At 64.3% G+C, this 112,474-nt stretch carries 109 protein-coding genes and 2 tRNA genes (1 of these 111 cut by a window edge); 72 read left to right on the forward strand and 39 right to left on the reverse strand.

Annotation, left to right across the window (positions count from 1 at the left end):
* The 5 genes from EP376_RS15190 to EP376_RS15210 all read right to left on the reverse strand — a co-directional run.
* On the reverse strand, positions 1-476 hold a 476-nt coding region (locus tag EP376_RS15190), incomplete at its 3' end, for a c-type heme family protein (protein WP_127656473.1).
* On the reverse strand, positions 477-1,187 hold the full coding sequence (locus EP376_RS15195) for a hypothetical protein (RefSeq protein WP_127656474.1): 711 nt from the start codon (positions 1,185-1,187) through the stop codon (positions 477-479). It lies immediately after the preceding gene.
* A gap of 456 nt (positions 1,188-1,643) precedes the next feature.
* A complete protein-coding gene (locus EP376_RS15200) occupies positions 1,644-2,096 on the reverse strand; it encodes a hypothetical protein (RefSeq protein ID WP_127656475.1) in 453 nt (150 codons plus the stop codon).
* Positions 2,097-2,148: 52 nt separating this feature from the next.
* Positions 2,149-2,709 carry an NADPH-dependent FMN reductase gene (locus EP376_RS15205; RefSeq protein WP_127656476.1) on the reverse strand — a complete coding sequence of 187 codons (561 nt, stop codon included), beginning with the start codon at positions 2,707-2,709 and terminating at the stop codon, positions 2,149-2,151.
* Positions 2,710-2,749: 40 nt separating this feature from the next.
* Entirely contained in the window at positions 2,750-3,058 is a 309-nt protein-coding gene (locus EP376_RS15210) for a hypothetical protein (protein ID WP_238928594.1), read from the reverse strand.
* A gap of 177 nt (positions 3,059-3,235) precedes the next feature.
* Here EP376_RS15210 and EP376_RS15215 point away from each other — a divergent pair, with 177 nt between their 5' ends.
* The gene (locus EP376_RS15215; RefSeq protein ID WP_338068406.1) at positions 3,236-4,105 is read left to right on the forward strand and encodes a LysR family transcriptional regulator; all 870 of its coding nucleotides are present in this window, start codon (positions 3,236-3,238) and stop codon (positions 4,103-4,105) included.
* 18 nt (positions 4,106-4,123) lie between these two features.
* Here EP376_RS15215 and EP376_RS15220 read toward each other — a convergent pair whose 3' ends face one another.
* Positions 4,124-4,648, reverse strand: a complete 525-nt coding sequence (locus tag EP376_RS15220; RefSeq protein WP_127656479.1) for a hypothetical protein — start codon at positions 4,646-4,648, stop codon at positions 4,124-4,126.
* Between the two features lie 70 nt (positions 4,649-4,718).
* Positions 4,719-5,141, reverse strand: coding sequence for a cupin domain-containing protein (locus EP376_RS15225; RefSeq protein WP_127656480.1), 423 nt, complete (start codon positions 5,139-5,141; stop codon positions 4,719-4,721).
* 238 nt (positions 5,142-5,379) lie between these two features.
* Here EP376_RS15225 and EP376_RS15230 point away from each other — a divergent pair, with 238 nt between their 5' ends.
* Positions 5,380-5,985, forward strand: coding sequence for a TetR/AcrR family transcriptional regulator (locus tag EP376_RS15230; protein ID WP_127656481.1), 606 nt, complete (start codon positions 5,380-5,382; stop codon positions 5,983-5,985).
* A gap of 514 nt (positions 5,986-6,499) precedes the next feature.
* On the opposite strand, the gene EP376_RS15235 is transcribed toward EP376_RS15230, so the two are convergent.
* From EP376_RS15235 to iolD, 5 genes are read right to left on the reverse strand one after another with little or no spacing between them, the layout of a single operon-like run.
* Positions 6,500-7,633 carry a Gfo/Idh/MocA family protein gene (locus EP376_RS15235; RefSeq protein ID WP_127656646.1) on the reverse strand — a complete coding sequence of 378 codons (1,134 nt, stop codon included), beginning with the start codon at positions 7,631-7,633 and terminating at the stop codon, positions 6,500-6,502.
* Between the two features lie 27 nt (positions 7,634-7,660).
* Positions 7,661-8,719, reverse strand: coding sequence for a sugar phosphate isomerase/epimerase family protein (locus EP376_RS15240; protein ID WP_127656482.1), 1,059 nt, complete (start codon positions 8,717-8,719; stop codon positions 7,661-7,663).
* 2 nt (positions 8,720-8,721) lie between these two features.
* On the reverse strand, positions 8,722-9,534 hold the full coding sequence (locus tag EP376_RS15245) for an SDR family oxidoreductase (protein ID WP_127656483.1): 813 nt from the start codon (positions 9,532-9,534) through the stop codon (positions 8,722-8,724).
* Positions 9,531-10,424, reverse strand: a complete 894-nt coding sequence (gene iolE, locus EP376_RS15250) for a myo-inosose-2 dehydratase (RefSeq protein ID WP_127656484.1) — start codon at positions 10,422-10,424, stop codon at positions 9,531-9,533. The genes EP376_RS15245 and iolE overlap by 4 nt, the downstream gene beginning before the upstream one ends.
* A 3-nt stretch (positions 10,425-10,427) precedes the next feature.
* The gene (gene iolD, locus EP376_RS15255; RefSeq protein WP_127656485.1) at positions 10,428-12,302 is read right to left on the reverse strand and encodes a 3D-(3,5/4)-trihydroxycyclohexane-1,2-dione acylhydrolase (decyclizing); all 1,875 of its coding nucleotides are present in this window, start codon (positions 12,300-12,302) and stop codon (positions 10,428-10,430) included.
* Between the two features lie 99 nt (positions 12,303-12,401).
* Here iolD and iolG point away from each other — a divergent pair, with 99 nt between their 5' ends.
* From iolG to EP376_RS15310, 11 genes are all read left to right on the forward strand, one after another.
* Complete coding sequence (gene iolG, locus EP376_RS15260; RefSeq protein ID WP_127656486.1) at positions 12,402-13,409, forward strand: inositol 2-dehydrogenase; 1,008 nt, start codon at positions 12,402-12,404, stop codon at positions 13,407-13,409.
* Between the two features lie 4 nt (positions 13,410-13,413).
* Complete coding sequence (locus EP376_RS15265) at positions 13,414-14,844, forward strand: NAD-dependent succinate-semialdehyde dehydrogenase (RefSeq protein ID WP_127656487.1); 1,431 nt, start codon at positions 13,414-13,416, stop codon at positions 14,842-14,844.
* A 12-nt stretch (positions 14,845-14,856) separates the two neighbouring features.
* Positions 14,857-15,666, forward strand: a complete 810-nt coding sequence (locus EP376_RS15270; protein WP_127656488.1) for an HpcH/HpaI aldolase family protein — start codon at positions 14,857-14,859, stop codon at positions 15,664-15,666.
* Positions 15,666-16,640 carry a hydroxyacid dehydrogenase gene (locus EP376_RS15275; RefSeq protein ID WP_127656489.1) on the forward strand — a complete coding sequence of 325 codons (975 nt, stop codon included), beginning with the start codon at positions 15,666-15,668 and terminating at the stop codon, positions 16,638-16,640. Before EP376_RS15270 ends, EP376_RS15275 begins: the two co-directional genes overlap by 1 nt.
* The gene (locus tag EP376_RS15280; protein WP_127656490.1) at positions 16,624-17,727 is read left to right on the forward strand and encodes a Gfo/Idh/MocA family protein; all 1,104 of its coding nucleotides are present in this window, start codon (positions 16,624-16,626) and stop codon (positions 17,725-17,727) included. The genes EP376_RS15275 and EP376_RS15280 overlap by 17 nt, the downstream gene beginning before the upstream one ends.
* Positions 17,728-17,824: 97 nt before the next feature.
* Entirely contained in the window at positions 17,825-18,703 is an 879-nt protein-coding gene (locus EP376_RS15285) for a MurR/RpiR family transcriptional regulator (RefSeq protein ID WP_127656491.1), read from the forward strand.
* Between the two features lie 160 nt (positions 18,704-18,863).
* Positions 18,864-19,886 carry a D-xylose ABC transporter substrate-binding protein gene (gene xylF, locus EP376_RS15290; RefSeq protein WP_127656492.1) on the forward strand — a complete coding sequence of 341 codons (1,023 nt, stop codon included), beginning with the start codon at positions 18,864-18,866 and terminating at the stop codon, positions 19,884-19,886.
* Between the two features lie 100 nt (positions 19,887-19,986).
* Positions 19,987-21,288, forward strand: a complete 1,302-nt coding sequence (locus tag EP376_RS15295) for a sugar ABC transporter permease (RefSeq protein WP_127656493.1) — start codon at positions 19,987-19,989, stop codon at positions 21,286-21,288.
* The gene (locus EP376_RS15300; RefSeq protein ID WP_127656494.1) at positions 21,285-22,046 is read left to right on the forward strand and encodes an ATP-binding cassette domain-containing protein; all 762 of its coding nucleotides are present in this window, start codon (positions 21,285-21,287) and stop codon (positions 22,044-22,046) included. Before EP376_RS15295 ends, EP376_RS15300 begins: the two co-directional genes overlap by 4 nt.
* A gap of 6 nt (positions 22,047-22,052) precedes the next feature.
* Positions 22,053-23,609, forward strand: a complete 1,557-nt coding sequence (locus EP376_RS15305) for a CRTAC1 family protein (RefSeq protein ID WP_127656495.1) — start codon at positions 22,053-22,055, stop codon at positions 23,607-23,609.
* Positions 23,606-24,940, forward strand: coding sequence for a cytochrome-c peroxidase (locus EP376_RS15310; RefSeq protein WP_127656496.1), 1,335 nt, complete (start codon positions 23,606-23,608; stop codon positions 24,938-24,940). Before EP376_RS15305 ends, EP376_RS15310 begins: the two co-directional genes overlap by 4 nt.
* A gap of 428 nt (positions 24,941-25,368) precedes the next feature.
* On the opposite strand, the gene EP376_RS23335 is transcribed toward EP376_RS15310, so the two are convergent.
* On the reverse strand, positions 25,369-25,632 hold the full coding sequence (locus EP376_RS23335; RefSeq protein ID WP_127656497.1) for a hypothetical protein: 264 nt from the start codon (positions 25,630-25,632) through the stop codon (positions 25,369-25,371).
* A gap of 178 nt (positions 25,633-25,810) precedes the next feature.
* Between EP376_RS23335 and dusA the strand changes: the two genes are divergently transcribed.
* From dusA to EP376_RS15330, 3 genes are all read left to right on the forward strand, one after another.
* Positions 25,811-26,800: a tRNA dihydrouridine(20/20a) synthase DusA gene (gene dusA / locus EP376_RS15320; protein WP_127656498.1), complete on the forward strand. Its 990-nt coding sequence runs from the start codon at positions 25,811-25,813 to the stop codon at positions 26,798-26,800.
* Positions 26,801-26,928: 128 nt separating this feature from the next.
* A complete protein-coding gene (locus EP376_RS15325) occupies positions 26,929-27,753 on the forward strand; it encodes a sulfite exporter TauE/SafE family protein (protein WP_127656499.1) in 825 nt (274 codons plus the stop codon).
* On the forward strand, positions 27,750-28,523 hold the full coding sequence (locus tag EP376_RS15330; RefSeq protein ID WP_127656500.1) for a hypothetical protein: 774 nt from the start codon (positions 27,750-27,752) through the stop codon (positions 28,521-28,523). Before EP376_RS15325 ends, EP376_RS15330 begins: the two co-directional genes overlap by 4 nt.
* A 30-nt stretch (positions 28,524-28,553) precedes the next feature.
* Here the strand turns inward: EP376_RS15330 and EP376_RS15335 are convergent, their stop codons facing one another.
* The 3 genes from EP376_RS15335 to ccmI are packed head-to-tail and all read right to left on the reverse strand — an operon-like array spanning position 28,554 to position 30,525.
* Positions 28,554-28,814 carry a DUF1289 domain-containing protein gene (locus EP376_RS15335; RefSeq protein WP_127656501.1) on the reverse strand — a complete coding sequence of 87 codons (261 nt, stop codon included), beginning with the start codon at positions 28,812-28,814 and terminating at the stop codon, positions 28,554-28,556.
* Positions 28,811-29,287, reverse strand: a complete 477-nt coding sequence (gene ruvX / locus EP376_RS15340; protein ID WP_127656502.1) for a Holliday junction resolvase RuvX — start codon at positions 29,285-29,287, stop codon at positions 28,811-28,813. The genes EP376_RS15335 and ruvX overlap by 4 nt, the downstream gene beginning before the upstream one ends.
* On the reverse strand, positions 29,284-30,525 hold the full coding sequence (gene ccmI / locus EP376_RS15345; protein ID WP_127656503.1) for a c-type cytochrome biogenesis protein CcmI: 1,242 nt from the start codon (positions 30,523-30,525) through the stop codon (positions 29,284-29,286). Before ccmI ends, ruvX begins: the two co-directional genes overlap by 4 nt.
* A gap of 253 nt (positions 30,526-30,778) precedes the next feature.
* Here ccmI and EP376_RS15350 point away from each other — a divergent pair, with 253 nt between their 5' ends.
* The 6 genes from EP376_RS15350 (at position 30,779) to EP376_RS15375 (ending at position 37,266) form a co-directional block, all read left to right on the forward strand.
* Positions 30,779-32,026 (forward strand): sarcosine oxidase subunit beta family protein, encoded by a 1,248-nt coding sequence (locus tag EP376_RS15350; RefSeq protein WP_276317305.1) that lies wholly within the window; start codon positions 30,779-30,781, stop codon positions 32,024-32,026.
* 99 nt (positions 32,027-32,125) lie between these two features.
* Positions 32,126-32,314, forward strand: a complete 189-nt coding sequence (locus EP376_RS15355; RefSeq protein WP_127656504.1) for a hypothetical protein — start codon at positions 32,126-32,128, stop codon at positions 32,312-32,314.
* A 221-nt stretch (positions 32,315-32,535) separates the two neighbouring features.
* A complete protein-coding gene (locus EP376_RS15360; protein WP_127656505.1) occupies positions 32,536-33,159 on the forward strand; it encodes a VPLPA-CTERM sorting domain-containing protein in 624 nt (207 codons plus the stop codon).
* A 243-nt stretch (positions 33,160-33,402) separates the two neighbouring features.
* Positions 33,403-33,732 (forward strand): sarcosine oxidase subunit delta, encoded by a 330-nt coding sequence (locus tag EP376_RS15365; protein ID WP_127656506.1) that lies wholly within the window; start codon positions 33,403-33,405, stop codon positions 33,730-33,732.
* The gene (locus EP376_RS15370; protein WP_127656507.1) at positions 33,729-36,731 is read left to right on the forward strand and encodes a sarcosine oxidase subunit alpha family protein; all 3,003 of its coding nucleotides are present in this window, start codon (positions 33,729-33,731) and stop codon (positions 36,729-36,731) included. Before EP376_RS15365 ends, EP376_RS15370 begins: the two co-directional genes overlap by 4 nt.
* Positions 36,724-37,266 carry a sarcosine oxidase subunit gamma gene (locus EP376_RS15375; protein ID WP_164744948.1) on the forward strand — a complete coding sequence of 181 codons (543 nt, stop codon included), beginning with the start codon at positions 36,724-36,726 and terminating at the stop codon, positions 37,264-37,266. The genes EP376_RS15370 and EP376_RS15375 overlap by 8 nt, the downstream gene beginning before the upstream one ends.
* Here the strand turns inward: EP376_RS15375 and EP376_RS15380 are convergent.
* Positions 37,263-39,383, reverse strand: a complete 2,121-nt coding sequence (locus EP376_RS15380; protein ID WP_127656509.1) for a tetratricopeptide repeat protein — start codon at positions 39,381-39,383, stop codon at positions 37,263-37,265. The genes EP376_RS15375 and EP376_RS15380 overlap by 4 nt on opposite strands.
* Before the next feature lie 179 nt (positions 39,384-39,562).
* Here EP376_RS15380 and EP376_RS15385 point away from each other — a divergent pair, with 179 nt between their 5' ends.
* The gene (locus EP376_RS15385; RefSeq protein WP_127656510.1) at positions 39,563-40,918 is read left to right on the forward strand and encodes a GSCFA domain-containing protein; all 1,356 of its coding nucleotides are present in this window, start codon (positions 39,563-39,565) and stop codon (positions 40,916-40,918) included.
* A 111-nt stretch (positions 40,919-41,029) separates the two neighbouring features.
* Positions 41,030-41,629: a superoxide dismutase gene (locus tag EP376_RS15390; RefSeq protein ID WP_127656511.1), complete on the forward strand. Its 600-nt coding sequence runs from the start codon at positions 41,030-41,032 to the stop codon at positions 41,627-41,629.
* 177 nt (positions 41,630-41,806) lie between these two features.
* On the opposite strand, the gene EP376_RS15395 is transcribed toward EP376_RS15390, so the two are convergent.
* Positions 41,807-42,124: a hypothetical protein gene (locus EP376_RS15395; RefSeq protein ID WP_127656512.1), complete on the reverse strand. Its 318-nt coding sequence runs from the start codon at positions 42,122-42,124 to the stop codon at positions 41,807-41,809.
* 158 nt (positions 42,125-42,282) lie between these two features.
* Here EP376_RS15395 and rarD point away from each other — a divergent pair, with 158 nt between their 5' ends.
* Positions 42,283-43,257, forward strand: a complete 975-nt coding sequence (rarD, locus tag EP376_RS15400; RefSeq protein WP_127656513.1) for an EamA family transporter RarD — start codon at positions 42,283-42,285, stop codon at positions 43,255-43,257.
* On the opposite strand, the gene EP376_RS15405 is transcribed toward rarD, so the two are convergent.
* Positions 43,164-43,721: an LOG family protein gene (locus EP376_RS15405; protein WP_127656514.1), complete on the reverse strand. Its 558-nt coding sequence runs from the start codon at positions 43,719-43,721 to the stop codon at positions 43,164-43,166. The genes rarD and EP376_RS15405 overlap by 94 nt on opposite strands.
* A gap of 140 nt (positions 43,722-43,861) precedes the next feature.
* On the opposite strand from EP376_RS15405, the gene EP376_RS15410 reads away from it, so the two are divergent.
* The 3 genes from EP376_RS15410 (at position 43,862) to EP376_RS15420 (ending at position 49,165) form a co-directional block, all read left to right on the forward strand.
* Positions 43,862-45,985, forward strand: coding sequence for a LysM peptidoglycan-binding domain-containing protein (locus EP376_RS15410; protein WP_127656515.1), 2,124 nt, complete (start codon positions 43,862-43,864; stop codon positions 45,983-45,985).
* 87 nt (positions 45,986-46,072) lie between these two features.
* A complete protein-coding gene (locus EP376_RS15415) occupies positions 46,073-47,896 on the forward strand; it encodes an ABCB family ABC transporter ATP-binding protein/permease (RefSeq protein ID WP_127656516.1) in 1,824 nt (607 codons plus the stop codon).
* A gap of 81 nt (positions 47,897-47,977) precedes the next feature.
* Positions 47,978-49,165: a multidrug effflux MFS transporter gene (locus tag EP376_RS15420; RefSeq protein WP_127656517.1), complete on the forward strand. Its 1,188-nt coding sequence runs from the start codon at positions 47,978-47,980 to the stop codon at positions 49,163-49,165.
* A gap of 30 nt (positions 49,166-49,195) precedes the next feature.
* Here the strand turns inward: EP376_RS15420 and EP376_RS15425 are convergent, their stop codons facing one another.
* Both EP376_RS15425 and EP376_RS15430 read right to left on the reverse strand, forming a co-directional pair.
* Positions 49,196-52,864: an efflux RND transporter permease subunit gene (locus tag EP376_RS15425; RefSeq protein ID WP_127656518.1), complete on the reverse strand. Its 3,669-nt coding sequence runs from the start codon at positions 52,862-52,864 to the stop codon at positions 49,196-49,198.
* Entirely contained in the window at positions 52,861-54,207 is a 1,347-nt protein-coding gene (locus tag EP376_RS15430; RefSeq protein ID WP_127656519.1) for an efflux RND transporter periplasmic adaptor subunit, read from the reverse strand. Before EP376_RS15430 ends, EP376_RS15425 begins: the two co-directional genes overlap by 4 nt.
* Before the next feature lie 296 nt (positions 54,208-54,503).
* Here EP376_RS15430 and EP376_RS15435 point away from each other — a divergent pair, with 296 nt between their 5' ends.
* The 3 genes from EP376_RS15435 (at position 54,504) to der (ending at position 58,026) form a co-directional block, all read left to right on the forward strand.
* Positions 54,504-55,172, forward strand: coding sequence for a tetratricopeptide repeat protein (locus EP376_RS15435; protein WP_127656520.1), 669 nt, complete (start codon positions 54,504-54,506; stop codon positions 55,170-55,172).
* A gap of 67 nt (positions 55,173-55,239) precedes the next feature.
* Positions 55,240-56,532: a PQQ-like beta-propeller repeat protein gene (locus tag EP376_RS15440; protein ID WP_127656648.1), complete on the forward strand. Its 1,293-nt coding sequence runs from the start codon at positions 55,240-55,242 to the stop codon at positions 56,530-56,532.
* Positions 56,533-56,580: 48 nt separating this feature from the next.
* Complete coding sequence (der, locus tag EP376_RS15445) at positions 56,581-58,026, forward strand: ribosome biogenesis GTPase Der (RefSeq protein ID WP_127656521.1); 1,446 nt, start codon at positions 56,581-56,583, stop codon at positions 58,024-58,026.
* A 2-nt stretch (positions 58,027-58,028) separates the two neighbouring features.
* Here der and EP376_RS15450 read toward each other — a convergent pair whose 3' ends face one another.
* Positions 58,029-58,745 carry a hypothetical protein gene (locus EP376_RS15450; protein ID WP_127656522.1) on the reverse strand — a complete coding sequence of 239 codons (717 nt, stop codon included), beginning with the start codon at positions 58,743-58,745 and terminating at the stop codon, positions 58,029-58,031.
* Between the two features lie 102 nt (positions 58,746-58,847).
* On the opposite strand from EP376_RS15450, the gene EP376_RS15455 reads away from it, so the two are divergent.
* A complete protein-coding gene (locus EP376_RS15455; RefSeq protein WP_164744949.1) occupies positions 58,848-60,038 on the forward strand; it encodes a T6SS phospholipase effector Tle1-like catalytic domain-containing protein in 1,191 nt (396 codons plus the stop codon).
* Positions 60,039-60,053: 15 nt separating this feature from the next.
* Here the strand turns inward: EP376_RS15455 and serS are convergent, their stop codons facing one another.
* On the reverse strand, positions 60,054-61,346 hold the full coding sequence (gene serS, locus EP376_RS15460; protein ID WP_127656524.1) for a serine--tRNA ligase: 1,293 nt from the start codon (positions 61,344-61,346) through the stop codon (positions 60,054-60,056).
* 76 nt (positions 61,347-61,422) lie between these two features.
* The gene (locus EP376_RS23525; RefSeq protein WP_164744950.1) at positions 61,423-63,141 is read right to left on the reverse strand and encodes a pentapeptide repeat-containing protein; all 1,719 of its coding nucleotides are present in this window, start codon (positions 63,139-63,141) and stop codon (positions 61,423-61,425) included.
* Positions 63,142-63,426: 285 nt separating this feature from the next.
* Between EP376_RS23525 and yajC the strand changes: the two genes are divergently transcribed.
* From yajC to EP376_RS15510, 9 genes are read left to right on the forward strand one after another with little or no spacing between them, the layout of a single operon-like run.
* Positions 63,427-63,708 carry a preprotein translocase subunit YajC gene (gene yajC, locus EP376_RS15470; protein WP_203330854.1) on the forward strand — a complete coding sequence of 94 codons (282 nt, stop codon included), beginning with the start codon at positions 63,427-63,429 and terminating at the stop codon, positions 63,706-63,708.
* A 7-nt stretch (positions 63,709-63,715) separates the two neighbouring features.
* Positions 63,716-65,377, forward strand: a complete 1,662-nt coding sequence (gene secD, locus EP376_RS15475; protein WP_127656527.1) for a protein translocase subunit SecD — start codon at positions 63,716-63,718, stop codon at positions 65,375-65,377.
* A 4-nt stretch (positions 65,378-65,381) separates the two neighbouring features.
* The gene (secF, locus tag EP376_RS15480) at positions 65,382-66,350 is read left to right on the forward strand and encodes a protein translocase subunit SecF (protein ID WP_127656528.1); all 969 of its coding nucleotides are present in this window, start codon (positions 65,382-65,384) and stop codon (positions 66,348-66,350) included.
* A 28-nt stretch (positions 66,351-66,378) separates the two neighbouring features.
* Positions 66,379-66,732 (forward strand): Mth938-like domain-containing protein, encoded by a 354-nt coding sequence (locus EP376_RS15485; protein ID WP_127656529.1) that lies wholly within the window; start codon positions 66,379-66,381, stop codon positions 66,730-66,732.
* Between the two features lie 3 nt (positions 66,733-66,735).
* Entirely contained in the window at positions 66,736-67,353 is a 618-nt protein-coding gene (ccmA, locus tag EP376_RS15490; RefSeq protein ID WP_127656530.1) for a heme ABC exporter ATP-binding protein CcmA, read from the forward strand.
* Complete coding sequence (gene ccmB, locus EP376_RS15495) at positions 67,350-68,006, forward strand: heme exporter protein CcmB (RefSeq protein ID WP_127656531.1); 657 nt, start codon at positions 67,350-67,352, stop codon at positions 68,004-68,006. Before ccmA ends, ccmB begins: the two co-directional genes overlap by 4 nt.
* A 51-nt stretch (positions 68,007-68,057) precedes the next feature.
* Entirely contained in the window at positions 68,058-68,798 is a 741-nt protein-coding gene (locus EP376_RS15500) for a heme ABC transporter permease (RefSeq protein WP_127656532.1), read from the forward strand.
* Positions 68,795-68,947, forward strand: coding sequence for a heme exporter protein CcmD (gene ccmD, locus EP376_RS15505; RefSeq protein ID WP_203330855.1), 153 nt, complete (start codon positions 68,795-68,797; stop codon positions 68,945-68,947). Before EP376_RS15500 ends, ccmD begins: the two co-directional genes overlap by 4 nt.
* The gene (locus EP376_RS15510) at positions 68,940-69,485 is read left to right on the forward strand and encodes a DsbE family thiol:disulfide interchange protein (RefSeq protein ID WP_127656533.1); all 546 of its coding nucleotides are present in this window, start codon (positions 68,940-68,942) and stop codon (positions 69,483-69,485) included. Before ccmD ends, EP376_RS15510 begins: the two co-directional genes overlap by 8 nt.
* Positions 69,486-69,609: 124 nt before the next feature.
* Here the strand turns inward: EP376_RS15510 and acnA are convergent, their stop codons facing one another.
* The gene (gene acnA, locus EP376_RS15515) at positions 69,610-72,381 is read right to left on the reverse strand and encodes an aconitate hydratase AcnA (protein WP_127656534.1); all 2,772 of its coding nucleotides are present in this window, start codon (positions 72,379-72,381) and stop codon (positions 69,610-69,612) included.
* A gap of 217 nt (positions 72,382-72,598) precedes the next feature.
* On the opposite strand from acnA, the gene EP376_RS15520 reads away from it, so the two are divergent.
* Positions 72,599-73,288, forward strand: coding sequence for a DUF1223 domain-containing protein (locus EP376_RS15520; protein WP_127656535.1), 690 nt, complete (start codon positions 72,599-72,601; stop codon positions 73,286-73,288).
* 256 nt (positions 73,289-73,544) lie between these two features.
* Here the strand turns inward: EP376_RS15520 and EP376_RS15525 are convergent, their stop codons facing one another.
* From EP376_RS15525 to EP376_RS15535, 3 genes are all read right to left on the reverse strand, one after another.
* Positions 73,545-74,432, reverse strand: a complete 888-nt coding sequence (locus tag EP376_RS15525) for a lysophospholipid acyltransferase family protein (RefSeq protein WP_127656536.1) — start codon at positions 74,430-74,432, stop codon at positions 73,545-73,547.
* 192 nt (positions 74,433-74,624) lie between these two features.
* The gene (locus tag EP376_RS15530) at positions 74,625-75,725 is read right to left on the reverse strand and encodes a FliG C-terminal domain-containing protein (protein ID WP_238928593.1); all 1,101 of its coding nucleotides are present in this window, start codon (positions 75,723-75,725) and stop codon (positions 74,625-74,627) included.
* A 77-nt stretch (positions 75,726-75,802) separates the two neighbouring features.
* Positions 75,803-76,300: an autoinducer binding domain-containing protein gene (locus tag EP376_RS15535; protein WP_127656537.1), complete on the reverse strand. Its 498-nt coding sequence runs from the start codon at positions 76,298-76,300 to the stop codon at positions 75,803-75,805.
* Positions 76,301-76,478: 178 nt separating this feature from the next.
* On the opposite strand from EP376_RS15535, the gene EP376_RS15540 reads away from it, so the two are divergent.
* Both EP376_RS15540 and EP376_RS15545 read left to right on the forward strand, forming a co-directional pair.
* The gene (locus tag EP376_RS15540; protein WP_127656651.1) at positions 76,479-77,081 is read left to right on the forward strand and encodes a helix-turn-helix transcriptional regulator; all 603 of its coding nucleotides are present in this window, start codon (positions 76,479-76,481) and stop codon (positions 77,079-77,081) included.
* Between the two features lie 151 nt (positions 77,082-77,232).
* Positions 77,233-77,886, forward strand: coding sequence for an acyl-homoserine-lactone synthase (locus EP376_RS15545; protein ID WP_127656538.1), 654 nt, complete (start codon positions 77,233-77,235; stop codon positions 77,884-77,886).
* Between the two features lie 142 nt (positions 77,887-78,028).
* Here the strand turns inward: EP376_RS15545 and purB are convergent, their stop codons facing one another.
* On the reverse strand, positions 78,029-79,336 hold the full coding sequence (gene purB, locus EP376_RS15550; RefSeq protein WP_127656539.1) for an adenylosuccinate lyase: 1,308 nt from the start codon (positions 79,334-79,336) through the stop codon (positions 78,029-78,031).
* 84 nt (positions 79,337-79,420) lie between these two features.
* Between purB and EP376_RS15555 the strand changes: the two genes are divergently transcribed.
* A complete protein-coding gene (locus EP376_RS15555) occupies positions 79,421-79,852 on the forward strand; it encodes a DUF6314 family protein (protein ID WP_127656540.1) in 432 nt (143 codons plus the stop codon).
* Between the two features lie 33 nt (positions 79,853-79,885).
* Positions 79,886-80,485, forward strand: a complete 600-nt coding sequence (locus EP376_RS15560; RefSeq protein ID WP_127656541.1) for a biotin transporter BioY — start codon at positions 79,886-79,888, stop codon at positions 80,483-80,485.
* Positions 80,486-80,649: 164 nt separating this feature from the next.
* Here the strand turns inward: EP376_RS15560 and EP376_RS15565 are convergent, their stop codons facing one another.
* Positions 80,650-81,864, reverse strand: a complete 1,215-nt coding sequence (locus tag EP376_RS15565) for a bifunctional alpha/beta hydrolase/OsmC family protein (RefSeq protein WP_127656542.1) — start codon at positions 81,862-81,864, stop codon at positions 80,650-80,652.
* 92 nt (positions 81,865-81,956) lie between these two features.
* Between EP376_RS15565 and EP376_RS15570 the strand changes: the two genes are divergently transcribed.
* Together EP376_RS15570 and EP376_RS15575 are read left to right on the forward strand one after the other, a co-directional pair.
* A complete protein-coding gene (locus tag EP376_RS15570) occupies positions 81,957-82,841 on the forward strand; it encodes an endonuclease/exonuclease/phosphatase family protein (RefSeq protein WP_127656543.1) in 885 nt (294 codons plus the stop codon).
* 156 nt (positions 82,842-82,997) lie between these two features.
* Positions 82,998-83,720 carry a heme-dependent oxidative N-demethylase family protein gene (locus EP376_RS15575; protein WP_127656544.1) on the forward strand — a complete coding sequence of 241 codons (723 nt, stop codon included), beginning with the start codon at positions 82,998-83,000 and terminating at the stop codon, positions 83,718-83,720.
* Here the strand turns inward: EP376_RS15575 and EP376_RS15580 are convergent.
* The 3 genes from EP376_RS15580 to EP376_RS15590 all read right to left on the reverse strand — a co-directional run bounded on the left by EP376_RS15580 (position 83,717) and on the right by EP376_RS15590 (position 86,606).
* Positions 83,717-84,442 (reverse strand): hypothetical protein, encoded by a 726-nt coding sequence (locus EP376_RS15580; protein WP_127656545.1) that lies wholly within the window; start codon positions 84,440-84,442, stop codon positions 83,717-83,719. The genes EP376_RS15575 and EP376_RS15580 overlap by 4 nt on opposite strands.
* A gap of 371 nt (positions 84,443-84,813) precedes the next feature.
* Positions 84,814-86,220 carry a type I glutamate--ammonia ligase gene (glnA, locus tag EP376_RS15585; protein WP_127656546.1) on the reverse strand — a complete coding sequence of 469 codons (1,407 nt, stop codon included), beginning with the start codon at positions 86,218-86,220 and terminating at the stop codon, positions 84,814-84,816.
* Positions 86,221-86,267: 47 nt separating this feature from the next.
* Positions 86,268-86,606, reverse strand: a complete 339-nt coding sequence (locus tag EP376_RS15590) for a P-II family nitrogen regulator (protein WP_127656547.1) — start codon at positions 86,604-86,606, stop codon at positions 86,268-86,270.
* A gap of 168 nt (positions 86,607-86,774) precedes the next feature.
* Here EP376_RS15590 and EP376_RS15595 point away from each other — a divergent pair, with 168 nt between their 5' ends.
* Entirely contained in the window at positions 86,775-88,334 is a 1,560-nt protein-coding gene (locus EP376_RS15595; RefSeq protein ID WP_127656548.1) for an NAD(P)H-hydrate dehydratase, read from the forward strand.
* A gap of 23 nt (positions 88,335-88,357) precedes the next feature.
* On the opposite strand, the gene EP376_RS15600 is transcribed toward EP376_RS15595, so the two are convergent.
* Entirely contained in the window at positions 88,358-88,819 is a 462-nt protein-coding gene (locus EP376_RS15600; protein ID WP_127656549.1) for a Hint domain-containing protein, read from the reverse strand.
* 134 nt (positions 88,820-88,953) lie between these two features.
* On the opposite strand from EP376_RS15600, the gene EP376_RS15605 reads away from it, so the two are divergent.
* Both EP376_RS15605 and EP376_RS15610 read left to right on the forward strand, forming a co-directional pair.
* A tRNA-Leu gene (locus EP376_RS15605) sits at positions 88,954-89,038 on the forward strand.
* A gap of 287 nt (positions 89,039-89,325) precedes the next feature.
* Positions 89,326-89,634, forward strand: coding sequence for a Dabb family protein (locus EP376_RS15610; RefSeq protein WP_127656550.1), 309 nt, complete (start codon positions 89,326-89,328; stop codon positions 89,632-89,634).
* Positions 89,635-89,744: 110 nt separating this feature from the next.
* Here the strand turns inward: EP376_RS15610 and EP376_RS15615 are convergent.
* Positions 89,745-89,819: transfer RNA gene (locus EP376_RS15615), tRNA-Thr, on the reverse strand.
* A gap of 142 nt (positions 89,820-89,961) precedes the next feature.
* On the opposite strand from EP376_RS15615, the gene EP376_RS15620 reads away from it, so the two are divergent.
* From EP376_RS15620 to EP376_RS15675, 12 genes are all read left to right on the forward strand, one after another.
* Positions 89,962-90,165: a hypothetical protein gene (locus EP376_RS15620; RefSeq protein ID WP_127656551.1), complete on the forward strand. Its 204-nt coding sequence runs from the start codon at positions 89,962-89,964 to the stop codon at positions 90,163-90,165.
* Positions 90,166-91,434, forward strand: a complete 1,269-nt coding sequence (gene murA / locus EP376_RS15625) for a UDP-N-acetylglucosamine 1-carboxyvinyltransferase (RefSeq protein WP_127656552.1) — start codon at positions 90,166-90,168, stop codon at positions 91,432-91,434.
* Entirely contained in the window at positions 91,431-91,892 is a 462-nt protein-coding gene (locus EP376_RS15630) for a DUF2948 family protein (RefSeq protein WP_127656553.1), read from the forward strand. The genes murA and EP376_RS15630 overlap by 4 nt, the downstream gene beginning before the upstream one ends.
* A gap of 98 nt (positions 91,893-91,990) precedes the next feature.
* Entirely contained in the window at positions 91,991-93,292 is a 1,302-nt protein-coding gene (gene hisD / locus EP376_RS15635) for a histidinol dehydrogenase (RefSeq protein WP_127656554.1), read from the forward strand.
* A gap of 115 nt (positions 93,293-93,407) precedes the next feature.
* The gene (locus tag EP376_RS15640; protein WP_127656555.1) at positions 93,408-93,887 is read left to right on the forward strand and encodes a UPF0262 family protein; all 480 of its coding nucleotides are present in this window, start codon (positions 93,408-93,410) and stop codon (positions 93,885-93,887) included.
* Between the two features lie 4 nt (positions 93,888-93,891).
* Positions 93,892-94,380, forward strand: a complete 489-nt coding sequence (locus EP376_RS15645; RefSeq protein WP_276317306.1) for an arsenate-mycothiol transferase ArsC — start codon at positions 93,892-93,894, stop codon at positions 94,378-94,380.
* Positions 94,377-94,967 carry a GNAT family N-acetyltransferase gene (locus EP376_RS15650; RefSeq protein WP_127656557.1) on the forward strand — a complete coding sequence of 197 codons (591 nt, stop codon included), beginning with the start codon at positions 94,377-94,379 and terminating at the stop codon, positions 94,965-94,967. The genes EP376_RS15645 and EP376_RS15650 overlap by 4 nt, the downstream gene beginning before the upstream one ends.
* On the forward strand, positions 94,964-95,833 hold the full coding sequence (locus EP376_RS15655) for a nitrilase-related carbon-nitrogen hydrolase (RefSeq protein WP_127656558.1): 870 nt from the start codon (positions 94,964-94,966) through the stop codon (positions 95,831-95,833). Before EP376_RS15650 ends, EP376_RS15655 begins: the two co-directional genes overlap by 4 nt.
* A gap of 87 nt (positions 95,834-95,920) precedes the next feature.
* Positions 95,921-96,139, forward strand: coding sequence for a translation initiation factor IF-1 (gene infA / locus EP376_RS15660; protein WP_013384801.1), 219 nt, complete (start codon positions 95,921-95,923; stop codon positions 96,137-96,139).
* Between the two features lie 6 nt (positions 96,140-96,145).
* The gene (locus tag EP376_RS15665; protein ID WP_127656559.1) at positions 96,146-96,751 is read left to right on the forward strand and encodes a Maf family protein; all 606 of its coding nucleotides are present in this window, start codon (positions 96,146-96,148) and stop codon (positions 96,749-96,751) included.
* A complete protein-coding gene (locus EP376_RS15670; protein ID WP_127656560.1) occupies positions 96,748-97,779 on the forward strand; it encodes a ribonuclease E/G in 1,032 nt (343 codons plus the stop codon). Before EP376_RS15665 ends, EP376_RS15670 begins: the two co-directional genes overlap by 4 nt.
* On the forward strand, positions 97,779-97,955 hold the full coding sequence (locus tag EP376_RS15675) for a DNA gyrase inhibitor YacG (RefSeq protein ID WP_127656561.1): 177 nt from the start codon (positions 97,779-97,781) through the stop codon (positions 97,953-97,955). Before EP376_RS15670 ends, EP376_RS15675 begins: the two co-directional genes overlap by 1 nt.
* Before the next feature lie 6 nt (positions 97,956-97,961).
* Here EP376_RS15675 and EP376_RS15680 read toward each other — a convergent pair whose 3' ends face one another.
* Positions 97,962-98,582 carry a glutathione S-transferase family protein gene (locus EP376_RS15680; RefSeq protein ID WP_127656562.1) on the reverse strand — a complete coding sequence of 207 codons (621 nt, stop codon included), beginning with the start codon at positions 98,580-98,582 and terminating at the stop codon, positions 97,962-97,964.
* Positions 98,583-98,658: 76 nt separating this feature from the next.
* Positions 98,659-99,615 (reverse strand): cyclase family protein, encoded by a 957-nt coding sequence (locus EP376_RS15685; RefSeq protein ID WP_127656563.1) that lies wholly within the window; start codon positions 99,613-99,615, stop codon positions 98,659-98,661.
* Positions 99,616-99,699: 84 nt separating this feature from the next.
* On the opposite strand from EP376_RS15685, the gene EP376_RS15690 reads away from it, so the two are divergent.
* The 9 genes from EP376_RS15690 to EP376_RS15730 all read left to right on the forward strand — a co-directional run bounded on the left by EP376_RS15690 (position 99,700) and on the right by EP376_RS15730 (position 109,638).
* A complete protein-coding gene (locus EP376_RS15690; protein ID WP_127656564.1) occupies positions 99,700-100,185 on the forward strand; it encodes an OsmC family protein in 486 nt (161 codons plus the stop codon).
* Between the two features lie 208 nt (positions 100,186-100,393).
* Positions 100,394-101,689: an ABC transporter substrate-binding protein gene (locus tag EP376_RS15695; protein WP_127656565.1), complete on the forward strand. Its 1,296-nt coding sequence runs from the start codon at positions 100,394-100,396 to the stop codon at positions 101,687-101,689.
* 88 nt (positions 101,690-101,777) lie between these two features.
* A complete protein-coding gene (locus EP376_RS15700; protein WP_127656566.1) occupies positions 101,778-103,208 on the forward strand; it encodes a carbohydrate ABC transporter permease in 1,431 nt (476 codons plus the stop codon).
* A gap of 13 nt (positions 103,209-103,221) precedes the next feature.
* On the forward strand, positions 103,222-104,304 hold the full coding sequence (locus EP376_RS15705) for a carbohydrate ABC transporter permease (protein ID WP_127656567.1): 1,083 nt from the start codon (positions 103,222-103,224) through the stop codon (positions 104,302-104,304).
* A gap of 82 nt (positions 104,305-104,386) precedes the next feature.
* Positions 104,387-105,463: an ABC transporter ATP-binding protein gene (locus EP376_RS15710; protein WP_127656568.1), complete on the forward strand. Its 1,077-nt coding sequence runs from the start codon at positions 104,387-104,389 to the stop codon at positions 105,461-105,463.
* Positions 105,463-106,473, forward strand: a complete 1,011-nt coding sequence (locus EP376_RS15715) for a Gfo/Idh/MocA family protein (RefSeq protein WP_203330928.1) — start codon at positions 105,463-105,465, stop codon at positions 106,471-106,473. The genes EP376_RS15710 and EP376_RS15715 overlap by 1 nt, the downstream gene beginning before the upstream one ends.
* Before the next feature lie 47 nt (positions 106,474-106,520).
* Entirely contained in the window at positions 106,521-107,525 is a 1,005-nt protein-coding gene (locus EP376_RS15720) for a Gfo/Idh/MocA family protein (RefSeq protein ID WP_127656570.1), read from the forward strand.
* Positions 107,522-108,577 (forward strand): Gfo/Idh/MocA family protein, encoded by a 1,056-nt coding sequence (locus tag EP376_RS15725; protein ID WP_127656571.1) that lies wholly within the window; start codon positions 107,522-107,524, stop codon positions 108,575-108,577. Before EP376_RS15720 ends, EP376_RS15725 begins: the two co-directional genes overlap by 4 nt.
* A complete protein-coding gene (locus tag EP376_RS15730) occupies positions 108,574-109,638 on the forward strand; it encodes an alpha/beta fold hydrolase (RefSeq protein ID WP_127656572.1) in 1,065 nt (354 codons plus the stop codon). Before EP376_RS15725 ends, EP376_RS15730 begins: the two co-directional genes overlap by 4 nt.
* Before the next feature lie 41 nt (positions 109,639-109,679).
* On the opposite strand, the gene EP376_RS15735 is transcribed toward EP376_RS15730, so the two are convergent.
* The gene (locus EP376_RS15735) at positions 109,680-111,326 is read right to left on the reverse strand and encodes a hydantoinase B/oxoprolinase family protein (RefSeq protein ID WP_127656573.1); all 1,647 of its coding nucleotides are present in this window, start codon (positions 111,324-111,326) and stop codon (positions 109,680-109,682) included.
* Positions 111,323-112,474: the 3' portion of a hydantoinase/oxoprolinase family protein gene (locus EP376_RS15740; protein WP_127656574.1), read on the reverse strand. The gene runs 897 nt beyond the window's last position; 1,152 of the gene's 2,049 nt are visible here — the last part of the coding sequence; the start codon falls outside the window, past its right edge — the gene reads right to left on this strand; it ends in the stop codon at positions 111,323-111,325. Before EP376_RS15740 ends, EP376_RS15735 begins: the two co-directional genes overlap by 4 nt.

The following is a 112,474-nucleotide window of genomic DNA, read 5'->3' on the forward strand; positions in this document are numbered from 1 at the left end:
GACCACTTCAGTGGGGGCACTCCATCGTTCTCGACGCGGAATTCGAAAAACTCTTCCAAGCCGGTCTCTCTGAGGAATTCGATCGCTTCGACATCAAAATCGACGAGGGGCCTGCTGCTTCTCCATGGGAAGGGGTAGTCGCTCACGAGGGCAAAGGTGACGTCAGTATTTGTCTTGTTGAGATAGGTCGTCAGCTCGATCATCATTGTGGCGGGAATGGGGATCGCGCCGTCAACTTCGCGGAAATTATGCACGATTTCGGCGTTCGTACCCTGCAAACGCTCAACAACGTTTTCCTGATAGAAATTCCGGATACTCGTAAAGGTCTGACTATAGGATCGCGCGGTCTCCAGCGCCGCATTCTCTGCAAATCGCTGGTTTGAGCCACTCAGCCCAAATATCAGAGAACCCATCACAATACAGCCGACGATGATGATCAAGAGCGACTGATTGGCGTTTCGGAGAGCGTTCAGCACTTAAGAGTCCTCGGAGCGATGTCGCAGGTTGTAGTAGATCAAGGCGATTAGCCAAGAGGATGACGCGAACGCGAGAAAGATGATCAGGTTGGCCAGCTTGTCTTTGACATTCTTCTCCGAAATCAGGAAATCGGAGGATCGGTCTGAATAGACCTCGACAACGCCGTTGATACCAGTCGCCTCTGAGTTCAGGGGATGATAGGAAGAGACGACCTCGATATTCACTCTGTTGCCCGCCATTGTCACGAACCTGTCCCGGAAAGTGAATTGAGAAGAAGATCTGCCTCGCAATGCGTGCGTCACTTCCTCGACTTCACTTTTCTCTTCTCCGATTTGGGACGGATCGGTCGAGAAGATCGTATACCCATCAGTCGCATAAATCTTGAGTTTCAAGACATTCGTCCCTTCGAACAGGTCTTGAACTTTGGCATTGAACGCTCGGGAATGTTCCTGTCCCAGGAACCCAGCCCAATCATCGATCGGGCGCTGCCTTTCATATTCATCAACGAGAAGGTTGATCTCGTCTCGCAGCGAGTTCGAAGCGAACAGCACCATGTCCCCATGGGAGGATTCAGTCGACCGCCGGAGGGTCTCCTCCATGACGGTTTCGAACGATTTCTGAGAGGTCCAGTATATCAGTCCAAGAGAGGCAAAAAACATCGCGGAAATAAGAACTTGTGGTAAGATCGCCCGATTGCCCCGTCCAGACATAGATACTTCCCCAAATGCAGTAAAAATAGAGTTTTCGGGTAGCACCGCCTTTCCGTATGCCGCAAGATTATTTGGCTGTTGATAACTAACGATACAGGTTCTTACCGAATACGAGAGCCACGACGGATTTCGCTCTGACATCAACGCGTCTCGCAGCATGAGGCGGACCGACGATGTCGGGGTTGACGGTCTTGTGCAGACACCACTGATGCCCTTGGGTCGAAAGGACTTTTGTGTTTCGATTGGCCGCTGAATTGCACCGTGAAACTGACAATGACACCGCTGATGGAGTTGGCAAAGGGGACGTGTCCGGGAATAGACGAAAGCCCCCTTGCGCCTGTCCGCCCGTGCGCTGCCATTCAGGTTTGGTCGGCCTCGATGGTCAGGCGGGTGCCCGTCCCGGCAAGGGGATGCCGGGCAGGGCGGTCGGGGAACTTCTGGCTGCTGGTTCTTGCGTCACCCCTGCGCGGGGGAGGTGGAGCGTTTGAGACGCCAGATCCAGAAACTGATCAGGATAGCCGAGGCCGAGATCAGCGTCATGATCGTGCCGGGGACAAAGTTCACGAGACCCGGCAGGTCGAGGAACAGGAAATAGCCGACATCGGCCAACCCACCCACCATGGCCGTCACCCAGATCGCGGTCAGGGTGCCGCGCCAGATGAAGACGGCGCCCACGATCGTGGCCAGCCCGATCCACAACAGGTTGAAGCCGTGCTGGTTTATCACCCCGGCTACCGCGGGGTGATAATCGGCCACGAGGACCGCAGGATCGACCGCATCAGCGATTGCGGCGAAAGCCTCGGACGGCGGCTGAAGTATGGTCATCGCACCGGCAAGTGTGTGGACAAGACCCCAGATCACCCACAGGATCGCGGCAAATTTCAGGGCAGTGGCTTGTGTCTGCGTCATTTGGAAATCCTGATGTTTCAGTATGATGGGGGTGAGCGTCTGTTCGTGCCGATCAGGCCGCGGCCGTTTGGACCGGTGTCACAAGTTGGCCGAGCAGATCGTCCAGCGCCGCGATTTCCTCGGGTCGTGTCAGCCGCTTCGCCTCGGCGTCCCAGCCCTCGAACCACGCTCCGATCCCCAATGATCCGCGCAGATCGGCGCCGAAGAGCGGGGCGATCATCTGCTGGCTGGCCAGCACATTGGCGCCCGCGCGGCCGCCGGGGCTGGCGGCCAGCATGACCACCGGCTTGTTCTGCCAGAGCTTCATCTCGATCCGGCTCATCCAGTCGAAGACGTTCTTCCAAGCAGCGGTGACAAAGCCATTGTGTTCCGCGAACGACACCAGAACCGCATCCGCCGCGCCGATCCGTGCGAAGAACTCCTGCGCCGGCGCGGGAATGCCGGCCTCGTGTTCGCGGTCGACGGAAAAGATCGGCATCTCGTAATCATTGAGGTCAAGCGTTTCGACCTCGATGCCGGACTGCATCTGCTGCAGCCGCGTCGTGGCGTGGTCGATCAGCAGACGATTGATGGAATTGCGACTGTTGGAGGCCGCGAAGGCAAGAATTTTCATGAGGGACCCTTTCTGAGTTTCCGGTGGACCGTTGGCCGAATTACGATCGGCGCAAGAACTCATCCGTAGGGATGATCTGGTGATGCGGCGCTGCGGTGATGTGCAGGGCAATGAGTGCAACGAGGATCGACGCGATCACGCTCTGTGCGATACGCGTCGGCACGCCGGCGAGTGCTGCCGGCAGTGTTTCGGACGTGCCGTCATGGACGACCGGGAACAGGCCGGCACCGGGCGCCGGCCCGAAGGTGATGTGCGGGCCAAGGCCGGCGACCGTTTCAAGGCTGACATGCAGCAAGTTGGCGAGCAGGAGGCCACCTGCAGCCAGCGCCACAAGGATCAAGAGTGCCATCAGCCAGTGCCGCGAAACGAGGAGGGGAGAATATCTTTGCATGGGCCCGAACTGCTGCTCGATAAGTTATGCTGCAATCTCTCCCCCTGTCCTGCCGCGCACCAGATCCCGGATCGCACATGATGTGCGCGTTGATGCGACATATTCCGCGTGCTAAGGGCCGCCATGGAACATTGGATGGAACTTCGAACCGCGATGATGGTCGCGCGTCTGGGCACGGTCAGCGCGGCAGCCGAGGCTTTGGGTGTGCACCGCGCGACAGTCAATCGCCATGTCGAGACGCTGGAGGTCGCGTTCGGCGCCCCCCTGTTTCAGCGCCACGCGCGGGGCTACACGTTGACCGATGCGGGCCAAGACATGCTCGAGGTCGCGTCCCGCGCCGACGAGATGTTCGGCGATCTGGCGGGGCGCGCACGCGGCAAGGCCGGGCAGCTTTCCGGCGCACTGATCGTGACGGCTCTGGCCGGCGTCGCGCCGGTGGTCATGCCCGCCGTGCGCGCGTTCCATCTGGAGCATCCTCAGATCGCCATCGAATTCCTCGCGGGCGCGCAACTGGCGCGGCTGGAACATGGGGAGGCGCATGTGGCGATCCGTGCCGGGGCCAAACCGGAAGTGCCCGACTACGTCGTGACGCTGTTCCGCCATCTGCGCTTCGGGCTTTATGCCAGCCAAGCCTATATCGACCGGGCCGGGCGTCCGGGCCCCGACGAGCTGCATCGTCACCGGTTCGTCGGCAATATCGGCCCGGCAGGGCGCGCCCCGTTCACGCAATGGATGAATGCGAATGTGCCGCCAGAGGCCCTTGCGCTGCGGACGACCGAGCTGAGCGTCATGCTCAACGCCGTCTGTGACGGGCTGGGCCTTGGCTTTCTGGCCGAACATGACGCCTGCGGCCGGTCCGATCTGATCGAGATCATGCCGCCTTGCGACGAATGGTCGACCGCGCTCTGGATCGTGACCCATGTCGATCTGCACCGGACGACCAAGGTCCAGGCGTTTCTCGAACATCTCAGGGCGATCCGGCCTGATGAGACGTCCGGTGAATGAGACAGCGAGCGGGGTGCCTCAGCCGGCAAAGGCCCAGCCGTTGAGGCCGGCCACGGCGGCCCAGAAGGGCGCAAAGACAAGACCGACATTGCGCCCGTTGCGCGACATCCGGGGATGATGGCCGAGAAACGGCACGCCGGCGGGGTTGGCGTTCACCAGCGCGAACAGCAGGGCCATGATCCCGAATACGAAATGCAGGGCATGACGATCGGCAAGCGGCAATGTCAGGCCGTAGACGACACCGGCCGCCACCGCGAGAAAGGCCAGCGCACCCTGACGTTGCTCGAACAACATCAGGAAGATGTAATCCGCCCCAACGGGAGCCTTGTCCTTCGGCGCGGCGTCCAAGGCGGCATCCAGCATGGCGATCTGGTCACCATGGGTCAGCGCCTTGGATGGGCGCGGCAGGCCGGGGGCAAAGACGGGCAGCACCCAGTTGACCATCCAGCGCGCCCAGAGCGGACGGTAGATTTCGACGGCATGGAAAAGGGCCGGTGCAAGACACAAGAGCAGGCCGAGCGTTGATGCGAGGGAAACTGTCATGAGTGGGGTATGTCCTTATCGCGAAATCGGGTTCGGCCGGCCTTGATCCGACCGAACCCGCAAGACCTCGTTACTCGACCAGTGCCGCATCAAGCGGCCCGCTATAGACAATCAGGCCGATGCAGGGGATGTCGCTGTCGCAGCGGTCTCCGTGGGCCACGCCACCTTCGACCAGGGAATAGTCGCCCGGCACGGTCGACACTTCCGTGCCGTCGGCCTCGATATGCACCCAGGTGCCCGCGATGCTGACGCCCCGATAATCATGGGTATGCGTATGCGGCGGCAGTTCCGTGCCCGGGTCGATCTTGATCAGCCATGTGGCGCCGGTCGCGTCGTCGCCCCAGGCGAGGGCCAGTTGAACGCCGGGCAGGGGGGCATCGAACCATGCGGTATCCTCGAGGGCGAAGTGGTTGCCATCATGGGCATGGCTCTCTGCAATGGCGGATGTCGCAATCAGGGCGGCCGCGGCTGCGGCGATCAGTGTCTTCATCATGGGAAAAATCCTTTCCGGCTGGTTTTCGGTCGTTCTGTTTGTTGCCTGCTGTGCACACGCGAAATGGCGTCGGCGGTTGTGTCGGGCGACGGCGGTCCCCGCGTCGAGACCCCGGTGTTGACGTGGTGACTTCCCCCGTATCCGCCTGGGGACTATCCCCTGCTTGTGCACTCTGTTACCGACTGGTACAAATATATCGGACGCACCGTCAAGATATAAAATACCATATGGTATAAAAATGAGCGATCAAGATCCCAAACCTGCGCGTGGCCGGCCGCGGACGATGAAGGCCGACGCGGTGCTCGATGTCGCGATGACCGCCTATTGGAACAGCGACCCGGCCGACGTGTCGGTCAATGCGATCTGTCAGATGGCAGGGATATCCAAGCCTTCGCTTTACCGGGAGTTCGGAAGCGAGGACGGGCTGATGCGCGCGGTTCTCGACAGCTATGCCGAACGGGTCCTGTCGGCCATTTTCCTGATCCTGCAAAGTGGAGAGGGGTTGCAGGACACGCTTGACGCGCTGATCGACTTTGCCGCCGCAGACCCGCGCATGGAAACGGGTTGCCTGTTCTACAAGATGCGCGCCGGGAAACACCGGCTCGGGCCCCAGACCCGCGCGCGGGTCGAGGAAATCGACGCCGCTGCGCAGGCCGTCTATGTCGCGTTCCTGTCGTCATGCCGGGATGCCGACACCTGGCCCGAGCGCCTCTCGATCGAGGCCGGGGCGCGCTATCTGGGAGAGCATCTTGCACTGGCGATCACCCAGCGCGCCTCGGGCGAGGATCCCGCCCGCATCCGCGAGATGATGTCCCTTGCCTTGTCGGCCCTGACGCGCCCATAGCCATCGCTCTCCCTGAACGCGACAGGCAGGTGGGGGCCGCTTCGGGCGACGCATGCGATCTCGCGGAAGATGAGAGGATATCCCGCATCGGTCGGGTGTCCCGCCCCGAGCGCTTGCGCAGCGAGACTGGTGCGAAGTCCGTCGCGCCCCGATGTTACACGGCTGGGTCTGGACCTGGCGCCGCGCGATGCCATGTCGGTCCGTTCATGCGGACGGCCCGGTGAGAAACGTCGAGGATGAGGCCCCCCGGGATGAACCGGACCTGATTATCGCGCAACGAAAACCGGCCACCCCGACACGATCAGCTGCGGGCCATTGCCCGCATCGTAACCGACACGCGGGCAAGCCTCCGCGTGCCGGTACGTTTCAAGAGCGCGGCGAGACAGGGGCTGATCAACGTCACCGCGCCAGACTGTCGCGACCGTGGCGGCCTTGCTTCGGCAAGGTGGTTTCCCTGACTCGCCGAAATCGGCTGCCGGCCTGTCGATGACGTCGCTAGGGGCCTGGCGCGGAGTCAGGTCGCCACGGGTGTGAGCCAGACCGGCAGATCGCTCTCGGCGCTATCGACAACGGCTTCAACGAAGGCGACGCCCTTCAGCCCGTCATAGGCCAAAGGCACGTTCTGGCCGATGGAGCCCGGGTCTCGTCCGGCGCGTCGTGCCCGGATTACCTCGGCAAACCCCGCATAGAGATTGGCAAAAGCCTCAAGATATCCCTCGGGGTGGCCGGGGGGCGTGCGGCTGCGGACCTTGGCGTCCTCCGAAACCTCGTCTGTGCCGCGCTTGATCGTCTGGACCCGGCCGCCGAGCGGCTGAAAGATCAGTTCGTTCGGCTGCTCCTGGAACCATTGGAGCGACCCTTCCGATCCGAAGACACGTAGCCGCACACCGTTGGAGTTCCCGAGGGCCACCTGACTGGACCAAAGCAGACCCCGCGCGCCGCCTTCGTAGCGGATCATCACATGGGCATTGTCGTCCAGTGCACGGCCCGGAACGAAGGTGGCAAGATCGGCTGTCAGGGCTTCGACCGTCAGGCCGGTGACGAAGCCGGCAAGGTGATAGGCATGGGTCCCGATGTCCCCGATCGACCCGCCGCGCCCGTTCTTCGTGGGGTCCGTGCGCCATGCGGCCTGAGCGTTGCCCTCGGATTCGATGGCGGTGGCCATCCACTCCAACGGATATTCGACCTGGATCGTCCGGATTTTTCCAAGCTCTCCATTGGCGACCCGGACGCGCGCCTCATGCACCATCGGGTAGCCGGAATAAGTGTAGGTGACGCCGACAAAACTCCCTCTTTCCCGGGCCAGCTTTTCCAGCGCGATGGCATCCTCGAGCGTGGCCGTCAGCGGTTTTTCACAGATCACGTCAAAGCCGGCGTCGATCAACGCCTTGGCGATAGGATAGTGGGTGAAGTTCGGCGTGCAGATGGCAACCGCATCAACCTTGTCGTCGCGGCCAGCCTCGCCGGCGATCAGGTCCTGATAGCTGCCATAGGCGCGGGCCGGATCCAGCCCCTCGCCAATCGCGAAGTCCCGCCCCCGTTGCGGGTCGACATCAAAGGCGCCTGCGACGAGGTCCCACTGACCGTCGAGCCGCGCCGCGATGCGGTGGATATTGCCAATGTAGGCGCCTTGACCGCCACCGATCATCCCAAGCCGAAGTCTGCGATCCATTGCCTATTCCTCCAGGCCAAGCATCGACCGGTTGGCCTGTCGATCGGCGCCGGACTTGACGAAGTCGTCGAACGCGCGGTCCGAGACCCTGATGATATGATCGGCGATGAAGGCCGCGCCTTCTCGCGCCCCGTCTTCGGGATTCTTGATGAAGCATTCCCATTCGAGCGTCGCCCAGCCGTCGAAACCATATGTCGAAAGCTTGGTGAAGATCGCGCCGAAATCGACCTGCCCATCGCCCGGACTGCGGAACCGTCCGGCACGCTTGGACCACGGCATGAAGCCGCCATAGGCCCCGGATTTGCCATCGGGCCGGAACTCCGCGTCCTTGACGTGAAAGGCTCTTATCCGGTCGTGGTAGTGGTCGATGAACGCCAGGTAATCCAGCGCCTGCAAGACGAAGTGACTCGGATCGTACATGATATTCGCGCGCACATGTCCGTCAACCTTGTCGAGGAAGTATTCCCAGGAATGGCCATCATGCATGTCCTCGCTGGGGTGGATTTCATAGCAGATGTCCACCCCATGGGCATCGAAATCATTCAGAATGGGCACCCAGCGGGCCGCGAGTTCGGTAAAGGCTTCGTCCACCAAGCCCTCAGGCCATTGAGGGTAGGGATAGAGGTAGGGCCAAAGCAGGGAGCCGGGGAAGGTCGTGTGGGTCGTCAGGCCGGCGCGTCGCGAGGCGCGAGCGGCGTAGGAAAGCTGCTGTTCGGCCCAGGCGCGGCGCGCGGCGGGGTTGCCATGAACTTCCTTCGGCGCAAAGCTGTCCATGATCTGATCATGCGCCGGATGCACGGCAACCAGTTGGCCAGTGATGTGCGAGGCGAACTCGGTCAGGACCAGACCGTGCTCTGCAAGCAGTCCGACGACCTCGTCCAGATAGGTTTCGCTTTCGGCGGCCTGCCGCATGTCGATCAGTCGTGTATCCCATGTCGGGATCTGCACTCCCTTGAAGCCCTTTTCGGCGGCCCATTTGGCGAGGCCAGGCAAGCTGTCATAGGGGGCTTGGTCAGCGGCGAATTGGGCCAGGAATACGGCTGGTCCCTTGATGGTCGTCATGGTCATTCCGTGAGGGCCTTTTCTGGCACGGGCGCGTCGTCATAGGCGCCCCAGATGGACTGGTCGAAGTTGATGACGGCACCGGTCATCATGCCGCTGTCGGGCGAGGCCATCCAGAGCACCGCGCGCGCGACCTCGGCGGGGTCGAGGATACGACCGAAGGGTTTGGTTGCCGCAACACGGTCGATGAAGCCGGAATCACCGGTCTCCGACTCGACCAGCTTTCGTTCATGGTCGGAGTTCATCCAGCCGATACTCAGCTGATTGACGTGAATGCGGTTTCTCATCAGCGCGAAGCCCGCATGACGTGTCAGGGTGGCCAATGCGCCCTTTGAGACCGAGTAGGGGGCAAGGAACGGCTGGCCGGCATGTTCGGACATGGAGCCGATGTTCACGATCCGACCCTCGATGCCATCGCGGATCATGACCTTCGACGCGTCCTGTATCAGAAAGAACGGAGCCCGGGTGTTCACCGCGATCATCCGGTCAAACAGGTCGGGGGTCGTGTTGAGCATGTTGCCACGGTCCGTCAGACCCGCGGCGTTGACCAGGATATCGACCCGGCCAAACGCCGCCACCGTCTGCGGGATGATCGTCCGGACGTCCTCGATATTTCCCAGGTCTGCCGAGACCATGCGCACATCGGTGCCGTGGTCGGCCTTGATCTGGTCCGCGACTTTCTCGCCTTTCTCCAGTCCGCGGCCGACGATCACGATTCCTGCCGCTCCCGCCTCTGCGAACAGGCGGGCAATGGCGGCGCCCAGTCCTTGCGTGCCGCCGGTGATCACCGCGACCTTGCCGTCTATCCGGTTCATGCCTCCACCTCGTATCCTGCCGCATCCATCACGCGTTTCAATTCTGCCCGGCCCTTGATGGCCATCTCAAGAGGCGGACTCACTTTTGGATCTTGTTCCGCCTCGATGACGAACCAACCTTCGTAGCCCTTCTGCGCAAGCGCCCTGACGATTGCTTCGAAGTCGAGCGAGCCATCGCCAGGCACAGTGAACGCCCCCTTGATGACCGCGTCGAGAAAGCTCTCGCGGGTGCGATCGAGGCCATCTGTCACGTCCCGCCGAATGTCCTTCGTGTGGACATGTGCGATGCGGGAATGGTGGTTCTCGATGACCCGAAGGTTGTCGCCGCCCGCGAAGGCCATGTGCCCGGCATCGAACAACAGCGGCACGCTGGAATGCTTCATGAAGAGGTCCAGCTCCGCTTCGGTCTCGACGACCGCTGCCATGTGGTGGTGGTATGCGATTGGCATGCCCTGCTTGGCTGACCAGTCCGCGAAGTCACTGACTTTGCGACCATAGGCGGCCATCTCGACCTCGGAGATCACGGGCTTTCGGGAAAGGGGCGTGTTGCGTTCGCCCTGTACCGATCGCGCGACTTCACCGTAGACGATGCAGGGCGCCCCCGCCGCGACGAAGAAGGCGTGTTGAGCCGCGATCCTGTCCTTCTCCGCCTCGATGTCTCCGTCAAGCAGCATCCCCGAAAACCAGCCTCCGCAGACAGAAATCCCATGGCGGGCAAGGATGGGGCCAAGCTGCGCCATGTCCATCGGGAAACGCCGGCCCGTTTCCATCCCCGTCAATCCCGCTTCCGCGGCCTGCCTCAGGCATTCATCCAGCGATACGTCATCAGACAATTCGGCGAGGTCGTCATTCCACCACGCAATCGGCGCTATTCCGAGTTTCGCCTTCATGTCTCACACCCCGCGCCGCTGCTTGCTGCGGAAATCTTCCTGCCCCTCCCGAGCCTTGCGGATGCTTTCGCGGTCGTTGATCTCGGGGACGCCGACGTACCAGTCAGCGCCGCCGGGGGTCCAGGTGTAGGCGTCCGAGTTGATGACGAGCACAGTCGTCCGGTCGGTGCCCTGCGCCCATTCCATCGCGGCTTCGAGGTCGGCCAGGCTGTCGCAGTGGCGCGCCTCGGCGCCCATTGCGCGGGCGTGGGCGGCAAAATCGACGTGGAGCGGGTTGTCGCGGTTCAGCACGCGGCTGTCCTTCAGGAGGTTGTTGAAACCGGGCACGCCCATGCCTGTCTGGAGACGGTTGATGACGCCGAACCCGCCGTTGTCGCAGACGACGACAATCATCTTGTGGCCGGACAGAACGGTCGAATAGATATCCGAATTCATCATCATGTAGCTGCCGTCGCCGACCATGACGATCGGCACGCCGTCCTGCGTTCCGTCCGGTCCGGCCTTGGCCATTGCGTGCCCCCAGCCACCGGCGATCTCGTAGCCCATGCAGGAAAAGCCGAACTCGAGATCGTAGGTGTTGGGCGCCTTCACCCGCCAGTTCTTTGCGGTCTCGCCGGGCAGGCCGCCGGCTGCGGTGACCATCGTATCCTCGGGCCGGGCCATCCTGTTCACCACGCCGATGACCTGTGCGTAGGTCGGGATGGCGGCGTTGGTGGGCGCCTGACCCTTGTCCAGCTCGGCGTTCCAGTCGGCATAGAGTTTCTGTGCGCGCGCCATCTGGGCGGGATCACAGGTCCAGTCGCCGAGGGCCTCGTCGATCTCGCGCAGGGCCTCCAGAGCGTCGCCGACGACTGGCTGGGCGAAATGCTTGGAGGCATCGAAGCGCGCCGCGTTGATGTTCAGGAACTTTGTGTCTGGGGCGAAGGTCGTCCAGGATCCGGTTGTGAAATCCTGCATCCGGGTGCCGACGGCGATGACCAGGTCAGCCGTCTCGGCAAGCACCTTCGACGCATCGGTGCCTTCGATGCCCATGGCGCCGGTATAGGCCGGGTGGTCATGCACGACACCGCCCTTGCCAGCGATCGTCTCGGTAAAGGGGATGCCGCGGCGGGTCGCGAAATCGGCGAGGACATCGTTCGCGCCGGAATAGCGCACGCCGCCGCCTGCGATGATGAGGGGCGTCTTGGCCGTCTTGAGCAGTTCGACGGCCTTGGAGATCTCTTCGCGCGACGGGCGCGGGCGCGGGATCGTCCAGACCTTCTTGGTAAAGAAGCTTTCGGGATAATCGTAGGCGATCTCCTGGATGTCCTGCGGCAGGCCGATGAACGCCGGGCCGCAATCGGCAGGGTCGAGCATGGTCGAAATGGCCTGGGGCAGGGAGGACAGGATCTGGGCGGGATGCACGATCCGGTCCCAGAACCGCGACACGGCGCGGAATCCGTCATTCACCGTGGTCGAGGGGCTGCCGAAATGCTCGACCTGTTGCAACACGGGATCGGGCAGGCGGTTGACGAAGGTGTCTCCGGACAGCAGCAGAACCGGCAGGCGGTTGGCATGGGCAACACCGGCGGCGGTGATCATGTTGGTCGCGCCCGGCCCGACCGAGGACGTGGCGATCATGATCTGTCGGCGCAGTTTCGCCTTGGCAAAACCGATGGCCGCCAGGGCCATCGACTGTTCGTTCTGACCGCGCCAGGTCGGAAGCTGGTCCTGCACCTGTTCCAGCGCCTCTGACAGGCAGGTGACGTTGCCATGGCCGAAGATACCGAACACCCCGGCAAAAAGCGGGACTTCCTCGCCTTCGATCTCGGTGAACTGGTTGCACAGGTAACGCACCAGCGCCTGTGCCATGGTAAGCCGAACGGTTTTGCCTGACATTTGTTTCCTCCCGATGACGGATTCTCCTCGTGTTGGAAATGTATATTGACATCCCGCCCTTGATGCAATGATCATTGCGAAAAGGTAAGGGAGGAGCCGATGGTTCGCATAGCCGTGCTTGGCTGTGGCAGGATTGGTCGCATGCATGCCGAGAATATCGCCGCACATCCGCGTGCGGAACTGGCGGGTGTCTTTGACGTCGTGGACGCGGCCGCGTCTTCAGTGGCGGCCACGCTGAATGCCACCAAATTCGCATCTGCGGCGGAGGTGTTCGGCTCGCCGGAGGTGGACGCGGTCCTGATCGCGACCTCGACACCCACCCACGCAGATTTCATCGAAGAGGCAGTGGCAGCCGGGAAACCGACCCTTTGTGAAAAGCCGATCGATTTGTCTCTGGCCCGGGTCGCGGCCTGTGCCGACGCCATCAAAGGGACGACCGTGCCGATCATGCTCGGTTTTGTGCGCCGCTTCGACAAGGGGCACAGCGGCGTGCGGCAGGCGATCGAAGCCGGGCAAATCGGCGAGCTTCACCAAGTGACCATTACCTCTCGCGACCCGGGAATGGCGCCCGACGCCTATATCGAAACATCGGGCGGGATTTTCCGCGACATGACCATCCATGACTTCGACATGGCCAGGTTCATCGTCGGGGAAGAATTTAAGACGGTCAACGCGGTCGGAGCGCGACTTGTCGATCCTGTCCTGATGGAGCGCTGCGACGACTACGATACTGTGACCGTTGTCCTGACCACGGCCAGCGGCAAGCAATGCGTGATCAGCAACTCGCGCCGCGCAGTCTATGGTTATGATCAGCGGGTCGAAGCCTTCGGCTCGGAGGGCATGGCGATCTCCGAGAATCAAAGCGATGGCAACACGCGGCTCTATGCCGCCGCCTACACGGATCAGAAGGCGCCGCTTCTGAACTTTTTCATCGAGAGATATGCCCAGGCGTTCTCGAGCGAGATCGACGCCTTTGTTGAAGTGGTTGAGAAGGGCGCCCCCGTGCCGGTCGGCTTTCATGATGGGCAAAAGGCGCTCGCCCTGGCCGAGGCCGCAATCCTGTCGGTCCGCGAGGGCCGTCCCATTGCCTTGAGCGAAGTGGAGTAGACGCATGTATTCGAACTTTGGTTGCTTCATCGGTGGGTCCTGGCGGGCGGGCTCTGCCCCGTTCGAGGTCGCCTCGCCCGTGACTGAAAAGGCATTGGGCACCGTCGCGGGCGCTGCGGCAGATGATACGCGGGCGGCCTTGGAGGCTGCGGCGGGGGCACTTGCACCGCTCCGCGAGATGGGCGGCTTTGCCAGGGCCGACGCGCTGCACAGGATCGCCGACGCGATGATTGCCCGGGCCGACGAGGCGCAGCGCATGATCTCGACCGAAACCGGCAAGCCCCTTGCCCAGTCCGGCCGGGAATGGGGCCTCGCCTGCGACCAGTTCCGCTGGTACGCCGAAGAGGCGCGGCGGATATACGGCCGCATCGTGCCGTCCCGGGTGCCGGGTGGCCGGTTTGAAATCACCCGCGAGCCTGTCGGTATCGTCGGAGCCTTCACGGCCTGGAATTTTCCTGCCGCCCTCCCAGCCCGAAAGCTCGCGCCCGCCCTCGCGGCGGGATGCCCGGTGGTTCTGCGTCCTTCCTCGCAGACCCCGGGCGTGGCGATGATCATGGTGGACTGCATTCGCGCAGGCGGATTGCCGGATGGCGCGGTGAACCTGGTCGCCGGGTCCACTTCCGACACATATGGGCCGATCATGGCTGACACGCGCGTCCGCAAAGTCTCTCTGACCGGTTCGACCCGGGTGGGGCAGCAGATGATCCGCGACGCCGCCGAGACGGTCAAGAAGGTGTCGATGGAACTGGGCGGCAATGCGCCCTTCATCCTGTTCGACGATGCCGATCTCGAGGCGGCACTCGATGCCACCGTGCCAACCAAGTTTGCCAACTGCGGACAGGTTTGCGTGACGCCGGACCGCTTCTTCATTCACGAGAGCCTGCACGATGCCTTTGTCGACGGTTTCGTGGCGCGCGCGGAGAAGATCAGACTGGGCGACGGGCTGGACGAGAGCGTGACCATGGGCCCGCTGATCAACGGCGGCCGTCTGGACGAGATCGACTCCATCGTGCAGGACGCCGTGAGGTCGGGCGCAGAGGTTGCCACCGGTGGCAAGCGGGCATCAGGCTTCAACGAAGGGCATTTCTACGAGCCGACGGTGCTGACCGGGGTCACTGACGACATGCGTGTTCATGCCGAGGAAAACTTTGGCCCCATCGCAGCGATCACCAGCTTCCGGGACGAGGACGAGGCGCTGGCCCGCGCCAATGCCAGCGACATGGGCCTTTCGGCCTATGCCTTCACCGCCAACCCGGACCGGGCGCGGCGGGTGGTGTCGTCTCTCAAGGCCGGGATGGTGGGCATCAATTCCTTTGCGCTGGCCGCTTCCGAGGCGCCGTTCGGCGGGACCAACCATTCTGGAATGGGTCGGGAAGGCGGGCCGGAGGGGATCGAGGATTACCTCGACACCAAGCTCGCTCAGATCGTCTTCTGAGGAGGTGCGCCAATGATCTCGAACAAGGTCAAGGACCTCTGGCGTGACGGCAAGCCGGTCCTGCATGGCTGGCTGTCCATCGGCAACCCCTTTACCGCCGAAATCATGGCCGCTCAGGGCTATGACGCGATCTCGGTCGATTGGCAGCACGGCGCGCTCGACTACGCCAGCCTCCTGCCGATGTTTCAGGCGATGCGCGCCTCGGGCGTGGTCGTCGGTGCCCGCGTGCCGTGGCTGGACCCGGGCCCTATCATGAAGGCACTGGACGCCGGTGCGATGCAGATCATTTGCCCGATGGTCAACACCGCGGAGGATGCGGCACGCTTTGTCAGTTACCTGCGATACCCGCCTTTGGGCCAGCGCAGTTTCGGCCCGACGCGGGCGGCTTACGCGCAAGGGGCTGGGATCGCCGAAGAGGCCAACGACCGGATCATCGGCTGGGCCATGGTCGAGACGCAAGCCGCGATGGACAATCTCGACTCCATCGCCGCGACACCGGGATTGGACGGGATCTATGTAGGCCCGGCAGACCTGACGTTTTCGCTGCATGGCGGCAAGTATCCGCCCGGGTTCGACCGCGAGGAACCAGAGATGATCGAGGCGCTGCAGGCAATCGTCGCTGCGTGCCGTCGAAACGGCATCCGCGCTGCGCTGCATTGCGGAACGGCAGAATATGCTGCCCGTGCGATCGGATGGGGTTTCGATATGACCACGGTGTCCGGCGATACTCGGCTTCTGGCCGGTGCGGCTTCTGCTTCGGTAAAGGCATTCCGTGAGGCGACCGGGGGCGCGAAAGTGGCCATGCACAAAGGGGGCTACTGATGCCCCATGTTCTCGTGGCCGGCAAGTTGCATCCCAAGGGGCGGGCTCTGCTCGACACCGCGCCGGGCGTGACGGTGCGCTACATCGATGAAATCAGCGAAGAAAGCTATTCTCCCTACATCAGTGAGGCCGATGCGCTGCTGATCCGGACCCAGCCGTTGAGCGCTCGGACAATCGCGCAGGGTGGACGGCTGCGTATCGTGTCACGCCACGGTGTCGGCTATGACGCGGTCGACGTGGATGCGCTGAGCGCACAGGGTATCGCACTGGCGGTCTGCGGCGACGTCAATTCATACTCGGTCGCCGAACATGCCTGCATGATGATCCTGGCCGCCTCCAAACGCGCCGTGCGGGCAGATGGCTCTGTGCGGATCGGGCCCTGGGGCTGGCGCAATAGCCTGGAAAGCCAGGACCTGCGCGGTCGGAACCTGCTGATCCTTGGCTTTGGCCGGATCGGGCAGCATACGGCGACCATGATGGGCGGTTTCGGCATGACGATCCGGGCCTTTGATCCCTATCTGGCGTCCCAGGGATGGCCTGCAGGGCAGGTCGCATGCGCGGCGAACCTGTCCGAGGCCCTTGCATGGGCAGATGTGATTTCCGTCAGTGCGCCCAAAGGGGCCCGCCCGCTGATCGGCGCGGCGGAATTTGAGCAGATGAAACCCGGCGTCGTGGTTGTCAACACCGCGCGCGGAGGCATCATGGACGAGGCGGCACTGATCGACGCGCTCCGGTCCGGCAAGGTCGGAGCGGCAGGGCTCGATGTCTTCGAGACCGAGCCCTTGCCCGAGACTCATCCCCTCAGGGACTTCACACAGGTGATCCTGTCGCCCCATATCGCGGGCGTGACCGAAGGCGCTTCAGAGCGGATGGCCATCGGGTCGGCCCAGAACATCCTCGATTTCTTCAGCGGAACGATCAGCCCAGACCTGGTCGTCAACGGGAACGCGCTGCACCATGTCCAGGAAACCTGACCTTCGCGTCGGCATGATCGGCACCGGGTTCATGGGCAAGGCCCATGCCTTTGGCTTCGCCGCAGCGCCCAAGGTGTTCGACCTTGGCCAGGACGTCGTGCTGGACATGGTCGCAGACGTGACGGAGGAGGCCGCCGCAAAGGCCGCCCGCGCATATGGGTTCGAACGCGCCACGACCGACTGGCGCGAGATCGTCGCCGATCCCGCAATCGACATCGTGTCGATCACCGCGCCCAACGCCCTGCACAAGGAGATGTCGCTCGCCGCCATCGCGGCGGGCAAGCACGTCTATTGCGAAAAGCCTCTGGCGCCGCTGGCCGTCGATGCCGCAGAGATGACCGCCGAGGCCGAAGCCGCCGGGGTCAAGACGCAGGTTGGCTTCAATTATCTCTGCAACCCGATGCTGGCGCTGGCGCGCGAGATGATCGCCGCGGGCGAGTTGGGCGAGATCCTGGGCTATCGCGGCATCCATGCCGAGGATTACATGGCCGATCCGGCCTCGCCCTTCACCTTCCGTCACGATCCCGAAGGCGGCGGCGCGCTGGCAGATCTCGGGAGCCATGCGCTTGCCACAGCCGAATACCTCGTAGGCCCCATTTCCGAGGTCATGGGCGATTGCGTGACGATGATCGGCACTCGCTCCGGGCGCCGTGTCGAGGTCGACGATGTGGGTCGCGCCTTCCTGCGGTTCGAAAACGGGGCCAGTGGCTCGATCGAGGGCAACTGGATCTCGACCGGCCGCAAGATGCAGCATGACTTCGAGGTCTATGGCACCAAGGGGGCACTCTGCTTCACCCAGGAGCGCCTGAACGAATTGCACCATTTCGATGCCGGTCTGCCCGTCGGCCGCCAGGGCTTTCGCCGGATCGAGGCGGGACCTGCCAACCCGCCCTACGGCCAGTTCATCGCCGCCGCCGGCCACCAGATCGGGTTCAACGATCTCAAGACGATCGAGGTTGCCGGCTACATCCGAGCGATATCCGGAGCGGAACCGGAGCCCTTCAACTTTCGTGCTGGCCTTCGCATCCAGACCCTGGTGGAGACAATCCAGGCGTCGTCCCGGGAACGGTTCTGGCGCGCGATCTGAGCAGCATCGCGATTGCGTTGCAACGAGCCGCAACGATCATTGCAATTGTGGATCGCAACCGGCTAGTCTCGATGGGCAGGAGAGGTCGCGATCAACGATGGCAAATAGCGAAATCAAGGCCCCGGAGAATTACGAGGATCTGATCCGGGTGATCCACGACCGATTTGAGGGAATGAGCAAGACTTACCAGAGGATTGCTGAGTACCTGACACAGAACCCGAACGAAGTCGCCGTTCGGTCGGTCAATTCCATCGCCACCCAAAGCGGTATCCACGCCTCGACCTTTGTTCGCTTTGCCCAGTCCCTCGGCTATCGAGGGTTCAAGGATCTGCAGGAGCTGTTTCAGCTCAGGCTCAGCACCGCCGCGCCGGGGTTCGAGGCCCGCAAGAAAGTTCTGGAGAGCGAGCTGACGCGGCACGGCACCGGGTCAGAGCTGGATTTCCTGCGGGAACTCGTTGTACGTGACATCGCCTCTCTTCAAGGGTTGCTCGAGTCGGTCGGCGCGAAGGACCTGGCCCGCGCGGCGGAGATGATCGAAACGGCAGACACCATCTATCTGGTGGGCCAGCTACGGGCGGAGCCAGTGGTTAGCCTCCTGCGCTATATCCTGACCATGCTGGGCCGGCCTTGCGTTCTTCTGGACGCAAGCGGCGGGCTGTCCACGCACATGGCGCGCAACATGGGCCCCAATGATCTGCTGATCGCCGTGTCTTTCAGGTTCTATGCGACCGAGGTGGTCAACATTGTAGAAGAGGCCGGCCGCGCCGGCACGAAGATCATCGCCGTTTCTGACAGCACATTGTCGCCGCTGATGAAACCTTCAACGATTCTCTTTGCGGTGCCCGAGCATGATTATACCTTCTCGCGGTCTTTGGCCGCGCCGATGTGCCTGGTTCAGGCGCTGATGGTCGCCGTGGCCGCCCGCGTCCAGAAAGACAAGGAAAACCCCAGAATACCGACAGTTACGGGTCTATGAGCGGTCGATGCAAGCCGCTGGCAAGTGGAGTGCACAGATACTCTGCAACATTCATTGCAGAAAATGATATTTGACAAAGATCAAATCGTAGATAATGGTTTCCAGTGAGGTGGTCGGTCCCTTTCGGCTGTCTTTAGACCAATCTTGGGAGGAACTAAGAATGAAGAAGAGCATTTTGCTCGCTACCGTTGCTGGCGCCATTTTCGCAACCGATGCGATGGCGCAGGACCTGAGCGTCTGCGTCAGCTGGTCGAACTTCCGCGAAGAGCGCTGGAAGACCGACGAAGCAGCCATCGTCGGCGCGCTGGATGCCGCGGGAGCCGAGTACATTTCCGCTGATGCGCAAACCTCGGCCACCAAGCAGCTGGCCGACATCGAGGGCATGATCACCCAGGGCTGTAGCGCCCTGATCATCCTCGCTCAGGACAGCGCCTCGATCGGACCGGCTCTGGACGCCGCCGAAGATGCAGGTGTGCCCGTGGTCGGCTATGACCGGATGATCGACGATCCCCGCGCTTTCTATCTCACGTTCGATAACGTCGAAGTGGGTCGGATGCAGGCCCGGGCTGTGCTCGAAGCCCAGCCCACCGGTCGGTACGTCATGATCAAGGGATCGCCCGTCGACCCGAACGCGGACTTCCTGCGTGGCGGTCAGCAGGAAGTGCTGCAGGCTGCGCTCGACGCGGGTGACATCGAGATCGTCGGCGAAGCCTACACCGACGACTGGCAGCCGGCCAACGCCCAGCGGAACATGGAGCAGATCCTGACCCAGACCGACAACGGCGTGGACGCTGTCGTTGCGTCGAACGACGGCACTGCCGGCGGCGTCGTCGCGGCGCTGACCGCTCAGGGCATGGAAGGGATCCCGGTTTCGGGCCAGGACGGCGACATGGCCGCTCTGAACCGCGTTGCACTGGGCACGCAGACCGTCTCGGTCTGGAAGGACAGCCGTGCACTTGGCCGCGCCGCAGGTGAAATCGCAGTTGCGATGGCTCAAGGTACGGCGATGGCCGACGTCGAGGGCTCGGCGATCTTCAACTCGCCCGGCGGCAACGAGCTGAACTCGATGCTTCTCGCGCCCATTCCGATCACCCAGGACAATCTGGACATCGTGCTTGATGCCGGCTGGATCGAAAAAGAGACTCTCTGCGCGGGCGTCTCCGGCTTGGCCGTCTGTGAATAGGCTCTAGCAGCCAAACGCAACGACCGGGCCCTGTCCGGTCGTTGCACCACTTTTTAGGGCGGTGCCTTGAGGAGGGCGCCCCGAAGGGAGGGCACCATACATGGCGGATATTTCGGAAGCAGCAAGCGCGTCCGGCACGAAACGGGGGGTCCTTGCGACGCTGGAGCTTGACGCGAGGCTTCTTGGAATGCTGGTCGCATTCCTTGCGATCGTTCTGATCTTCACGGTTTGGACCGGCGGGACATTCATCCAGCCTCGAAACGTATTCAACATCTCAGTCCAGACGGTTCCGGTCGCAATCATGGCCTGCGGGATGGTCTTCGTGATCGTGACCCGCCATATCGATCTTTCCGTAGGCTCGATGCTGGCCATGTGCTCCGCGGTCATGGCAATGTCGCAGGCCTACTGGCTGCCGTCACTCTTCGGCCTCGAATACGGCAATCCCATGGTCCTCGTGCTGACGATCCTGATCGGGTTCACGTCCGGCATCCTGATGGGCGCAGCGACCGGCTGGCTTGTGGGCTATCAGCAGATCCCGTCGTTCATCGTGACACTTGGCGGCCTGTTCATCTGGCGCAACGTCAACTGGTTCACGACCAACGGGCAATCCGTTTCCCTGACCGACCCCAACTTGCTGATGTTCGGGGGAACCGAAGGCGTCCTTGGCGCACCGGCAAGCTATGCCGTCGGTATCGCGGCGTCCGTCGTCGCCGTTCTCACGATGATGGCCGCCCGCAAGAACAAGATCGGCCATGGTTTCGTGGTCAAGCCGATGTGGGCCGAAGGAACGATGATGGCCATCATCGTCGCCACGATCATGCTCTTTGTCCACTGGCTGTCTCTCTACGAGATCCCGGCCGGCAAGCTGCGCCGCATGTTCGAGGCCCGGGGCGAGACCGTGCCTGAAGGCTATACCGCGATGCATGGCCTGCCGATCTCGGTCCTGATCCTGATCCTGGTCGCCGTGGTGATGACCGTGGTTGCCCGCAAGACCCGGTTCGGCCGCTACATCTTTGCCGCGGGCGGCAACCCGGACGCGGCCGAGTTGTCGGGCGTCGACACCAAGTGGCTGACAGTAAAGGTCTTTGCCCTGATGGGGTTCCTGTGCGGCCTTGCGGCTCTGATCGCGCAGGCCCGGTTGCAGAGCCACGGAAATGACATCGGCATGCTCGAGGAGTTGCGCGTCATCGCCGCCGCTGTCATCGGCGGCACGGCACTGGCCGGTGGCGTCGGCACGATCTACGGCGCGGTCCTTGGGGCTCTGATCATGCAGTCGCTTCAGTCGGGGATGGCCATGGTCGGCGTCGACACGCCGTTCCAGAACATCATCGTCGGACTTGTGCTCATCGTCGCAGTGTGGGTCGACATCATCTATCGCAAGCGGATGGGGATCAGCAAATGAACCGGGACGGACAGACACCCCTCGTTGAACTTCGTGACATCTCGATTGCCTTCGGCGGGATCAAGGCTGTGGATCACGTGTCCATCGACCTTTATCCCGGCGAGGTGGTCGGCCTGCTGGGCCATAACGGCGCCGGAAAATCGACCCTGATCAAATGTCTCTCCGGAGCATATCACATGGACGCGGGCGAGATCCGCGTGAACGGTGAGAAAGCCCATATCGAGAACCCGCGCGACGCGCGCGCCTACAACATCGAGACGATCTACCAGACCCTGGCGTTGGCGGATAACCTCGATGCGGCGTCCAACCTGTTCCTTGGGCGCGAGATCATGCGCAACGGGCTGGTCGACGACGCCAAGATGGAGGCCGAGACGCGCAAGATCATGGGTCGGCTAAACCCCAACTTCAAGAAGTTCAATGACCCGGTCAGTGCCTTGTCGGGCGGTCAGCGGCAGTCTGTTGCAATCGCCCGAGCGGTCTACTTCAACGCCCGCATCCTGATCATGGACGAGCCGACCGCCGCGCTTGGTCCGCACGAGACCCAGATGGTCGCTGAGCTGATCCAGGAGCTCAAGGCGCAGGGCATCGGCATCTTTCTGATCGAGCATGATATCCACAACGTGATGAAGCTCTGCGACCGGGCGAGCGTCATGAAGAACGGTCAGCTGGTCGGGACCGTGAATGTCAATGAAGTCACGGACGACGATATCCTGGGCATGATCATCCTCGGTAAGAAGCCGGCGCACCTGGCGGCCTGAAAATAGATGGCCGCGTCTCGAGCTGTCCTTGCATTGCCGGTCTGTCTGCTGGCCGGCACCGCAGCGGCCGAGGTGGCTTTTTCAGACCGTTCGGATGCGTTGCCGGTCGCCCATGTCTACAGCGGCGGCTGGACACACTTCGTCGGCGGCGGTGTCGCGATCTTCGATTGCAATGACGACCGCCTGCCGGACCTCTTCGTTGCGGGGGGCGAAAGCCGTGCGGAGCTGTTCGTCAACGCCTCCGAGCCCGGTGGCGACATCGCGTTCGGGCTCGGCGAGATGGCCGAAGTCACCGCCGTGACCGGGGCCTATCCTGTCGATGTCGACAGCGACGGCCAACTTGATCTGGTTGTCTTGCGCAATGGGCCGAACCTGCTGTGGCGGGGGGTAGGGGACTGCGGTTTCGAACCTGCCCCCTCCGACTGGCGCTTCGACGGCGGCGACGAATGGACAACGTCATTCACTGCCGCATTCGAGCAGGGGAACGCGTGGCCGACACTGGTTTTCGGCAACTACGTCGACCAACGGGACCCCGATGGTCCGTTCGGGACCTGCGACACGAACTACATCTTCCGACCCGTCGGCCGCTCCTTCGGGAGCCCCATTCCGCTCGAGCCCGGCTTCTGCGCATTGTCTATGCTGATCTCGGATTGGAAGCGGACCGGAGCGCCGGATCTTCGGATCTCGAACGACCGGCAATACTATGTCCGGAATGGCCGGGAGCAGATGTGGCGGCTGGACCCGCTGTCCGAATACGGGGCCGAAGACGGTTGGCCCGAGATGAAACTGTGGGGAATGGGCATCGCCAGCCGAGACCTGACGGGCGATGGCCTGCCCGAGGTCATGCTGACGTCAATGGGCGATCAGCCGCTGCAACTGAACCGGGGCGGCGGTGTCATGGAGAACGCCCCCTTCGACATCGGCACCTATGCCACGACACCCTATGTCGGCGACGATGGCCGCCCTTCGACCGGGTGGCATGCCGAGTTCGATGACCTGAACAACGACGGCCTTGTCGACCTGTTCATCGCCAAGGGCAACGTCGATCAAATGCCGTCCAACGCCATCCATGACCCCAACAACCTGCTGATCCAGCAACCTGATCGAACCTTCGTCGAGCTGGGCGCCGTGACCGGGGTCGGCACGACAGAGCGGGCGCGCGGGGCGGGTCTTGTCGATCTGAACCTGGATGGAAAGCTTGATATCGTCGTGGTCAATCGTCGCGCGCCGATGGAAGTCTGGCAGAACACGACATCGGATGCCGGTAACTGGCTTTCGATCGAACTTGCGTCCTCGGGCGTGAATACCCGCAGCCTTGGCGCCTTCGCAGAAGTTCGCCTGCCTGACGACCGCGTCCTGACGCAGGAGGTCACGGCTGGCGGTGGCCATGTGTCCGGCGCCGCGGGGCCGATGCATTTCGGACTGGGTATTGCCGAAAGCGTCGAGGTCCGAGTGATCTGGCCGGGGGGCGAGACGTCGGACTGGACCCCCGTTGCCGCAAACCTTCGCCTCGAAGTCAGCCCGGGACCCGAGCGCGCCTTGATCCTGGAGGACCTGCAATGATCCGCCCATTGGCCGTCGCCCTCGCTCTTTGCGCAACCGGCCCTGCGGCCGAGCCGCTGCCCGCCCCCTTGACGGATGCCGATTTTCCGCCGGTCGACATGGCCGAGGTCGAACTGGGACGGCTGCTGTTCTGGGACGCCGAGCTGTCCGGCAATCGAAACATCTCTTGCGCGAGCTGCCATCACCCTCGCTTCGGGACTTCGGACGGGCTGTCGCTGGGGATTGGCGAAGGCGGTATTGGCCTTGGTCCGGACCGACGTCCCGATCCGGATAACTACCCAGAGCAGCGAATTCCTCGAAATGCACCAGCCCTCTGGAACGTTGGGGCCCTGGGCTTCACTGTCATGTTCGCGGACGGGCGGATCGAGGCGGATCCGGGCAGATCAACGGGTTTCCGGACGCCTTTGGAAGACGAGATGGTCACCGGGTTTGATTCGATCCTGTCGGCCCAAACCATGTTCCCGGTGCTGTCGCAGGACGAGATGGCGGGACATTACGCCGAGAACGAAATCTCAAGGCTGATCCGCTCGGGTCGTATTACCGGACCTGACGGCGCCTGGTCTGCCATCTCTGCACGCATTGCTGCGATCCCTGAATACGAGCAGATGTTCAAGGACGTCTATCCAGACATCGACGCTGGCCGTCATATCGCCTTTACCGATATCTCCAACGCCATTGCCGCCTACATGGCATTCGACTTCCGGTCGGACACATCACCGTTCGACGCCTATCTGAGAGGGGACGTGCAACTTGATCCCGACGCCATGGAGGGCCTTCGCCTGTTCTACGGCGATGCAGGATGCAGCACGTGCCATAGCGGACCGCTTCTGACGGACATGCAGTTCCACGCCATGGGCGATCAACAAATCGGCCCCGGCAAAGCCGAGCGTTTCGAAAGCCACCAAAGGGACACCGGGCGCCAACGTGTGACCGGACGGCCCGAGGACGCCTATGCGTTTCGAACACCATCGCTGCGAAATGTCACGCTGACCGCGCCGTATGGTCATGCGGGCGCATATTCTGACCTGAGGCGCTATCTGGTCGCCCACATGTCCCGTGGAGAACTACCGGAGCCATATGATCTTGGGGAAGCGATACTTCCAGACATGGAATTGACTGACGAAGACTGGCCAATGGATGGGAGCCTGTCGGATCGAGCGGGTATCGCGGACGCGTCAAGGACGGCACCGATCGATACCCCTGCACTTCAGGACGCTGAGATCAATTCCATTCTCGCCTTCCTGCAGGCTCTTGAAGATCCTCAGGCCGCAAATGGTGGGCGCATGGGAATTCCGGAAACCGTCCCGTCCGGGCTGGTCGTTGAGCGGTGACTTGACAGCTCGGCAGCGGTCACCGTTCCATGACTGATCAGAGTGTGGATGGAATGTGTCCTGCGATTTCAATGGCCGCCTGTCCTCCCATGGCTGCACCGTCTTGTTGGATGGATTGGGCTGGAACCCAGTAGGCTTGCGCTTTTCGCGCCGCACTTCCGCAACGGACTTGTCGGAAAGCTGATGATAACGCACCTGTTCCAGTCCGGGCTTCAGTCACTCTGCCAACGCCTCGAAAGCCCAGGCATCGCGCGGGTTGCAGAGTGCAGCGGCGTTGCCGAAAGCGCGGCCATTCAGAGAAACGCGGTAAACCTTGATCCGGGATTGCGAACCCGAGCGTCACCGGGCCGTTCGACGCCAAATTGGTCCACCGGACCAATTTGCAAGACGCGCCTTACCTAGTTCGGTGCGCATCTTGCCGTAGTTGATCAGATTCTGCCGGTCGAGGTGGCGATCTTCTCCTTGCCGAGAACTCGCTTGAGCGTCATGAGCGTGGCGGCCTTGCTGCCGCGAGGTGGTTTCACAACCGCGCACATGTCGTCTATATGCAGGTCTAGGAGGTCGCCAACCGTCGCAATGCGGGCGGCGGACGACTTGTTCGGTGAAAGGCCCTGATCGACACACGTCTCCGCCTGACGAGCCCATTTGTGGGTGTCGCTTGTGCGGTGAAGGGTCTCGCTGGCGTGAGCCACCCTTGCGTCTGATCTGCACGGAGGTCAGGCACCGGAGGGGAGCGCGGGTAGATGGAGGCCATTTTCGTCTTGCGGCTCATGTGTGCAATGAGTCGTCGTAGAAGGGCAAATTCGGGGATATTGGGGCGTTTTCCAGCGTAGCAGCATCCGCCGCCAACAGGTTGAAGATACACAAGAGATGAAAATAGATCAAAACGCTCGACTGTCTGTCGCCCCGATGATGGACTGGACCGACAGTCGGTGCCGGGTGTTTCACCGTGCGTTGTCGCGGCACGCGCTTCTGTATACCGAGATGGTGACGGCGCCCGCCGTTCTGAACGGGGACCGGCCGCGGCTTCTGGGGTTCGATCCGGTGGAGCATCCTGTTGCGCTGCAACTGGGCGGCTCGGATCCCGGGGAACTTGCGCAGGCTGCGCGGATCGGGGCGGACTGGGGCTATGACGAGGTCAATCTCAATTGCGGCTGTCCCTCGGACAGGGTCCAGTCGGGCACCTTCGGTGCGGTCCTGATGAAAAGCCCCGAACGGGTTGCCGATTGTGTGGCCGAGATGATCGCGGCCTGTCCGGTCGAGGTGACGGTCAAGTGCCGCATCGGCGTCGATGATCAGGAGCCGCGCGAGGCGCTGCCGGCCTTTCTCGAGGCGATCTCGGGGGCGGGCGTCCGCCGCGTCACGATCCATGCGCGCAAGGCCTGGCTCAAGGGCCTGTCGCCCAAGGAGAACCGCGATATCCCGCCCCTCGACTATCCTCTGGTAGCGGAGATGAAGGCCGCCTTTCCCGATCTGCACATCTCGATCAATGGCGGGGTGACGACGCTGGATCAGGCCGAGGAGCTGCTGGGGCAGGGGCTTGACGGCGTGATGATCGGGCGCGCGGCCTATCACGACCCCTGGACGATCCTCGGGCAGGCCGACAGCCGCATCTTCGGCTCCGATGACCCGCTTGACGCGCCGCATGACGCGCTCGACGCGATCCGGCCCGCGATCGAACGTCATCTGGCCGAGGGTGGCCGGCTGCACCATTTCACCCGCCATATGCTGGGGCTGTTCACCGGGCGGCCCGGCGCGCGCCACTGGCGGCGCATCCTGTCGGAGGACGCCAACCGCGACGGCGCAGGGACAGAGGTTCTCGACCGCGCGCTTGCGGGTCTGATGCAGCGCGCCGCCTGACGAGGTGGCCATCAGCCGGTCTGGGGGCGAGACTCCCGACGTTCCCGGCCAGACCCGACCCGCGCCGATCCGACCCTTGCCACCAGACGCGCCCGGGGGCATGACGACCGGGGAGCAGAGGAGCCAAAATGCCGGATCTTTCATTATTGCTGTTGCTGGGTGCGATGCTTCTGGCAATCGGAGCCTTTGCCGGCGTTCTGGCGGGGCTTCTGGGCGTGGGCGGGGGGATCGTTCTTGTCCCGGCCTTCTTCTATGCGTTCAGCGTGCTGGGCTATGACAGCCCGCAGCTGATGCAGCTATGCCTTGGCACGTCGCTGGCCACGATCATCGTGACCTCGATCCGCTCGGTCCTCAGCCATAACCGCAAGGGCGCCGTGGATTGGTCTATCCTTCGGGGGTGGGCGCCGGGGATCGTGCTGGGCGCGATCGTGGGCGTGTGGCTGGCCACGTCGCTGCGCTCGGGCGCGTTGCAGCTCATCTTTGGCGGGCTCGCCATGATCGTCGCGCTTTACATGACGCTGGGGCGGGCAAGCTGGCGTCTGGGGCCAGAGATGCCGCGCGGGCCGCTGCGCTGGATCCTGTCGCCGGTGATCGGCTTCCTGTCCGTGCTGATGGGCATCGGCGGGGGCAGTTTCGGGGTGCCGACGATGACGCTCTTTTCCGTGCCGATCCACCGGGCGGTGGCGACGGCTGCGGGATTTGGCGTGCTGATCGCGGTGCCGTCGGTGATCGGCTTCCTGACGGTCGCGCTGCCCGATGGCGGGCGTCCGCCGCTGACCATCGGCGCGGTCAATCTCGTGGCATTCGGGCTTGTGATCGCGATGACGCTGATCACGACACCCTATGGTGCGGCGCTGGCCCACAGAACGGATGCGGCGCGGCTGAAACGGATCTTCGGGCTGTTCCTGTTCCTTGTGGCGGCCAACATGCTGCGCAAGGCGGCGGGCTGGTGACAGCGGCCGAAAGGCTCGCGCGGGACGGCTATGCCGTGCTGCCGGCCGATCCGCGCGTCCTGCGCTGGGCTGACGCGGCCAGTCAGGCTGGCCGCCACCTGCTGGCCGGGGTCGAGACGCGGGCAGGTGCCCTTCGCCATGGCGGGACGTGGTTTGTGGGCGTCGATGCCCTGCCCAACGGCCCCGACGGTGCGATCGGGGGCGTGCCGCTGGCGGGGCCGTGGGAGGAGGTTCTGGATTGGCCCGGCCCTTGGCATCCCGCGCAGCTGAGCGCCGTCTTTCCTGGCTATCCGGGCCGCGATCCGGGTGAGAGCGAGGCCGCCCATGGCTACAGGCTCAGGCGGGATGCGGCCCACCTTGACGGGCTTCTGCCCGTCGGGCCGGAGCGCCGCCGCCACCTGTGCGAACCGCATGCGGTTCTTCTGGGGCTGCCGCTCAACCCCGCTTCGCCGGGGGCGAGCCCTCTCGTCGTCTGGGAGGGCAGCCACAGGATGATGGGCGAGGCCCTGACACGTCGTCTCGACGGGGTGCCGGCCGACCGTTTGGCGGATGAGGATGTGACAGAGGCCTATGGCGCGGCCCGGCGCGCGGTTTTCGGTGCGTGCCCGCGCCGTGAATTGCCTCTATTGCCGGGGCAATCGGTGGTCGTGCACAGGCATATGCTGCACGGCATCGCGCCCTGGCGGCGCGGCGCATGGGTCCGGGGACCTGCGCGGATGGCGGCCTATTTCAGGCCCGTCTTCGGGGATCCGGCCCGATGGCTGGCGTGATTGTCCCCCCGGGGGGCGGACCAAAATTAGCTAATTTTGGTCCCGGCCGCGCGCCAGGCGCGCGGCGCGGCCGCCGCGCCGGCCCTTTGGGGCCGGGTCGCGGTCGGGGAGGGCGGCCATGATCTCGCGGCGCATCTCGGGGCTCATCCGGCTCCAGGCCGCGATCTCGTCGATCGAACGGCTGCAGCCGGTGCAAAGCCGCGTCTCTGGATGGATCACGCAGATTTTCACACAGGGGCTGTCGATTTCCGCGCGCGCCCAGACGGCGTCGGATGGGTCGGGTTTGCTCACGCCTGTCTCCTGATATGCCCGAGCCGGTCGAGCAGTCCCTGCAATATATAGCTCGCCGCGACATGGTCGATGACCTCTGCGCGACGTTTTCGTGTCGTATCCGCCTCCAGAAGCGCGCGTTCGGCGGCCACCGTCGAAAGCCGTTCATCCCAGAAGGTGATGGGCAGGTCCGTCAGGCGCGACAGGTTGCGTGCGAAGGCGCGGGTCGATTGGGCGCGCGGGCCTTCACTGCCGTCCATGTTGCGCGGCAGGCCCAGCACGATTCCGCCCACCTCGCGCGCGGCGATCAGCGCCAGAAGCGCCTCGGCGTCGAGCGTGAACTTCCGCCGCTTGATCGTTTGGAGCGGCGTCGCCACCGACAGGAGCCTGTCGGATATCGCCACGCCGATCGTCTTTGTTCCGAGATCAAGCCCCGCAAGCGGCAGCCCCTGCGGCAGGAGCGCGGCGAAATCGCCCGGTTCCTCGACGATCATTCCCCCACGATCCCGGCCCCGATCGCCGCGTTGCGCAGCGTCTCGGCTGAGGCGGGGTCGGTGGCGAAGATGTCGCGGCCCTCAAGGAAGATCGCCTCGGCCCGCTCCCTCTCGCCCAGCACGCCGAGTGCCGTGATCAGCCGGGCCCATTCCTCGGCCGATCCGCCTTCGGTCGCAAGCCGGTCGGACAGGCTGTCGACCATGCCGCGGATCATCTGCTGCCGGTCTTCGGGCGACATGTCCTGCGCCGCGGCGATGTCTTCGGCGCTGGGGCCGGGCGCGTCGGGCAGCGAGTAGTCGATGCCTGCGCGGAAGGCCACGTCCTCGATCTGGCGACGAGCCAGTTCGCCATGAACATTGCCGGGGCCTGCCTGTTCGACGACCTGACGCCAAAGGCTGAAGGCCAGTTCGGGGCTATCGGTCTGGGCATAGAGCAGCCCTGTGTAATAGCGCGCAGCAAGATTGCCGCGATCCTGCTCGAGAATCTCGGCGATGATCCGGTCGACCTCGGGCGAGACAAAACCATCGGCGGCTGCGACCAGACGATCGACGAGCGCAACCTTGTCGGCGGCAGTCGCCGCATCGCCCTTCAGCGCGATCACGCGCTCCTGCGCGCGGGCCGCGGCGGCGAACCGGCCAAGCCGGGCTTCGTGCAGCGACAGAAGTTCCCAGCCCTGAAGGTCTTCGGGCCGGGTCGGGACGATCTCGCGCAATTCGGTGACCATGGTGACGTAATCTTGCGGCAGGCCCGGCGGGACCGGCGGATCGACCTCGCCGGTTTCGGCCAGTCGCCGGGCGGCGACACGAGCCTCGGCCTCGGTCTGGCTGATCCGGCTGTCGCGCATCTGTTCGCTGAACTCGACCCGCTGCGCCAGCGGGATATCGGGATAGCCCGGCGCCCCGAGCCTGTCATAGGCAAACAGGCCCCCGCCCACGAGCACGATGGCCGAGAGGCCCGCCAGGGCCCAGGTCGCGCCGCGGGGGGCCTCGTGCGCGGCCTGCCGGGCCGATTTGTCTGCGGTCAGGAGCCGTCGGGCAATCTCGGTGCGGGCGCGTTCGGCCTCTTCGGCATCCATGACGCCGCGCGCCACGTCGCGGTCCAGCTCGCTCAGCTGATCGCGGTAGATGCCCAGATCTCCATCGTCGGCATCGGCATCGGACTGCCGCCGGAAAAGCGGCAGCAGAAGCGTCACGGCTACGGCGCTGGCGGTCAGGCCGGCAATGATCCAGAACATCATGTCTTTCGGTCCCTCGTGGCGCGAAGTTCGCTTTACTTACTGGCTCCTCCGGCAATCCGAAAGGGGGCGCGGCCAAACGCCACCGATGGGGGCGGGGGGCTTGCCTTTTTCCCGTCTTCGGGGCCTCTTCAGCAAGGCGCGTCTGACCGTGTCGCATTCGTAGATCCGAGTGCCGCAGGCAGGCGGATTATTTATCGGCAACGGGTCCAATCAGGCTGTCAGACGAGGCCCGGCCGGACAGGGAGATTCGCCCGTGAAGAAACGCTATTCCGCTTTCGCCATCGCGCGCGAGGCCATGCGCAACCATCTGGGCTGGGAGCGGGCCTGGGCCTCCCCGATTCCCAAGGCGAAATACGACGCCATCATCATCGGCGCCGGCGGCCACGGGCTGGCCACGGCCTATTACCTCGGCAAGAACCACGGCATCCGCAACGTCGCCATTCTCGAAAAAGGCTGGCTGGGCGGCGGCAATACCGGCCGCAACACGACGATCATCCGCTCGAACTATCTGCAGGACCCGTCCGCCGCGATCTACGAGAAATCCCGCAGCCTGTATGAAACGCTGAGCCAGGACCTGAACTACAACATCATGTATTCGCCGCGTGGCGTGATGATGCTGGCCCAGACCCATCACGAAGTCCGCGGCTACCAGCGCACGGCCTATGCCAATGCGCTGCAGGGCGTGAAGACGGAATTCATCTCGCCCCGCCGGGTCAAGGAACTGTGCCCGATCATGAACATCGACGGGCCGCGCTATCCTGTTCTGGGCGCGCTCTGGCAGGATCGCGCGGGCACCGCGCGGCACGACGCGGTGGCCTGGGGCTATGCCCGGGCCTGTTCCGACATGGGCATGGATATCATCCAGCAATGCGAGGTCACCGCGATCCGGCGCGAGGGGGGGCGCGTCGTGGGCGTCGACACCACGAAGGGCGCCATCGACTGCAACAAGCTGGGCATCGTGGTGGCGGGCCATTCCGGCGTGCTGGCCGATATGGCCGGGTTCCGCCTGCCGATCGAAAGCGTCGCACTTCAGGCGCTGGTGTCCGAGCCGATCAAACCCTGCATGGACGTGGTTGTCATGGCCAACACCGTGCATGGCTACATGAGCCAGTCCGACAAGGGCGAGATGGTGATCGGCGGCGGTGCGGATGGTTATAACAACTACACCCAGCGAGGCAGCTTCCATCATATCGAGGAAACCGTGCGCGCGCTGGTCGAGACCTTCCCGATGATCGCCCGGCTCAAGATGCTGCGCCAATGGGGCGGTATCGTCGACATGACGGGCGACCGCTCGCCCATCCTGTCGAAGACGCCGGTCGAGAATGTCTTCATCAATTGCGGCTGGGGCACCGGCGGGTTCAAGGCGATCCCCGGTTCCGGCTGGGGCTTTGCCGAATTGATGGCCACCGGCCATTCACCGCTGACGGCCGAATTCGGGCTCGAACGGTTCCGCGAAGGCCGTTTCGTCGATGAAAGCGTGGCGGCGGGGGTGGCGCACTGACGTGCCGTCGGCGCCAATAGGCCAGATGGGGCCCGCTTTGATCTTGATCTTCCTCGCGGCAAGCATACTTCGCAGTGTCGAGTTAAGCGAGGTTTGCCGATGCTGAGAACGATGCGCACGATCACCGACCCCGAGTTCTATTCCCGTCATGGGGCGAAACTCGCAGGATTTGCCTTCGGCACCCTCGGGACGATCGTCCTGACGATGTTCCTTGTCGTGGCCATCACGGGCGAGGGCTACAACGATTTTTCCCGCGCCAGTGGCGAGGTCGTTTACCCCCAGCTCTGACCCGGCGGGCCGTGCCGTCCGGCTTGGATGTCGTGTCAGCGCCCATGCGTGTCGTTCCGGTTCCCGCGCCTTTGGCGGTTTCACGTCATGACGCCTGACGTGCCTACGGGCTTCGTCGGCACGTGTGACCGGCGCTTCGGGGTAAGGATTCCCCAGACTTGCAGATCAACCATAAGCTGCTAATTTTGACTCATTTGAGTTCAAAATAGAAAGGTTTGATTATGCGACATTTACTTGCAACCTTGGCATTTATCGTTGCCAGCTTCACGGCGGCGGCCCTTCCTGCCGGCACGGTGGTCCTCGACGATGCGGTCTTCGGAACCGACACCGTGCTTCGCGACACAGACAACAATGTGGAGTTCCTGCGGCTCGATCTCACCATGGGCTATGGCTATTCGGCCATGCTGGGCGAGTTCGGCGCAGGCGGTGATTTCGAAGGCTGGTCGGTCGCCACGACCGCCGTGATGAACGCGCTTGGCGCATCGGTGGGCATCACCCATGGCTCGACCGATGCCGGCCAGATCGCGCTTGCCGAATGGCTGCGGGACTGGTTCTGCCCGGTGGGGACCTGCGTCGACCTGTCCAGCACGCATGAATATGCGCGCGGCCTCGTGTCCGACAGCACTCAGCTGGCCGGGCGCGCCGATGCCTTTACCATCGGGCGGCGCTTCAACGTCACGCCCGAGCAAGTCGATTTCCGGGTGAGCGGCTATGATTTCGCCGGCACCTCCGAGCAGGTCTGGCTGATGCGGAGCGTGGCTCCGATCCCGCTGCCGGCCTCGGCGCTGCTACTTGTGCTGGGCCTCGGTGGTCTTGGCCTCGTTCGGCGGCGCAAGACAACCTGATCGTCTGCCAATAACAGAACTGCGCCCGCCCCCGCCTGACCGGTCGGGGCGGGCGTTTGTCTTGTCTTCCCGGGTAGCGGCGCCGGGGCGGGACAGCGCAGGCCTTGCGACATCTTGGACGCGGGCCGCTTTCTGACAAAAAGTGCCGCAAATCCACTCGCTTCCACCCCCTCAATCCGTATGAATGGCCCTCGAACCGGCGCGCGGTCATCTGCGCGCGCCTTGCATTCTGGACGCTGCCTCATGCTGACACTTCATTGCCCCTATTGCGGGATCGATGCCGACGAGACCGAGCTTGCCCCGGGCGGCGAAGCGCATCTGAGACGCTTTGGACCCGGCTCCTCGGATGACGATTTCGAGAGCTATCTCTTCGCTCGGGAAAACCCCAAGGGCGTGCATTTCGAACGGTGGCGCCACGCCTATGGCTGCGGCAAGTGGTTCCATGCCGCCCGGTGTACGGCCACGCTCGAAGTGTTCGGCACCTATCCCGCCCAGACGACAGAGCCGCCGCAGGACATCCGCGACGCGATCAGCGCCAAACGCCCCGGCTGGACCTGGAGGACCTTCGCATGAGCACCCGTCTTGCCACCGGCGGCCGCCTGATCGACCGGTCGAAAAGCGTCACCTTCCGCTTCAACGGCAAGCGGCTTCGCGGGTTTCAGGGCGACACGCTGGCCTCGGCGCTCTTGGCCAACGACCAGATGATGATGGGCCGGTCCTTCAAGTATCACCGCCCGCGCGGGCCCGTGGCCAGCGGCGCGGAAGAACCCAACGCGCTGGTCAACCTCGGTCGTGGCGCCCGGTTCGAGCCCAACCAGCGCGCCACCGTGACCGAGCTGTTCGACGGGCTTCAGGCCGAAAGCCAGAACCATTGGCCCAGCCTCGAATTCGACGTGGGCGCGATCAACGCGCGGCTGTCGAAATTCCTGCCAGCGGGTTTCTATTACAAGATGTTCATCCATCCCCGGTCGTTCTGGAAACATATCTATGAGCCGTTCATCCGGCAATCGGCGGGCCTGGGCCGCGCGCCCAAGGGGATGGATCCTGACAGCTACGAGCATTTCCACGCCCATGTGGATGTTCTGGTCGTGGGCGGCGGCATCGCAGGGCTGGCCGCCGCGCGGGCGGCAGGCGAGGCGGGGGCCTCTGTGCTGCTGATCGAACAGACCGCCCATTGGGGGGGACGCGCGGTGGTTGACGGGGCCGAGATCGATGGCAAGCCCGCCGCCGCGTGGGTGGAGGAGACCATCGCCGCGCTCGATGCCATGGAGACTGTCCGCCTGCGCACCCGCATGATGGGGGCAGGTGTCTATGACCACGGTGCGATCCTTGCCTATGAACGGCTGCGCGATCATTGCCCCGATGAGCCTGGACCGCGCCACAGGCTGTGGCAGGTGCGGGCGCGCAGGGTCATCACGGCCACCGGCGCGATCGAGCGGCCTTTGTCATTTGCAGGCAATGACATACCCGGCGTTCTTCTGGCGTCTGCCGTGCGGGATTACGCGCTGAATTACGGCACCTCGGTCGGTGACCGGACCGTCGTTGTCACCAACAACGACGATGCCTATCGCAGCGCGATCTGCCTCAAGGAGGCCGGTCTCGAGGTGCCTGCCGTGATCGACGCGCGGCCGGCACCCGACGGCGCGCTTGTCCGCCGCGCGCGCGAGCTGGGCATCCGGGTCGAGACCGGAAAGGGCATCGCCAAGGTCCTGGGGTCGCGTCGCGTGACGGGTGTCAAGATCTGCGTGCAGGCGGGCGAGGGCGCCCCCATCGAAGAGATCGCCTGCGATGCGGTGGCCATGTCGGGCGGCTGGTCTCCGGTCGTGCACCTGTGGTCCCATTGCGGCGGCAAGCTGATCTGGGACGAGGCGCTGGCGATGTTCCGTCCCGATCCCGAACGGGGCCCGACCGATCAGAAAGGCGAGGTCTTCGTCCTGCCTGCAGGCACGGCCAATGGCCTGTTGCGCAGCGATGCGGCACTGGCGGATGCCCATGCCGCCGGGGCGCGCGCGGCGGGCGCCCCGGATTCTGGCACCGCGCCTCGCGGCGCCGATGCCGACGAGGCGCCGATTGCGCCGGTCTGGATGATGCCGCAGGGCGCCGCGATCAGCCTGCGCGAAAAGATGTGGCTGGATTTCCAGAACGACGTGAAAGTCTCGGACGTTCAGCTTGCCGCCCGCGAGGGCTATGAAAGCGTCGAACATGCCAAGCGCTACACCACGCTCGGCATGGCGACGGATCAGGGTAAACTCAGCAATATCAACGGCCTCGCCATTCTTTCCGATGCCTTGGGCGCGCCGATCCCGGACGTGGGCACCACGACCTTCCGCCCGCCCTATACGCCGATATCTCTGGCCTCGATCGCGGGTGCCGCGAAGGGAGAGTTGTTCCAGCCGATCCGCAAGACGCCGATGCATGACTGGCACGATGCCCATGGCGCCGATTGGGAGCCCGTGGGCCATTGGCGCCGGCCCTATGCCTTCGTCCGGGACGGCGAAAAGGTCGCTGATGCGGTTCAGCGCGAGGTAAAGAACACACGCGAAGCCCTTGGTTTGCTTGACGCATCCACACTGGGAAAGATCGTCGTGAAAGGCCCGGATGCGGGCCGCTTCATGGACATGATGTATACCAACATGATGTCGACGCTGGCGCCCGGCAAATGCCGCTATGGCCTGATGTGTTCGGAAAACGGCTTCCTGATGGATGACGGCGTTGTGGCCCGGCTCGATGACGACACGTGGCTGTGCCACACCACGACGGGCGGGGCGGATCGTATCCATGCCCATATGGAGGAGTGGCTTCAGACCGAATGGTGGGACTGGAAGGTCTATGTCGCCAACGTGACCGAGCAATATGCGCAGGTGGGCATCGTCGGTCCGAACGCGCGTAAGGTTCTGGAAAAGCTGGGCAGTTCGATTGACCTGTCGAAAGAGGCGCTGCCTTTCATGCATTGGGCCGAGGGGGATATCGGCGGGGTCCGGGCGCGGGTCTTCCGGATCTCGTTCTCGGGCGAGCTGAGCTACGAGGTGGCTGTGCCCGCCTCCGATGGCCTTGCCTTCTGGGAGGCGCTGATCGAGGCCGGCGCGGAGTTCGGCGCGATGCCCTATGGCACCGAGGCGCTCCATATCATGCGGGCCGAAAAGGGCTTTATCATGATCGGGGACGAAACCGACGGGACCGTGATCCCGCAGGATCTGGGGCTGAACTGGGCAATCTCGAAGAAGAAGGACGACTTTATCGGGAAGCGGGGCCAGCAGCGCACCCATCTGACCGATCCCGACCGCTGGAAACTCGTGGGGCTCGAGACGCTCGACGGGTCGGTCCTGCCCGATGGCGCCTATGCGGTGGCGCCCGGCACGAATGCCAATGGCCAGAAGAACACGCAGGGCCGCGTCACCTCGACCTACATGTCGCCGACGCTTGGCAAGGGGGTCGCGATGGGGCTGGTCCACAAGGGGCCGGAGCGGATGGGCGAGGTCATCGAATTCCCGATGCTCGATGGCACCTCCGTCAAGGCCCGGATCGTCGATCAGGTCTTCTATGACAAGGATGGGGAAAAGCAGAATGTCTGATATGACAATGTCTTGTGATGCGATCCTCACCCGGCGTGACACGGTCGGAATGATCACGCTGCGGGGCAACCTTGGCGGCACGAAATTCAAATCCGCGGTCAAGGCCGCGGTCGGTGTGGTCGTACCCAAAACCAACCGCGTGGCGTTCGAGGGGGACCGCGGCGCCTGCTGGATGTCGCCCGATGAGGTCTTGCTTGTCCTGCCTCGAGACGATGTGCCAGAGGCGCTTGCCACGATCGGTGCGGCGCTTGAGGGGCAGCATCATCTTGCGGTCGACGTGTCGGATGCGCGGCATGTCTTTGCGCTGGACGGGCCCGATGCGCGGGAGGTGCTGGCCAAACTCTCTCCGGCCGATCTTGCGCCAAACGCCTTCGGGCCGGGCGATATCCGGCGCACGCGGCTTGGTCAGGTGGCGGCCGGCCTCTGGATGGCCGAGGACGATGTCGTCACGATCGTCTGCTTCCGGTCGTTCGGCGACTACCTCGACGCGCTTCTCCGGACTTCGATCGAGGCCGGACCTGTCGGGTTTCACTAGCTGGCAACGGCCTGCCGCGAGGTCAGCCTTCTGTAGAGTGCCATCGCGTTTGGCGGCACCACATCGTGCCGCAACACGATCTCAAGATCGCGCAGGGCGGCCTGTTCGGCGCCGCTTTGCGCGTGAAAGACCGCCCGGCCCAGACGACTCGCCGCGTCGCGGGGCGCGATCTGCACTGCAAGGTCATGGGCGCGGGCCTGCAGATCGGTATCGCCCGATTTGCGCCCGGCGGCACAAAGCTTCAGCGGCAGACGGGGCAGAGAGAAGCCCATCTCATGGATCGCGCGTTCAAGATCGGCCCGTTCTCCCTCGCGGTCCCCGGACTGGCCGCGCGTGATGCCGCGCCATGCGATGAAGGCCGGCGCATCGGGCGACAATTCCGCCGCACGTTCGGCCCCCAGAAGGGCCGTCTCGCGATCTTTCAGCTTGGCGGCCGCCACAGACAGGCGATGGTGGACCATCGGCTCGTCGGGCGCCGTTTCCGCGATTTCGCGCAAACGGTCGAGCGGGTCCGCCTCGGATTCGATCAGCGCATCATAGAGGGCCGCCAAGGACAGGGCGCCCGGCGTTTCCGTGGCCTCCAGCCGTTCCAGACCGGCCTCATGCTGGCGCCTGTGGGGATGCCGGCGCAATTGCTGGGCCGGGATCGGCCGGATCATCGGGAACCAGTCCCAGAGGATCGGATTGGTCGAGAACAGCTGCGGCGGGTCGCCCTCGGGCGTGGCGCCGATCACACGGCTGATGCCGGGCCTGTCCGACAGCCGCGAGGCGGGGTGCAGCCACAACTGGCGGGCCGCCTCATCGGTGGGGAAGAAATTTGCCTGATCCAGCACGCCGGCCGAGATCATGGCACTTACGATAGCCGAGACCTGGGGCAGGGAGCCTGCCTGCCAGAAGGCCCGCCGTGCCAGACGGGCCGCGTCTTCGGGGCGGCCAAGGTCGTGAGCGGCAAGGCTCGCGCAGGCATCGGCCAGTGCCACGTCAGAACTGTAGTGAACCTCGCGATCATCCACATGGGCATGCGCCGCAAGCGCGCCCTCGCTATCCCCGAGGTCAAGCCGAAGCATCACAAGTCGCGGATATAGATATGAGATATCGAGGCCTTCGCCGATCAGGCGTGAGAGGATCCCTTCGGCCTCGGTGAGCCTGTCGCGGGCGATCAGCCACGGCTCGGCATGGGCGAGCGATTGCGACAGGTGACCGGTTTCGACAAGGCTCGCGGGCGCGGCGCCCGACAGGCGTGTGACCATGTCTTCGTGCGCGGCCTCGATCTCTTCGGGGGTGAGGGCCTGCAAGACATCCTTGTGCCGGATCCCGCCCAGCGTCGCGGCGGTCGAGGAATATCCGCTGAGCGCGGGTGCCACGATTTCCGAACAGCAGGACATGGCGATCAGCTCGAGCAGATCGCGCTGGCCTTCCGTGAAAGAGGTGGGGTCATATAGTTCTGTCGCGGGCACGAGGTCGGGATAGCGTGCGCGATACCGGGTGACCGTATCGGGATCGTCCGAGAACAGGATCGGTCGGCGCCCCCCGGCGACCGCCGCGTCGAGATGTCGGAAATAGATCTCGTCAAAGACGTATTTCTGGGGCCATGGCCGGTTCATCACGCGATGCGAAGAAATCAGGTCGCCGCGCCGGACGTGATAGCCCAGGGCATCCTCTCCGACAGCTTCCCGGATCGCGGCTGCGGCGTCGCGGATCGCGGGGGCCAGCGGAAACCTGGCCCAAAGGTCGGCCGCACTCTGGCGGACGGTCTCGGCATCCTCGCCCACGAGACAATCATGCCCGAAGGAGCCGTCGATCAGAAGGATGCCGCCCCCGTCGATGAAGGCGCGCACGCCGTCGGGTGTCCGGTCGTCAAGCTCGCGCAGGCGGGTGGCATCGGCACGTTCTGCGCCCCAATCTTCGGCGGTGATGAAGTGATCGGCCACGAATTCCGGCTCGAAGAACAGCCCGGGGTCGTTGAACACTTGCGCGATGTCGTCGTTTTCATGCCAGCGCACGCGAAACGGCAGATCATGATCCTGTGCAATCCGCATCGTGTTGAGAAGCGATATCAGCCGCCCGCCCAATCGATCATTGCGAAACGTGACCAGATGGCCTGAAGTCTTGCTCATGTTGTGCCTGCCTGCTCTGCGCCGTCTTGTGCGGCGGTTGTGGGGATGATCGCCACAGCTGCCGGAAAAGTCAAACAGGGGAGGCGCGCTCCCCTTGAGTGAATACGTTCTTTGCCGCTAGGGTTGCGTAAACAACGCGCTGTTACAGGCACAATAGCGCAAAAAAACATGAGGCCCGAATGGCACGAGCATCAAATATCGAACGGCTTGGCGCAGCCGATGCAATGCTGCGCGCGCGTGGTAACGAGTTGCGGAGGTATCCATCGCCAGAGCGCGATGGCGACAGGCTGTATCCGCTCGCCTCGCCCACGGCGAACCCCTCTTTCACCATCGAGGAGGATGATACGATCTATGCGATCGGGTCGTGCTTCGCGCGCAATGTCGAAAAGGCGCTGGAAGAGGCGGGCAAGCGCGTCCTTAGCCGGGAATTCGAACTGGGTCAGGTCGGCGAAAGCCTCGGTGACGCGGCGAATTTCTTCAACAAATACTCGATCCATTCCGTCACCAACGAAATCCGCTGGGCGCTGGAACGCGAGACCTTCCCCGGCGAGGACATCATCTATCCCATGGGCAAGGGCCGCTATTGCGACCCGCAGTTGGGCATGGCGCGGCTGGATTTCACGATGGAGCAGATCCTCGAGTTCCGGCACCGCTACCTCGATGCCGTGGCCAGTGTGGCCGAGGCGGACGTGATCATCCTGACGCTCGGCTATGTCGAGACGTGGTATGATCGCAAGCTCGACCTCTATCTCAACGTCATTCCGCCGGCGCCCGTCATCCGGGCGGAGCCCGACCGTTTCGAATTCCGCGTCCTGAGCTATGGCGACGTGCTCGACGGGTTGAACGATCTCTATGCGCTCCTGAACCGGCACCGGACCAAGCCGTTGAAGATGCTGGTGACCGTCAGCCCGGTTCCGCTGCTGTCGACGTTCCGCGACATGGATATCCTTGTGGCCAACGCCTATTCCAAGTCGGTGCAGCGCGCGGCGCTGGATGAATTCCTGCTCGACAAACAGGGCGTCGATTACTTTCCCTCCTATGAATTCGTGACCCTGTCGAACCCGACCATCGCCTGGTCACGCAACGATTTCCGCCACGTCTCGTCCGATGTGGTCAAGCGGATCATGTCGAATGTCATCACCCGTTATATCGGTGGCGACGCCGCGGCACCGCTGACCGCGGAGAACGAGATCACGAAGGATGGGCTCGTGTCCTCGCTCAAGCTGTTGCACAAACTTGAAAAGTTCGATGACGTTCTGGTCATGGTCGAACAGCATCGCGATCTTGCCGACAGCAGCGAAGATGTCCTGATGCTCGAGGCGACGGCGGCGCGCAGGCTCGACGATCTCGACCATTCCTTTGCGGCGTTGCGCAAGGCAAGCGTCGTTGCGCCCAAGAAACCACAGGCCCTTGAACGGATGATCATGCTGTGCCGCCCGATGCGCCGCAAGGATGACGCGCGCGAATTGCTGGGGATGCATGAAAAGTCATTCCCGGGCCGCGCGGATTTCCGTGAAAAGGTGACATGGATCTGACGGGTATCGCGTCAGGCAGGGCCGCATTTCCGCGGCTTGCCTATTGACGTTGCAGGCCCGAGGGCTTTGTTAGGGGGTATCTGAAACACCCGAAGACAAAGAGGGGCTCTCATGGCTTTCGACCTTCCCGACCTTCCCTATGCCCACGACGCGCTGGCCTCCAAGGGCATGTCCCAGGAGACGCTCGAATACCATCACGACCTGCATCACAAGGCCTATGTCGACAACGGCAACAAGCTGATCGCGGGAACCGAGTGGGAGGGCAAGTCTCTCGAAGAGATCATCACCGGCACCTACGACGCCAATGCCGTCGCGCAGAACGGCATCTTCAACAACATCTCCCAGCTGTGGAACCACAACCAGTTCTGGGAAATGATGGGCCCCGGCGACAGCAAGATGCCGGGCGAACTGGAAGCCGCGCTGACCGAAAGCTTCGGCTCGGTCGATGAGTTCAAGTCGCAATTCTCCGCCGCGGGCGCCGGCCAGTTCGGCTCCGGCTGGGCATGGCTCGTCAAGGACAGCGACGGCGCGCTCAAGGTCACCAAGACCGAGAACGGCGTGAACCCGCTGTGCTTTGGCCAGACCGCGCTTCTGGGCTGCGACGTGTGGGAGCATTCCTACTATATCGACTTCCGCAACAAGCGTCCGGCCTACCTGACGAACTTCCTCGACAATCTCGTCAACTGGGAAGACGTCGCCTCGCGCATGTGATCCTCGCCCGCAACAGCGGGTCCGAATAACGGGGGCCGGGCAGAAACGCCCGGCCCTTTTCGTTCGTTAAGAGCCGGGAACCGGCAAGGCCGGGGCCCAAGGGCCGGTCACCCCGCCGGGTGCGGCCCCGCGATGCGCGTGATGGCGCGGTGTTCCATGTGTCCGGAGCCCTCGACGTCAGGACCAGGCGATTGCCGTGCCAACCAGTACGATGCCCATGCCAGCCAGTTCTCTTGGCGAATAGACCTCTTCGTAGACGAAGAGTGACAGCCCACCGAGGATGAGAACCTCGGCCCCGAGGATGCCGACATAGATCAGGCCGAGACGCTCCTGACGCAGGGCGAACACCTCGAAGGCGCCGGCCGTCAGGAGGGCGGCTCCGATCAGGAGAGCGACGCCAACGCTGGGAAAAGCGGCCCAAGATTTCATCGCGACCATGGCCACGCAATAGAACACCGCAGAAACCAATGCGAGTAGGACAACTGAATTTATCATTTTCGGAATCTTTGAAAAATATGTCTCATGTTACCGGGCGCGGTGCCACGCGGTCAAATGAATTGGCTTGCACCGCGGGTCAGGTTATCCAGACCACACGGCGCGCGCGGGATCGATCAGGCATGGCATCCGCCACCGCGCCGCGCTAAGCGGGGATCATGTCGGACGCGGTGAAAGGCCTGCTGGCGCTGGTGCTGGCCAATGTGATCTGGGGCCTGTCCTCGATCTTCTACAAGCATTTCGCGACCGTTCCGCCGCTGGAACTACTCAGTCACCGCACGATCTGGTCGTTCGCATTCTTCGCGCTTGTCCTGATGATACAGGGCCGGCTGCGCGAGGTGCCGCGCGCCTTTTCCAGCCTGCGCAAGGCCGCGGTGATCGTGCTGGCGATGGCGTTGATCTCGGTCAACTGGTTCCTGTTCATCCGGGCGATCCAGCTGGAGAGGGCGCTTGAGGCCAGTCTCGGCTATTACATCTTTCCGCTGGTCTCTGTCGTGATGGGCGTCATCGTCTTTGGCGAAGCGATCGGCCGCGCCAAGGTCGCGGCGTTCCTGCTGGCGGCGCTTGCGGTCGGGGTCCTGACCGTCGGGCTTGGGGCGGCGCCGATCATTTCGATCAGTCTGGCCCTGACCTTTGGCGCCTATGGCGTCATCAAGAAATTCTCGACGCTGGGCCCGGTCGTCTCGGTCACCGCGGAGGTGGCGGTTGTCGTGCCGCTGGCGCTGGTCTGGCTATGGGGCGTCCATGTGCTGGGCTGGACGGGGATCACGGGACAGAACCTTGCGCTCTTCGGATCGGCCCTGTCCGAAAGCCTTCTGCTGATGGCGTCGGGGCCGATCACGGCGGGTCCGCTGATCCTGTTCAGCTATGCCTCGCGCAGGCTGACGCTCGCCACGGTTGGTCTGACGCAATACCTCAACCCGACGTTGCAGCTGATGGTGGCGGCTCTGGTCTTCGCCGAACCGCTGACCCGCTGGCATGCCGTGGCGTTCCCGCTGATCTGGACCGCACTTGCGATCTATTCCTGGGGTGTGCTGCGTCAGGAAAGGGCGCGGCACAGGGCCGTTTCCAGCGCCGCGCTTTCAGAGACGACCGTGACGAACTCCAGCATGGAGCGGTCTGCGAACCCCTGATCGACCACGTGATCCAAAAGCGCCACCAGCGGCTGCCAATATCCCTTGGTGTCGAGCAGGAAGATCGGCTTGCCATGCAGGCCCAGCTGCGCCCATGTCAGGACTTCGAAGAATTCGTCCAGCGATCCCGCGCCGCCGGGCAGCACGATGATCGCGTCGGAATTCATGAACATCACCTTCTTGCGCTCGTGCATCGTCTCGGTGACGATGAAACTGTCCAGTTCGCGGCGGCCGACCTCGCGTTCGAACAGGTGGATCGGGATGACGCCAAAGGTGCGCCCGCCGCCCTCTTGTGCGGCCACCGCGACCCGGCCCATCAGCCCCACATCGCCCGCGCCATAGACCAGTTGATAGCCGTTGCGCGCCAGAAGAAGCCCCGTCTCGCGGGCGGCCTCGGCATAGGCCGGGTCGGTCCCGTCGCGCGAGCCGCAATAGACGCAGACAGAGCGGTTGATTGCGGCCATGGAATTCCTCCGGAGTTCTGCGTCACAAGGACTGACAAACGCTTTTGACCGCTCATAAAGCCATTGCTATTGTCCCTCAACCGCGCAGGCGGCAAAAGGGGCAGGCCCCGCGGTCTGGGGATGACGTCGGAGGTCGGATATTGGCGATATCGCAAGGGATGCGCTTGGCGCTTGGCGCCGGGGTCGCGGCTGTGGTCGTGATTTCGGGTGTGCTAGTCCTTCGGGACAGCGGCTCTGCGCCCGACCCGATCGAGGAGGTGTCGGCCACGCAGCCGGATCCCGCGCCCGATGCGGTGCCGCCGACAGATACCGCAGCTCCCCCGACGCCCGAGCCGGACCCCGATCCCGAAGAGACGGCACCGCCGCCGCAGGTCGCCGCGCCCTCGTTCGATGCCGTTCGGATCGAGCCTGATGGCACTGCCTTCGTCTCGGGCCGCGCGGGGGCAGGGGACACCGTTGCGATCCTCCTCGATGATACCCCGTTGGTCGAGGTCGTCGCCGATGCAGGTGGCGCCTTTGTCGAGATCCTGTCGCTGGGTCTCTCGACCGCGCCGCGGATGTTGTCGCTGCTGGCCGATCCGGGCGGGGCGGAGGTGATTTCGGAACAATCCGTGATCGTCGCACCCTCCATCGTTCCGCCCGCCGAGCCGGTCGAGATCGCCGAAGCTGCCGAAGCTGCCGGGGACGCGCCCCTGCCGGAGCCCGCCGGCTCTGAGCCGGACACGACCCTTGAGCCCGAGGCGCCGCCGGTCGAGGCCGCGCCGGATATCGAGATCGCCGAGGCGCCGCCGGTCGAGGCCGCGCCGGATATCGAGATCGCCGAGGCGCCGCCGGTCGAGGCCGCGCCGGATATCGCGATCGCCGAGGCCGCGCCCGATCAACCCGACGCGGAAACGACAGAGCCCACGGTCGACGACCTTGCCGACGCCGATCCCACCCCCGCCGCAGAGGATGAGGTGACAGCCCCGGGTGACCCTCAGACCGAGATGGCGGAGGCGCCGGACACCGGTGCAGATGAGGGAGAGGCGGTCGTCTCGGTCGTCGAAGAACCTGCCGAACCGGTCGAGGCCGCACCTGTCGAGGCCACTCCGCAGACCGAGATGGCAGAGGCAGCCGCCGCCGAACCAGTGGCCGAGCCTGAACCCGCGCCAGAGGCGGACACTATCGCCAGCGCGCCTGCAGAGGATACTCCGCTTGCCGAAGCACCGCGCGATGACGCCATGGCGGAGCCTGCCGCGCCCATGCCTGCGCCCGTCGCTGACGAAGCGCCGGCTGAACCGGCGGCCGAACCCCAGCCCGAGCCTGCCGCGCCCACCGAGCTTGCCGAGGTGACACCTGAACCTGATCCGGTGCCGGAACCGGAGCCCTTGTCGCAGCCCGACCCGGCGTCGGAGACGGAACCAACCCCAGCGACGGAATTGGCCGAGACTACGTCCGAGCCGCCGCAGCCCGAGGTGGTGGCCAGCCTCGATACCGCGTTGACGGCCACGCCAGAGGCTCCGGTCACGGCCGAGACCGGCGGCGCGGAAGAAGCGGCGACCCCGGCCCCGGCTGCCACCACCGCCGGGGCGCTGACGCCGGTGCCCGAGCCCGACACGGTTGATCCCGATCTCTCGACCCCGCCGGTAGTGGCCGATGGCGCGCCAAACATCGCTGGGCTCGACTCCGCGCCCGCAACTCCGCCGCCGCTCTTGATGGTGGATGATCAGGGCGTGCGCGTTCTTCAACCCGCGCCTGCCTCGGGGGCCGAGCCGGGGCGGATCGCCACGGTCGCGCTCGATACCATCACCTATGATGCCTTGGGCAATGTCTTTGCGGCCGGTCGCGCGCGGGCGGGGGTGGCCGTCAGGCTCTACCTCGACAACACGCCGGTGGGCGACGCTGCCGTCGGGCGCGATCGCACATGGTCGACTGAAATCACGAACATCGCGCCGGGCATCTATTCCCTGCGGGTGGATGAGCTGGATGCCGTGGGCGCGGTTCTTGGCCGGATCGAGACCCCGTTTCTGCGCGAGGAGCGCGAAACCATCGCCGCCGTCATGGCCGAGGATACCGAACGCGCCGATTTCAGCGTCGCGGTGCGCACGGTCCAGCCGGGCAACACGCTCTGGGCCATCGCGCGGGAACGTTATGGGCAGGGCATCCTCTATGTCGCGGTCTACGAGGCCAACAAGGACCTGATCCGTGACCCCGACCTGATCTATCCCGGGCAGGTATTCCGCCTGCCGGTGCTGGACACGCCCGAGCCCGCCACTGCGCAATAGCGCCTCGGCACTGGTCTTTCCCGGCTGGCCCGCCTACCTATGGAGGCCAGCCGGATTTGCCGGCCTGATCACCCGCCTGGAGGCCTGATGCGCCGACTTCCCAAGACATCTGCCAATCTCGACGGGGCAAAGGTCTCGGGCTGGCGCACGATCCGCAAGGTCGTGCCCTATCTCTGGCCGGAGGATGAGCCGGTCATGAAGGCGCGTGTCATTCTGGCCGTGGCGATGCTCGTTCTGGCCAAGCTGATCGCCGTCTCGACGCCGCTGTTCTTCAAATGGGCCGTGGATTCGCTTGGCGATCCGACGGAAGTCCCCGGCGGGATGCTGGCAATCGGGGCCGTGGGGATCACGATCGCCTATGGCGTGTTCCGGCTGATGAACGTGGGCTTCCAACAGTTGCGCGACGTCTTCTTTACCCCCGTCGGTCAACGGGCGCTGCGCAAGCTGGCCTCGGAAACCTTCATGCATATCCATCGTCTGTCGATGCGCTATCACATCACCCGCAAGACAGGCGGGCTGAGCCGCGTGATCGAACGGGGCGTGAAGGGTGTGGATTTCCTTCTGCGATTCATCCTGTTCTCGATCGGTCCCCTGATCCTCGAGTTGCTGCTGATCATGGGCGTGCTCTTCGTTCTGTTCGATGCGTGGTACCTTGCCGTCGTGATCGTGACGATCGGCGTCTACGTCTGGTTCACCTTCAAGGTGACCGAATGGCGGGTGAAGATCCGCAAGGTGATGAACGATCAGGACACGGACGCGAACCAAAAGGCGATCGACAGCCTGCTGAATTTCGAGACGGTCAAGTATTTCGGCGCCGAAAGCCGCGAAGCCGAACGCTATGACAGCGCGATGAAGGCCTATGCCGAGGCCGCGATGAAGACGAATTATTCGCTGGCCTTCCTGAACTTCGGGCAATCCTTCCTGATCACCTCGGGTCTGGTGATCGTCATGGTTCTGGCCGCGATCGGCGTGCAGAACGGCGCGCTGACCGTGGGCGATTTCGTGATGGTCAACGCCTACATGATCCAGATCACGATGCCGCTGAATTTCCTCGGCACCGTCTACCGCGAGATCCGGCAGGCGCTGATCGACATGGGAGACATGTTCGACCTTCTCGAACAGCCCGCCGAGGTCACCGACAAGCCCGGCGCCAAGTCGCTCGAGGTGCGCGGCGGTGAGGTGGTTCTGGATGACGTGGTCTTCGGCTATGAGGCCGCCCGGCCCATCCTCAAGGGCGTCAGCCTGCGCGTGGGTCCGGGCGAAACCGTGGCCATCGTGGGCTCCTCCGGCTCGGGGAAATCGACGATCGGGCGGCTCTTGTTCCGGTTCTATGACGTGGTGGACGGGTCCCTGCGGATCGACGGACAGGACGTGCGCGATGTCACGCAGGAAAGCCTGCACGCGCAGATCGGCGTTGTGCCGCAGGATACGGTCCTGTTCAACGACACGATCCTTTACAACATCGCCTATGGGCGCGCCGATGCCACGCGGGCCGAAATCGAACAGGTCGCCAAGGCCGCCAAGATCCACGATTTCATCCAGAGCCTGCCCAACGGCTATGACACGGCTGTGGGTGAACGCGGGCTCAAGCTGTCGGGCGGCGAGAAACAGCGCGTGGGCATTGCCCGCACGCTGCTGAAGAACCCGCCGATCCTGCTGCTCGACGAGGCGACATCGGCGCTCGACACCGATACGGAACGCGAGATCCAGTCCGAGCTGAAGGCGATGGGCAAGGGCCGGACGGTTCTGACCATCGCGCATCGCCTGTCGACCGTGGCCGATGCCACCCGCATCGTCGTGCTGGAAAACGGCGTCATCGTCGAAGAGGGGACGCATGACGCGCTTCTGGCCTCGGGCGGGCGTTATGCGCAGCTGTGGAACCGTCAGCAATCCGAGGATGAGGCGGCCTGAGTGCCCCATTGACACCGCGATTGCCGATCGATCCGTCCGGGTGTAGTGACTTGATCATCCTCTAGTTCCGGAGCCCTTCCCATGCCGTTTTTCCGCCTGGCCCTGACGCTTGGGCTCCTGTCCACCGTTGGCCCTTTCGCCATCGACATGTACCTGCCCGCCCTGCCGCGGATCGAGGCGGCGCTCGATGCGAGCGTTGCCGAAGTGCAGATGACGCTGACCGTCTATTTCGCGGTCTTCGGGATCAGCCAACTGTTCTGGGGGCCACTCTCTGACAGATACGGCCGCAAGGGGCCGATCTTCGTCGGGCTGGGTATATTCGCGCTGGCCTCGGTCGCCTGCGCCATGGCGCCGACGATCGGATGGCTCCTTGTTTTCCGGGGGCTTCAGGGGATCGGCGCGGCGGTGGTGATGGTGACCCCGCGCGCGATCATCCGTGACCTCTATACCGGGCCGCAGGCCACCCGGCTGATGGCGCTCGTGATGCTGGTGATCTCGGTCTCGCCGATGCTGGCACCGTTGGCGGGATCGGGCCTCATGGTCCTGGGCGACTGGCGGCTGATGTTCTGGGCGCTGGCGGTCGCGACCGTGCTGAGCATCTTGCTCACCGGCTTTGCCCTGCCAGAGACCCTGCCACCCGAACGCCGCGTCCCGATCCGGATCCGCACATTGATCAGTGGCGCGCGGATCCTCATGACCGACAGCACCTTCATGGGGCTGACCATGGTGGGCGCCTTCGGGTTTTCCAGCTTCTTCGTCTTTCTTGCCTCGGCCAGCTTTGTCTATACCGGCCAGTTCGGCCTCAGCCCGACGCAATTCTCGCTCGCCTTCGCGATCAACGCGATCGGCTTTTTCGGGATGAGCCAGATCGCTGGCCCCGTTACCGAGCGGTTCGGCCTCCTGCCGGTCATCCGTGTCGCGGTTCTGGGCTTTGCGGCGTTCAACCTGACGCTGCTGGCGATCGTGGTATCGGGGGGCGGCACGCTGCCGGTGATCGTCGGAATGCTCTTTCTGGGCAATGCCTGCCTCGGTCTGGTGATCCCCACGACGATGGTGGCCGCACTTGACCCCCACGGTCAGATGGCCGGTCTGGCGTCGTCGCTGGGCGGGACGCTCCAGATGGTGACGGGCGGGCTGATCGTCACTCTTGCCGGGCCGTTCTTCGACGGCACCGCGCTTCCCATGGTGGCTGCGATTGCCGTCTGTTCGGTCCTTGCTCTGACGCTGGTCGTGACGATCCTGCCGCGCATCGCACGCGCGGCCGTCTAGCCGCGGTCAGCCGGGCAGGGGCCTGCGCGCCTATTCGGCGGCGCGCAGGGGAGTGATCGGCAAGGCTGCGTCCGCGATCTCGTCCTCGTCGGCCCAGATCAGCTCGGGCGCCTTGATCCGCTTGGCCTCGCGGGCCAGAGCCCAGTCACGCGCCGCGCGACTCGACCGGCCCAGCGACAGCTTGGCCAGCAGTTGCGCAAGCCAGCGGGCATAGGTGGTGATCCAGACCCGCAGCGCCAGCATCGCGGGCGTGAAGATCAGCGTCAGGACTGTCGCGATGCCAAGGCCGAAGACAACGGCCGTGGCCAGCTGCTTCCACCACAGGGCTGTCGGCGAATCGATCGTGTAGCCGCCGTTGATGAAGTCGAGGCTCAGCCCGAACATCATCGGCGCGAGGCCCGCCATCGTGGTGATCGTGGTCAGAAGCACGGGGCGGATCCGCGCCTCGGCCGTGCGCACGATGGCCTCGGTCCGGGGCATGTAGAGCCGGTATTCCTGATAGGTGTCGATCAGAACGATGTTGTTGTTCACCACGATCCCGGCAAGCGCCACGATCCCCGTGCCCGTCATGATGATCGAGAAGGGCTGATCCATCACGACCATCCCGATCAGAACGCCCGTCGTGGACAGGACAACGGCCAGAAGGACGAGGATCGAGTTGTAGACCGAATTGAACTGGGCCAGCAGGATGATGAACATCAGCCCCAGAGCGCCCATGAAGGCGGTGGCCAGGAATTGCTGGCTTTCGGCCTGATCTTCCTGATCGCCCGTCCATTCCCAGGACACCGATCCCGCGAAGGGCGAGGTGTCGAGCCATTCGGTCAGGGTCGCGATCCGTTCGTTGGGATTGACAGGTTCCCGGGTCAGCGATCCGTCGGCCACGCCGTCCGTGATCGTGCTGTCACTGTCCGCGACCTCCGCGGTCACGATCCGGGTATCGCCGGTTTCGGTGTCGGTGATCTTGACGAGGTTCATCTCGACCGCGGCCTTCACGTCGAAATAGCGCTCCTGATCGATGCGGTCGATCTGGGCCAGTTTCTCGACCGGTTCGCGCGTGACGAAATTCGACAGGGGCACCAGGCCCGATGGCGTGCGCACCCGAAGCGTATCAAGGGTTGACAGCACGCGATCTTCTTCCGGCAGACGGACGCGGATCTCGATCTCTTCGTCAGAGCTGTCGACGCGCATGGTATCGAGCAGGAGCCCCCGCGTCACCAGCTGCACCATGCCGCCCACCGTGGCCACGTCCGCCCCATAGCGGCCGGCTTTTTCGACATCGACGTCGATCTGCCAGTCGATGCCCGGAAGGGGCAGGGTGTCTTCGATCAGGATCAGGCCTTCGGTCGCCTCGAACTGGGCAAGGGCTGTCTGGGTCGCCGCCTGAAGCTCTTCCCAATTGTCGCCCGTCAGCCGGAGGTGCACCGGCTTCGACGAGGCCGGTCCCATTGCAAGGTTCAGGATCTCGGTCTGGATCCCGGGGATCGTGTCCAGTTCGGCCTGAAGCTTCGAGATGATGACGTCGCCGTCCAACTCTTCCAGCGGAACCCCGGTCTCGCGGGAATAGGCGGGACGGTCATCCCATGGAACCAGCTCGATCTGCAGCTGGCCAATTGCATCGCCGGGGCCGCCGGCGCCGGCGGTGTTCGAGTTCAGGCCCCCGTCGCCCGCAAAGGCAAAGATGCTCTGGATGCCGGGCTGGGCCAGCGTGATCTCTTCGGCCTGGCGGACCAGTTCGTCCTTTTCCTCGAGGCTGAGGTTGCCACGCGCCTGAACATAGACGATCGCCTGTTCGGGCTCTGTCGTGACGAAGAATTCGACGCCGTTGTTGTTCTCGCCGAAGAAGCTGAAGACCGAGACGACGAAGAAGCCGACAGCCGCGATCGAGACGAGCGGCATGATCGGGTTGCCGGTGATCAGGGCGATGAGACGGCCGAAGATCGTGCGCCGGTAACCGGCGCGGATCCGCTTCTGCCGGCGTTCGATCCGGGCCGAGCTCATGGTGATCGAGGTCAGGATCGCACCGACGAGGAACAACACGATGCCGGGAACGGATGCGCGCAATCCGTCGGTCTGGACCGCGCCGCCAGACAGGTAGGCGGGGTTGAGTGTCAGCATCGCGCCCATGAAGACGACAGCCATCGCGACGGGAACCAGTGCCGCGCGGATCACCCAGGGCAGGTGGGCGCGCATCCAGTTGGCCGTGCGCTCGAACGAGCGGCTCATCCGGCCGGTCACACCGCCCAGAACCGGCAGATAGACCAGCGCCACGACCAGCGAGGCCGACAGCACGAAGATCAGCGTCACGGGCAACATGCCCATGAACTGCCCCGGGACGCCGGGCCAGAACAGCATCGGCAGGAAGGCGCAGAGCGTCGTCGCCGTGGACGACACGACGGGCCAGAACATGCGTTTGGCCGCCTCGACATAGGCGTGCATCGGGCCCGAGCCCTCGCTGATGCGCTTGTCGGCATATTCGACGACCACGATCGCCCCGTCGACGAGCATGCCGACGGCAAGGATCAGGCCGAACATCACGATGTTCGAGATCGTGATATCCATGACCGCCAGAAGGGCGAAGCACAGAAGGAACGATGTCGGAATCGCAAAGCCCACCAGAAGCGCGGGACGCGGCCCGAGGGCCGCCAGCACGACGATCATGACCAGCGCGATGGCCGTCAGAACCGAACCTTCAAGCTGGCTCACCATCGAGGCTACATTGCGGCTCTGGTCGTTGGACGTGCCCACATCGATCGCGGCGCGCAGTTCCTCGGGCCAGGTCGCGACTTCGGCGTCGACGGTCTCGCGAACGAGAGTGGCGGTGTCGATCAGGTTGAAGCCCTTGCGCTTGACCACCTGCAACGCGACCGTGGTCTCGCCGTTGTAGCGGGCTGTGGAGGTGCGGTCTTCGAAGGTGAGCGAAATGGTCGACAGATCGCCCAGCGTCACGACCCGGTCGCCTTGCGTCTTGACCGGAAGGTCGTAGACGTCGCGCGGCTCGTCAAAGCTTGACGGGATCTTGACGGAGAAACTGCCCTGCGCGGTTTCGATCTCGCCAGCTGCGATCAGCAGGTTGTTCTGCGTGACGACGTTGATCAGTTCGGCGGCCGTGACGTTATAGGCCTCGAGCCGCAGGGGATCGATCACGACCTCGAGCATCTCGTCGCGTTGCCCCGTCAGCGGCGCCTCGAGCACGGCATCAAGCGCCTCGATCCTGTCCTGCAGGGATTTGGCGACCTGAATCAGCGTGCGTTCGGGGACGTCACCTGTCAGGTTGACGATGATGATCGGGAATTCGGAAAAGTTCAGCTCGTTGATCGAGTAATTGTCCGCACCGTCGGGAAACTGCGATTCCGCGCGGGTCATCGCGTCGCGGATATCGGCCATGACCTTGGTCTTGTCCCACCCGAATTCGAATTCGAGAGCGACACCGGCATAACCCTCGGCAGCCGTCGCGGTCATCCGTTCGAGACCGTCGAGGTCGCCCAGCTGGGTTTCCATCGGACGCACCAGCAGCTTTTCGGAATCCTCGGCCGAGATGCCCGGGAAGGGGACAGAGACGAAGATTGCGGGGATCTCGATGTCGGGTTCCCCTTCCTTGGGGAGGCCCACATAGGCTGCCGCTCCCGCCGCAAGCGAGAGCACGACAAAGGCAAGCACCATCCGCGCCCGGGACGCGGCCCAATCGACAATGCCGGTCATCCGTTTTCTCCCCTGAAAGTAGGTTCTACCTTTACGCCGTCCGTCACATATTCCTGCCCAACGACGATGATATCGACCACGGGGTCCAGCCCCGAGACCCAGACACCGTCGACCGTGTCACGGATGATCGTCACCGGCGCGAACCGGGCGACATTTCCCTCGCCCACGGTGCGCACACCGATGTGACCTTCATCATCCAGCGTCAGTGCGGATTGCGGCAACAGGTGCGCCATCTGCCCTTCGGCCTCGACAAGAATGTCGGCGGTCTGTCCGTCACGGATCGTCAGATCGGCATTCGCGACCTCGATCTCGAGCCGGAAAGTGCGGGTCGTCTCGTCACCCGACCGCGACAGGAAGATCACCTCTCCCATCACCTCGCGGCCGGAGGCAAGGCGGGCGCCGGCGCGGGCGCCGACGGAAATCTTGTCCAGCTGCGCCTCCGGCACGAAGCCCACGACCTTGATCGGATCGAGCTGGATCACCTCGGCGCACAGGCCGCCGGGTTGCAACAGGCTGCCAAGTTCGGCCGTGTCGCTTTCCAGAAGGCCGTCGAATGGGGCGTGAATACTCAGCCGCTCGATCTCGCGTTCGGCGCTTGCGACGGCGGCTTCGGCCGACTGGATCTGGGCCCGCGCGCTTTCGACGGCCGCGATCGCCCCTTCGACACCCGCCTCGGCGCTGATGATCTGGCTTTCGATGCCCTGAAGCGAGGCCTCGGCAGAGGTCACGCCTGCCCGGGCGCTTTCAAAGGCGGCATCGGAATTGGCGACGCGGCTTTCGGAGGCAAAGCCCCCCTCGCTGAGCGACCGGGAGGCGTTGCGGTTGATCTCGGCTTCCTGCAGGCGGGCGCGCGCTTCCATCAGCCGGGCCTCGCCCTCGCCGACGCGGGCGCGCGCCTCAAGCAGCGCGGCCTCGGCGGCCGGAACGCGGCTTTGCGCCTCGGGCAGGCGGGCCAGCGCCTCGGTCAGGCGGGCCTGCGCCTCGTCGACCGCCGATTGGCGGGTGCCGGGGTCCAGCTCGCACATCAGATCACCCGCCTCGACGAAGGTGCCCCGGCGCAGCGGCTCGGAAATGACGAGGCCCGATGTCTCGGCCCTGACCTCGACGGAGCGTGTGGCCTCTGTCCGACCGCGCAGGACAACGGACGAATCGACTGTCTCGGCTTCGGAGGTCATCGCGACGACACGCACGATATGGGCATCATCTTCGGCATCGGCCTCGGCGGATGCCGCATTCTCCGCAGCGGAACCCTGCGCGAATGCGATGAGAGCCTCGCGCTCGAAAACGAACATGTACAGTCCCGCTGTCACGAGAAGGGCGGTCAATAGCGGGGTAATCTTCATGGCGAGGCCTTGGTTGACATACTGCGCGACGTCCTCGGGTCACGATAGGCCGAAGAACTCTTGCGCCTATATGATCCCTTTGTCAGAGATTTCTACGCTAAACTGATCGGTTCAGATTAGATTTTGGGAGTATTTTCCGCAACTGGGGCATTTTCCGGGCGTCGCGCGCGGGAATTCGTATGTTTTGAAGGCATCCGACGACCCGTCCTGCGGGTCTTGGCATTGCCCGGACAATCACGATAGAACATCCCGAACGCGCCGCGCAAAGCACAGGCGCCGGGCAGAGAGCGGATGGTATGAGCAACACCGACAGTTTTATCGAGGAAGTGACCGAAGAGGTCCGCCGTGACCGGCTTTTCGCGCTGCTCAGGCGGTGGGGCTGGGTCGCAGTTCTTCTTGTACTGCTGATCGTCGGTGGCGCAGGCTGGAACGAATGGCGCAAGGCGCAGGCCGAGGCCGGGGCGCAGGCTCTGGGCGACGCGCTCTACTCCGCGCTCGACGAGAACGAGGCCGAGGCGCGCGCGCAGGCGCTTTCGGCGATCGACACGACCGGCTCTGCCGGTGCGGTGGCCGCGCTGCTGCTGGCCGCCGAACAGGAGGCGGCAGGCGATGTGCCCGCCGCGATTGCGACGCTCGAGGGCGTCGTCACGGACGGCGAGGTGCCGCAGGATTACCGTGATCTGGCAGCGTTGAAATCGCTTATGCTCTCGGCCGGCACGATGGACGAGGCCACGCGCCGCGCGGCCCTTGAAAACCTGGCCCTTCCGGGCCAGACCTTCCGTCTCGTCGCGATGGAACAGGTGGCGCTGTCGCATGTGCGCGCGGGCGAGACCGAGGCCGCGCTGGACCAGCTTGCCGCGATCCTCGAAGATGCCGAAACCGGGGATGCCCTGCGGGATCGGGCGCAAAGCCTGACCATCGCGTTGGGAGGCGAGATCGACGCGCAGGACGGAGCCGGCAACTGACCCCCTGCACCGCAGGGACAAGACAGGCGATGGGGGAGTGCCCGTGACAATTCGTGCATGGATCGGAATGGGGCTGGCGCTGGCCATCCTCGCAGGCTGCGGCGAACAGGATGTGATCCTGCCCGGCGAGCGACTTGATATCCGCGACGGCCTGATCGGCGGCGAAGCAGAGGTGTCGTCCAACGTGGCGCGGCCGATCTCGCTTCCGTCGCAGCAGGTCAATGCCGACTACACCCATCGCGGCGGGTCGGCCGTTCACTACATCACGCATCCCGCCCTGTCGGCATCGCTGACACGCGCCTTTTCCGTCGATATCGGTGAGGGCAACAGCCGCCGCGCGCGGATTACCGCCGACCCGGTCATTGCTGACGGTCGGATCTTCACCCTCGATGCCCGGTCGCGGGTTTCGGCCTTCACGACCCGAGGCGACCCGCTGTGGACAACGGATCTGACACCGCCGACCGACAGCGCGGCGGATGCTTCGGGCGGTGGCCTCGCGGTGGGCGGCGGCACGCTCTATGTCACGACGGGCTTTGGCGAACTGGTCGCGCTCGACGTGGCCACTGGCGGCGAGCGCTGGGTGCAGGATCTCGATGCACCGGGCGGCTCTGCGCCGACGGTGCGGGGCGATCTGGTCTATGTGGTGGCCCGCGACAGCCGGGCCTGGGCGGTCGAGCGGTCGGACGGACGGGTGCGCTGGCAGATCAGCGGAACGCCTCCCGGTGCCAATTTCTCGGGCGGGGCCGGCGCGGCCGTGACCTCCGATATCGCGGTCTTCCCGTTCCCGTCGGGTGAAATCCTCGCGGCCTTCCCCGAAGGCGGCGTGCGCCGCTGGTCAAGCGTCATCGCGGGCGAGCGGCTGGGCCGCGCCGCCGCTGTCGCGGCCAACGACATCGCCGCCGATCCGGTTATCGTCGGTAACACGATCTATGTGGGCAACGTCTCGGGCCGGGTGGTGGCCATGCGTCTCGACACCGGCGATCGCGTCTGGACGGCGGCCGAGGGCGCGACGAGCCCGGTGCTTCCGGTCGGTGGTTCGGTCTTCTTCGTCAACGACCTGGGCGAACTGGTCCGGCTGGACGCCGGCAATGGCTCTGTCATCTGGCGGGTCGCACTTCCGGTCGAGGAAGAGGGCGAATTCTGGGAAGGCACGACGCGGTTCGTCCAATACGGGCCGATTCTTGCGGGCGGTCGGCTGATCGTCGCCTCCTCCGAGGGGTTGTTGCGCCAATTCGATCCGGTCTCGGGCGCGCTCGTGGGCTCGGTCGCGCTTCCGGGCGGGGCGGCGTCGCACCCGGTCGTCGCGGGAGGGATCCTCTATGTCGTGAGCGCGGACGGCCAATTGCAGGCTTTCCGTTAGGCTCTGAAACGTGTATCGCCCGTCTCTGACCTGACGGACCCGGACATCATGACCTTCACCCTTGCCATTGTCGGCCGCCCCAATGTGGGCAAATCGACGCTTTTCAATCGCCTCGTCGGCAAGAAACTCGCTCTTGTCGACAACCAGCCCGGCGTGACCCGCGATCTGCGCGAAGGTCAGGCGCGGCTGGGGGATCTGCGTTTTACCGTCATCGACAGCGCCGGGCTCGAAGAGGCGACCGACGACAGCCTCGAGGGGCGGATGCGGCGGCTGACCGAACGCGCGGTCGAAATGGCCGATGTCTGCCTGTTCCTGATCGATGCTCGCGTGGGTGTCACGCCGACCGACGAGGTTTTTGCAGATATCTTACGCCGCAAGAACGCGCATGTGATCGTCGCGGCCAACAAGGCCGAAGGCAACGCAGGCGAGGCCGGATATCTCGAGGCCTATGGTCTGGGCCTTGGGGAGCCCGTGCGGCTCTCTGGCGAACATGGCGAGGGGATCACGGACCTTCTGCAGGTCCTGATGCCGATTGCCGACGAACTGGCCGAGCAGCGCGTCGAGGAGACCATCGAGCCCGAGACAGATGTCGAGGTCGAGGATGGTGACGAGGATGCCGCCCCCGTTCCGACCCGCGCCAAACCGTTGCAGGTGGCGGTCGTGGGCCGGCCCAACGCCGGAAAATCCACGCTGATCAACGCGATCCTCGGCGAAGAGCGGCTTCTGACCGGCCCCGAGGCCGGGATCACCCGCGACGCGATCTCTCTCGCCGTAGAGTGGGAGGGCACGCCGGTCCGGATCTTCGACACGGCGGGGATGCGCAAGAAGGCCAAGATCGACGACAAGCTTGAAAAACTCAGCGTTTCCGACGGCTTGCGCGCGGTGAAATTCGCCGAGGTGGTGATCGTTCTTCTCGACGTGAACATCCCCTTCGAACAGCAGGATCTGCGGATCGCCGATCTGGCCGAACGTGAGGGCCGGGCCGTCGTTCTGGCGGTCAACAAGTGGGACCTCGAAGGCGAGAAACAGGCCAAGCTCAAGGCTTTGAAGACCGAGTTCGAGAACCTTCTGCCTCAACTGCGCGGTGCGCCGCTGGTCACTGTCTCGGCCAAGACGGGGCGCGGGCTCGACCGGCTGCATGACGCCGTCATGCGGGCCTATGAGGTCTGGAACCGGCGCGTAACGACGGCGCAGCTGAACCGCTGGCTGGCCGGCATGATGGAGGCGCATCCGCCGCCCGCACCCGGGGGACGCCGGATCAAGATGCGCTACGCGACGCAGGTCAAGACGCGGCCGCCGGCCTTTGTGGTGATGACCTCTTACCCCGATGCGGTCCCGGCGAGTTACTCGCGCTACCTCGTCAACGGGTTGCGCGAGGATTTCGACATGCCGGGCACGCCGATTCGCCTGACGCTGCGCGGGCAGGGCGACAAGAACCCCTACAAGAACCGCAAGAAGAAGCAGCCGTCCAAGCTGTCAAAGCACCTGAAATAGGGTCAGGCCCGCGCCGCGCGGGCCGCCCCTCCGCCCGCGACAAGGGCAAGGATCGCGATGCCCGCCACGGCGGTGCCGCTGATCCACACCTGATCGAGCCCGTTGGCCACCACGATGCCCACCAGCGCCCAGATCACCGTCAACCCGTATTCAGGTGCGCCGGGCATCCGCCTCTGGATCGCGAAGGCCACGAGGAACGCGCCCGTGATCCCGGCATAGGCCCAGCCGGTCTGATCCCAGATCAGGCCGTATCCGGCCGCCGTGCTGCCGATCGAGACGAAAGACGCCGCCGTCAGCCAGCCCGCATAGATCGCCACCGGCACCCGCAGCCACCATCTGTCTGCGGCCGGCGATCTCAGCAGCGCCGCGATGGCAAAGACCGCCATGGCGATGATGCCCACCGTGGCCCAGATCGCGCTGGCATTTGCGATGGCAAGCCATGGCGTGCCGATGGCAAGGCTCAGGATCAGGGGCTCGCGGGCATGATCCCATCCGGGCGCATCGGCGCGGCGCACCAGGCCGAACACCGCCGACACCACCAGCCAGCCATAGATCAGGCCCCAGATCGCAAAGGCATAGCCCGCCGGCTGCACGGGCGGGTCGATCTGCGGAATCGGAAGCTGGTCGGCCTCGAACCCGCTGAACGGATCGGTCAGCGCGGGGGAGATCACGAAGCTCAGCGTGAAAAGAAGCGTCAGAAGGGGAAGTGGTTTCATCATGCCCATGACATGTGCGGCTTTCTGTTGGGGTCAAGCGTCCGGCCGAAAAGGTCGGGTTTTCCGAACTTGACCGGAGGGCCCGGCCGGCCCGAGACTTGGCTCATGAAAAAACGGATCGCGATCTTTTGTGACGGAACATGGAACCGGGCCGAGGCGCCTGATCCCACCAACGTCGTGCGCCTTGCCCAGACAGTCAAGCACAGCGCCGCCGACGGGCGCAAACAGCATGTCATCTACCAGATGGGCGTGGGCACGGGGCGCGGCTCGAACGCGCTGGCCCGGCTGACGGACAAGGTGCTGGGCGGTGCGATGGGCTGGGGCCTGACCGAGAATATCGAGGATGTCTATCGCGCGCTTGTCTTCTGCTACGAGCCGGGGGACGAGCTTTACATCTTTGGCTTCTCGCGCGGCGCCTATACCGCGCGGTCGCTGGCCGGCCTGATCCGCTACTGCGGCATCCCCCCGCGGGAGAACGTGGGGCAGATCCCCAAGGCCATGGCCCGTTATCGCCGGCCCAAGAGCGCCAAGAACCACCCCGATCACGAAAGCAACATCCGGTGGAGGTCGGATTTCGCGCCCTTCACGGTGACAAGCAGGGATGAATTCGACTGGCGCCTTGCCAACAAGCCCGGTCTGGTCGAGCCGCTGACGATCAGCTTTCTCGGCGTCTGGGATACGGTCGGCTCGCTCGGTGTGCCGGGCTACTGGATGGCCGCACCGCTGCTCAACCGCGACCATCAGTTCCACGACAAGGAATTGTCGTCGATCATCGCCTCCGCCCGCCATGCGCTGGCCATCGACGAACGCCGCCGCGCCTTTGCGCCCACGCCGATGGAGCGGATCGACGAGTTGAACCGCCGCAGGCTGGGGCTGGAGGAGGGGGCGGATCTCTCGGGGATCGACCGCGACAGCCTGCCGCTGCGCGAGGAATGGTTTCCCGGCGATCACGGATCGGTCGGCGGTGGCGGGGTGCGCAAGGGCCTGTCGGCCTACAGCTTCGACTGGATCGCGCAGGGCGCGCAGCGCGCCGGTCTCGATATGCGGCCCGAATTGTGGGAGATGATCCGCGCCGAACGCGATATCGAAACGCCGGTCATCAACAAGATCCAGGCCGACGTGATGACGCAATACATGCGGGTCACCGGGCGCGACCGAGACGGGCCGGGCGATCCGGCTCTGGTCAGCGGGGCCGCGCGCGACAAGGTCGCGGCACAGCCCGATTACCGGCCCGGGACGCTGTCCCGCGTGATCGGCGCTCTGACGGGAACGACGGGACGGGGCGGGGGCGGCTGAGGGCCGCCCGCGCCGTCAGACCAGTTCGCCCGCGGCAGAAATCCGTGTCTTGCCACGCAGATAGGGGTGGAGCACCTCGGGCAGCGTGACGGAGCCGTCCTCCTCCTGCCCGTTTTCCAGCACCGCGATCAGCGCGCGCCCCACGGCAAGGCCCGATCCGTTCAGGGTATGGACGAACTCCGGCTTGCCGCCACCCGCGGGCTTGTAGCGCGCATTCATACGCCGCGCCTGGTAATCGCCCGCGACAGAGACGGAGCTGATCTCGCGATAGGTGTTCTGTCCGGGCAGCCAGACCTCGATATCATGGGTTTTCTTCATGCCCGCGCCCATGTCACCCGTGCACAGCACGACCGTGCGGTAGGGCAGGCCCAGCTTCTCGAGGATCGCCTCGGCGCAGCGCGTCATGCGCCCGTGTTCGTCGCCAGAGGTCTCGGGCGTGCAGATCGTCACCATCTCGACCTTCTCGAACTGGTGCTGGCGCAGCATGCCGGAGGTGTCGCGCCCGGCCGATCCCGCCTCGGAGCGGAAGCACAGCGTGTGGGCGGCCATCCGCATGGGCAGGGCGGCTTCCTCGACCGTCTGGCCGTGAACGAGGTTCGTCAGTGTCACCTCGGCCGTCGGGATCAGCCACCAGCCATTGGTGGTCTGGTAGCTGTCCTCGCCGAATTTCGGCAGTTGACCGGTGCCCACCATCATCTCTTCGCGGACAAGGACCGGGGTCTGCGTCTCGGTCAGGTCATGATCTTCGACATGGGTGTCGATCATGAACTGCGCGAGGGCGCGGTGCAGCCGCGCGGCGGCCCCCTTGATCACCACGAAGCGCGAGCCCGACAGCCGCGCGCCCGCCTCGAAATCGAGCTGATCGCGGACGGCCGGAATCTCATAATGTTCAACAGGTTGGAAGGCGAAGTTGCGAGGGCTGCCCACGCGCCGGATCTCGACGTTGTCATCCTCGTCCGCACCCTCGGGCACGTCGTCATAGGGGATGTTCGGGATCCCCAGCAGGAGGGTGTGAAGCTCCGCGTCCTTTTCCTTGGCCTCGTCCTGCAGCCGCGCGATGGCCGATTTCTTCTCGGCCACCTCGGCGCGCAGACGTTCGAACGTGGCCTCGTCACCCGCGGCCTTGGCCGCGCCGATCTCCTTGGCGGCCTTGTTGGCCTCGGCCTGCGCGGTCTCGGCCGCATGGATCAGGCCCCGCCGCGCCTCGTCGAGCGCAAGGATGGAGGACGACATCGCAGACAGGCCCCGGCGGGCCATGCCCTCGTCGAACGCGGTCGGGTTGTCACGGATGAACTTGATGTCGTGCATGTCCTTGTCCCTCTCGGACGGGTTTCAGGTGCGGCGACATATGCCGCAGAACGGGGAGGAGGGGAAGGCGGGAGTGTCAGGTTGGTTCAGGCAGTTCGGGAGGGGTGTAGGTGTCGGGGTTGGCGAGCCACTTCTGCCATTGGGAGCGGAAGTCCTTATTCGTGAGATCATGCCTCGGCCAATGGGCAGGCCATTGCGCGCTGTCGGGACCATGTCCCCCTGGCAAAACCACGGTCGCATCGCCGAACATGCCGTTCACCTGATCTTGATCCAGAGTTGACTTGGAAAGGTTTATGGATTTCAGGGCGGCAAACTGAACATCTGCCGCCGTGAAGTTAGTTTCAGAGTCGAGCCGCGCTACCCAGAAGTTCGCCCCCTGCATCCGTGCCTGCACGATGTGCGCCCCCTGCATCAGTGCTAGCCCGAGCCGCGCCCCCTGCATCCGCGCCTCCATGAGGTCCGCCCCCTGCATCCGCGCCTGCCAGAGGTTCGCCCCCTGCATCCGCGCAAAACTGAGGTCCGCCCCCTGCATCTGCGTCTCCACGAGGTCCGCCCCCTGCATCTGCGTCAATCTGAAGGCTGCCCCCTGCATCTGCGCCGAATGGAGGTTCACCCCCTGCATTCGCGCGCCCCTGAAGAGCGCCCCCTGCATCCGCGCCCCCAAAAGGACCGCCCCCTGCATCTGCGTCTCCACGAGGTCCGCTCCCTGCATCTGCGCCCCCACGAGGCCCGCGCCCTGCATCTGCGCCCCCACGAGGCGCGCGCCCTGCAACTGCGCCCCATCGAAACGGGCGTTCTCGAAGTCGCCATGTTCGAAATCGGCACCTTGCAGGTTTGTTTCGCGCAGATCGAGCCGGTAGCGCCGCCTTCGAACTAGCCACTCCCTGACGGCAGTCTTGAATTGATCCATGGCCTTGGCCCACGCCTCTGAAGCGGATACATCATCGGTCCATTCAGGCGCCTTCAAACCGCTGTCTTCAAAGGATGGGACGCCATCCCGCTCCACCGTCTTTTGAGCATTGGTGCGCCGTCCGATCACGGTGAGGGCCATTTGAACATCCGCACGAGGGCGCACCGCATCGCCATTCGCCCCCGAGTTTGCGAGGATTCGCCGGGTCTTCGCGGCATACGCATGCCGCCACCTCTCCCAGACGGCTTCCCGGACAACCCGGTCGTCATCATCTCGCAGATTCAGTTCCGGCACATCCACCGCGTCTGACGCGGGGGCGTTCTGGCGGATATAGGCTGTCAGGATTTCCATGATCTGGATGTGGACGTCGAGGTTCTTCTGGGCCAGCCGCTCCAAGGCAAGGATCGCGCCGATCCGGATTTCGATGTTGGGCGCGGTGTACTCAGTCATGAGCGGCTTGCTCTTGGCATCGAGAGCAGTCGATACCGGTTCCGTCATGTAAGAACCGTCGTTATGCCTTAGTTGAACTCTAACGACTTTCTCAGCCCCCAACCCCTCCACGGCCTTGTTGATCAGGTCGGTGATGTGGTTTTCCTGCGCGATGTCGACGGTGCGTTGGGCCACGAGGGTGCGCCAGATCAGGAACGGGGCGCCGAGGAGGCCGATAATCAGGGTGCCGGCACCGAGGCTGGGGCCGCTGTCGGAAAAGGCTTGCCAATAGGTAGAGATCAGAACCGCGAAGGCCGCGCCAAAGGCTGTCAGGACCATCAGGATCACAAGCATCCCGAATAATGCGCCCAAGGCTCGCGATTTCGCCCATTCTGGCACCGGGCGGACACTCAGCCATTCGAGAATTCCGGGATCATTCTCTTTCTCGTCGCTCAAGACACGCACCCCGCTCGCGCAACCCATACGCGACAAAGAGACCTGATTTTCGCGCCGATGTCGACGCCTGTCCCGTCCTGAACTGCACTCGTGATCTTGCGAACCCGACCTGCGGCCCTCAGCCGCAGGCGTTGCATCCCCGGTCCCGGTCCCCATATCGCGAAGACTGCCGTGTGCGGGGGTGTCGGGGGCCGTTGCCTTTCGCCCCCGCGCTCCCTACAAGGGCGGCGGAAAATCAATCGGGGCCGGATCGGCCCGTCCGACAGGTTAATGAAGAGGTCCGCCATGGAAGGGATTGCCTCCCTCGTCCCGCTTATCCTGATCTTCGCGATCATGTATTTCCTGCTGATCCGTCCCCAGCAGAAAAAGCTCAAGGAACACCAGGAAATGGTGAAGGCGCTGCGCCGGGGCGACCAGGTCGTCACGCAGGGCGGCGTCATCGGCAAGGTGACCAAGGTCAAGGACGAGGGCGAGATCGAGGTCGAGATCGCCTCCGGCGTAATCGTCCGGGTGGTGCGCAGCACGATCACGCAAGTGCTGAGCAAGACCGAACCGGCCAAGAGCTGAGCCGGAAATGCTTCAAATCTCGCTCTTTCGCCGGATCGTCATTTTCGCGATCCTGATCGGCGGTCTGGTTCTGGCCCTGCCCAACGCCTTCTACACGCGGGTGGAGCAGTCCAACGACGCCCGCGCGGTGATCGAGAGCGGGCTGAGCAATGACGATCTTTCGGCGGTGGCCGGGCAATGGCCCGATTTCCTGCCGTCGGGCCTCGTAAACCTCGGTCTCGACCTGCGGGGCGGGGCGCATCTGCTGGTCGAGGTTCAGGTCGAGGATGTCTATGCCGGGCGGCTCGACGCGCTCTGGCCCGAGGTCCGCGACGTTCTGGCGGCCGAGCGGGACACGGTGGGCTTCGTCACCCGAGAAGAAAGCGGGACGGACGAATTGCGCGTCCGCATCTCCGAGGCCGAGGGCGCGGCCCGCGCCCTGGAACTGGTGCGTGGACTGGCCCGCCCGGTCGTGACGGTGACGGGGGCAGGCGCCTCCGACATCGCCGTCAGTGCGGATGGCCCGGTGCTCACCGTCACGCTGAGCGAGGCGGAACGCGTCGCCACCGACAACCGGACCATGCAGCAGGCGCTGGAGATCATCCGCCGCCGGATCGACGAGGCCGGCACGCGTGAGCCGACCATTCAGCGGCAGGGCGCGGACCGCATCCTCGTGCAGGTGCCCGGCGTCGGATCGGCGCAGGAGGTCAAGGACCTGATCGGCACCACGGCGCAGCTGACCTTCAACCCCGTCATCACCCGCACGACGGACCCCGCGACCAATGTCGCACCGGACGAGATACTCGCCCCGTCGCTTGACGAGGAGGGGGTCTTCTTCGTTCTGGAACGCGCGCCCGTCGTATCGGGCGAGGAGTTGGTCGACGCGCAGCCGAGTTTCGACCAGAACGGCCGACCCGCCGTCAGTTTCCGGTTCAACCCGAGCGGCGCGCGCGCCTTCGGCGATTATACGGCCGAGAATATCGGCGCGCCCTTCGCGATCGTTCTGGACGGTGAGGTGATCTCGGCGCCCACGATCCAGTCGCATATCCCGGGCGGGTCGGGCATCATCACGGGCCGGTTCACGGCCGAGGAATCGACGAACCTTGCCGTTCTGTTGCGTGCGGGCGCCTTGCCCGCCGGTCTGACGTTCCTCGAAGAACGGACCATCGGTCCCGAACTGGGGCAGGACAGTATCGACAAGGGCAAGCTGGCCGCCGCCGTGGGCCTTGCCCTGGTCATCGTGTTCATGGGGCTGAGCTACGGTCTGTTCGGATGGTTCGCCAATCTCGCGCTGATCCTGAACCTGTGCATGATCTTCGGCGTCCTGTCGCTTCTGGGGGCGACGCTGACATTGCCGGGCATTGCAGGGATCGTTCTGACGGTGGGCATGGCTGTCGACGCCAACGTCCTTGTCTTCGAGCGGATCCGCGAGGAACTGAAAACCGCCAAAGGGCCTGCGCGCGCGATAGAGCTGGGCTATTCCCGGGCGCTTTCAGCGATCATCGACGCGAATATCACCACGCTGATCACGGCCTCGATTCTCTATGCCGTCGGGTCGGGCCCGGTGCGCGGCTTTGCGATCACGCTGGGATTGGGCATCGTCACGTCGGTCTTTACCGCGATCTTCGTCACGCGACTTTTCATCGTGCTGTGGTTCGAACGCCGCCGCCCGAGAACCATCGAGGTTTAGGAACATGCGACTGAGACTGGTTCCGTCCGAGACGAACATCAATTTCTTCCGCTTTGCCGGCTTGACCTTCGGGGCATCGGTCGTGGCGGTAATCGCCTCGATCATCCTGTTCCTGACCATGGGGCTGAATTTCGGGATCGATTTCCGGGGCGGCACCACGATCCGCACGGAATCGGTTCAATCGATCGATGTGGGCGCCTATCGCGAGGCCATCGACGCGCTCGATCTGGGCGATATCTCGATCACCGAGGTGTTCGATCCGACTTTCCGCGACGATCAGAACGTGGCGCAGATCCGGATCGAGGCGCAGCCCGGCGAAGAAAGTGCCAGCACCGAAACGATCCTTGCCGTCGAACAGGCGTTACAGCAGGTCGATCCCTCGATCACCTTTCCCGCCGTCGAAAGCGTGGGGCCCAAGGTCTCGGGCGAGTTGATCCAGGCCGCGATCCTTGCGGTGACGGGCGCGCTGGTCGCGATCGTGATCTATATCTGGCTGCGATTCGAGTGGCAGTTCTCGGTGGGCGCGGTGGCGGCCCTGATCCATGACGTGGCGATCACGATCGGCCTGTTCTCTCTTCTGCAGATCAAGTTCGACCTCGCGATCATCGCGGCTCTGCTGACGATCGTGGGATATTCGATCAACGACACGGTCGTGGTGTTTGACCGGACGCGGGAAAACCTGCGCAAGTACAAGACGATGCCTCTGGTGGAGGTTCTGAACCTCTCGGCCAACGAGACGCTCAGCCGGACCTTGATGACGTCGACGACCACGCTGCTTGCTCTTCTGGCGTTGTTGTTCCTTGGCGGTGACGTGATCCGCGGCTTTGTCTTTGCCATCACATGGGGCGTGGTCGTGGGCACCTATTCCTCGATCTACGTTGCCAAGAACGTCGTGCTGATGCTCGGCGTGAAGCGGGACTGGTCAGGCACGGACAAGCCCAAGGGCAACAAGTTCGCCGACATCGACGCCTGACCCGAACCGAAGCCGCAAGGGGCCGAGGATGCAACTGAACGAGATCAAGTACGAAGATGCCGCCCCGATCCAGGGCTATGGTCCGGGGTTCTTCCGGATTGCCAACGAGGTGCACGAGGGTCCGATCATCGTGGTGCCGGGCCGGGTGACCCCCTGGGGCGGCTATGACGACCGCGAGGCGCTCCTGTCGCTGGCGGGCGGCATCGACGTGCTCTTCGTGGGCACCGGCGCCGAGATCGCCCATCTCCCGGCCACGTTCCGCGAGCCGTTGGAAGATGCCGGGATCGGTGTCGAATGCATGGCCTCACCCGCAGCCTGCCGGACGTACAACGTGCTTCTGAGCGAGGGTCGGCGCGTGGGCCTTGCCCTTTTGCCGGTCTGATCCATGACGCTTCGGGTGCGCGATCTGAGTGTGGCCCGGGGCGGCTGGACCGTTCTCGAGGGGCTGTCCTTCGACGTGGCCCCCGGAACGGCGCTGATCCTTCGAGGCCCCAACGGGATCGGCAAGACCACGCTTCTGCGCACGCTTGCCGGGCTTCAGCCTCCCGTATCGGGCGAGATCGAGGGCGCGGGCGATGACGTGGCCTATGCCAGCCATTCCGACGGCATCAAGGATGCGCTGACCGTGGAGGAAAGCCTTGCCTTCTGGGCCCGGGTCTACGGACAAGACGTCCCCGCCGACATCTATGACGCTTTCGATCTGGGCGATCTGCGGCACCGCATGGCGGGCACGCTGTCGTCGGGCCAGAAGCGGCGCCTCGGGCTTGCGCGGCTGGGCGTCGTGGGGCGCCGGATCCTGCTGCTCGATGAGCCGACAATCTCGCTCGACCGGCAATCGGTGAACCTGTTCGCGGATTTTCTGCGTGACCGGCACCTCGGGCAGGGCGGCAGCGCGGTGATCGCCACCCATATCGAACTGGGCCTTGATGCCCCGGTTCTGGAACTGGCGCCCTTTGCGGCGCAGGCGGGGGCGGCGGGCGGAAGCGACGAGGCCTTTCTGTGATCGCGCTCATCGCGCGTGACCTGCGGTTGGCGATCCGGGCCGGGGGCGGCTTTGGACTGGGGCTGGCGTTCTTCCTGATCGTGATCGTTCTGGTGCCTTTCGGCGTCGGCCCCGAGGCGCTGCAATTGCGCGAGATCGCGCCGGGCATCCTGTGGGTCGCGGCGCTTTTGTCCGCGCTTCTGTCGCTCGACCGGATCTTTGCGCTGGATTACGAGGATGGCTCGCTGCAGCTTCTGGCGACCGCGCCCCTGCCATTGGAGAGCGTGTCGCTAGCCAAGGCGGTGTCGCACTGGATCACCGCGGGCCTGCCGCTGGTGATCGCGGGGCCTGCGCTGGGGTTTCTCCTGAACCTCGCCCCCGCGGCCTATCCATGGCTGATCCTGTCGCTGCTGATCGGCACGCCGGCGCTGTCGCTGATCGGGACGTTCGGCGCCGCGCTCACGGTGGGGCTGCGCCGGGGCGGGTTGTTGTTGTCGCTGCTTGTTCTGCCGCTCTACGTGCCGACACTGATCTTCGGAGCCGAGGTGGCCCGGCGCGGCGGCGAGGGGCTCGCGGTGCAGGGCCCGCTTCTGTTGTTGGCGGGTGTGACGATGGGCACGGTTGCGCTGATGCCCTTTGCCGCGGCAATGGTACTGAAGGTCAATCTGAGGTGAGGTCGCGTCACGGGCATTGAGCCCGGCGGCGCCCCGGTCTAGGAAACTGACATGTCGATCTGGGATTATGCAAACCCGAAGAAATTCATCGCCACCACCACACCGCTGGTGCCGTGGTTCTTTGGTCTGGCCGGTGTGTCGCTGGTCGTGGGGCTGATCTGGGGGTTCTTCTTCACGCCCGATGATTTCCGGCAGGGGTCGACCGTCAAGATCATCTACCTGCACGTGCCGTCGGCGCTCATGGCGATCAATGCCTGGCTGATGATGCTGGTGGCCTCGCTGATCTGGCTGATCCGGCGCCATCATGTCAGCGCACTTGCCGCCAAGGCTGCGGCCCCGGTGGGGATCGCCATGACGCTGATCGCGCTTTTCACGGGCGCCATCTGGGGAGAGCCCATGTGGGGCACCTGGTGGGCCTGGGACCCGCGGCTGACCTCGTTCCTTATTCTGTTCCTGTTCTACCTCGGCTACGTGGCGCTCTGGCAGGCAATCTCGGATCCCGACACGGCGGCGGACCTGACCTCGATCCTGTGCATGGTGGGGTCGGTCTTCGCGCTCCTGTCGCGCTATGCGGTGAATTTCTGGAACCAGGGCCTGCATCAGGGCGCCTCGCTCAGCCTCGACAAGGAAGAGAACGTGGCCGATGTCTTCTACCAGCCGCTGCTTTTGTGCATCGCGGGCTTTGTTTTGCTGTTCCTCGCGCTCGTGCTGCTGCGCACCCGGACCGAGATCGGGCGCCGGCGTATCCGCGCGCTCGAGATGCGGGCCCGTCGTCAGGAGGTGCGCGCATGATGCCCGATCTTGGTGATTACGCGGGCGCCGTTCTGAGCGCCTATGCAGTCAGCATCGTTCTTCTGGCCGCGATCGTGGTTCTGAGCGTTGTGCAGGCCCGGTCGGTGCGCCGCAGGCTCGATGATGTCGAGGATCGCGACAATGGCTAGGATCAAGCCCCTGATGCTTATCCCGCCGGTGGCTTTCGCCGCCCTTGCTGGGCTGTTTTTCGCGGGGATGCAGCGCGACAATCCCGACGAGCTGCCCTCGACTTTCGTGGGCCAGCAGGCGCCGCCGGTTCCCGATGCGGGGCTGTCCGGGACGCCGACGCTGACGGCCGAGGATCTGCGCTCGGGCGAAGTGACTGTCGTCAATTTCTGGGCGAGCTGGTGCCCGCCATGCCGGGTCGAGCATCCGACGCTGCATGCGATGAACGCGGACGGCATCCGTGTCGCCGGACTGAACTTCCGGGACGAGGAGGACAATGCATTGTCCTACCTCGCCGATGAGGGCAATCCGTTCTTCGCCACCGGCTATGACCCGACCAGCCGCCGTGCGATCGACTGGGGCGTGACCGCGCCGCCCGAGACCTTCATCGTGGGCGGCGATGGCACGGTGCTTTTCCGGTTCATCGGCCCCCTGGTTGGCGATGACTACCGGCAGCGGTTTCTGCCTGAACTCGAGAAGGCGCTCGCCGCCGACGGCTGAGGCCGCACGATTTCTTTCAAAGAAATCGGACCGGAAACTTTCAAAGTTTCCGGCCCCCTGGCCAGCGGTTGAATGAAAAAGCCCCGCTCAATGGCGGGGCTTTGTCGTCTTGTATCGCCCGTGATCAGGCGGCGGCGAGATTGCGCAGCACGTAATGCAGCACGCCGCCATGTTCAATGTATTCGATCTCGATCGCCGTATCGATCCGGCACTTGATCTGGATCGTCTTCTCGGTGCCATCGGCAAAGGTGATGGTGCAGGGCACCTCCTGCAGAGGCTCGATCGTGTCGAGACCCGAGATCGACACCGTTTCCTCACCCGTCAGACCGAGCGACTTGCGCGTGTCGCCCCCGGTGAATTCGAACGGGATCACGCCCATGCCCACGAGGTTGGAGCGGTGGATCCGCTCGAAGCTTTCGGCGATCACCGCCTTGACGCCCAGAAGCGCCGTGCCCTTGGCCGCCCAGTCCCGGCTGGAGCCTGCGCCATATTGCTCTCCCCCGAAGACGACGAGCGGCGTGCCCGCCTCCTGATGGGCCATGGCCGCGTCATAGATCGACATCTGCTGGCCATCGGGACCGACAGTGTAGCCGCCCTCGACGCCCTCCAGCATCTCGTTCTTGATGCGGATGTTGGCGAAGGTGCCGCGCATCATCACCTCGTGATTGCCGCGGCGCGAACCGTAGGAGTTGAACTCCCGCACCGGGACCTGCCGTTCGATCAGGTACTTGCCCGCAGGCGTCGTGTCCTTGAACGACCCGGCCGGGCTGATGTGGTCGGTGGTGATCATGTCGCCCAGGATCGCCAGAACCCTTGCGCCCTCGATATTCGAGATCGTGCCGGGTTCTTTCGACATGCCCTGGAAATAGGGCGGGTTCTGAACATAGGTCGAGGAGGCCGGCCAGTCATAGGTCTCGGCATCGGTGGTCTCGACGCCCTGCCATTTCTCGTCGCCCTTGAAAACATCGGCGTATTTCGACTGGAACGCTTCGCGCGTTACGGTCTTCTCGACGAGTTCTGCGACTTCCTGCTGTGACGGCCAGATGTCCTTGAGGTAGACCGGGTTGCCGTCCTTGTCGGTGCCGAGCGGCTCTTTCGCGATGTCGACATTCATGTCGCCCACCAGCGCGTAGGCCACCACAAGCGGCGGAGAGGCGAGGTAGTTCGCCCGCACGTCGGGGCTGATCCGGCCCTCGAAGTTGCGGTTGCCCGACAGGACCGAGGTCGCGATCAGGTCATTGTCGTTGATGCATTTGCTGATCTCTTCGGCCAAGGGTCCCGAATTGCCGATGCAGGTCGTGCAGCCATAGCCCACGAGGTTGAACCCGATCGCATCGAGATCCTCCTGAAGGCCCGCGGCCTCGAGGTAATGCGAGACGACCTGGCTGCCCGGCGCAAGCGATGTCTTGACCCAGGGCTTGCGCGTCAGGCCCAGTTCGCGCGCCTTGCGGGCGACGAGGCCCGCACCGATCATCACGTAGGGGTTCGAGGTGTTGGTGCAGGAGGTGATCGAGGCGATCACGACCGATCCGTCATGCAGCTGGTAATGACCGTCCTCGGTCTGGACGTAGCCGCGCTTGTGATGGCCCTCGTCGCCGGGGATCTCGGTGGGCTCCGGCGCGCCGCCTTCGCCTTCCCAGCGGATCTCCTCCTTGGGGGAGGCGTCCTTGCCCTCGCGCAGGCCCTTCACATACTGACCAAAGGACGTGGCGGCGAGATCGAGCGAGATGTAATCCTGCGGCCGCTTGGGCCCCGAGATCGCGGGCACGATGGTGCCCATGTCGAGTTCGAGCGTCTCGGTATAGATCGGATCGTAATCCGGGCCGCGCCAGAAGCCGTTTTCCTTGGCATAGGCCTCGACCAGAGCGACGCGCGCCTCTTCGCGGCCGGTGTTGCGCAGGTAGCGCAGCGTTTCGTCGTCGATCGGGAAGAACCCGCAGGTGGCGCCGTATTCGGGCGCCATGTTGGCGATGGTCGCCCGGTCGGCCAGCGGCAGCGTATCGAGGCCGGGGCCATAGAATTCGACGAATTTGCCGACGACGCCTTTTTCGCGCAGCATTTCCACGACCTTCAGAACGAGGTCCGTGCCGGTCGTGCCTTCGACCATGGCGCCGGTCAGCCTGAACCCCACGACCTCGGGGATCAGCATCGAGATGGGCTGGCCCAGCATAGCGGCTTCGGCCTCAATGCCGCCGACACCCCAGCCGAGGACAGCTGCGCCATTGACCATCGTGGTGTGGCTGTCGGTGCCGACGAGCGTGTCGGGATAGGCCACTTCGTCGCCGTTCTGGTCGACATCGGTCCAGACGGTCTGGGCAAGATACTCGAGGTTGACCTGGTGGCAGATGCCGGTTCCGGGCGGCACCACGCGGAAATTGTTGAACGCCTTCTGACCCCACTTGAGGAAGACATAGCGCTCCATGTTGCGTTCGTATTCGCGGTCCACGTTCATCTGGAAGGCGCGCGGATTGCCGAATTCATCGATCATGACCGAATGGTCGATGACAAGGTCAACGGGGTTGAGCGGGTTGATCTTTTGCGGATCGCCCCCCAGCGCCATGATCCCGTCGCGCATTGCGGCAAGGTCGACGACCGCCGGCACCCCGGTGAAGTCCTGCATCAGCACGCGGGCCGGGCGATAGGCGATTTCCTGCGGGTTGCGGCCGCCCTGCTTGCCCCAGTCGGAAAACGCCTTGATGTCGGCGGTGGTGACGGTCTTGCCGTCCTCGAACCTCAGCATGTTTTCCAGCACGACCTTGAGCGCGGCGGGCAGGTTGGAAAACGAGCCAAGTCCCGCAGCCTCGGCGGCGGGGATGGAGTAATACGACAGGCTCTTGTCGCCGACGGTCAGCGTCTTGCGGACCTTGGCGCTGTCGTGTCCGACTGTGATGGGCATGGGCAGGACCCTTTCTGTGGCTGGGTTGACGGTCTGGCGCGCGCGTTGTCCTGTTATCACAGGGAGAGTCGCGGCCTGTTTGTGTGCGGTATACTATTGCACACAATGTTTTCCAAGCCTTGTTTTCGGCGATTGTTGCGGGGTCTCTCGATTGATTGATTGGCATTTATGCCAACCGCCTTCTAGTCAGGGAAAACCACGAAACGGGAGAACCGGGATGCGAGCCTTTTGCGCCGCTCTACTGTCATCGATCTGCCTTGCGCTGCCTGCGACCGCCCAGGACAATCCCGTGGTGGTGGAGCTGTTCACCTCGCAGGGATGTTCCTCCTGCCCGCCGGCGGATGCGATGCTGCAAGAGCTGGCCTCCCGCGACGATGTGATCGCACTGGCACTGCATGTGGATTACTGGGATTACATCGGCTGGAAGGATATCTACGCCTCGCCCGAATTCACCGAACGCCAGCATGGCTATGCCCGCGCGGCGGGCGAACGCACCGTCTATACGCCGCAATTCATCATCGGCGGGCGCGATCATGTGATCGGCGCCAACGGCATGGCCGTGATGGACCTGATCCGCAGTCAGGAGCAGGAGCCCGATGCGGTCACGCTGAGCATCGTGGCCTCGGATGGTGGCTTCAGCCTCGAGGCGCGCAGCACCGCGCGTGGCGACATGGTGGTGCAGCTGGTCCGTTATATCCCCGACTCCCGGGTCGAGATCCTGCGCGGTGAAAACCGCGGCCGGACGCTGAGCCATTCGAATGTCGTGACTGACTGGGATGTGATCGCCCGGTGGGACGGCGCCGACACCCTGCGCCTTAGCGCCGAGCTGAGCGGGTCTCAGCCCTCGGTCGTGATCGTGCAGGAAGACGGAAACGGTCCGATCCTTGCCGCGGCCCGGATCGAATAGGGCGCTTTCAGCTCCGTTTCACCAGCTTCCGCGCAAAATCATGGATCGCGTGGTCCAGCGGGAACTGGTCCCGGTTTTCGTGACGCATGGATTGCAGGACTTGCGTCTGGCAGATCAGGTTTTCGGGCGGCTACGGAGGGCCAATGGCTTTCCCAGACTGCGTGGCGATCAGGGGTTTCAGGTGGCGCGGCTGGTTTCGACATGCGCCAGACCATTCCTCCTGTCAGTGGTTCCGGGCGCGGCGCGCGGGTCCGTGTCAAGTCGCGGGTTGATCCCCGCCTTTCCAACGGCGATGCACCCAGAACCATTGCCCCGGATCTCTGGCGATCCGTGCCTCGAGAGATCGGGTCATCGACAGGGTCATCTCGATCGGGTCGCCGGGGGGGATCGGAGCGTCCAGTTCGACCGAAAAGCTCAGCCCGTCGGGCAGCCGGACCCCGAAATAGGGGATCAGAACCGCGTCGTAGCGAAGCGCAAGCTCTGCCGCCGAGGTCGAGGTCCGCGCCGGTTGGCCCAGGAAGGGCAGGGGCACGCCGTCGCGGTCATGCACATCGAACAGGAGCGTGGCCATCCCCCCCGATTTCAGATGCCGGACGAAACCGCGCGTGCCTTTTGCCCCCTTGGGAAAGACGGGTCCTGACATCTGGGTCATGGTGCGGATGTAATGGGCGTTGAAAAAGGGGTTCTTCATCGGCTTGTAGAGCCCGCCGATCGTGTAGCCCAGCCGCGTCAGAACCTGCCGGGGCGCTTCGTGATTTCCGTAGTGGCCCGTGACGAACAGGACGGGCCGTCCCTCGGCGCTCGCGGCCTCGAGCGCGGCCAGTCCGGGGCCGGTCGGCGTGGTCGTGGCAAGGTCGCGGCCGAGGTCCGGCCAGCTGTAATTCTCGATAATGGTGCGACCGGCGTTATCAAGAACGGCCCGGGCGATCCGGCGCCGCTCTGCCGGGGTCATTTCGGGATGGATCCGTCCGAGGTTGGTGCGGGCTCTGGCCTCATAGCCCGCCACGGGCCCGACGAGGCGGGCCATCGCTGCGCCCATCAGGGCGCGCCGCCGGTTGAAGGGCAGGGTCATCGCCGCGCCGATCAACCCCCGGATCGCCCTGTCTTCGAGCCATTGCAGCGACGTTCCGGACGGCTCGGGCATGGTTCGCGGGTGCTTTTCGGTTGCGTATCGGGTCGGTCACAGGTGCCGGCAAGGAACGGCGCAGGCCTGTCGGGGCATCGGCTTTGGCAAGCCACCGGTCCGGACCGCCGCCCTTCTGTCAGGCCCGGTCTGCATAGCCCGACAAAGGGCGATTGGCTAGGCCATGCCGCAGGCGCGCGCGACGGTCAGGGATCAATCGTCTTCGTCCTCCTGTTCCACCTCGATCAACGTCAATTCGCCTGAATCGGCCGCCGCCCGGATCGCGCGGACGACGTCGCCCATGGCCTCTTCGCCGGCGGCCCGGCGGATGCGGCCCTTGTCGGCGATCTCTTCTCGCAGCGCGTCAGCCATCCGCTGAGAGATATTGGACAGGATGAATTCCGCGGCCTGCGCCAGATCACCGCCCGCCGCCAATGCCGCGGTCAGCGCAGTGACAAGGACCGCATCCTCGATGTCGCGCGTGATCTTGGGCACGTCGGGCGTGCTGATCCTTTCGGGAATATCCGCGAAGGTGAAGATCGATTTCCGAACCTCGTCGGCAAAGCCCGGATCGTCCGAGGACAGCCCTTCGAGGACGTGATCGCGTGTCGCGGCCACGCTGGAATTCAGGATCGCGCCCACACGTTTGGGCGGGGGGCTTTCGAAGACGGGGGCAGGCTTGGCACAATGGCTGCGCGCGATGGCGGCGCCGATCCTCTGGACCGCGTCCTGCCGGACGTCGCTTGTCTGTGACATCGCATAGGTGATCCGCCGGGCCATTTCGCCGGGCAGAAGGCCGAGGAGGGCTGCGGCCTTGCCGACGGGCAGTTTCGACATCACGACGGCGGCGACCTCGGTGCTTTCTTCCTCCATGACGGGGACAAGGTCCTGCGCGCTCAGCGCCACGATCTGGGACCAGGGATCCTGGTCGGACTCGGCCAGTTCGGAACGGATACGCGCGGCGGTCGTCGGGCTGATCTGATCGGCCAGCCGTTTCAGCGCGGCCTCGACCCCGCCCGGCACCGCGATGCCCACCCGTTCCAGATCGCGGGCGAATTCTCGGGCGACCTTCTGCATGGTTTCGCGATCGACGATGCGAAGATCGGCCAGTTCCCGGGTCAGGTTCAGCTGAACATCCTCGGGCAGCGATGACAGGGACAGTTTCTGTCCGTCCGCCAGCAGCATTTGGACGATGACGGCTGCCTTGCGGCGGCGCGACAGGCGTGGTGCAAGATTGGGATCGGGGGCGGCGGGGGAAGGTCGGGACGGGTCGGAGGGAGGCGAAGCGTTCTGCGTCGTCGTGACCTGCATCATCGATACTCGCGATTGAACCTGGGACTATCAGGTTCAATAGACGCAGTTTCATGAACCGTGAGTTAACACGGCTTGTGTCAATTCTCCGGGCTGGGGTGGGAGAACCCGATTGTCATCCCGCGCAGCGTCTCGCGCGTTGCGGGCGACAGGGGCGCAAGTCCGGTCGTGGCCTTGTGCAGCAATTCGACCAACCCTGTTATCGCGGTTTTCTCATCGTCGGAAAAGGTGCCCTCGCTGCGGGAGAAACTGGCGATTGAACGCGTTTCGCCGTCTTCAATCGCACAGGTGAAGCCTTCATTGATGCCGAACTCCCGCGCCATGGACATGATGCCGTCCGAATCATTGTCGCTGAGTTCCGACCAATCAATCACGCCGAGGTTGTCAAACCCCCAGATGACAGTCGGGTCACGCATAAGAAAACCTTTGCTCGAATAGATATCGATCCACGCCTTTGGATAGGTCTGAAACAGGTAGGTTGGCGTCGTAAACTTGATGTGTAGCGCGATCGCGTAGCCAGCCGGAGCAAGGACCTTAAGCTCGGCAAGTTTCCTGCCCATTTCTTGCTCATCAAGCATCACGTCTCTCCCGGCGTTCGCTTTCAGGTTGATCTTGGTAAGGCTGCTATCCTACTGTGTAGTCCGGCCTGTGGGTGATCAAGTGCATATATTTATGGGGTGATTGCCGGTGGCTCTTAGTCGAAAGGGATCGGGGCTTGGCGTCGAACGGAAGTAGAGGTCCTCTGCGTTGAGCGACGTGATTGAATATCAAGCAGATTTGGATGAGTTGGCTCCGGCGGGATATTACATAGCCCTGCGCGTCGGGTTTGCGTTTCCCCTTGAAGAACGAAATGCCCTGCCGCCCGACTGGGTGGATTTCTACACCCGGCAGCGGTTCATGATGCATGATCCCGTGATCCGCTGGATCTATGCCAATGTCGGCGCCATTCGATGGTCCGGGATCGACATCGAAGACCCGAAACATGTGATCGGGCTGGGCCGGGATTACGGTCTGAAATACGGGGCAGCGATCAGCTGTTTCGACGAGAATTCCGACGGGCAGCGCTCCTTCGGGACATTTGCCCGGGCCGATCGCGAATATACCGATGCCGAGATCGAGCGCCTGACGCAGCTGGTCACGATCCTGCATGAGGATCGCGCCCCGCCGACCAACCTGACGGAAGCCGAACTCGAGGCGCTGCGGCTGGTCAAGGACGGGATGCGGCTCAAGCAGATGGCATTCGAACTGGGCGTGTCCGAGGGGGCGATCAAGCAGCGGCTCAAGAACGCCAAGCTGAAGCTTCGCGCAACGACCGGCGCGCAGGCCGTGACCCGGGCGAGCGACTTCGGACTGATCTGAGACGGACCGCACGACGCGCGTGTTCGCGCTCTCTTTATCCACAGTCTTATCCACAGAATTGTCGTGGTCTCTCTCCACCTGAGGCTGTATTGACTGGTTAACAACCAAAAGAATAAATCGCACAATAGACTCTCCATAAAGGAGAGCAAACATGGAAAACATCACTTTCAACCTGTCTTCACTTCACCTTCACGGGGCTGCTTTTTATGATTTTCTTGGCCTTAGGAAGCGATTCTTCGTCGATCAGCTGAATTGGGATATTCCGCATGACGACAAAGTCGAAATGGATCAATACGACAACCCAAAGGCGTTTTACTCGCTTGTCCTGCGGGACGGCATGGTTATTGGCGGCGCCCGGGCCATGGCGACGACAGCGATCTGGGGTGAACACACCTATATGCTGCGCGATGCCGTGAACGGGAAGCTCGCCGATATCCCCGAAGACATCATGGGCCGCGAGGTCGCGAGCGATTCAATCTGGGAATGCACCCGGCTCGTGATGTCGGACGAGTTGACGACCCATGCCGAACGTTCGACCTGCCTGTCGCTGATCGTCAACGGACTGGTCGAGGTCGCGGGCGCGAACGGGGCGGAACGGCTGATCTCTCTGTCTCCGCTGGCGCTCATGCGGGCCTTGCGACAGCTGGGCTTCGGCGCGGAGCGGATCGGGGAGCCCTATCTCAACGATGACGGCCGCAAATACGCGGTGTTGTCGATGCCGGCGGCAACCGGCCGCAGCCGGGTGCCAAGCGTGACCCATGTGACAGGGCCCAAGCCGCTTCATGCGCCCGCGGTCGCGGCATGACAGCATCGGGATCGGCGATGGTCCGATATCGCGCGTGATGTCACGCCGGTCGGCCCAGGGGAGAAGTCCGGCGTTCGCTGCCGCTGGCCGTCTTCTTCCGACCTGAAACCTGCAACATCCGGCGACCGGGGCCGGATACCACCTACTCTGTGCCGAACACTCGGCCAAAGATGGTGTCGACATGCTTCAGATGATACCCGAGGTCGAATTTCTCTTCGATCTCAGCTTCCGACAGGGCCGCCGTGACCTCGGCGTCGGCCAGAAGCTCGGTTTTGAAATCCTTGCCCTCTTCCCAGACCTTCATCGCGTTGCGCTGAACCAGCCGGTAGGCATCTTCGCGGCTGACACCGGCCTGCGTCAGCGCAAGCAGAACCCGCTGCGACATGACCAGCCCGCGGAACTTGTTCATGTTGGCCAGCATCGTCTCGGGATAGACCACCAGTTTTTCCACCACACCGGCAAGCCGGTGCAGCGCGAAATCAAGCGTCACGGTCGCGTCCGGCCCAATCGCGCGTTCGACCGAGGAATGCGAGATGTCACGCTCGTGCCAGAGTGCCACGTTCTCGAGCGCGGGCACCACGGCGGAGCGCACCAGTCGGGCAAGTCCCGTGAGGTTCTCGGTCAGGACCGGGTTGCGCTTGTGCGGCATCGCCGACGAGCCTTTCTGGCCCGCGGAAAAGAATTCCTCGGCTTCCAGAACCTCGGTGCGCTGCATGTGGCGGATCTCGGTGGCGATGTTCTCGATCGAGGAGGCGATGACGCCCAGCGTGGCAAAGAACATCGCGTGCCGGTCTCGCGGGATGATCTGCGTGCTGATCGGCTCGGGGCGCAGTCCCAGCTTGTCACAGACATGTTCCTCGACCGAGGGGTCGATATTGGCGAAAGTGCCCACGGCGCCGGAGATCGCGCCGGTCGCGATCTCCCACCGGGCCTTTTCAAGGCGGTTCCGGTTGCGATCCATCTCGGCATAGAAGCGTGCGAAAGTCAGGCCCATGGTGGTGGGTTCGGCATGGATGCCGTGGCTGCGCCCGATGCGCACAGTGTCCTTGTGCTCCATCGCGCGGGTCTTGAGTGCGGCCAGAACCCGGTCGATGCCCGCCAGCAGCAGATCGGCCGCGCGGGTCAGCTGGATGTTCAAGGTGGTGTCCAGCACGTCCGATGAGGTCATCCCCTGATGGACGAACCGCGCCTCGTCGCTGCCCACGATCTCGGCCAGATGGGTCAGGAACGCGATCACGTCATGTTTCGTCACGGCCTCGATCTCGTCGATGCGGGCCACGTCGAATTCAACGTCCCTGGCTTTCCAGACGGCCTCGGCATTCTCGCGCGGGATAACGCCCAGATCGGCCATCGCGTCACAGGCGTGGGCCTCGATCTCGAACCAGATGCGGAACTTGGTCGCGGGCTCCCAGATGGCGGTCATTTCGGGGCGGGAATAGCGAGGGATCATGCGGGAAGGCCCTTTCGAGGATGTCATTGCCGGTCTGGGCGCGTCATACTCCCCCCCGCACGGGGTCACAAGAAGGGGGGCGAGATGAAAGCGGAGGCCTTTCTGGGCCGGTGGCGCATTACGCGCGAGATCGAGGATCGCCTTGGTCCGGACGCCCGCTTTGACGGTGAGGCCGTGATCTCCGAGACGGCGCCGGGCCGATGGCTCTATCACGAGACCGGGCGTCTGGGCTTTGGCACCGGTCCGCTATTCGAGGCCGAGCGCCGCTATGTCTGGGCGCCGGACGCGACCGGGATCGAGGTGTTCTTCGAGGATGGCCGTGCCTTTCACCGCATCCCCCTTGCCGGCGGCGCCGACCGCCATCACTGCGATCCCGACCTCTATGACGTGACCTACGATTTCACCGCTTGGCCGCAATGTTGGGCGATCTGGACGGTGTCCGGGCCGCGCAAGTCCTACGTAATGCGCAGCCGTTATCGCCAACAGGACTTGCAGTCAGGCGCGTCACGAGGCTAGGTGGAACAAACGCGACATGACTGGGAGTTCGCCATGAGCATTTTGAACGGGCAGCCTGTGCTGATCGACACTTTCGGAGCCCGCGACGGCGCGCGGCACCTTATCAAGCAGGCGGCGCTGGTGGCCCTTGGCGTTCTGGCCATCGCGATCGCGGCGCAAATCCGGGTGCCGATGTGGCCGGTTCCTGTCACCATGCAGACCTTTGCCGTTCTGACCGTGGGCGCGGCCTTCGGCGCGCGGCTGGGCCTCGTGACGCTGCTCGCCTATCTTGCGCTCGGCGCGATGGGGGCGGCGGTGTTCACCGGTGAGGGCGCAGGTCTGGCCTATATGATGGGGCCGACCGGCGGCTATCTGCTGGGCTTCGCGGTCGCGGCATGGGCCGTGGGCGCGCTTGCCCGCCGGGGCTGGTCGCAAAGCGTGACGGGCATGATCGGTGCACTGCTGATCGGCAACGCGATCATCTATGCCTTCGGCCTTCCGTGGATGGCCTACCTGTTTCTGGCCGAGCGCGGCGCCGAATGGGTTCTTCAGTGGGGCATGACGAATTTCCTTCTGGGTGACGCGATCAAGCTGATGCTGGCCGCACTTCTGATCCCGGGCCTGTGGACGCTGATGGGCAAGGCTCGCGGCTGATCCAGAGCGGCTGTTATTGAAATGAGAGGCGCGGACCGTGACCGGTCCGCGCCTCGTTCTTTTTCCGGGGACGCCTTGTGAGGTGAGCCAGATATGCGGGTGGTGTGGAAACTGGCCGCTGGCCCGAAGCCTCCGGCGGGAGTATTTGGGCCTCTGCGAAAGGATCAGTCCTGCGTGAGGCTGGTCTCGATCCGGGCCTCGGCCTCGAGCGTGCGGTGGACGGGGCATTTGTCCGCGATTTCAAGCAGTTTTTCGCGCTCGGCGGTGCTGAGTTTCCCGGTCAGGCGGATCTTTCGGGTGAAGACGTCCAGCTTGGTGCCGCCGGCCTCGGCGTCCTGGGCGTGGACCTTGTTATGGCTGACATCCACGCTGACATGATCGAGCGCGATCTTGCGGCGGCGCGCGTACATCCGGATCGTCATCGCGGTGCAGGCGCCAAGCCCAGAGGACAGGAACCCATAGGGCGACATGCCGAGATCGGAGCCGCCATAGGCCTGAGGCTCGTCGGCCTGAACGTGGTGGCGGGGGCCGGCCTGGATATCCTGCAAAAAGCCGTCGGGATCGGCTTCGGAGACGCGGACGATGCCTTCGGGCACGCCGGGCGGCGGGGCGGGCGCGCGCAGATCGAGGTAGCGCCCGGCCCAGGCCGCGATCACGTCCGCGGCATAATCGGCATCATCGGGGCACGACAGGAGGTGGTCGGCATCGTCGAGGGTGACGAAGCTCTTGGGGTGGCGCGCGGCCAGGAAGATATCTTGCGCATTGTCGATTCCGACGATGGCATCTCGCGGGCTGTGCAGCACGAGAAGCGCGGCGCTCAGCCGTTCGATCGCGGGGTTGAGATTGGCCGCGGCCACATCTTCGATGAAGGTGCGCCCGATGGTGAAAGCGCGTCCGGCCAGCGTCACTTCGGCCTGCCCGTATTCGTGGATCTCGTCGAGCGACGCGCCGAAATTCTGCGTCACATGCCCGGGATCGGACGGCGCGCCGATCGTGGCCACGGCGCGGACGGAGGCGATGTCGGAGGCCGCGCGCAGGACCGCCGCCCCGCCCAGCGAATGACCCACCAGCAGGCTGGGTGCCATGCCGCGCCCCTCCAGCGCCTTGGCGGCGGCGACCAGATCGTCCACGTTGGTTGTGAAGCTGGTATTGGCGAATTCGCCGCCCGAATGGCCAAGCCCGGTGAAATCGAAGCGCAGCACCGCGATCCCCATGGAGGCCAGTCGCGCCGAAATGCGCCGGGCCGCGGCAATATCCTTGCCGCAGGTAAAGCAATGGGCAAAGAGTGCCGTGGCAAGATGTGGACCATCCGGCATGTCGAGCCGGGCGGCGAGGGCCGCGCCGGAATGTCCGGGGAAGGTGAAACGGTCTGTCGGCATGGGAGGCTTTCTTTGCGGGATTTGTCAAAGAGTGGAGGGCGGGCGCGCCCCGATCAACCCGTGTTACGGCATTGTCGCGGCATGGTGAGGGGATGAGGGCGGCGCTGTCCGGGGCGCTGCGCTGGCTGGCGATCGTCTTGTCGGCCCTTGTCGTCGCGGGCTATGGCGGCGCGCTCCATCCGGCGGGGGATTCGCTGGCGGTGTTCCGGTGGGAGGCCAGCCTTGCCGTTCTTGCGCTTGCCGGCCTGTCGCTGATGGCGGCAGCGCGGCGTCAGGCCCTGATCCTTGGCGTGGTGGCCGCGGTGGCGGGCGGGCCGATCCTGTGGGCCATGCAGCCCCGAACGCCCGGAAGCGCGATCACGCTTTACCAGAAGAACATCTGGATCGGGAACGGACAGGGGGACGCGATCGCCGCCGACATCTATGCGTCGGGCGCCGATATCGTCACCCTGCAGGAGGTCGATCGCCGGCATGACCCGCTGGTCTCCTCCCTGCGGGAGAGGTATCGCGGCTGGCAGCGCTGCTTTGGCGGCATCCACGTCTTCAGCAGACTGCCCCTTGCCGCAGGGGGCGGGCGCTGCCTCGAGGATCGTGGCCTTGCGGTCGCGCTGTTGCAGGTCGAGGCCCCGATGGGGCCGGTCTGGATCGCGTCGGTGCATCTGAGCTGGCCATGGCCGCGCGGGCAGGCAGATCAGGCGCGCCGGATCGCCGAAGCCTTTGCCTCGCTTGACGGCCCGGTGATCGTGGCGGGCGATTTCAACATGGTCCCATGGGGCCGATCGGTCCGGCGGATCGGACGGTCGGTCGGGGCGGTGCCAGCGGGCCCGCTGAGCGCGACCCATCATATCCCCGGGCTTGGCCTGCCGCCGCTGCGGATCGACCATGTTCTGGTGCCGGACGGTTGGGCGGCATCGGTGGCGTTGCGCGACAGGCTGGGATCGGATCACGCGGGCCTTCTGGCCGGGATCGGGCCATGAGGCGCGGGCGCGCCGAAGATATCTGGACTTGCGCCCATTGTCGAAATGCCCGTTCATGGCGGCGTTGCCCAGTCGCGGTCGGGCCGAAACCGGAGGAACATGGGGCGCCCTGCTGGAAACAAACCCGTCGTGGGATTGGTTCGGGGAGAGAGAGCGATGGAAATCGACAGCGATCAGATTGCGCTGGCTCAGCGGCCGATCCCGGCGATGGCGCCTCAACCGCTGTCGGACTGGCTACGGGTCACTGCGCAATACGAAGCCCAGATGGAGGAGAAGGCCCGCCTGATCCGCACCCGGCACGAGACGGTTCTGATGCGCCGTCCGGGAAGCGAGGCTGCCGAAGCGGAATTTGCTGACGTCCTGATCGAGGCGCTCTCGAGGCGGGCGGATTTCACGGTGTCGGATGACCGCGTTACCCGGCCCGACGGGAGAACCGTTCCGATCGGGGCTCTGAGCGGGCTGGAACTTGCGGGTCGCCTGATACAGGAGGATGTCTGCCTGCTTGAGAAGCGCGGCGACGAGCATGTCCTGACAGCGGCACTTCTTGCCTTTCCGGCCAGCTGGATGCTGTCGGAAAAGATCGGCAGGCCGATGTCGGCGATCCATACGCCGGTCGCGGCCTATGATGCGGGGATTGCCGCGCGTGTGCAGCGGATGATGGACGGTCTGGCGCCGGGGCGCATCCTGACGCGCGCCAATCTGCTGCCCTATGCTGACCCGGCGCTTCATCAGCCGAGATCAGAGGCCGCGCGCCGGAACAAGTCTGCAGAGCCGATGTTTCTGCGCAGCGAACGGCAAAGCTTCAGAAAGCTGCCCCGGACTGGCGCGGTCGTTTTCACGATCCTGACAATCGTGGCGCCGGTCGCGCCGCAGGACTAGGCGCCTGCGCTCTGGCTCATGACGACGGCGCAACCGGTGCCGATCTGAAGTGTCAACCTGTGACGCTGAACGGGGCCCGCGCGGTCGGCCAGCGCATCCAGAACGGTCGCAAGGCGGTCCCGGCGCAGACGGGGCAGGGCAGGCAGATCATTGGCAGGCGGCGCCACGATGGCCTCGGACGCAACCCGGTGGGGGCGATGTCCGCTGGGGCTGGTCTTGCCAGCCAGCTTGACGAAAAAGTCGCCTTCGGCTACGTCCTGCGCGGCGAACCGGTCACGGGGGCGCGCAGACCAGACCGGCCGGCGCAAGAGGTCGATTGCACGACGGGCCAGCCGTCGCTCGCCGGCGCGGTCGACGGGTCCGGGCAAGAGATGCCAATGGGTCTCGTCGGCCTCGAGTTCAGCGATCAGCGGCTGCAGAATGCGGCTTTGCGCATCGAGCCTGTCGGCTTCGTCCCGGCCAATGGTGCTGTCCGGACAATCGGACAATGACAGCGTCAGAACCTCGAGCCGGGCGGTATCGGCGATCACATCATAAGACACCCGGAGCGTGCCGATCCCGGGCAGGGTGAATGCGCCGCCATTGGGCAGGACTTCCAGTCCGGCGCCGCAATGGTGAAATCGGACGCATCGGCCCAGCCTTCGCAGGTCGGGCGAATTCCGGGCGACAAACAGCAATTGCACCATGACATTGATCGGTGCGTCGCGTTCGAGACAATCCATCAGAAACAATCCTGTCTTCGGCTTCGAACCGTAAACTGCACATGGATTATGGTCGCCGTATGAGGCGAAGTGGGCGAAACAGTGAATTCTTTTTGTAGGGAATTGTCAGCATTTGAGGACAATTCCTCTGCTTCCATCCCTTGGAGGCTGACGGGCGCCAAAAGCTCCCACGATCCCGGTGATGAACGCCGGGGTCATGATTACCTGCGCCTTTGTCGTGAAGATCGGGGGCCGATGGCTCAGGGGCGTTGATGCGATATCCGAGAGAGGTGCAGCCTGTCGCAACGTGCTGGCCCGATCAGGCAGAGCTCGGAAAACAAAAAGGGCGCGCCGTGATGGCGCGCCCCGATCTTGTTGTTCTGTCCGCGAGATCAGCAGCTGTAATACAGCTTGAATTCGATCGGGTGCGGGGTGTGCTCGTAGGCGTAGACCTCTTCCCACTTGAGATCCATGTAGCCTTCGATCTGGCTCTTTGTGAACACGTCGCCCTGAAGCAGGAAGTCGTGATCGGCAGCCAACGATTCGAGCGCTTCACGCAGCGAGGCGCAGACCGTCGGGATTTCCGCCAGTTCTTCGGGCGGCAGATCGTAGAGGTCCTTGTCCGAGGACGGGCCCGGGTCGATCTTGTTCTTGATGCCGTCGAGGCCAGCCATCAGAAGCGCTGCGAAGCACAGGTAGGGGTTCGCCGAGGGGTCGGGGAAACGGGCTTCGACGCGCTTTGCCTTGGGGCTTTCCGACCACGGGATCCGGACACAGCCCGACCGGTTGCGGGCCGAATAGGCGCGCAGAACAGGGGCTTCGAAACCCGGGATCAGGCGCTTGTAGGAGTTGGTGGAGGGGTTGGTGAAGGCGTTCAGCGTCTTGGCATGCTTGAGGATGCCGCCGATGAAATACAGCGCTTCCTGGCTGAGATCGGCATATTTGTCGCCCGCGAACAGCGGCTTGCCGTCCTTCCAGATCGACATGTTGACGTGCATGCCGGTGCCGTTGTCGCCCGCGATGGGCTTGGGCATGAAGGTGGCCGACTTGCCATAGGCCTGAGCCACGTTGTGGATGACGTACTTGTACTTCTGAAGCTCGTCGGCCTGCTTGGTCAGGCTGTCGAAAATCAGGCCAAGCTCGTGCTGGCACGAGGCCACTTCGTGGTGGTGCTTGTCGACCTTCATGCCGAGGCGCTTCATCGTGGAGAGCATCTCGGAGCGGATGTCCTGACCGTCGTCGATCGGGTTGACCGGGAAATAGCCGCCCTTCACGCCGGGGCGGTGGCCGGTGTTGCCCATCTCGTACTCGGTATCCGTGTTCCAGGCGGCATCGAGCGCATCGACCTGATAGGAGACCTTGTTCATCGCGACAGAGAAGCGGACGTCGTCGAACAGGAAGAATTCTGCCTCGGGGCCGAAGAAGGCCGTGTCACCGATGCCGGAGGATTTCAGATAGGCCTCGGCGCGCTCGGCGGTGCCGCGCGGGTCACGGTCATAGCTTTCGCCGGTGTCGGGCTCGACCACGGTGCAATGCAGGCAGAGGGTCTTTTCGGCGTAGAAGGGGTCGATATAGCCGCTTTCGGTATCGGGCATGAGCTTCATGTCCGACTGGTCGATCGATTTCCAACCCGCGATCGAGGAGCCATCGAACATGAACCCTTCTTCGAGGAAATCTTCATCCACCTGGTCGGCCATGACCGTCACGTGCTGCAGCTTGCCGCGCGGATCGGTAAAGCGGATGTCGACATATTCGACGTCTTCATCCTTGATTGTCTTGAGAACCTTGTCTTTGCTCATGTGTTGCTCCCTCTTGAGCTCGGGTTATTCGAAAGTGACGTGAGTGATCAGAGCGCGTCTTCGCCGGTCTCGCCGGTGCGGATGCGGATCGCTTCCTCGACGGGCGAGACGAAGATCTTGCCGTCGCCGATCTTGTCGGTCTTGGCGGCGTCGATGATGGCGCTGATGGCGGCCTCGGCCTGATCGTCGGCCAGAACGACCTCGATTTTGACCTTGGGCAGGAAGTCCACGACGTATTCCGCGCCGCGATACAATTCAGTATGGCCTTTCTGCCGGCCGAAACCCTTGACCTCAATGACGCTCAGACCCTGCACGCCGATCTCCTGAAGCGCTTCTTTCACTTCGTCGAGTTTGAAGGGCTTGATGATCGCTTCGATCTTTTTCATGGCCGACTCCCTTGCCTATGCCTTGAGCGGCGTGAGACCATTTCCTCCCGGGAGCGACAATTCGAACCGGGAGGAGGCGCTGTCTGCACGCTTCGTTTCTGGATGCTTAGATCAAAAAACAGGCAACCTGCCCAAAATGCAAGCGAAATGGAAACACCGGAGGGGAACGTGACCGAATTGCTGACGACGGCCCAGATGCGGGCCGCCGAGGAGGCCGAGATCGGGTCCGGCGTGGTCTCGGGGCTGGAGTTGATGGAGCGCGCGGGGCAGGGCGTTGTCGCGGCGATCTTCGAACGATGGCCCGAACTGGCGCACACCTCGCATCGCGCCTTGGTGCTTTGCGGGCCGGGCAACAACGGCGGCGACGGATTCGTCATAGCCCGCCTTCTGAAAGAGGCCGGATGGCAGATCGACCTGCTCCTCTTCGGGGATGCCGCACGCCTGCCGCCCGATGCCCGCACGAACCACGACCGTTGGATCAAGCTGGGTCAGGTCAGGCCTCTGGAAGACCCCGGCGCCGTGCCGGACGATTCTGGCGCAGAGGCACCCGATCTGATCGTCGATGCGATTTTCGGCACGGGGCTGACCCGGGCCTTGCCCGAGGTCGTCACACGCACCCTGTCACGAATCTCGCAGGGGATGGCGGGCCGGGATCGTCAGGTGCCCTGCGTCGCGGTCGATATCCCCTCGGGGCTGTCTTCCGATACCGGGCGCGCGCTGGGATGCCCCATGTCGTTCGATCTGACGGTAACATTCCATTCAGCCAAGCTGGGCCATTACCTTGCCGATGGGCCAGCGCTTTGCGGCGCGTTGCGCATCGCTGATATCGGGCTGCGCCGTCAGGCCCTGCCTGAGCCGCCTGCCGCCGGGATCGTCCGGCTGACCCGCCCGCCTGAGGGCCTTGGCCGAAGCGGGGGGCACAAATACACCCATGGTCACGCAGTGATCCTTTCGGGCGGGGCAGGTCGGACAGGTGCCGCGCGGCTTGCCGCGCGCGGCGCGCTGAGGATCGGGGCGGGGCTCGTGACACTGGGCGTGCCGGGTGCAGCGCAACTCGAGGTGGCTTCTCAGGTGACGGCGATCATGCTGGCCCGTGTCGACGATGCCGCGGGCCTCTCTGACCTGCTCGAAGATGCGCGGTTGAACGCGCTGTGCATCGGGCCCGGGCTGGGGCTGAAAGATCATCAGGCGTCGCTGGTCGAGGCGGCTTTGAAAAGCGGTCGGCCGACGGTTCTTGATGCAGATGCGCTCTCGCTCCTCTCCGGGTCGGGCGCGCTATTCGCCGCTTTGCATGCGGGCTGCGTTCTGACCCCGCACGAGGGTGAATTCGCCCGACTGTTTCCCGATATCGCGCAAAGGCTCCGCGATGCATCTGTTGGCGGTGGCCCGGCATTTTCAAAGGTGGACGCGGCGCGAGAGGCGGCCCGGCGAGCAGACTGCGTCGTTCTGCTGAAAGGCCCGGACACGATCATTGCCGCCCCCGACGGCCGCTGTGCGATCAATGCCTCTGTCTATGACAGGGCTGCACCATGGCTTGCGACGGCGGGGTCGGGCGATGTGCTTGCGGGCCTGATCACGGGTTTGCTGGCGCGTGGCTTTGACACGATGCGCGCCGCGGAGGCGGGCGCGTGGTTGCACACGCAATGCGCAATCCGCTTTGGTCCGGGGTTGATTGCCGAGGATGTGCCGGAAGAGCTGCCCGCCGTGTTGCGCGCGCTCGGCCTCTAGCTGCTGCTGCGAGACCTGACCGATCAGGCCGTCGCGACCTCGAGCCCGTCGGCATAGACGATATGGGCGTGATCGAAGACAAGCGTGTAGAGCCGCATCCGGCGGGGTTCCGCTTCGGTCACGAATTCCCGGTCGATCAGTTTGCGTGCCGGCACGTCGGCGGTCTTGCTGCCGAACAGCGCCTCGGCCCGCCAGTCACGGATATGCACTTTGGTGTCCGGACCGATCAGCATGTCGCGATCGGGGCGGGTATGGCCAAGCGATCCGGCCTTGACGCGGACCGGTGCGACAAATGCCTCGGTCACAAGTATGTCCCTGAGAGGGGCCATGCCGCTGTCGCGGGTAATGACGCGATCACCGGGAGCGAGATGTTCGACGGGCAATTCGCCCTCGAGTGTCAGCACGATGGTGCCCGGAGCCAGGCCGGAGGTGTCGAGATCGGCGCGGACGGAATCCGTGCTCAGGGTGCCGTGTTCCAGGTGCATGGCGGTTTCCGCTCTTGCTGTGACTGCCTCAGTGTTTTGCCGCAGAATATGGCAAAAAAGCGTTACTGTCTTGCACATTCTATGCCTTTTGCCTCTCGCACAGGGAATTCCGCTCTGCTAGAAGCGCGCCGAATGCGGGTGTGGCGAAATTGGTAGACGCACCAGATTTAGGTTCTGGCGCCGCAAGGCGTGGGGGTTCAAGTCCCTCCACCCGCACCATGATGTGTATTCCGTCCAGTTCATACACAGTGATCGGTGCGCCACTTCGGCCGATTGGACCGCTCGTGAGCAGGGCCAGACCCCGGTATCCTTTAAGTTGAATTGCAGACAACTCGCGGATCAGTGGCGGGCGCATGAGCGGCGGACTCTGGCCAAGGCGTGGCAAGAAAGGCCAGTGGCAAGAAAGGCCAGTGGCAAGAAAGGCCAGTGGCACGAATGTCTCTGATCTGTCTTTTGGTGCGCGAAGATGACATCATCGGCCAAGGTCTGCACCAAAGGAACCCCCGATGATCCGTCATATCGTTCTGACCAGATTCGCACCCGACGTGTCTGAAGACGAGATCCGTGAGATCTACACAGGTCTTGCCGCCCTTGTTGAGCGCCTTCCCGGCGCGCGGGATTTCAAAGGCGGCCGCTCATCCAGCTCCGAACAGATCGAGCGCGGCTATCACCACGGCTTCGTCATCGATTTCGACGATTGGCCTGACCTTCAGACCTATGCCGAAAACCCCGAACACAAGGCGCTGGGCGCGCGGCTCGTCGAAAACGCCATCGGCGGGGTCGATGGCCTGCTGGTTCTCGACATCGAGGTCTAAGGCGGCTGTTTCCGGGCGTCGATGCGCCGGTCGCAATGGAATATGTCGGCCAGGCCACAAAAAACCGCACAACAGACCGGGCCGCCACATCTCGGAAACAGGGGGGATCATGGTGCTGCAGGGGAGGATTGAACTCCCGACCTCTCCCTTACCAAGGGAGTGCTCTACCACTGAGCTACTGCAGCGCGCGTGACGGGCCTTTTACTAGGCCGGCGGATGAAGGCAAGGGGGTTTTTCGGGTGAAAATGTCAAACCCCACCACTTGCCGGCGCGCGCCGGTGCTTTGATCTGCTGGACCATCCTCTTCGCCCGCTTTATCACGGCGTCATGACCGCATCGCGCAACGATCCCGCCCGAGAGGCACGGCTCAAGGCGGCGCTGAAGGCGAATATCGCCCGGCGCAAGAGCCAGGCACGGGCGCGTGCGCAGTCTGATGATGCGGATGAGGCGAGTGAACAGACGAACGGAGTCCGCGAAACCGGCGACAGCACCGGTGGGCCCGAGACGTCGAGCAGAGAGGACAGGGCCTAGATGGATTCGATATTGGTGCGCGGTGGAAAGCCGCTTTCGGGACAAATCCCCATCGCCGGCGCCAAGAATGCCTGCCTTGCGCTGATGCCCGCCACGCTTCTGAGCGATGAACCGCTGACGCTGACGAACGCGCCCCGGCTGAGCGACATCAAGACGATGAGCACGCTTCTGCAATCGCTGGGCGCCGAGGTGTCGTCGCTTCAGGGCGGCAAAGTGATCGCCATGTCCTCGCACAGCCTCAATGGCGACCGGGCCGATTACGACATCGTGCGCAAGATGCGGGCGTCGAACCTTGTTCTGGGCCCGCTTCTGGCGCGGCTGGGAGAGGCGGTCGTCTCGCTGCCGGGGGGCTGCGCGATCGGCGCTCGGCCGATGGACATCCATATCGACGCGCTGACCGCGCTGGGCGCGGAGATCGAGCTGAAAGACGGCTACCTTCACGCCAAGACATCGGGCGGTCTGAAGGGCGGGCGCGTGGCGCTCCGGTTCGCTTCGGTGGGTGCCACCGAGAACACGCTGATGGTCGCGACGCTGGCCAAGGGCACGACCGTGATCGAGAACGCGGCCCGCGAGCCGGAGATCGTCGATCTGGCCGAGTGCCTGACGAAGATGGGCGCCCGGATCGAAGGCGCGGGCGAAAGCCGGATCGAGATCGAGGGCGTTGACAGCCTGCACGGCGCCACGCATTCGGTCGTGACCGACCGGATCGAACTGGGGACCTTCATGCTGGCCCCCGTGATCGCGGGCGGCGAGGTGGAATGCCTCGGTGGCCGGCTCGGGCTGGTCTCGGCCTTCGCCGAGAAACTGGCCGAGGCCGGGGTCGAAATCACGGAAACCGCCGCGGGCCTCAAGGTGCGCCGCAACGGCGAGATCCCGCGCGCCGTTGACGTGGTCACGGAGGTCTATCCCGGCTTTCCGACCGATCTTCAGGCCCAGATGATGGCGATGCTCTGCACCGCCCGGGGCACCAGCGTCCTGGAAGAGCGGATCTTCGAGAACCGGTTCATGCATGCCCCGGAACTCGTTCGCATGGGCGCCGATATCGAGGTTCATGGCGGCACCGCCACCGTGCGCGGCGTCGACCGGCTGCGCGGGGCACCGGTGATGGCCACCGATCTGCGGGCCTCGGTTTCGCTGATCCTCGCGGGGCTGGCCGCCGAGGGGGAGACCCGCGTCAACCGGGTCTATCACCTTGATCGCGGCTACGAATTCATCGAACAGAAACTCGGCGCCGTCGGTGCCGATATCGAAAGGGTGCGCGAAGAGTGACCGAGGATGCCCGTTTCGAAGATGCCGGCGAATCGCCGCTGCGGCTCAGAGCGTTCGACGCCGACGATCTGGCCGTGATCTCGGCGCTCTTGCAGGATTCGGTCCTGCCGGGATCGGAAATCCGGTGGGAAAGAGGGGCACGTCGGCTTGCGCTTCTGGTGAACCGGTTTCGCTGGGAACGCCCTGCGCGTCCGCCGGAACGGGTGCAATCGCTTCTGGTCGTCGAAGGCGTCGAGGCCGTTCGCAGTCAGGGGATCGTGCCGGGGGACGGCGATACCGTTCTGTCGATCCTTGCCGCGGCGTTCGAGCCGGGCGACGCACCGGGGGGCGATGTCGTCCTGACATTCGCGGGCGACGGGGCCATTGCCGCACGGGTCGAGGCGCTCGAGGTCGTGTTGCGCGACGTGACACGCCCCTATGTCGCGCCTTCGGGCAAGACGCCGCATCACCCCGAATGATCCGATCCCGTGGCCCGGTGCCGCAGGACGCGTGCCGCCCGGTTGAGCCTTGGATGCGGGGCCGCTAAGGGTGCGGTCCATCAACGGAGAGAAAGTCCATGCCTCAACACCTGTCGACGATGGATCCCGATTTCGAGGCGCGGTTTGCCGAACTGCTGAATTCCAAGCGCGAGGACAGCGTCGATGTGGACGATGCTGTGGCCGCCATCATCGCCGATGTGCGCACCCGTGGTGACGCGGCGCTGATCGACTACACCCGCCGGTTCGACAGGCTCGATCTGCTCGGTCGTCCGATCCGGGTCTCCGAGGCCGAGATTGACGCGGCAATCGCCGATGTCCCCGCGGCGGAGCAGACCGCGCTGGAGCAGGCGGCCGACAGGATCGGCGCCTATCACGCGCGCCAGATGCCCGAGGATGCCCGCTGGACCGACGAGGCCGGCGCCGAACTGGGCTGGCGCTGGGGGCCGGTTTCGGCCGCGGGTCTCTATGTGCCGGGGGGGCTGGCCTCTTATCCGTCCTCCGTCCTGATGAACGCGGTTCCGGCCAAGGTGGCCGGTGTCCCGCGCCTTGCCATGTGCGTCCCGATGCCGGGCGGCGTGGTGAACCCGCTGGTTCTGGCCGCGGCCCGCATCGCGGGCGTGGACGAGGTCTACCGGGTCGGCGGCGCACAGGCGATTGCCGCGATGGCCTTTGGTACGGAAAGCATTGCGCCCGTTGACAAGATCACCGGCCCGGGCAACGCCTATGTCGCCGCGGCCAAGCGGCGGGTCTTCGGCAAGGTGGGGATCGACATGATCGCGGGGCCGTCGGAGATCCTCGTGATCGCGGACGGGGAGAACGATCCCGACTGGCTGGCGCTCGACCTGATGAGCCAGGCCGAACACGACGAAAGCGCCCAGTCCATCCTCATCACGGACGATGCCGATCTGGCGCGCCGGGTCGAAGCGGCCGTCAGCGCCCGGCTGGAAACGCTGGAGCGGCGGGCCATCGCGGGCGCAAGCTGGCGTGACTATGGTGCCATCATCCTGGTGCGTGACATCGACGAGGCGGCCGCATTGTCCGACAGGATCGCCCCTGAGCATCTGGAATTGTGTGTGGCCGACGCGGAGGCGCTTTTCGCAAAGATCACCCATGCAGGTGCGGTGTTCCTTGGCCAGTGGACGCCCGAGGCGATCGGCGACTACGTGGGCGGGCCGAACCATGTTCTGCCCACGGCGCGGTCGGCGCGGTTCTCGTCCGGACTGGGCGTTCTTGATTTCCTCAAGCGCACGACGGTCGCACGGATGACACCCGAAAGCCTGCGCGCCATCGGACCCGCCGCCGAGGTGCTGGCCGCCTCCGAAAGCCTCGAGGCGCATGGGTTGAGCGTCACGGCACGGCTGACGCGGCTCAATAGCTGAGACGCCATTTCTCGACCCGCCCGACAGACCATCAGTCTGATCCGGTGCCGGCCCGGGCATTGCACCCGGGGCCGCTGCGGGGTAGCCAAGGCCATTGCCAGCGCCGGACCGACCCATGACCCGCATCATCGATATCGAACTCGACGATTCCGATCTGCCCCCGCCCACGCCCGAGATCGAGCAGGAGCGGCGTGTCGCGATCTTCGATCTTCTCGAAGACAACAGCTTTGAGCTGCCCCCGCGGGAGGACAGACAGGTCCCTCCCGGGCCGTACAAGCTGGCGCTTGCGATCCGCGACCGCAGGCTCGTGGTTGAGGTCCTGACCGAGGCCGGCGACACCGCGGCCTCGTTCCACCTGTCGCTGGGGCCGTTCCGTCAGGTGGTGAAGGATTACTTCCAAATCTGCGAAAGCTATTTCGACGCGGTCAAGACATTGCCGCCCAGCCAGATCGAGACCATCGACATGGCCCGGCGCGGCATCCACAACGAGGGCGCGCGCGTCTTGCAGGAACGGCTGGAGGGCAAGGTCATCCTGGATGAGGATACCGCCCGGAGGTTGTTCACCCTCGTCTGTGTCCTCAATTTCGGGGTCTAGGGCGGTGCCGGCGGACGCATCTGTTCAGAACCTGCCGCAATCTGTTCTTTTCTGTTGCGATCATAATTCCGTCCGCTCGCCCATGGCGGAAGGGATCATGAAGAAATTCTACGGCACCGAATGCTATATCCAGTCGGTCGGCGTGCGCAGCGACATGGAGATCGACGGCTTTGCGATCACCGTCTGCGAAGAGATCGGGGTCGAACTGTCCCGCCACAGATCGCGCTCCTTCGACGAGATGGAGGAATGGGGCGACGACCTGTCGTCCTTCGATCTGGTGCTCGCGCTGTCACCGGCCTCGCAACGGCGGGCGCTGGATCTGACGCGGTTCTATCACCTCGATGTCGAATACTGGCCGATCCTCGATCCGACGGGGCTGGGCCGCACCCGCGAGGAAAAGCTCGATGCCTACCGCCAGACACGCGACATGATCATCGCCAAGCTGACCGAACGTTGGGGCGCGCCGCGGGGGCAAGGCGCGGGCGCCGCATGACGGCCCTGCGATACCAGGTCCTGCGCGGGGATGCTGTCGACGCCGCACTTGATGCGCTGGCCGCTCTCAGGATCGAGGTCTTTCGCGAATGGCCTTACCTTTACGACGGCGATCCCGACTACGAACGCCGATACATGGCCTCCTACCGCGACAGCCGCGATGCGATCCTCGTGGCGGCGCTTGACGGCGGCAGAATCGTGGGGGCCGCGACGGGCACCCCGATGGAAGATCACGCCGATGAATTCGGGGCCGCGATCCGTGCGCATGGCATGGAGATCGGGGATATCTTCTATTGCGCCGAAAGCGTGCTCTTGCCGCAATATCGCGGGCAGGGGGCGGGACACGCCTTTTTCGGCGCCCGCGAAGAACACGCCCGTGCGCTGGGCCGAAAGACCAGCCTGTTCTGCGCTGTCGTCCGACCGCAAGCGCATCCCGCGCGCGATCCGGCCTACCGGCCGCTCGATACGTTCTGGCGCAAGCGCGGGTATCGACCAGTCGACGGGCTGATGGCCGAATATTCCTGGCGCGATCTCGGTGAGATCGAGGAAACATCCAAGCCCATGCAATTCTGGGGGAAATCGCTATGACGCGCATCGCATCTCTTGCATGGCACTGCCAGAGGGTCTCGGGCTGGGCCGAGCAGGAAGCCCGGCTGATCGAGGCGATAGACCCGCTGAAGGCCGATCTTGTGCTTTTGCCGGAATATGCGGGCCTCGACGCGGCCCTTGTGGGCCGGACCCCGCCGCAGGACATCGCGTCGTGGATGGCGCTCGCCTCAGAGAGGTCGGGGGACTGGATGGGGCAGCTGTCGTCGGTCGCGAAACGCACCGGTGCGTGGGTCTGCGGCGCCTCGCTGCCGGTCGAAACACCGCGTGGCTATGTCAATCGCGGCTTCTTCGCCGCGCCCTGGGGCGAGGTCCATTGCCAGGACAAGCTGATCCCGACACCCTTTGAACGTGACGGGATGGGGATCGTGCCGGGGCAGGGGCTGAGCGTGATCGACACCGTGATGGGCCGCTTCGGAATGCTGATCTGCTATGACAGCGAATTCCCGATCCTTGCTCGCAAACTGGTCGAGGCGCAGTGCGACATGATCCTCGTGCCGTCCTGCACCGAATTCGAGGCGGGCCAGACCCGCGTGCGGCAATCCTGTCGCGCCCGCGCCATCGAAGGGCAATGCGTCGTGGTGCAGGCCCCGCTCGTGGGTGCGGTCGAGGGCTGCGATATCATCGACATGAGCCGTGGCCGGCCCGGCATCTTCGTGCCGCCCGATCACGGGATGCCGGCGGATGGCATCCTTGCCCAAGGCGCGGCCAATACGCCCGGCCACGCGTTGGCCGAGGTCGATTTCGCAGCCGTGGGCCGGGTCCGGCGCGAGGGGCAGGTGGGCAACGTCGCCCACTGGCCCGAGCAGGACCGCGTCGACACGAACATCAGGCTCCTGTCGCTCTGACGAGATTTGCCTTGAAAACCGGGCCGAAGCGGCCCATATGCTGCCCCTGTCCGCCCATCGTGGCGGTCAACCAAGCATGGAGAGAACATGGCCAAGGAAGAACTGCTCGAATTTCCCGGTGTCGTGAAGGAACTCCTGCCGAACGCGACATTCAGGGTCGAGCTGGAAAACGGCCATGAGATCATCGCGCATACGGCGGGCAAACTTCGCAAGAACCGTATCCGCGTGCTCGCGGGTGACAAGGTGCAGGTCGAGATGACCCCCTATGATCTGACCAAGGGTCGGATCAATTATCGCTTCCGGTAAGATTTCGTGACGGCCCTGCCAGTCGAGGCCGGGCTTTCGCTCGTGCTGGGATCGGCGAGCCCGCGCCGTCGCGAACTGCTGGGCCGCATCGGGCTGGTGCCCGATGACACCCGGCCCCCCGATATCGACGAAACCCCCCACAGGGACGAAACGCCCCGCGCCTATGTCGCGCGGATCGCGCGCCAAAAGGCAGGCGCGCTGGACCTGCGCGACGGTGAAGTCGCGCTTTGCGCCGATACGACGGTCGCGCTGGGCCGCCGGATCCTGGGCAAGCCCGAGGATGCCGACGAGGCCCGCGCCTTTCTGCGCGCGCTGTCGGGGCGGCGCCACCGGGTGATCACGTCGGTCGCGGTGCGACGGGGCGACCGGGTCTGGCAGAAACACAGCGAGACCAGCGTCAGCGTCAAGCGCCTCTCGCCGCGCGAGATCGAGGCCTATATCGCCACCGGTGACTGGCAGGGCAAGGCCGGCGGTTACGCGATCCAGGGGCCCGCGGGCGCATTCATTCCGGCGATCAGCGGCGATTACAGCGGTGTCATGGGCCTGCCGCTTTCCGTCACCGTGGGTCTTTTGCAGGCCGCGGGATATCCCGTCTATGGAGAGGCATCATGAAGGGCCGTCGCATCGTTCTGGATCACGTGAAGGGCGCCGAGGCGGCCGCCCTGATGGTCGATGGCAGGCTCGACGATCTTCTGGTCGATGACGTCTCTGCGCCCCGGCCCGGCGCGATCTACCGCGCGATCTGTGACCGGCCCCTCAAGGGGCAGGGCGGCATGATCGTCCGCCTGCCCGAAGGGGGCACGGGCTGGCTGCGCGGCGCCAGGGGGCTGGCCCCCGGTCAGGCCATTCTGGTTCAGGTCACCGGCGTGGCCGAGCCCGGCAAGGCCGTGCCGATGACCGACCGCGTCCTGTTCAAGAGCCGCTATGCCATCGTCACCCCCGGCGCGCCGGGGCTGAACATCAGCCGCCAGATACGCGACGACGACGAGCGGGACAGGCTCCACATCATCGCGCGCGCCGAGATGGAGGGCAGCGAGGCGGGCCTGATCCTGCGGTCGGCCGCCGAAGGCGCAGACGAGGACGAGATCGCCGAGGATATCGCGGCCATGCTGGCCCTGGCCGAAGCCGTCGCGGGCGACGCGTCGGGCGACAGCCCCGAGGCGCTTACCGAAGGGGACGGGCCGCATGCCCTGGCCTGGCGCGAATGGCGCGCGGGCGACGTGGTGACCGAGTCCGGCGGGTTCGAGCGGGAAGGCGTGCTTGACCGGATCGCCGCGCTGGCAAGCCCGGTGCACGAACTGAACCCCGGCACGATGGTGGTGGAGGCCACCCGCGCGCTGGTGGCCGTCGACGTCAACACCGGTGCCGATACCTCGCCGGCCGCCGCGCTCAAGACCAACCTCGCGGCGGCGCGCGAGTTGCCCCGCGCGCTCCGGCTGCGGGGGCTTGGCGGCCAGATCGTCGTGGATTTCGCCTCCATGCCCAAGGGGCAGCGCAAGCAGCTGGAACAGGGCCTGCGCGCGGCGTTCCGGGCCGATTCGATCGAGACCAGCCTTGTGGGCTGGACGGTGATGGGGCTCTATGAGTTGCAACGCAAACGCGAACGGCCCGCGCTGGCCCGGATCATCGAGGAGGTGTGATGTCCTGTCCGATCTGCAGCAAGGAGACCGATCCGAAATACCGCCCGTTCTGTTCGAAACGCTGTGCGGATGTGGATCTGGCCAAATGGCTGAGCGGGTCCTACGCGATCCCGGCGGAACCTGCCGATGAAGACGATCTCGGCTCTGACGACGACATCCCGCCCCGCACCCATTGAGACGGGTCAGGTCGCTCGCAATTCCTCGTAACTTGTCATGATCGCGTCGCGGTAGGCCGGTCGGTCCGCAAGGCGCGCGTAATAGGCCCGTATGGCGGGCGGCGGGTCGCGCGGGATGTCCATGTCGAAATACCGATAGAGTCCGGCGCCGACCGCGATATCGGCCATCGAGAAGGCGTCGCCGTTCAGCCAGTCGCGGTCCTCAAGCCCCGTGGCAAGGATCGTGAGGGCCTCTTCGAGGGACGCGATGTTGCGACGGATCTGGTCGGGTGCGCGCTGTGCAGGGGGCGTGCGCACGACCTGCCAGAAGACACCGATCAGCGCGGGATAGAAGGTGCTGACCCCCCAATCCATCCACTGGTCGCCGACGGGGCCGGGCGCAAGGCGCCCGGTCCGTGCGGCGAGGTGGCGCAGCACCGCATGGCTTTCCCAAAGGACAAGACCGTCGTCTTCCTGCCAGACCGGCACCCGAGCATTGGGGTTGAGGGCGCGAAATGCATCGGTGTCGGTCTGGCCATAGCGGCCACCCGCATCGATGCGCTCGTAATCGAGGCCCAGCTCGGCCAGCGCCCACATCACCTTCTGGACGTTGACCGAACTGGCACGGCCCCAAAGCCTGTCCGTCATTGTGCTGTCCCGTGCCAAGCGCGTCGATTTCCTTGAAGGAAATCGAACCGGAACCTTTGAAAGGTTCCGGTCCCGGTCACTTGATGGCCTGCGGGTTGATCGGCGAGCCTGCCGCGCCGGGGATATGAAGCGGGGGCGCGGAGAAGAAGAATTCGTAGACCCCGTCTTCTGCGCAATCCTCGGCCAGTTCCTTGACGTAGAAGATCTCGCCCATCGAGATGCCGATGGCCGGGATCACCACCCAGTGCCACGGCTGGTTCGCCTCGTCGGTTTCGTTCGGCCGCACCTCGCAGCCCCACGTGTCGGCGCAGATCGCGGCGATATCCTTTTCCTTGATCCAATAGGCCGTCTCGAAGGCAAGGCCCGGCGCGTCGCCGCCCGCATAGCCCGTCCAGTCCCCCTTGGCGAGGCAGCGTTCCTGGTGACCGGTGCGTACGATCACGAAGTCGCCCTTGCGGATTTCGACGCCCTGCGCCTCGGCGCAGCCGTCGAGGTCGGCATTGGTGATCGGATAGCCGTCATCGAGGCTGTCCACGCCCTTCCATCGCGCGATATCCAGCAGGACACCCCGGCCGACCATCTTGTCGCGCACATTCTCGATGCCGAGGTGCTTGGCGCCATTGACCGTCACATCGGTCGCGGGAAAGCCGTTGTACATCTCCTCGTCGAGGAAGATGTGGCACAGCGCGTCCCACTGGGTCGACCCCTGGCAGGGCAGGTTGATCGCGTCGTCGGCATAGCGCAGGTAGGCCTTGCCGTCGCCATCCTGTTCGCCGACCACGGCGTCGGTGCCTGTGGCCAGCATCTGGTGGATCATGTTCCACCGCCCCCCGAACAGGCCCGACTGGATCTTTTCTTTCAGATCGAGGCCGAGGGCGAATGTCTTGCCCTTGCGCACCAGCTTGGCCGCCGCGACGATATCTTCGGGTGAGATATTGTTCAGTGTGCCAATTTGATCATCTGCCCCCCAGCGCCCCTTGTTCGACAGCTTCTTTGCTGTTTCGTAGATATAATCCCTGCCGAATTTCGACATCGCGATTCCCTCCTTGTTGACCCGGCACATCACCGTTATTTATCGACTGAACAATTAGCTGACGCGGCTGTCAACGGGGGAGTGATGAGCGAGAGCAAAACCTTCGAGGTAATCTTCACCGGGACAGGCAAAGCCTCCGGCAAGATGCGCAACGATATCTCGGTTGAATGGCCGATGATGAAGGAGAGTTTCGAACTGGCCACGGACGAGGGGCCGTTCCATGGCGGCGATGGCACGGCACCGCCGCCGCTGGCGCTGTTCACCGCGGCACTGACCGGTTGCCTGATGACGCAGATCCGCGCCTTCTCGAAGCGGCTGAAGATCGAGATCGGCGCGGTCGAGGTTCAGGCCCGGCTGCACTGGAAGGGCGAGCAGGAGGGCAACGACCCCTACGTGACCCATCCCGTCGGTTTCGATCTCGATGTCGATCTCGACAGCCCGGCCTCCGAGGCGGATCAGCGCCGGCTTCTCGAAGCCGCCAAGAAAGGCTGCTTCATCGAGCAGACCCTGTCGCAGGGGCTTCAGGTGGGCCACAGGCTGCGTTTGGACGACAACTGGCACGAGGCCTGATTGCGCGACCAATGGCGCGACGATTGTTCTACGTTTTTTGACCTGATTTTGCAGCTCCCTCCACCTTAAGTCATTGTTTTCAATGAACGGGAGGGGGCTGTATTCCTGTTGAAAAAGGCGCATTGCTGCATATTGATTTTGGGCGTCTTCTTTGCCACGCTTCCCCCAGTATCTGACACAATCAGATCATTGTTCTGGGAGGAATATCATGAAAAATCTCACGAGCCTGTCCCTGCGGGGGGCAGTCTTTGCATCCGTGTCCGGCGTGGCGATGATGGCCGGCGGCACGGCGATGGCGGTCGAACTGGACCTGATGATCTCCGACGTGGATGGCAAGGCCAACATCGTCCAGGAGATGGCCGAGCGCTATCAGGAGGCGAACCCCGACGTCACGATCACGATGAACTCGGTGGGCTATGACGTCATCCGCGAGCAGCTGCCGATCCAGCTGGAGGCCGGCACTGGCCCCGATCTGGCCTTCGTCACCAACTTGGGCGGTCTGAACCCCTATTACGTCGACCTCACACCCTATGTCGATGCCGACGAGTGGGAGGCTCAGTATGGCGCCGTTCTGCCGTGGTATCGCGCGGGCGCACCCGACGGCATCTATGGCTTCCATACCGAGATGACGGTTACCGGTCCCTACGTGAACCTGACCATGTTCGAAGAGGCTGGCGTCGAGATTCCCGCACCGGGCGCGACATGGGAAGACTGGGCCGAAGCCACGCAGATGGTCATGGACGAGACCGGCGCTTATGCGGGCATGGTCATGGACCGCTCCGGCCACCGGATGGCGGGGCCTGCGATGTCCTATGGCGCGGCCTATTTCGACGATGCGGGCAACCTGATCATCGACGACGGCTTCAAGACCTTTGCCCAGCTGATGATCGACTGGCACAATTCGGGCCTGATGCCCGCCGACATCTGGCCGGCTGTTTCCGGCTCCAAGTACGCCAACGGCAACGAGATGTTCTTCAACCAGGATGTGCCGTTCTACATGTCCGGGTCGTGGAACACGGGCAACGTCCAGAACAACGTGGGCGACAATTTCGACTGGGCGGTCGTGCCCGTTCCCTGCGGCCCGGCGGGCTGTGGCGTGATGCCGGGCGGTGCGGGCCTCGTGGCCTTCAAGTCGGATGACGCCGAGAAGGAGGCCGCCGCAGCCGATTTCGTCGCCTGGATGGCCTCCGAAGAGATTGCGCGGGAATGGTATACCCGCACCTTCGCGATCCCGGCGCATGCCGGTCTTCAGGCCGAAGGTCTTGATTATGCAGGTGCCGGCGCTTCCGAAGGCGTGGCCAATGGTCTGAATGCCTTCACCTCGATGGCGGCGGCCGCCGCCGCGCAGACGCCGCAGGCCTATGACCTGCAGGGCAACCCGAACAACTTCGTGATCTTCAACGCCACGACGCAGTATCTGGCCGCCGCGATGAACGGCGAGCTGACGCTCGACGAGGCGATCGAGAAGATCGAGGAAGAGGTCAACACCAACGCCAACAACTAAGGCGTCCGACTGATCGGGGGCGGGGGCCCGCGCGGCCCCCGCCTGTCACGCGCGGCACGTGTCGCGCCTTTTCAAGGACAGGGCACAGATGTCTCTCGCCGGCATTCTGATGAGCCTCATCGGTCTTTTCTGGATCGGGGGCGGTACGATCTGGCTGTTCAGCAAACGCCGGTATCGTCTGAGGCAAATCCCGCAATTCCTCGGCGATCTCGTCGGGTTCCCGGTCGAGCTGGCCCAGAGCATCTGGGGCAGGGGCGGAGTGCCCTATGCGCTCCTGCTGCCCAACATGGCGATCTTCGGACTGTTTACCTTTGCCCCGATGATCCTGAATTTCTACGTCTCGATGACGGGCGGGTCATCGATCGCGCTCTTTGACCGGCCCTGGGTGGGCGGCGCGAATTATGCCGAGATCTTCGATTGCGACGTTTCGATCTTCGAGCCGAAATCCTGTTCCAACGCAGGCTATAATTTCTGGACGGGCATGTTCAACACGCTGTGGTTCGTGGTGATTCAGGTGCCGGTTCTGTGCGTCGCGGCCCTGCTGACGGCATTGGTCGTCAACCGCAACATCAAGGGACGTGGCTTCTGGCGGGCGATGTTCTTCTATCCGGTGATGCTGTCGCCGGTGGTGATCGCCAACATCTGGAACTGGGTGCTGCACCGCAAGGGCGCGCTCAACGAGGCTATCGGCACGACGAGCGAGGCGCTGTCGGCCATGGCGGGCGCCTCGGGGTTCGACATCGTGGTCAGCGTCATCATGGGGGTGATCCTTCTTCTGGTCAGCGAACGCGCCCTGCGCGCAAGCGGGGACGGGCCGTCGCTGGGGTGGACCGGGGTTTTCGGGCTCTTGCTGGCCTTGCTGGTGACATGGGCCAACCCGACCTCGATCGTGGGCCTGCCCGGCAGCTTCTGGCTTGGCTGTGCATTGGGGCTGGCTCTCTACTGGATCGTCGCCACGGGCCAGAGCTTCGCACGCGCCGCGATCATCGGGGCGGGGATCCTCTCGGTCGTGTTGCTCCTGACGATCCAGTTCGACGCGGTCTTCGATTTCGGCCGTTACCGCCCGGTGAACTGGCTTGTCACGCCCAACACCGGCTGGCCGTTCTTCTGGCTCGTCTTCGTCTTCTGCTGGAGCCACATGGGCTTTTACATGCTGATCCTTCTGGCCGGGCTTCAGGCGATCCCGAACGATCTTTACGAAGCCGCCAAGATGGATGCGACCAAGCCGTTCCGCGCCTTCTGGCGGATCACCCTGCCGCTGGTGATGCCGACGCTGACCGTCGTGATCGTGCTCAGCCTGATCCGCAGCTTCCAGATCTTCGACGAGGTCTACCTGCTGACAGGCGGTGGCCCGGGTCGGGAAACCTTCATGGTCGTGCAGAACATCTACGAGGTGGCCTTTACCAACAACAACCCGGCCTATGGGCAGGCCGCGGCGGGATCGGTGCTGATGGCGGTGGTGATCGCCGTCTTCACCTTCTTCCAGCTGTGGATCACCCGGCGCCAGTCGGAATTCTGAGGGAGGTTGAAAGATGTCACGCGTCGCCCGCTTCCTCACCCGCACCGCCGGCAATCCCGACAAGGCCGAACGCTTCGGCATCGGTGATTTCCTGGCCTATGGCTATCTGGTGCTGGGGGTTCTGATCATCCTCGTGCCGGTGTTCTGGACGTTCCTCAGTTCGATCAAGCCCGAACGCGCGGTCGACAGTTTCGACACGCGGCTGATGCCCTATTCCCAGATCACGGCCGAGGTCGAGGGCGAAGGGATCAAGACCGTCTGGCACTACATGGCCGAGGACGGCACCGTCACCGACGTGTTCAAGGCCGGCCCCACGCGCAGCATGACCGAGGTGGCCCCGCTCGATGATCCACAGGCTGTGATCGAGGTCGAACGCACCCGGCTGGAGCCCGCCGAGGAAATCCGGGTTGCCACCGAGAATTACCTCGACCCGCTTCTGAAACGGAACGGGCAGGAGAATTTCACCTTCGACATCTACCTGTTCAACTCCGTCTTCGTGACGGTGGTGGCAACCGCGATCACGCTGATCATCAACGCGATGGCGGCCTTCGCGCTGGCGAAATACCGGTTCATCGGGCGGCTGACCTTCACGATCCTGATCGTGGCGACGCTTCTGATCCCGTCGTCGATCATCCTCGTGTCGCTGTTCTTCGTGGTCTGGTCCTTCGGCATCTTCGGCTCGCTCTGGGGGGTGATCATTCCGGCGGCGGCCACGCCCACGGGCGTGTTCCTGCTGCGGCAATACATGCTGACGATCCCGGACGAACTGCTTGAAGCCGCGCGGATGGATGCGGCCTCCGAATGGCGGATCTTCTGGCGGATCGTGCTGCCCCTGTCGCTGCCTGCGCTGTCGGTGCTGGCGATCCTCAGCGTGATCTGGCGGTGGAACGATTTCCTCTGGCCGCTGATCGTGCTGATCTCGGATCCCACGAAACACACGATCCAGCTGGGGCTTACGCAATTCGCCGGCGAATTCGACACCAATTTCCACTATATCCTCGCCATGACGGTCGTGAGCCTGATCCCGATCACGCTTGTCTTTGTCTGGCTGCAACGCTTCATCACGACGGGTATCGCAACCACGGGGCTGAAATGAGCGGTGGCCGGAAAATGATCCATTTTCCGGACCGGTTTCCGTTCACGGAAACCGCCACCGTCCCGACCGAACGGAACACACAATGACACACGCGCTCGAACTTCGGCAGATCCGCAAATCCTTCGGCCCGGTCGATGTCATCCACGGGGTCGATCTTCAGATCGAGGACGGCGAATTCGTCGTCTTCGTGGGGCCCTCGGGCTGTGGCAAGTCCACGCTCCTGCGCCTGATCGCTGGTCTGGACGACCCGACCTCGGGCGACATCGTCCTGCGGGGCAACAGGGTCAACAGTGTTCCGGCCTCCGAGAGGGGGCTGTCGATGGTGTTCCAGTCCTACGCGCTCTACCCTCACATGTCTGTTCGTCAGAACCTCTCCTTCGGGCTCGAGAACCACCGCATGGAGCGGGCCGAGATCAACCGCCGCGTCGACGATGCCGCGCGCCTGCTTCAGATCGACAAGCTGCTCGACAGGCGCCCGGGCCAGCTGTCCGGCGGCCAGCGTCAGCGCGTGGCCATCGGCCGCGCCATCGTGCGCGAGCCGATCATCTTTCTCTTTGACGAACCGCTCTCGAACCTCGATGCCGAGCTGCGCCTTCAGATGCGGGTCGAGATCTCGAACCTGCATGCCCAGCTGGGCAATACCATGATCTATGTCACCCATGACCAGATCGAGGCCATGACCATGGCCAACCGCATCGTCGTGCTGCGCGGCGGTCGGATCGAACAGGTGGGCCGGCCGCTCGACCTCTACAACCATCCGGCCAACAAGTTCGTCGCGGGCTTTATCGGTGCGCCGCAGATGAATTTTCTCAGATCGACCCTCGAGGGCCGCACTGTCACGCTGGAAAGCGGCATCCGGCGCGACCTGCCGCTGGCCGACAGCCATGCCGCTCAGCCGGCGACGGTCGGTATCCGCCCCGAGACGATCGAAGTCTCTCTCGACGGGCACGGCGACCAGCAGATCGAGGTCGAGAATTTCGAGCAGCTGGGGTCCGTCACCTACATCTACGGCGCCTTTCCCAATGGCGAGAAACTGACCGTGCAGATCGGGCAGCAAATTCCGCTGAACCGTGGCCAGAAGGTCGGCGTGACCTTCCCGACCAAGGCCTTCCACGTCTTCGCGGGCGAGGGTGAGGTGACCCTGCCCATGACGCAATGATGCGGGCTGCCCTGATCGGCCTGGGCATGGTGTCGCGCACCTATGGCGACGCCATTCTCAACAGCCCGCAGGTCTCGCTTTCCCGCGTTCATGCGCGCTCTGCCGAAAGCCGGGCCGCATTTCTCGCCCGGTGGCCCGATCTCGGGGCCCGGGAGGCCGCGAGCGTGACCGAGATCGCCGCCGACCCCGAGGTCGATTTCGCGATCCTGACCACGCCGCCCAATGCCCGGTCCGGGATCGTCGCAGAGCTGGTGCGCGCGGGCAAACCAATCCTGATGGAAAAGCCGGTCGAGCGGACGCTCGCCGCCGCCGAGGAGCTGGTGATGACCTGCGAAGAGGCGGGCGTGCCTCTCGGGATCGTCCTGCAACATCGCGCCCGGCCCATCGTTGCCGACCTGCGCGCCCGAATGAGGGCGCTCGGCCCGCTGCGCATGGCCGAGGTCAACGTGCCGTGGTGGCGCGATCAGGCCTATTACGACGAGCCGGGTCGGGGCAGCTATGCCCGCGATGGTGGCGGCGTCCTGATCAGCCAGGCGATCCATACGCTTGATCTGATGCTGTCGCTGACCGGACCGGTGACCGAAGTTTCTGCGATGGCTGCCACCACCGGTTTCCACCGGATGGAGGCCGAGGATTTCGTCTGCGCGGGCCTGCGCTTTGCAGGCGGCGCGGTGGGTCAGCTTTTCGCGACGACGGCCAGCTTTCCCGGGCGCGGCGAAACGATCACGCTGCATTTCGCAAAGGGCTCCGCCCATCTCGAGGCCGGGGTGCTGCGGATCGACCGCCACGACGGCACCAGCGAAACCGTGGGGCGGGCGGCCAGTTCGGGCGCTGGCGCCGATCCGATGGCCTTCACCTCCGACTGGCACCGGGCCGTGATCGAGGACTTTGCCGACAGCCTGTCCCAGGGCCGGCCGCCTCTCGTGACGGGGCGCGACGCGCTTGGCGTTCACCGCCTGATTGACGCCCTTGAACGATCGGCGCAGGCAGGCGGCACCGTGACACTCTGATATCGCACACAGAATTCCGAAACACTTACTCTCCGGAGGCTTCCGACATGCCCTTCAAACTTGGCGTCCTCGGCATCGATCATGGCCATATCTTCGGCATGTTGTCGAACATGACGGCGCAGGGCTGCACCTGCATGCACTACTGGACCGATGGCCCGGCAGTGACGGAGGCAAAGTTCAACGACGTCTTTCAAGATGTTGAAAAGGTTCAGGATCGCAGGGTGATCCTCGAGGATCCGGATGTCAGGATGGTTCTGATTTCTGCCGTGCCTGCGGACCGTGCGGCCCTGGCCATCGAGGCGATGGAGGCCGGCAAGGACGTGATGGTCGACAAGCCCGGCTGCATCACGCTGGAGGAACTGGAAAAGATCAAGGAGGTTCAGGAGGCTACGGGCCGTATCTGGAGTGTGAACTTCTCTGAACGTTTCGAAGTGCCTGCCGTGACAAGGGCGGAAGAACTGGTCTTTGGCGGCGCCATCGGCCGGGTGATCCAGACCGTCGGCCTCGGTCCTCACAAACAGAACCTCAAGACCCGGCCCGAGTGGTTCTTCCGGCGGGAACGATTTGGCGGCATCCTGTGCGATATCGGATCGCATCAGATCGACCAGTTCCTGCATTTCACTGGCAGCAACGACGCGCAAGTCGTTCATGCGCTTGTGGAAAATACGACGATGCCGGACCATTCCGGCTTTCAGGATTTCGGTGAGATGGTGCTGAAATCCGATCACGGGCATGCCTATGTGCGGGTCGATTGGTTCACGCCCGATGGCCTGCCAACCTGGGGCGATGGGCGGTTGTTCATCCAGGGCACCGAAGGCCATATCGAGCTGCGCAAATACACCGACATCGGCCGGCCTCACAAGACGAACAGCCTGTTCCTCGTGAACGGCGAGGAGAACAGTCTCATCGATTGCGACGCGGCCGGGCTGCCCTATTTTCCGCGGCTTGCCGCGGATGTGCAGGACCGGACCGAAACCGCCGTCTCTCAGGCCCATACATTCAAGACGATGGAACTGGCGATCACGGCCCAGAAAAAGGCGGAAGGCCAATGACATACCGCGTATCCGTGATCGGCGCCGGGATCGGCGCGCAGCATATGGCGGGCTTTGCCGAGGTGCCCGAACATTTTCAGGTGGCATCGATCTGTGACCTGAACCTCGATCGCGCGCGCCCCCTGGCCGAAGAGCACGGCTGTGCCCTGACCGATGATTTCGCGGGTGTCCTGGCCGATCCCGACATCGACATCGTCGATATCTGCCTGCCGCCCCATCTGCATTTCGGAGCCTGCGTCGACGCGTTGCGGGCGGGCAAGAAAGTCATATGCGAGAAACCCTTGGTCACCTCTCTTGAGAAGGCGGATGAACTTGCAAAGGTCGTGAAAGAGACCGGCGGGTTCCTGTCGCCGGTCTTCCAGTACCGCTTTGGCATCGGCGCGGCCCAGCTTCACGCGCTGTTCGACGCGGGCCTTGCCGGCCGCTGCTATGCCGGCACGCTGGAAACCCATTGGGACAGGCCGGCCAGCTATTACGATATCGACTGGCGTGGCACATGGGCGGGCGAATCCGGTGGCGCGCTACTGGGCCATGCGATCCATATCCACGATCTTCTGCCCGCCTTCCTCGGGCCGGTGGCGCGGGTCTTTGCCGATGTGGCGACCCGCGTGAACGAGATCGAAGTCGAGGATTGCGCGGCCCTGTCGCTCAGGATGGACAGCGGCGCGCTGATCACCTCCTCCGTGACGCTGGGCTGCGCCGAGAATATCAGCCGGATGCGGCTCATGTTCGAGGGCTTCACGGTCGAAAGCGATCACGCGCCGTATTCGCTGGCGGCCGGGCCTTGGCGTTTCGTCGCCCGGGCGCCCACGACACAGGCGCAGATCGACGCCGTTCTGGCGGAGGTGGGCGTGGTGCGGACGGGTTATGCGGGCATGTTCACCGCATTGGCCGATGCGCTGGGGGGCCGAGGCGGATGTGAGGTGTCCCTGGAGGATGGGCGACGGTCGCTGGAATTCGTGACGGCCTGCTACCATTCTGCCCGGACGGGCCGGAGCGTCGATCTGCCGCTCGGCGCCGATCACCCGCTTTATGCCAGTTGGGTGCCGTGACGAACACGGCGTTCGGCCCGTGGCGAGGCCTGGCGCCGGTGCGGGCAGATCAGGGGCCGCAGGAGGTGTGCGACGCCTTTGCGCGACATCTCTACGGACCCGTGCCGCCTGCTCCTCGCGGGATATCGATCGAACGCGAGCCATGCGGGCCGGCGGAACGCCTGACGCTGGGCATAGGTGGCGCGACCTTCGATGCGCTGCTGTGGCTTCCGGATCGACGGCGCGGGCCGGTTCCGGTGATTGCGGCGCTCGATTTCCTCGGTCCGCTCGGTGTGCCGGGGGTGCCGTATCCGATCGATGAGGGCGCGATCATCTGCGCGCCGCAGGCCCTGGGCGGCGAGGGCCAGAGACTGGCCGAGCGGATGCGCGGGCGATCGCCCGGGCGCTGGCCCATCGAGGCGATCCACGAGGCGGGGTTCGGCTTGTTGCTCAGCTGCTATGGCTCCTGGGTGCCCGACGATCCGGATGCGTGGCAAAGCCGCGGTCTCGCGCCGCGTCTGGGCAGCGGTTACGCGGCGATATCGCTTTGGGCTTGGGCCCTGATGCGGCTGGTCGATGCGGCGGAAGGCCTTGAAGGCGTGGGGGATGTCGTACTTGCAGGGCATTCGCGGCTGGGCAAGGCGGCGCTTTGGGCGGGGGCGAATGATCCGCGCGTGGCCGGGGTCTTTGCCAATGCGTCGGGCTGTGCCGGCGCGGCGCCCGAGGCGCATCTGGTGGGCGAGACTTTGGCTGACCTGACCCGTCGCTATCCGCATTGGCTGCGCATGGGGGCGGGGTTGCCGGAGGGCCTGGATCAGCATCACCTCTTGGCGGCCATCGCGCCGCGGCTGCTGGTTGTGACGGGGGCGCGTGACGACATTTGGGCCGACCCGGTCGGAAGCTACCGCGCGCTTTGTGCCGCATCGGGGGTAAATGGATGGCCCGACCCGGCCCGGATGTGGTCCGAGGGTGGCGTGGTGCGGCGGGGGGCTATGTGCCACGCGTTGCGGGATGGAGAGCATGACCTGACACCGCAGGATTGGAGCGCGGCGCTTTCCGTTCTGGGCGGGGCGTTTTCTTGAAAAGAAAACGGGTCGAATTCCTTCAAGGAATTCGGTCCCGCTCAGGTGCGGCCGAGGCGCTTGTCTTCTGCGGCAAGGTTCGGGTTGCGGCCTGAGGGAGGGCCATAGCCGCCCCCGCCGGGCGTGCGCACCCGCACGCGGTCGCCGGGACCGAGGGGGATGTCCTGCTCCTTTGACAGGTGCTCCGGCACATGAGACGTGCCGCCCCGGATCACCTCGACCTCGTTTCGGGCGCCATCGGCCCCGCCGAGCGCACCCTGCGGGCCGAAGCGTCCGTGATCCATCACAAAGCTGGCCCGGGCGTTGCCGCGCCGCAGTTCCAACTCGTAGTCGAGGCCCAGGCCCCCGCGATGGGTGCCCGCGCCGCCCGATCCCTCGCGCAGCGCATACCGGTGATAGAGAACGGGAAAGTTCTGCTCCATGATCTCGACCGGGGGCGCCTTCGAGATGCCGATGGTCGAACAGCCGTTCGCGATCCCATCGCCCGAGGCGGACCCGCCGTAGCCGCCACCCGAAAGCTGATACATCACGTAATCGCGCCCCGTTTCGGGGTCGTGTCCGCCAAGGGCAAAGTTGCCCGACGTGCCGGCAGGCGCGGCAGTCACGCGGTCGGGCAGGGCCTCGACAAGAGCTGCGAAGACCGCCTCGGCGATGCGCTGGCTGACCTCGGCGGCGCAGCCCGAGACGGGCCGGGGGTAGTGTGCGTCAAGGAAGGTGCCTGTGGGCCGGATCACCTCCAGCGGGGCGAAGGCGCCCGCGCTGATCGGGACCTCGGGGAAGATGTGACGCATGGCGAGGTAGACCGACGACAGCGTCGTGGCGAGAACCGAATTCATCGGCCCCATGCAGGGCGGGCTCGATCCCGCGAAATCGAACCGCAGATGGCCGGGCGTCTTTTCGATCGTCAGGCGGATCGCGAGCGGTTCGTTGACGACCCCGTCGCTGTCGATCCAGGCGGTTGAGCCATAGATGCCGTCCGCGATCTCGTTGATCAGCGCGCGCATCTGCGCCTCGGCCCGCAGGCGCAACTCGGCGATTGCCGCGCGCACCACGTCATCGCCGTAGCGGTCGAGCAGGACATCAAGACGCGTGGCCCCCACCTCGAGTGCGGCGGCCTGTGCCTTGACGTCGCCGATGCGCTGGTCGGCCACGCGGATGTTGGAACAGATGATCGAATAGATCTCGTCGTCCATCACCCCTTGCTTGAAAAGCCGCACCGGTGGCAGGCGAAGCCCCTCCTGTTCCACAGAAGTGGCGGAGGCGGAAAAGCCGCCGGGCACAGCGCCGCCGGTGTCGGGCCAGTGCCCGGTATTCGACAACCAGCAGAAGATTTCGCCGTCCCGGTAGAACGGCCGGGCAAAGCGCACGTCCATCAGATGCGTGCCACCCAGATAGGGATCGTTGACGATATAGATATCACCGGGCCGCGGGGCCGGGGTCATCCCTTGGGCGATCCGCTCGATCAGGACGCGGGTGGAATATTGCATCGTCCCCACGAAGACGGGCAGTCCGCCCGCGCCCTGCGCGATCAGCGCGCCGTCGGTGGCCGAATATATCCCGTCGGAGCGGTCGTTCGCCTCGGCGATCACGGGAGAGAAGGCGGCGCGCGAAAAGCTCAGGTCCATCTCGTCACAGACCTGCTGCAGCCCGGCCTGGATGACCGACAGCGTGATCGGATCGATCGTCATGGTCCTGCGCCCCCGATGTGGATGAAAAGGTTGTCTTCGGTTGCCGTTTCGGCCCGGTCACCCGGCGGGATCAGGATCGTGGTGTCGAATTGTTCGATCACCGCCGGCCCGTCGATCCGGGCCACCTCTGGCAGGTGGTCGCGCAGATAGACCGGGGTGTCGTGGGCCACGCCGTCAAAGATCACGGGCCGCGTCCGGGCGGGCGTGAGCGATGCGCTTCGACCGGCCGGGTCGATCAGTTTGTCCAGATCGACGGCGCGGCTGATCCCGATGACAGAGCAGTTGAGGTTCACCACCCGCGCCCGGATCGTATCGAGCGCGACGCGGAACCGATCGAAATAGACCGCCTCGAACCGCGCTTGCAGCGTCTCGCGGTCAGGGCAGGGGTCGGTCAGCGGCACGCGGACGACATGGCTTTGGCCGATGAACTGCATATCAACGCTCAGATCGTGGCGGATCTCGGTCACCTCGACCGTTTCATGGCCGAGCGCGGCCTCGCCCGCGGCGATCTGATCGGCAAAGATGGCGTGCAGGTCGTCGATCTCGACCGTGTCGAGCGGCTGGTTCACCGTGCGCACGAAATCATGCCTGAGGTCGGCCACGACGCATCCCAGCGCATTGGTCAGGCCGGGCCGGGCCGGGATCAGGACCCGCGGTACGCCCAATTCGCGGGCAAGGGCGGCCGCGTGCAGCGGACCGGCGCCGCCGAAGGCGAAAAGCGCGAAGTCGCGCGGATCGGCCCCGAGCGACAGGGACACCATGCGGATCGCACCTGCCATCTTGGCATTGGCGACCCGGATCACGGCCTCTGCCGCGGCCTCGGCCGTCAGGCCAAGCGGCGCGCCAAGCGCGCGGGCAAATATCCCTGCCACGTCGGCCCGGCTGACGCCGCCCGCCACGCTGTTGAGCCGCCCCGGATCGAGCCGCCCCAGCAGCAGGTTGGCATCGGAAATCGTGGGCGCCGTGCCGCCCTGGCCATAGCAGATCGGCCCCGGGTCCGCGCCTGCGCTTTCTGGGCCGATCTCCAGAAGCCCCGAGGGCAGAACCTTCGCGATCGAGCCGCCGCCCGCGCCGACCGTGCGCACATCGACCATCGGCACATGGATCGGCATCGCGTATTCGACCTCGATCTCGTTCGACACAGGCGG

This window comes from Alexandriicola marinus, assembly GCF_004000435.1.
GTDB lineage: Bacteria > Pseudomonadota > Alphaproteobacteria > Rhodobacterales > Rhodobacteraceae > Alexandriicola > Alexandriicola marinus.

Bases quoted from the DNA above. Each gene is read 5' to 3' on its own strand.
- EP376_RS15195 (WP_127656474.1), bottom strand. From the start codon at position 1,187: ATGTCTGGACGGGGCAATCGGGCGATCTTACCACAAGTTCTTATTTCC.
- EP376_RS15200 (WP_127656475.1), bottom strand. From the start codon at position 2,096: ATGACGCAGACACAAGCCACTGCCCTGAAATTTGCCGCGATCCTGTGG.
- EP376_RS15205 (WP_127656476.1), bottom strand. From the start codon at position 2,709: ATGAAAATTCTTGCCTTCGCGGCCTCCAACAGTCGCAATTCCATCAAT.
- EP376_RS15210 (WP_238928594.1), bottom strand. From the start codon at position 3,058: ATGGCACTCTTGATCCTTGTGGCGCTGGCTGCAGGTGGCCTCCTGCTC.
- EP376_RS15215 (WP_338068406.1), top strand. From the start codon at position 3,236: ATGGAACTTCGAACCGCGATGATGGTCGCGCGTCTGGGCACGGTCAGC.
- EP376_RS15220 (WP_127656479.1), bottom strand. From the start codon at position 4,648: ATGACAGTTTCCCTCGCATCAACGCTCGGCCTGCTCTTGTGTCTTGCA.
- EP376_RS15225 (WP_127656480.1), bottom strand. From the start codon at position 5,141: ATGATGAAGACACTGATCGCCGCAGCCGCGGCCGCCCTGATTGCGACA.
- EP376_RS15230 (WP_127656481.1), top strand. From the start codon at position 5,380: ATGAGCGATCAAGATCCCAAACCTGCGCGTGGCCGGCCGCGGACGATG.
- EP376_RS15235 (WP_127656646.1), bottom strand. From the start codon at position 7,633: ATGATCGGTGGCGGTCAAGGCGCCTACATTGGCAATATCCACCGCATC.
- EP376_RS15240 (WP_127656482.1), bottom strand. From the start codon at position 8,719: ATGACGACCATCAAGGGACCAGCCGTATTCCTGGCCCAATTCGCCGCT.
- EP376_RS15245 (WP_127656483.1), bottom strand. From the start codon at position 9,534: ATGAACCGGATAGACGGCAAGGTCGCGGTGATCACCGGCGGCACGCAA.
- iolE (WP_127656484.1), bottom strand. From the start codon at position 10,424: ATGAAGGCGAAACTCGGAATAGCGCCGATTGCGTGGTGGAATGACGAC.
- iolD (WP_127656485.1), bottom strand. From the start codon at position 12,302: ATGTCAGGCAAAACCGTTCGGCTTACCATGGCACAGGCGCTGGTGCGT.
- iolG (WP_127656486.1), top strand. From the start codon at position 12,402: ATGGTTCGCATAGCCGTGCTTGGCTGTGGCAGGATTGGTCGCATGCAT.
- EP376_RS15265 (WP_127656487.1), top strand. From the start codon at position 13,414: ATGTATTCGAACTTTGGTTGCTTCATCGGTGGGTCCTGGCGGGCGGGC.
- EP376_RS15270 (WP_127656488.1), top strand. From the start codon at position 14,857: ATGATCTCGAACAAGGTCAAGGACCTCTGGCGTGACGGCAAGCCGGTC.
- EP376_RS15275 (WP_127656489.1), top strand. From the start codon at position 15,666: ATGCCCCATGTTCTCGTGGCCGGCAAGTTGCATCCCAAGGGGCGGGCT.
- EP376_RS15280 (WP_127656490.1), top strand. From the start codon at position 16,624: ATGTCCAGGAAACCTGACCTTCGCGTCGGCATGATCGGCACCGGGTTC.
- EP376_RS15285 (WP_127656491.1), top strand. From the start codon at position 17,825: ATGGCAAATAGCGAAATCAAGGCCCCGGAGAATTACGAGGATCTGATC.
- xylF (WP_127656492.1), top strand. From the start codon at position 18,864: ATGAAGAAGAGCATTTTGCTCGCTACCGTTGCTGGCGCCATTTTCGCA.
- EP376_RS15295 (WP_127656493.1), top strand. From the start codon at position 19,987: ATGGCGGATATTTCGGAAGCAGCAAGCGCGTCCGGCACGAAACGGGGG.
- EP376_RS15300 (WP_127656494.1), top strand. From the start codon at position 21,285: ATGAACCGGGACGGACAGACACCCCTCGTTGAACTTCGTGACATCTCG.
- EP376_RS15305 (WP_127656495.1), top strand. From the start codon at position 22,053: ATGGCCGCGTCTCGAGCTGTCCTTGCATTGCCGGTCTGTCTGCTGGCC.
- EP376_RS15310 (WP_127656496.1), top strand. From the start codon at position 23,606: ATGATCCGCCCATTGGCCGTCGCCCTCGCTCTTTGCGCAACCGGCCCT.
- dusA (WP_127656498.1), top strand. From the start codon at position 25,811: ATGAAAATAGATCAAAACGCTCGACTGTCTGTCGCCCCGATGATGGAC.
- EP376_RS15325 (WP_127656499.1), top strand. From the start codon at position 26,929: ATGCCGGATCTTTCATTATTGCTGTTGCTGGGTGCGATGCTTCTGGCA.
- ruvX (WP_127656502.1), bottom strand. From the start codon at position 29,287: ATGATCGTCGAGGAACCGGGCGATTTCGCCGCGCTCCTGCCGCAGGGG.
- ccmI (WP_127656503.1), bottom strand. From the start codon at position 30,525: ATGATGTTCTGGATCATTGCCGGCCTGACCGCCAGCGCCGTAGCCGTG.
- EP376_RS15355 (WP_127656504.1), top strand. From the start codon at position 32,126: ATGCTGAGAACGATGCGCACGATCACCGACCCCGAGTTCTATTCCCGT.
- EP376_RS15360 (WP_127656505.1), top strand. From the start codon at position 32,536: ATGCGACATTTACTTGCAACCTTGGCATTTATCGTTGCCAGCTTCACG.
- EP376_RS15365 (WP_127656506.1), top strand. From the start codon at position 33,403: ATGCTGACACTTCATTGCCCCTATTGCGGGATCGATGCCGACGAGACC.
- EP376_RS15370 (WP_127656507.1), top strand. From the start codon at position 33,729: ATGAGCACCCGTCTTGCCACCGGCGGCCGCCTGATCGACCGGTCGAAA.
- EP376_RS15375 (WP_164744948.1), top strand. From the start codon at position 36,724: ATGTCTGATATGACAATGTCTTGTGATGCGATCCTCACCCGGCGTGAC.
- EP376_RS15380 (WP_127656509.1), bottom strand. From the start codon at position 39,383: ATGAGCAAGACTTCAGGCCATCTGGTCACGTTTCGCAATGATCGATTG.
- EP376_RS15385 (WP_127656510.1), top strand. From the start codon at position 39,563: ATGGCACGAGCATCAAATATCGAACGGCTTGGCGCAGCCGATGCAATG.
- EP376_RS15390 (WP_127656511.1), top strand. From the start codon at position 41,030: ATGGCTTTCGACCTTCCCGACCTTCCCTATGCCCACGACGCGCTGGCC.
- EP376_RS15395 (WP_127656512.1), bottom strand. From the start codon at position 42,124: ATGATAAATTCAGTTGTCCTACTCGCATTGGTTTCTGCGGTGTTCTAT.
- rarD (WP_127656513.1), top strand. From the start codon at position 42,283: ATGTCGGACGCGGTGAAAGGCCTGCTGGCGCTGGTGCTGGCCAATGTG.
- EP376_RS15405 (WP_127656514.1), bottom strand. From the start codon at position 43,721: ATGGCCGCAATCAACCGCTCTGTCTGCGTCTATTGCGGCTCGCGCGAC.
- EP376_RS15415 (WP_127656516.1), top strand. From the start codon at position 46,073: ATGCGCCGACTTCCCAAGACATCTGCCAATCTCGACGGGGCAAAGGTC.
- EP376_RS15420 (WP_127656517.1), top strand. From the start codon at position 47,978: ATGCCGTTTTTCCGCCTGGCCCTGACGCTTGGGCTCCTGTCCACCGTT.
- EP376_RS15425 (WP_127656518.1), bottom strand. From the start codon at position 52,864: ATGACCGGCATTGTCGATTGGGCCGCGTCCCGGGCGCGGATGGTGCTT.
- EP376_RS15430 (WP_127656519.1), bottom strand. From the start codon at position 54,207: ATGAAGATTACCCCGCTATTGACCGCCCTTCTCGTGACAGCGGGACTG.
- EP376_RS15435 (WP_127656520.1), top strand. From the start codon at position 54,504: ATGAGCAACACCGACAGTTTTATCGAGGAAGTGACCGAAGAGGTCCGC.
- EP376_RS15440 (WP_127656648.1), top strand. From the start codon at position 55,240: ATGGGGCTGGCGCTGGCCATCCTCGCAGGCTGCGGCGAACAGGATGTG.
- der (WP_127656521.1), top strand. From the start codon at position 56,581: ATGACCTTCACCCTTGCCATTGTCGGCCGCCCCAATGTGGGCAAATCG.
- EP376_RS15450 (WP_127656522.1), bottom strand. From the start codon at position 58,745: ATGATGAAACCACTTCCCCTTCTGACGCTTCTTTTCACGCTGAGCTTC.
- EP376_RS15455 (WP_164744949.1), top strand. From the start codon at position 58,848: ATGAAAAAACGGATCGCGATCTTTTGTGACGGAACATGGAACCGGGCC.
- serS (WP_127656524.1), bottom strand. From the start codon at position 61,346: ATGCACGACATCAAGTTCATCCGTGACAACCCGACCGCGTTCGACGAG.
- yajC (WP_203330854.1), top strand. From the start codon at position 63,427: ATGGAAGGGATTGCCTCCCTCGTCCCGCTTATCCTGATCTTCGCGATC.
- secD (WP_127656527.1), top strand. From the start codon at position 63,716: ATGCTTCAAATCTCGCTCTTTCGCCGGATCGTCATTTTCGCGATCCTG.
- secF (WP_127656528.1), top strand. From the start codon at position 65,382: ATGCGACTGAGACTGGTTCCGTCCGAGACGAACATCAATTTCTTCCGC.
- EP376_RS15485 (WP_127656529.1), top strand. From the start codon at position 66,379: ATGCAACTGAACGAGATCAAGTACGAAGATGCCGCCCCGATCCAGGGC.
- ccmA (WP_127656530.1), top strand. From the start codon at position 66,736: ATGACGCTTCGGGTGCGCGATCTGAGTGTGGCCCGGGGCGGCTGGACC.
- EP376_RS15500 (WP_127656532.1), top strand. From the start codon at position 68,058: ATGTCGATCTGGGATTATGCAAACCCGAAGAAATTCATCGCCACCACC.
- ccmD (WP_203330855.1), top strand. From the start codon at position 68,795: ATGATGCCCGATCTTGGTGATTACGCGGGCGCCGTTCTGAGCGCCTAT.
- EP376_RS15510 (WP_127656533.1), top strand. From the start codon at position 68,940: ATGGCTAGGATCAAGCCCCTGATGCTTATCCCGCCGGTGGCTTTCGCC.
- acnA (WP_127656534.1), bottom strand. From the start codon at position 72,381: ATGCCCATCACAGTCGGACACGACAGCGCCAAGGTCCGCAAGACGCTG.
- EP376_RS15520 (WP_127656535.1), top strand. From the start codon at position 72,599: ATGCGAGCCTTTTGCGCCGCTCTACTGTCATCGATCTGCCTTGCGCTG.
- EP376_RS15525 (WP_127656536.1), bottom strand. From the start codon at position 74,432: ATGCCCGAGCCGTCCGGAACGTCGCTGCAATGGCTCGAAGACAGGGCG.
- EP376_RS15530 (WP_238928593.1), bottom strand. From the start codon at position 75,725: ATGATGCAGGTCACGACGACGCAGAACGCTTCGCCTCCCTCCGACCCG.
- EP376_RS15535 (WP_127656537.1), bottom strand. From the start codon at position 76,300: ATGCTTGATGAGCAAGAAATGGGCAGGAAACTTGCCGAGCTTAAGGTC.
- EP376_RS15545 (WP_127656538.1), top strand. From the start codon at position 77,233: ATGGAAAACATCACTTTCAACCTGTCTTCACTTCACCTTCACGGGGCT.
- purB (WP_127656539.1), bottom strand. From the start codon at position 79,336: ATGATCCCTCGCTATTCCCGCCCCGAAATGACCGCCATCTGGGAGCCC.
- EP376_RS15555 (WP_127656540.1), top strand. From the start codon at position 79,421: ATGAAAGCGGAGGCCTTTCTGGGCCGGTGGCGCATTACGCGCGAGATC.
- EP376_RS15560 (WP_127656541.1), top strand. From the start codon at position 79,886: ATGAGCATTTTGAACGGGCAGCCTGTGCTGATCGACACTTTCGGAGCC.
- EP376_RS15565 (WP_127656542.1), bottom strand. From the start codon at position 81,864: ATGCCGACAGACCGTTTCACCTTCCCCGGACATTCCGGCGCGGCCCTC.
- EP376_RS15570 (WP_127656543.1), top strand. From the start codon at position 81,957: ATGAGGGCGGCGCTGTCCGGGGCGCTGCGCTGGCTGGCGATCGTCTTG.
- EP376_RS15575 (WP_127656544.1), top strand. From the start codon at position 82,998: ATGGAAATCGACAGCGATCAGATTGCGCTGGCTCAGCGGCCGATCCCG.
- EP376_RS15580 (WP_127656545.1), bottom strand. From the start codon at position 84,442: ATGGATTGTCTCGAACGCGACGCACCGATCAATGTCATGGTGCAATTG.
- glnA (WP_127656546.1), bottom strand. From the start codon at position 86,220: ATGAGCAAAGACAAGGTTCTCAAGACAATCAAGGATGAAGACGTCGAA.
- EP376_RS15590 (WP_127656547.1), bottom strand. From the start codon at position 86,606: ATGAAAAAGATCGAAGCGATCATCAAGCCCTTCAAACTCGACGAAGTG.
- EP376_RS15600 (WP_127656549.1), bottom strand. From the start codon at position 88,819: ATGCACCTGGAACACGGCACCCTGAGCACGGATTCCGTCCGCGCCGAT.
- EP376_RS15610 (WP_127656550.1), top strand. From the start codon at position 89,326: ATGATCCGTCATATCGTTCTGACCAGATTCGCACCCGACGTGTCTGAA.
- EP376_RS15620 (WP_127656551.1), top strand. From the start codon at position 89,962: ATGACCGCATCGCGCAACGATCCCGCCCGAGAGGCACGGCTCAAGGCG.
- murA (WP_127656552.1), top strand. From the start codon at position 90,166: ATGGATTCGATATTGGTGCGCGGTGGAAAGCCGCTTTCGGGACAAATC.
- hisD (WP_127656554.1), top strand. From the start codon at position 91,991: ATGCCTCAACACCTGTCGACGATGGATCCCGATTTCGAGGCGCGGTTT.
- EP376_RS15640 (WP_127656555.1), top strand. From the start codon at position 93,408: ATGACCCGCATCATCGATATCGAACTCGACGATTCCGATCTGCCCCCG.
- EP376_RS15650 (WP_127656557.1), top strand. From the start codon at position 94,377: ATGACGGCCCTGCGATACCAGGTCCTGCGCGGGGATGCTGTCGACGCC.
- EP376_RS15655 (WP_127656558.1), top strand. From the start codon at position 94,964: ATGACGCGCATCGCATCTCTTGCATGGCACTGCCAGAGGGTCTCGGGC.
- infA (WP_013384801.1), top strand. From the start codon at position 95,921: ATGGCCAAGGAAGAACTGCTCGAATTTCCCGGTGTCGTGAAGGAACTC.
- EP376_RS15670 (WP_127656560.1), top strand. From the start codon at position 96,748: ATGAAGGGCCGTCGCATCGTTCTGGATCACGTGAAGGGCGCCGAGGCG.
- EP376_RS15675 (WP_127656561.1), top strand. From the start codon at position 97,779: ATGTCCTGTCCGATCTGCAGCAAGGAGACCGATCCGAAATACCGCCCG.
- EP376_RS15680 (WP_127656562.1), bottom strand. From the start codon at position 98,582: ATGACGGACAGGCTTTGGGGCCGTGCCAGTTCGGTCAACGTCCAGAAG.
- EP376_RS15685 (WP_127656563.1), bottom strand. From the start codon at position 99,615: ATGTCGAAATTCGGCAGGGATTATATCTACGAAACAGCAAAGAAGCTG.
- EP376_RS15690 (WP_127656564.1), top strand. From the start codon at position 99,700: ATGAGCGAGAGCAAAACCTTCGAGGTAATCTTCACCGGGACAGGCAAA.
- EP376_RS15695 (WP_127656565.1), top strand. From the start codon at position 100,394: ATGAAAAATCTCACGAGCCTGTCCCTGCGGGGGGCAGTCTTTGCATCC.
- EP376_RS15700 (WP_127656566.1), top strand. From the start codon at position 101,778: ATGTCTCTCGCCGGCATTCTGATGAGCCTCATCGGTCTTTTCTGGATC.
- EP376_RS15705 (WP_127656567.1), top strand. From the start codon at position 103,222: ATGTCACGCGTCGCCCGCTTCCTCACCCGCACCGCCGGCAATCCCGAC.
- EP376_RS15710 (WP_127656568.1), top strand. From the start codon at position 104,387: ATGACACACGCGCTCGAACTTCGGCAGATCCGCAAATCCTTCGGCCCG.
- EP376_RS15715 (WP_203330928.1), top strand. From the start codon at position 105,463: ATGCGGGCTGCCCTGATCGGCCTGGGCATGGTGTCGCGCACCTATGGC.
- EP376_RS15720 (WP_127656570.1), top strand. From the start codon at position 106,521: ATGCCCTTCAAACTTGGCGTCCTCGGCATCGATCATGGCCATATCTTC.
- EP376_RS15725 (WP_127656571.1), top strand. From the start codon at position 107,522: ATGACATACCGCGTATCCGTGATCGGCGCCGGGATCGGCGCGCAGCAT.
- EP376_RS15735 (WP_127656573.1), bottom strand. From the start codon at position 111,326: ATGACGATCGATCCGATCACGCTGTCGGTCATCCAGGCCGGGCTGCAG.